The 112,719-nt window shown below is 53.4% G+C and carries 110 protein-coding genes, 5 pseudogenes and 1 riboswitch (2 of these 116 running past the window's edge); of the genes and pseudogenes, 68 read left to right on the top strand and 47 right to left on the bottom strand.

The window, feature by feature from the left end; genetic code table 11:
* On the bottom strand, positions 1–1,547 hold the 5' portion of the coding sequence (ggt, locus tag RHI63_RS08075; protein ID WP_310821458.1) for a gamma-glutamyltransferase. It extends 181 nt beyond the left edge of the window; 1,547 of the gene's 1,728 nt are visible here — the first part of the coding sequence; its start codon is at positions 1,545–1,547; its stop codon lies beyond the left edge, outside the window.
* A 99-nt stretch (positions 1,548–1,646) separates the two neighbouring features.
* On the opposite strand from ggt, the gene RHI63_RS08080 reads away from it, so the two are divergent.
* The 7 genes from RHI63_RS08080 (at position 1,647) to RHI63_RS08110 (ending at position 10,180) form a co-directional block, all read left to right on the top strand.
* Positions 1,647–3,476, top strand: a complete 1,830-nt coding sequence (locus RHI63_RS08080; protein ID WP_302678010.1) for an NAD(P)H-quinone oxidoreductase subunit F — start codon at positions 1,647–1,649, stop codon at positions 3,474–3,476.
* Positions 3,461–4,957 (top strand): NADH-quinone oxidoreductase subunit M, encoded by a 1,497-nt coding sequence (locus RHI63_RS08085; protein ID WP_310453654.1) that lies wholly within the window; start codon positions 3,461–3,463, stop codon positions 4,955–4,957. The genes RHI63_RS08080 and RHI63_RS08085 overlap by 16 nt, the downstream gene beginning before the upstream one ends.
* Entirely contained in the window at positions 4,954–6,099 is a 1,146-nt protein-coding gene (locus tag RHI63_RS08090) for a CO2 hydration protein (protein WP_302676194.1), read from the top strand. The genes RHI63_RS08085 and RHI63_RS08090 overlap by 4 nt, the downstream gene beginning before the upstream one ends.
* 66 nt (positions 6,100–6,165) lie before the next feature.
* On the top strand, positions 6,166–7,443 hold the full coding sequence (glyA, locus tag RHI63_RS08095; RefSeq protein WP_206199729.1) for a serine hydroxymethyltransferase: 1,278 nt from the start codon (positions 6,166–6,168) through the stop codon (positions 7,441–7,443).
* 31 nt (positions 7,444–7,474) lie between these two features.
* Complete coding sequence (locus tag RHI63_RS08100; protein ID WP_310453656.1) at positions 7,475–8,521, top strand: MraY family glycosyltransferase; 1,047 nt, start codon at positions 7,475–7,477, stop codon at positions 8,519–8,521.
* A gap of 4 nt (positions 8,522–8,525) precedes the next feature.
* The gene (locus tag RHI63_RS08105; protein ID WP_206199731.1) at positions 8,526–9,776 is read left to right on the top strand and encodes a competence/damage-inducible protein A; all 1,251 of its coding nucleotides are present in this window, start codon (positions 8,526–8,528) and stop codon (positions 9,774–9,776) included.
* Positions 9,773–10,180 carry a hypothetical protein gene (locus RHI63_RS08110; RefSeq protein WP_310742877.1) on the top strand — a complete coding sequence of 136 codons (408 nt, stop codon included), beginning with the start codon at positions 9,773–9,775 and terminating at the stop codon, positions 10,178–10,180. The genes RHI63_RS08105 and RHI63_RS08110 overlap by 4 nt, the downstream gene beginning before the upstream one ends.
* A 442-nt stretch (positions 10,181–10,622) precedes the next feature.
* Here the strand turns inward: RHI63_RS08110 and RHI63_RS08115 are convergent, their stop codons facing one another.
* The gene (locus tag RHI63_RS08115) at positions 10,623–10,745 is read right to left on the bottom strand and encodes a hypothetical protein (RefSeq protein ID WP_310821461.1); all 123 of its coding nucleotides are present in this window, start codon (positions 10,743–10,745) and stop codon (positions 10,623–10,625) included.
* Positions 10,746–11,057: 312 nt separating this feature from the next.
* On the opposite strand from RHI63_RS08115, the pseudogene RHI63_RS13170 reads away from it, so the two are divergent.
* The 6 genes and pseudogenes from RHI63_RS13170 to RHI63_RS08140 form a co-directional block, all read left to right on the top strand.
* Positions 11,058–11,234 (top strand): annotated as a pseudogene (locus tag RHI63_RS13170) (cell surface protein); the annotation flags it as partial.
* 27 nt (positions 11,235–11,261) lie between these two features.
* Positions 11,262–13,256 carry a YadA-like family protein gene (locus RHI63_RS08120; RefSeq protein WP_310828257.1) on the top strand — a complete coding sequence of 665 codons (1,995 nt, stop codon included), beginning with the start codon at positions 11,262–11,264 and terminating at the stop codon, positions 13,254–13,256.
* 105 nt (positions 13,257–13,361) lie between these two features.
* Complete coding sequence (locus tag RHI63_RS08125; RefSeq protein WP_206199734.1) at positions 13,362–13,520, top strand: hypothetical protein; 159 nt, start codon at positions 13,362–13,364, stop codon at positions 13,518–13,520.
* Positions 13,520–14,482, top strand: a complete 963-nt coding sequence (locus RHI63_RS08130) for a glycosyltransferase family 9 protein (RefSeq protein WP_206199735.1) — start codon at positions 13,520–13,522, stop codon at positions 14,480–14,482. The genes RHI63_RS08125 and RHI63_RS08130 overlap by 1 nt, the downstream gene beginning before the upstream one ends.
* Positions 14,475–15,065, top strand: coding sequence for an HAD-IIIA family hydrolase (locus tag RHI63_RS08135; protein WP_206199736.1), 591 nt, complete (start codon positions 14,475–14,477; stop codon positions 15,063–15,065). The genes RHI63_RS08130 and RHI63_RS08135 overlap by 8 nt, the downstream gene beginning before the upstream one ends.
* A 2-nt stretch (positions 15,066–15,067) precedes the next feature.
* Positions 15,068–15,571, top strand: coding sequence for a hypothetical protein (locus RHI63_RS08140; protein WP_206199737.1), 504 nt, complete (start codon positions 15,068–15,070; stop codon positions 15,569–15,571).
* On the opposite strand, the gene RHI63_RS08145 is transcribed toward RHI63_RS08140, so the two are convergent.
* Together RHI63_RS08145 and RHI63_RS08150 are read right to left on the bottom strand one after the other, a co-directional pair.
* Complete coding sequence (locus tag RHI63_RS08145) at positions 15,560–16,255, bottom strand: Crp/Fnr family transcriptional regulator (protein ID WP_206199738.1); 696 nt, start codon at positions 16,253–16,255, stop codon at positions 15,560–15,562. The two genes, RHI63_RS08140 and RHI63_RS08145, sit on opposite strands and share 12 nt — an antisense overlap.
* Positions 16,256–16,260: 5 nt before the next feature.
* The gene (locus RHI63_RS08150; RefSeq protein WP_310453659.1) at positions 16,261–16,719 is read right to left on the bottom strand and encodes a hypothetical protein; all 459 of its coding nucleotides are present in this window, start codon (positions 16,717–16,719) and stop codon (positions 16,261–16,263) included.
* Between the two features lie 353 nt (positions 16,720–17,072).
* Here RHI63_RS08150 and RHI63_RS08155 point away from each other — a divergent pair, with 353 nt between their 5' ends.
* From RHI63_RS08155 to RHI63_RS08165, 3 genes are read left to right on the top strand one after another with little or no spacing between them, the layout of a single operon-like run.
* Complete coding sequence (locus tag RHI63_RS08155; RefSeq protein ID WP_190278215.1) at positions 17,073–17,282, top strand: DUF2997 domain-containing protein; 210 nt, start codon at positions 17,073–17,075, stop codon at positions 17,280–17,282.
* 20 nt (positions 17,283–17,302) lie between these two features.
* Positions 17,303–17,689 carry a DUF1257 domain-containing protein gene (locus RHI63_RS08160; RefSeq protein ID WP_206199740.1) on the top strand — a complete coding sequence of 129 codons (387 nt, stop codon included), beginning with the start codon at positions 17,303–17,305 and terminating at the stop codon, positions 17,687–17,689.
* Between the two features lie 22 nt (positions 17,690–17,711).
* On the top strand, positions 17,712–18,140 hold the full coding sequence (locus tag RHI63_RS08165; RefSeq protein WP_206199741.1) for a ferredoxin: 429 nt from the start codon (positions 17,712–17,714) through the stop codon (positions 18,138–18,140).
* Here RHI63_RS08165 and RHI63_RS08170 read toward each other — a convergent pair.
* The gene (locus RHI63_RS08170) at positions 18,127–18,558 is read right to left on the bottom strand and encodes an NfeD family protein (RefSeq protein WP_206199742.1); all 432 of its coding nucleotides are present in this window, start codon (positions 18,556–18,558) and stop codon (positions 18,127–18,129) included. The genes RHI63_RS08165 and RHI63_RS08170 overlap by 14 nt on opposite strands.
* Before the next feature lie 203 nt (positions 18,559–18,761).
* Here RHI63_RS08170 and RHI63_RS08175 point away from each other — a divergent pair, with 203 nt between their 5' ends.
* From RHI63_RS08175 to RHI63_RS08185, 3 genes are read left to right on the top strand one after another with little or no spacing between them, the layout of a single operon-like run.
* Positions 18,762–18,938 carry a hypothetical protein gene (locus RHI63_RS08175; RefSeq protein WP_190278217.1) on the top strand — a complete coding sequence of 59 codons (177 nt, stop codon included), beginning with the start codon at positions 18,762–18,764 and terminating at the stop codon, positions 18,936–18,938.
* 38 nt (positions 18,939–18,976) lie between these two features.
* Complete coding sequence (locus tag RHI63_RS08180) at positions 18,977–19,741, top strand: EI24 domain-containing protein (RefSeq protein WP_206199743.1); 765 nt, start codon at positions 18,977–18,979, stop codon at positions 19,739–19,741.
* Positions 19,722–20,477 (top strand): DUF429 domain-containing protein, encoded by a 756-nt coding sequence (locus RHI63_RS08185; RefSeq protein WP_310744441.1) that lies wholly within the window; start codon positions 19,722–19,724, stop codon positions 20,475–20,477. The genes RHI63_RS08180 and RHI63_RS08185 overlap by 20 nt, the downstream gene beginning before the upstream one ends.
* Here RHI63_RS08185 and RHI63_RS08190 read toward each other — a convergent pair.
* Complete coding sequence (locus RHI63_RS08190; protein WP_206199745.1) at positions 20,474–20,773, bottom strand: DUF6825 family protein; 300 nt, start codon at positions 20,771–20,773, stop codon at positions 20,474–20,476. The two genes, RHI63_RS08185 and RHI63_RS08190, sit on opposite strands and share 4 nt — an antisense overlap.
* Positions 20,774–21,058: 285 nt before the next feature.
* On the opposite strand from RHI63_RS08190, the gene RHI63_RS08195 reads away from it, so the two are divergent.
* Positions 21,059–22,750 carry a SulP family inorganic anion transporter gene (locus tag RHI63_RS08195; protein ID WP_206199746.1) on the top strand — a complete coding sequence of 564 codons (1,692 nt, stop codon included), beginning with the start codon at positions 21,059–21,061 and terminating at the stop codon, positions 22,748–22,750.
* Here the strand turns inward: RHI63_RS08195 and RHI63_RS08200 are convergent.
* Genes RHI63_RS08200 through dnaK form a run of 4 tightly spaced genes read right to left on the bottom strand, consistent with a single transcriptional unit; the run spans position 22,741 to position 27,443 of the window.
* Entirely contained in the window at positions 22,741–23,253 is a 513-nt protein-coding gene (locus RHI63_RS08200) for a DNA-3-methyladenine glycosylase (RefSeq protein WP_255451731.1), read from the bottom strand. The genes RHI63_RS08195 and RHI63_RS08200 overlap by 10 nt on opposite strands.
* 46 nt (positions 23,254–23,299) lie before the next feature.
* Positions 23,300–24,385, bottom strand: coding sequence for an acyl-CoA dehydrogenase family protein (locus RHI63_RS08205; protein WP_310800110.1), 1,086 nt, complete (start codon positions 24,383–24,385; stop codon positions 23,300–23,302).
* 3 nt (positions 24,386–24,388) lie between these two features.
* Positions 24,389–25,369: a DnaJ C-terminal domain-containing protein gene (locus RHI63_RS08210; protein WP_206199748.1), complete on the bottom strand. Its 981-nt coding sequence runs from the start codon at positions 25,367–25,369 to the stop codon at positions 24,389–24,391.
* Positions 25,370–25,418: 49 nt separating this feature from the next.
* Positions 25,419–27,443: a molecular chaperone DnaK gene (gene dnaK, locus RHI63_RS08215; protein ID WP_206199749.1), complete on the bottom strand. Its 2,025-nt coding sequence runs from the start codon at positions 27,441–27,443 to the stop codon at positions 25,419–25,421.
* A gap of 290 nt (positions 27,444–27,733) precedes the next feature.
* Here dnaK and RHI63_RS08220 point away from each other — a divergent pair, with 290 nt between their 5' ends.
* A complete protein-coding gene (locus RHI63_RS08220) occupies positions 27,734–28,048 on the top strand; it encodes a DUF6679 family protein (RefSeq protein ID WP_024125163.1) in 315 nt (104 codons plus the stop codon).
* Between the two features lie 9 nt (positions 28,049–28,057).
* Positions 28,058–29,197, top strand: a complete 1,140-nt coding sequence (gene ribD, locus RHI63_RS08225) for a bifunctional diaminohydroxyphosphoribosylaminopyrimidine deaminase/5-amino-6-(5-phosphoribosylamino)uracil reductase RibD (protein WP_206199750.1) — start codon at positions 28,058–28,060, stop codon at positions 29,195–29,197.
* Here ribD and RHI63_RS08230 read toward each other — a convergent pair.
* Positions 29,169–29,639 (bottom strand): hypothetical protein, encoded by a 471-nt coding sequence (locus RHI63_RS08230; RefSeq protein ID WP_206199751.1) that lies wholly within the window; start codon positions 29,637–29,639, stop codon positions 29,169–29,171. The genes ribD and RHI63_RS08230 overlap by 29 nt on opposite strands.
* Before the next feature lie 1,516 nt (positions 29,640–31,155).
* Between RHI63_RS08230 and RHI63_RS13085 the strand changes: the two are divergent.
* The 3 genes and pseudogenes from RHI63_RS13085 to RHI63_RS08245 form a co-directional block, all read left to right on the top strand.
* A pseudogene (locus RHI63_RS13085) lies at positions 31,156–31,584 on the top strand (M23 family metallopeptidase); the annotation flags it as partial.
* Positions 31,585–31,587: 3 nt separating this feature from the next.
* Positions 31,588–33,108, top strand: a complete 1,521-nt coding sequence (cobA, locus tag RHI63_RS08240; protein ID WP_225901537.1) for a uroporphyrinogen-III C-methyltransferase — start codon at positions 31,588–31,590, stop codon at positions 33,106–33,108.
* 61 nt (positions 33,109–33,169) lie between these two features.
* Entirely contained in the window at positions 33,170–33,760 is a 591-nt protein-coding gene (locus RHI63_RS08245; protein WP_206199753.1) for a chromophore lyase CpcT/CpeT, read from the top strand.
* Here RHI63_RS08245 and lgt read toward each other — a convergent pair.
* The 3 genes from lgt to rpmI are packed head-to-tail and all read right to left on the bottom strand — an operon-like array spanning position 33,757 to position 35,167.
* On the bottom strand, positions 33,757–34,563 hold the full coding sequence (gene lgt, locus RHI63_RS08250; protein ID WP_310821470.1) for a prolipoprotein diacylglyceryl transferase: 807 nt from the start codon (positions 34,561–34,563) through the stop codon (positions 33,757–33,759). The genes RHI63_RS08245 and lgt overlap by 4 nt on opposite strands.
* A gap of 14 nt (positions 34,564–34,577) precedes the next feature.
* A complete protein-coding gene (gene rplT / locus RHI63_RS08255; RefSeq protein ID WP_149818464.1) occupies positions 34,578–34,928 on the bottom strand; it encodes a 50S ribosomal protein L20 in 351 nt (116 codons plus the stop codon).
* A 41-nt stretch (positions 34,929–34,969) separates the two neighbouring features.
* Positions 34,970–35,167: a 50S ribosomal protein L35 gene (rpmI, locus tag RHI63_RS08260; RefSeq protein ID WP_149818467.1), complete on the bottom strand. Its 198-nt coding sequence runs from the start codon at positions 35,165–35,167 to the stop codon at positions 34,970–34,972.
* Positions 35,168–35,232: 65 nt separating this feature from the next.
* On the opposite strand from rpmI, the gene RHI63_RS08265 reads away from it, so the two are divergent.
* The 3 genes from RHI63_RS08265 to RHI63_RS08275 are packed head-to-tail and all read left to right on the top strand — an operon-like array spanning position 35,233 to position 37,159.
* Positions 35,233–35,631 carry a hypothetical protein gene (locus tag RHI63_RS08265; RefSeq protein WP_206201667.1) on the top strand — a complete coding sequence of 133 codons (399 nt, stop codon included), beginning with the start codon at positions 35,233–35,235 and terminating at the stop codon, positions 35,629–35,631.
* Positions 35,632–36,363 (top strand): photosystem II S4 domain protein, encoded by a 732-nt coding sequence (locus RHI63_RS08270; protein ID WP_310742886.1) that lies wholly within the window; start codon positions 35,632–35,634, stop codon positions 36,361–36,363.
* Between the two features lie 4 nt (positions 36,364–36,367).
* Positions 36,368–37,159, top strand: a complete 792-nt coding sequence (locus RHI63_RS08275) for a YdcF family protein (RefSeq protein WP_206199757.1) — start codon at positions 36,368–36,370, stop codon at positions 37,157–37,159.
* On the opposite strand, the gene RHI63_RS08280 is transcribed toward RHI63_RS08275, so the two are convergent.
* Positions 37,156–38,043: an alpha/beta hydrolase gene (locus RHI63_RS08280; RefSeq protein ID WP_310742887.1), complete on the bottom strand. Its 888-nt coding sequence runs from the start codon at positions 38,041–38,043 to the stop codon at positions 37,156–37,158. The genes RHI63_RS08275 and RHI63_RS08280 overlap by 4 nt on opposite strands.
* A gap of 271 nt (positions 38,044–38,314) precedes the next feature.
* On the opposite strand from RHI63_RS08280, the gene RHI63_RS08285 reads away from it, so the two are divergent.
* The 12 genes and pseudogenes from RHI63_RS08285 (at position 38,315) to RHI63_RS08335 (ending at position 54,024) form a co-directional block, all read left to right on the top strand.
* Positions 38,315–39,322 (top strand): PstS family phosphate ABC transporter substrate-binding protein, encoded by a 1,008-nt coding sequence (locus RHI63_RS08285; RefSeq protein ID WP_310744447.1) that lies wholly within the window; start codon positions 38,315–38,317, stop codon positions 39,320–39,322.
* Between the two features lie 135 nt (positions 39,323–39,457).
* On the top strand, positions 39,458–40,471 hold the full coding sequence (gene pstC / locus RHI63_RS08290; protein ID WP_310744448.1) for a phosphate ABC transporter permease subunit PstC: 1,014 nt from the start codon (positions 39,458–39,460) through the stop codon (positions 40,469–40,471).
* Positions 40,472–40,473: 2 nt separating this feature from the next.
* Complete coding sequence (gene pstA / locus RHI63_RS08295; RefSeq protein ID WP_206199761.1) at positions 40,474–41,421, top strand: phosphate ABC transporter permease PstA; 948 nt, start codon at positions 40,474–40,476, stop codon at positions 41,419–41,421.
* Entirely contained in the window at positions 41,415–42,218 is an 804-nt protein-coding gene (gene pstB, locus RHI63_RS08300) for a phosphate ABC transporter ATP-binding protein PstB (RefSeq protein WP_225901538.1), read from the top strand. The genes pstA and pstB overlap by 7 nt, the downstream gene beginning before the upstream one ends.
* A gap of 110 nt (positions 42,219–42,328) precedes the next feature.
* Positions 42,329–43,891 (top strand): polysaccharide deacetylase family protein, encoded by a 1,563-nt coding sequence (locus tag RHI63_RS08305; RefSeq protein ID WP_206199762.1) that lies wholly within the window; start codon positions 42,329–42,331, stop codon positions 43,889–43,891.
* Positions 43,892–43,921: 30 nt separating this feature from the next.
* Entirely contained in the window at positions 43,922–44,593 is a 672-nt protein-coding gene (locus RHI63_RS08310) for a Uma2 family endonuclease (protein ID WP_310821471.1), read from the top strand.
* 23 nt (positions 44,594–44,616) lie between these two features.
* Positions 44,617–45,282, top strand: a complete 666-nt coding sequence (locus RHI63_RS08315; RefSeq protein ID WP_206199764.1) for a Uma2 family endonuclease — start codon at positions 44,617–44,619, stop codon at positions 45,280–45,282.
* A 125-nt stretch (positions 45,283–45,407) separates the two neighbouring features.
* Complete coding sequence (locus tag RHI63_RS08320) at positions 45,408–46,274, top strand: cyanophycinase (RefSeq protein ID WP_206199765.1); 867 nt, start codon at positions 45,408–45,410, stop codon at positions 46,272–46,274.
* 93 nt (positions 46,275–46,367) lie between these two features.
* Positions 46,368–49,058 (top strand): cyanophycin synthetase, encoded by a 2,691-nt coding sequence (gene cphA, locus RHI63_RS08325; protein ID WP_206199766.1) that lies wholly within the window; start codon positions 46,368–46,370, stop codon positions 49,056–49,058.
* A gap of 150 nt (positions 49,059–49,208) precedes the next feature.
* Positions 49,209–49,919 carry a hypothetical protein gene (locus RHI63_RS08330; protein ID WP_310821472.1) on the top strand — a complete coding sequence of 237 codons (711 nt, stop codon included), beginning with the start codon at positions 49,209–49,211 and terminating at the stop codon, positions 49,917–49,919.
* Positions 49,894–50,331: pseudogene (locus RHI63_RS13175) on the top strand (DUF2290 domain-containing protein). The gene RHI63_RS08330 and the pseudogene RHI63_RS13175 overlap by 26 nt, the downstream one beginning before the upstream one ends.
* 45 nt (positions 50,332–50,376) lie before the next feature.
* On the top strand, positions 50,377–54,024 hold the full coding sequence (locus RHI63_RS08335; RefSeq protein ID WP_310821473.1) for a hydantoinase B/oxoprolinase family protein: 3,648 nt from the start codon (positions 50,377–50,379) through the stop codon (positions 54,022–54,024).
* 10 nt (positions 54,025–54,034) lie between these two features.
* On the opposite strand, the gene RHI63_RS08340 is transcribed toward RHI63_RS08335, so the two are convergent.
* Positions 54,035–54,436, bottom strand: coding sequence for an AbrB family transcriptional regulator (locus RHI63_RS08340; protein ID WP_310821474.1), 402 nt, complete (start codon positions 54,434–54,436; stop codon positions 54,035–54,037).
* A gap of 497 nt (positions 54,437–54,933) precedes the next feature.
* Positions 54,934–55,542 (bottom strand): Uma2 family endonuclease, encoded by a 609-nt coding sequence (locus RHI63_RS08345; RefSeq protein ID WP_310821475.1) that lies wholly within the window; start codon positions 55,540–55,542, stop codon positions 54,934–54,936.
* A gap of 89 nt (positions 55,543–55,631) precedes the next feature.
* Between RHI63_RS08345 and RHI63_RS08350 the strand changes: the two genes are divergently transcribed.
* Both RHI63_RS08350 and RHI63_RS08355 read left to right on the top strand, forming a co-directional pair.
* Positions 55,632–58,643 carry an SMC family ATPase gene (locus tag RHI63_RS08350; RefSeq protein ID WP_310821476.1) on the top strand — a complete coding sequence of 1,004 codons (3,012 nt, stop codon included), beginning with the start codon at positions 55,632–55,634 and terminating at the stop codon, positions 58,641–58,643.
* Between the two features lie 72 nt (positions 58,644–58,715).
* Positions 58,716–59,966: a VWA domain-containing protein gene (locus tag RHI63_RS08355; protein ID WP_310821477.1), complete on the top strand. Its 1,251-nt coding sequence runs from the start codon at positions 58,716–58,718 to the stop codon at positions 59,964–59,966.
* Here RHI63_RS08355 and RHI63_RS08360 read toward each other — a convergent pair.
* The 5 genes and pseudogenes from RHI63_RS08360 to RHI63_RS08380 all read right to left on the bottom strand — a co-directional run bounded on the left by RHI63_RS08360 (position 59,958) and on the right by RHI63_RS08380 (position 64,618).
* Positions 59,958–60,734 carry an SAM-dependent chlorinase/fluorinase gene (locus tag RHI63_RS08360; RefSeq protein ID WP_310821478.1) on the bottom strand — a complete coding sequence of 259 codons (777 nt, stop codon included), beginning with the start codon at positions 60,732–60,734 and terminating at the stop codon, positions 59,958–59,960. The genes RHI63_RS08355 and RHI63_RS08360 overlap by 9 nt on opposite strands.
* Before the next feature lie 7 nt (positions 60,735–60,741).
* Positions 60,742–61,476 carry an SDR family oxidoreductase gene (locus RHI63_RS08365; RefSeq protein WP_310821479.1) on the bottom strand — a complete coding sequence of 245 codons (735 nt, stop codon included), beginning with the start codon at positions 61,474–61,476 and terminating at the stop codon, positions 60,742–60,744.
* On the bottom strand, positions 61,473–62,726 hold the full coding sequence (locus RHI63_RS08370; protein WP_310821480.1) for an FAD-binding oxidoreductase: 1,254 nt from the start codon (positions 62,724–62,726) through the stop codon (positions 61,473–61,475). The genes RHI63_RS08365 and RHI63_RS08370 overlap by 4 nt, the downstream gene beginning before the upstream one ends.
* Positions 62,727–62,808: 82 nt before the next feature.
* Positions 62,809–63,215: pseudogene (locus tag RHI63_RS13090) on the bottom strand (GtrA family protein).
* A complete protein-coding gene (locus RHI63_RS08380) occupies positions 63,212–64,618 on the bottom strand; it encodes a UbiA family prenyltransferase (protein ID WP_310821481.1) in 1,407 nt (468 codons plus the stop codon). The pseudogene RHI63_RS13090 and the gene RHI63_RS08380 overlap by 4 nt, the downstream one beginning before the upstream one ends.
* Positions 64,619–64,857: 239 nt before the next feature.
* Between RHI63_RS08380 and RHI63_RS08385 the strand changes: the two genes are divergently transcribed.
* From RHI63_RS08385 to RHI63_RS08405, 5 genes are read left to right on the top strand one after another with little or no spacing between them, the layout of a single operon-like run.
* Positions 64,858–65,817, top strand: a complete 960-nt coding sequence (locus RHI63_RS08385) for an SPFH domain-containing protein (protein ID WP_310821482.1) — start codon at positions 64,858–64,860, stop codon at positions 65,815–65,817.
* 3 nt (positions 65,818–65,820) lie between these two features.
* Positions 65,821–66,090: a phosphoribosylformylglycinamidine synthase subunit PurS gene (gene purS, locus RHI63_RS08390; RefSeq protein ID WP_206199780.1), complete on the top strand. Its 270-nt coding sequence runs from the start codon at positions 65,821–65,823 to the stop codon at positions 66,088–66,090.
* 5 nt (positions 66,091–66,095) lie between these two features.
* Positions 66,096–66,701 carry a hypothetical protein gene (locus RHI63_RS08395; protein WP_206199781.1) on the top strand — a complete coding sequence of 202 codons (606 nt, stop codon included), beginning with the start codon at positions 66,096–66,098 and terminating at the stop codon, positions 66,699–66,701.
* A complete protein-coding gene (purQ, locus tag RHI63_RS08400; protein WP_310438225.1) occupies positions 66,698–67,423 on the top strand; it encodes a phosphoribosylformylglycinamidine synthase subunit PurQ in 726 nt (241 codons plus the stop codon). Before RHI63_RS08395 ends, purQ begins: the two co-directional genes overlap by 4 nt.
* A gap of 23 nt (positions 67,424–67,446) precedes the next feature.
* Positions 67,447–68,127, top strand: coding sequence for a C40 family peptidase (locus tag RHI63_RS08405; protein WP_206201670.1), 681 nt, complete (start codon positions 67,447–67,449; stop codon positions 68,125–68,127).
* Here RHI63_RS08405 and RHI63_RS08410 read toward each other — a convergent pair.
* The 5 genes from RHI63_RS08410 to RHI63_RS08430 form a co-directional block, all read right to left on the bottom strand.
* The gene (locus RHI63_RS08410) at positions 68,124–69,287 is read right to left on the bottom strand and encodes a GuaB3 family IMP dehydrogenase-related protein (protein ID WP_206199783.1); all 1,164 of its coding nucleotides are present in this window, start codon (positions 69,285–69,287) and stop codon (positions 68,124–68,126) included. The genes RHI63_RS08405 and RHI63_RS08410 overlap by 4 nt on opposite strands.
* 112 nt (positions 69,288–69,399) lie before the next feature.
* Complete coding sequence (locus tag RHI63_RS08415; RefSeq protein ID WP_225901539.1) at positions 69,400–70,299, bottom strand: hypothetical protein; 900 nt, start codon at positions 70,297–70,299, stop codon at positions 69,400–69,402.
* Between the two features lie 144 nt (positions 70,300–70,443).
* Positions 70,444–72,627: a glycine--tRNA ligase subunit beta gene (glyS, locus tag RHI63_RS08420; RefSeq protein WP_310821483.1), complete on the bottom strand. Its 2,184-nt coding sequence runs from the start codon at positions 72,625–72,627 to the stop codon at positions 70,444–70,446.
* A gap of 12 nt (positions 72,628–72,639) precedes the next feature.
* Positions 72,640–74,787 carry a polyribonucleotide nucleotidyltransferase gene (locus tag RHI63_RS08425; protein WP_206199785.1) on the bottom strand — a complete coding sequence of 716 codons (2,148 nt, stop codon included), beginning with the start codon at positions 74,785–74,787 and terminating at the stop codon, positions 72,640–72,642.
* A 70-nt stretch (positions 74,788–74,857) separates the two neighbouring features.
* Positions 74,858–75,883 carry a hypothetical protein gene (locus RHI63_RS08430; RefSeq protein ID WP_310742901.1) on the bottom strand — a complete coding sequence of 342 codons (1,026 nt, stop codon included), beginning with the start codon at positions 75,881–75,883 and terminating at the stop codon, positions 74,858–74,860.
* Between the two features lie 200 nt (positions 75,884–76,083).
* Between RHI63_RS08430 and RHI63_RS08435 the strand changes: the two genes are divergently transcribed.
* Together RHI63_RS08435 and menA are read left to right on the top strand one after the other, a co-directional pair.
* Positions 76,084–76,473, top strand: coding sequence for a hypothetical protein (locus RHI63_RS08435; RefSeq protein ID WP_310438220.1), 390 nt, complete (start codon positions 76,084–76,086; stop codon positions 76,471–76,473).
* Between the two features lie 33 nt (positions 76,474–76,506).
* Positions 76,507–77,403 (top strand): 2-carboxy-1,4-naphthoquinone phytyltransferase, encoded by an 897-nt coding sequence (gene menA, locus RHI63_RS08440; protein WP_206199788.1) that lies wholly within the window; start codon positions 76,507–76,509, stop codon positions 77,401–77,403.
* On the opposite strand, the gene RHI63_RS08445 is transcribed toward menA, so the two are convergent.
* The 5 genes from RHI63_RS08445 to metE all read right to left on the bottom strand — a co-directional run bounded on the left by RHI63_RS08445 (position 77,391) and on the right by metE (position 81,822).
* On the bottom strand, positions 77,391–77,657 hold the full coding sequence (locus RHI63_RS08445) for a DUF5340 domain-containing protein (protein WP_206199789.1): 267 nt from the start codon (positions 77,655–77,657) through the stop codon (positions 77,391–77,393). The two genes, menA and RHI63_RS08445, sit on opposite strands and share 13 nt — an antisense overlap.
* A 44-nt stretch (positions 77,658–77,701) precedes the next feature.
* Positions 77,702–78,208, bottom strand: a complete 507-nt coding sequence (locus RHI63_RS08450) for a GNAT family N-acetyltransferase (protein WP_225901709.1) — start codon at positions 78,206–78,208, stop codon at positions 77,702–77,704.
* Between the two features lie 171 nt (positions 78,209–78,379).
* A complete protein-coding gene (locus RHI63_RS08455; RefSeq protein WP_206199791.1) occupies positions 78,380–79,036 on the bottom strand; it encodes an NAD(P)H-dependent oxidoreductase in 657 nt (218 codons plus the stop codon).
* 128 nt (positions 79,037–79,164) lie between these two features.
* Positions 79,165–79,317: a His/Gly/Thr/Pro-type tRNA ligase C-terminal domain-containing protein gene (locus RHI63_RS08460; protein WP_255521535.1), complete on the bottom strand. Its 153-nt coding sequence runs from the start codon at positions 79,315–79,317 to the stop codon at positions 79,165–79,167.
* A 252-nt stretch (positions 79,318–79,569) separates the two neighbouring features.
* On the bottom strand, positions 79,570–81,822 hold the full coding sequence (gene metE, locus RHI63_RS08465) for a 5-methyltetrahydropteroyltriglutamate--homocysteine S-methyltransferase (protein ID WP_310742902.1): 2,253 nt from the start codon (positions 81,820–81,822) through the stop codon (positions 79,570–79,572).
* Positions 81,823–82,113: 291 nt separating this feature from the next.
* A riboswitch (cobalamin riboswitch) is annotated at positions 82,114–82,259 on the bottom strand.
* 151 nt (positions 82,260–82,410) lie between these two features.
* Between metE and RHI63_RS08470 the strand changes: the two genes are divergently transcribed.
* On the top strand, positions 82,411–82,860 hold the full coding sequence (locus RHI63_RS08470) for a SufE family protein (protein WP_302676115.1): 450 nt from the start codon (positions 82,411–82,413) through the stop codon (positions 82,858–82,860).
* 118 nt (positions 82,861–82,978) lie between these two features.
* On the opposite strand, the gene RHI63_RS08475 is transcribed toward RHI63_RS08470, so the two are convergent.
* A complete protein-coding gene (locus RHI63_RS08475) occupies positions 82,979–83,761 on the bottom strand; it encodes a glycosyltransferase (protein ID WP_206199794.1) in 783 nt (260 codons plus the stop codon).
* A 17-nt stretch (positions 83,762–83,778) separates the two neighbouring features.
* Positions 83,779–85,596 (bottom strand): threonine--tRNA ligase, encoded by a 1,818-nt coding sequence (gene thrS, locus RHI63_RS08480; protein WP_310438215.1) that lies wholly within the window; start codon positions 85,594–85,596, stop codon positions 83,779–83,781.
* A 248-nt stretch (positions 85,597–85,844) separates the two neighbouring features.
* Here thrS and RHI63_RS08485 point away from each other — a divergent pair.
* Positions 85,845–86,384, top strand: a pseudogene (locus tag RHI63_RS08485) (response regulator); the annotation flags it as partial.
* Between the two features lie 166 nt (positions 86,385–86,550).
* Here RHI63_RS08485 and recR read toward each other — a convergent pair.
* Positions 86,551–87,159 (bottom strand): recombination mediator RecR, encoded by a 609-nt coding sequence (gene recR / locus RHI63_RS08490; RefSeq protein WP_206199797.1) that lies wholly within the window; start codon positions 87,157–87,159, stop codon positions 86,551–86,553.
* A 7-nt stretch (positions 87,160–87,166) separates the two neighbouring features.
* Positions 87,167–88,792 (bottom strand): peptide chain release factor 3, encoded by a 1,626-nt coding sequence (locus tag RHI63_RS08495; protein ID WP_206199798.1) that lies wholly within the window; start codon positions 88,790–88,792, stop codon positions 87,167–87,169.
* Positions 88,793–88,836: 44 nt separating this feature from the next.
* Between RHI63_RS08495 and galE the strand changes: the two genes are divergently transcribed.
* Positions 88,837–89,889, top strand: coding sequence for a UDP-glucose 4-epimerase GalE (gene galE, locus RHI63_RS08500; protein WP_310821484.1), 1,053 nt, complete (start codon positions 88,837–88,839; stop codon positions 89,887–89,889).
* Positions 89,890–89,973: 84 nt separating this feature from the next.
* Here galE and RHI63_RS08505 read toward each other — a convergent pair whose 3' ends face one another.
* Positions 89,974–90,108: a transposase gene (locus tag RHI63_RS08505; RefSeq protein ID WP_206199800.1), complete on the bottom strand. Its 135-nt coding sequence runs from the start codon at positions 90,106–90,108 to the stop codon at positions 89,974–89,976.
* A 221-nt stretch (positions 90,109–90,329) separates the two neighbouring features.
* A complete protein-coding gene (locus tag RHI63_RS08510) occupies positions 90,330–90,491 on the bottom strand; it encodes an IS630 transposase-related protein (protein ID WP_310821485.1) in 162 nt (53 codons plus the stop codon).
* 89 nt (positions 90,492–90,580) lie between these two features.
* Between RHI63_RS08510 and RHI63_RS08515 the strand changes: the two genes are divergently transcribed.
* Positions 90,581–91,846: a hypothetical protein gene (locus tag RHI63_RS08515; RefSeq protein ID WP_310821486.1), complete on the top strand. Its 1,266-nt coding sequence runs from the start codon at positions 90,581–90,583 to the stop codon at positions 91,844–91,846.
* On the opposite strand, the gene RHI63_RS08520 is transcribed toward RHI63_RS08515, so the two are convergent.
* Positions 91,835–92,242 (bottom strand): hypothetical protein, encoded by a 408-nt coding sequence (locus RHI63_RS08520; RefSeq protein WP_310821487.1) that lies wholly within the window; start codon positions 92,240–92,242, stop codon positions 91,835–91,837. The two genes, RHI63_RS08515 and RHI63_RS08520, sit on opposite strands and share 12 nt — an antisense overlap.
* Positions 92,243–92,487: 245 nt before the next feature.
* Positions 92,488–92,697, bottom strand: coding sequence for a chlorophyll a/b-binding protein (locus RHI63_RS08525; RefSeq protein ID WP_302676119.1), 210 nt, complete (start codon positions 92,695–92,697; stop codon positions 92,488–92,490).
* A gap of 187 nt (positions 92,698–92,884) precedes the next feature.
* Between RHI63_RS08525 and RHI63_RS08530 the strand changes: the two genes are divergently transcribed.
* From RHI63_RS08530 to RHI63_RS08540, 3 genes are read left to right on the top strand one after another with little or no spacing between them, the layout of a single operon-like run.
* On the top strand, positions 92,885–93,865 hold the full coding sequence (locus tag RHI63_RS08530; protein ID WP_206199804.1) for a bestrophin family protein: 981 nt from the start codon (positions 92,885–92,887) through the stop codon (positions 93,863–93,865).
* 23 nt (positions 93,866–93,888) lie between these two features.
* Entirely contained in the window at positions 93,889–96,195 is a 2,307-nt protein-coding gene (locus RHI63_RS08535; protein ID WP_310821488.1) for a heavy metal translocating P-type ATPase, read from the top strand.
* Entirely contained in the window at positions 96,170–97,315 is a 1,146-nt protein-coding gene (locus RHI63_RS08540) for a tyrosine-type recombinase/integrase (protein ID WP_310821489.1), read from the top strand. The genes RHI63_RS08535 and RHI63_RS08540 overlap by 26 nt, the downstream gene beginning before the upstream one ends.
* Here the strand turns inward: RHI63_RS08540 and RHI63_RS08545 are convergent.
* From RHI63_RS08545 to RHI63_RS08555, 3 genes are all read right to left on the bottom strand, one after another.
* On the bottom strand, positions 97,293–97,496 hold the full coding sequence (locus RHI63_RS08545; RefSeq protein WP_011058047.1) for a hypothetical protein: 204 nt from the start codon (positions 97,494–97,496) through the stop codon (positions 97,293–97,295). The genes RHI63_RS08540 and RHI63_RS08545 overlap by 23 nt on opposite strands.
* Positions 97,497–97,561: 65 nt before the next feature.
* Positions 97,562–97,825 carry a DUF3146 family protein gene (locus tag RHI63_RS08550; protein WP_302678062.1) on the bottom strand — a complete coding sequence of 88 codons (264 nt, stop codon included), beginning with the start codon at positions 97,823–97,825 and terminating at the stop codon, positions 97,562–97,564.
* A gap of 12 nt (positions 97,826–97,837) precedes the next feature.
* Positions 97,838–99,430: an Hsp70 family protein gene (locus RHI63_RS08555; protein WP_310800131.1), complete on the bottom strand. Its 1,593-nt coding sequence runs from the start codon at positions 99,428–99,430 to the stop codon at positions 97,838–97,840.
* Positions 99,431–99,550: 120 nt separating this feature from the next.
* On the opposite strand from RHI63_RS08555, the gene hemH reads away from it, so the two are divergent.
* The 3 genes from hemH (at position 99,551) to RHI63_RS08570 (ending at position 101,265) form a co-directional block, all read left to right on the top strand.
* On the top strand, positions 99,551–100,717 hold the full coding sequence (gene hemH, locus RHI63_RS08560; RefSeq protein WP_206199809.1) for a ferrochelatase: 1,167 nt from the start codon (positions 99,551–99,553) through the stop codon (positions 100,715–100,717).
* An 80-nt stretch (positions 100,718–100,797) separates the two neighbouring features.
* A complete protein-coding gene (locus tag RHI63_RS08565; RefSeq protein ID WP_206199810.1) occupies positions 100,798–101,088 on the top strand; it encodes a hypothetical protein in 291 nt (96 codons plus the stop codon).
* A 6-nt stretch (positions 101,089–101,094) separates the two neighbouring features.
* Positions 101,095–101,265, top strand: coding sequence for a hypothetical protein (locus RHI63_RS08570; protein ID WP_206199811.1), 171 nt, complete (start codon positions 101,095–101,097; stop codon positions 101,263–101,265).
* Between the two features lie 3 nt (positions 101,266–101,268).
* Here RHI63_RS08570 and argC read toward each other — a convergent pair whose 3' ends face one another.
* The gene (gene argC / locus RHI63_RS08575; protein ID WP_206199812.1) at positions 101,269–102,321 is read right to left on the bottom strand and encodes an N-acetyl-gamma-glutamyl-phosphate reductase; all 1,053 of its coding nucleotides are present in this window, start codon (positions 102,319–102,321) and stop codon (positions 101,269–101,271) included.
* Between the two features lie 203 nt (positions 102,322–102,524).
* Here argC and RHI63_RS08580 point away from each other — a divergent pair, with 203 nt between their 5' ends.
* Both RHI63_RS08580 and RHI63_RS08585 read left to right on the top strand, forming a co-directional pair.
* Positions 102,525–102,854 carry an Hpt domain-containing protein gene (locus tag RHI63_RS08580; protein ID WP_225901540.1) on the top strand — a complete coding sequence of 110 codons (330 nt, stop codon included), beginning with the start codon at positions 102,525–102,527 and terminating at the stop codon, positions 102,852–102,854.
* A gap of 5 nt (positions 102,855–102,859) precedes the next feature.
* On the top strand, positions 102,860–103,558 hold the full coding sequence (locus RHI63_RS08585) for a DUF1995 family protein (protein WP_310744457.1): 699 nt from the start codon (positions 102,860–102,862) through the stop codon (positions 103,556–103,558).
* Positions 103,559–103,565: 7 nt separating this feature from the next.
* Here the strand turns inward: RHI63_RS08585 and RHI63_RS08590 are convergent, their stop codons facing one another.
* The 3 genes from RHI63_RS08590 to lpxA are packed head-to-tail and all read right to left on the bottom strand — an operon-like array spanning position 103,566 to position 106,401.
* Complete coding sequence (locus RHI63_RS08590) at positions 103,566–105,002, bottom strand: serine/threonine-protein kinase (RefSeq protein WP_206199815.1); 1,437 nt, start codon at positions 105,000–105,002, stop codon at positions 103,566–103,568.
* Positions 105,003–105,009: 7 nt separating this feature from the next.
* Entirely contained in the window at positions 105,010–105,543 is a 534-nt protein-coding gene (locus RHI63_RS08595) for a hypothetical protein (RefSeq protein ID WP_206199816.1), read from the bottom strand.
* A 54-nt stretch (positions 105,544–105,597) separates the two neighbouring features.
* Positions 105,598–106,401 (bottom strand): acyl-ACP--UDP-N-acetylglucosamine O-acyltransferase, encoded by an 804-nt coding sequence (gene lpxA / locus RHI63_RS08600; RefSeq protein ID WP_206199817.1) that lies wholly within the window; start codon positions 106,399–106,401, stop codon positions 105,598–105,600.
* Between the two features lie 64 nt (positions 106,402–106,465).
* Between lpxA and RHI63_RS08605 the strand changes: the two genes are divergently transcribed.
* From RHI63_RS08605 to RHI63_RS08635, 7 genes are all read left to right on the top strand, one after another.
* Entirely contained in the window at positions 106,466–107,992 is a 1,527-nt protein-coding gene (locus tag RHI63_RS08605; protein WP_310821490.1) for a UbiD family decarboxylase, read from the top strand.
* 25 nt (positions 107,993–108,017) lie between these two features.
* Positions 108,018–108,431 carry an HI0074 family nucleotidyltransferase substrate-binding subunit gene (locus tag RHI63_RS08610; protein ID WP_310800133.1) on the top strand — a complete coding sequence of 138 codons (414 nt, stop codon included), beginning with the start codon at positions 108,018–108,020 and terminating at the stop codon, positions 108,429–108,431.
* On the top strand, positions 108,428–108,748 hold the full coding sequence (locus tag RHI63_RS08615) for a nucleotidyltransferase family protein (protein WP_206199820.1): 321 nt from the start codon (positions 108,428–108,430) through the stop codon (positions 108,746–108,748). Before RHI63_RS08610 ends, RHI63_RS08615 begins: the two co-directional genes overlap by 4 nt.
* Before the next feature lie 64 nt (positions 108,749–108,812).
* Positions 108,813–109,640 carry a DNA repair protein RecO gene (gene recO, locus RHI63_RS08620; protein ID WP_310821491.1) on the top strand — a complete coding sequence of 276 codons (828 nt, stop codon included), beginning with the start codon at positions 108,813–108,815 and terminating at the stop codon, positions 109,638–109,640.
* Positions 109,637–110,938, top strand: coding sequence for an MFS transporter (locus tag RHI63_RS08625; protein ID WP_310821492.1), 1,302 nt, complete (start codon positions 109,637–109,639; stop codon positions 110,936–110,938). Before recO ends, RHI63_RS08625 begins: the two co-directional genes overlap by 4 nt.
* A 91-nt stretch (positions 110,939–111,029) precedes the next feature.
* Positions 111,030–112,433, top strand: a complete 1,404-nt coding sequence (locus tag RHI63_RS08630; RefSeq protein ID WP_206199823.1) for a PP2C family protein-serine/threonine phosphatase — start codon at positions 111,030–111,032, stop codon at positions 112,431–112,433.
* A 98-nt stretch (positions 112,434–112,531) separates the two neighbouring features.
* On the top strand, positions 112,532–112,719 hold the 5' portion of the coding sequence (locus tag RHI63_RS08635) for a hypothetical protein (protein WP_206199824.1). Its footprint extends 145 nt past the window's final position; only the first 188 of its 333 coding nucleotides appear in the window; its start codon is at positions 112,532–112,534; the stop codon falls past the right edge of the window.

Raw genomic sequence — 112,719 nt, forward strand, 5'->3', positions numbered from 1 at the left:
GGTGCCCACTGCTGATGAATGCGGGGACGGGCAACGGCGGTGGCGGCATCCTGCCCTAAATCAACGACGTTCAGAAACAGTTGCAGCACAGTGGTAATAATGCGACTGCCGCCGGGGGAGCCTAAAACCATATTGGGGCGATTATCCTTGAGGACAATTGTTGGACTCATGCTCGAAAGGGGACGCTTGCCGGGTTCGATGCCATTGGCAAGGGGGGCATTTTCTGATTGAATACCAACCACACCAAAGAGGTTGGGTTGATTGGGGGCAATGGCAAAATCATCCATTTCATTGTTGAGGAGAATCCCCGTTTGCGGCACCACCACACCCGCCCCAAAGGGACCATTAATCGTAAAGGTTAGGCTAACGGCATTTCTTTGGGCATCGACAACATTCAGGTGACTGGTGTTGTCTGACTCTGCAAGTTGAATTGGGGTTGCGGCACTCACAGCACGTTGGGGACGGGCACGACGGGGAAGAATTTCAGTGACCCGCTGTTGGGCATAGCGAGGATGGGTGAGGGCCGTGACCGGCACCGGCACAAAGTCACTATCCCCGAGGTAACGGGCGCGATCGGCGTAGGCAATTTGCATGATGCTGGCTAGGTAGTGACCGCGATCGCTGGGGGTAGAAGCAGGGGGCAACAGTTGCCAGAGGTTGAGCATTTGCACAAGGGCCACACCACCAGCAGAGGGGGGTGGCATCGAACAGATCTGAAACGCACGATAGGTGCCACAAATTGGCTCTCGCCAAACGGGGGTATAGGTTCGTAAATCCTCTAGGGTGATCTTGCCCCCTTGCTGTGCCATAAACTCGGCAATCGCTCTGGCAATCCAACCCTCATAAAAGCTGCGGGGATCACGGGCGATCGCCCCCAAGGTTTTTGCTAGCTCCGGCTGTTGAATCACCGTGCCCAAGGGGGGAACTTGGCCATCCCTGAGGAAAATGCGCGCGGCGGTAGCATCGTGCTGCAGAACGGCTTGGCGCATCGTTGCCCACTGCTGATAACGTGGGGTAACCCCAAACCCCTGTTGGGCAGCCTGAATGGCGGGTGCCACCACCTGCGACCAAGGCAGTTGACCATAGTGCTGGTGCAAAGCGGCTAAGCCAGCAACGGTGCCGGGGGTGCCTGCGGCCAAGACCCCATCCAAACTGGCGCGGGGAATCACCTCTCCCTTCGCGTTGAGATACATCGTTGGTGTCGCTTGCAGGGGGGCACGCTCCCGAAAATCAAGGGCACGCAGGGTTTGAGATTGGGCGTGATACACAAGGACAAAGCCACCGCCACCAATCCCAGCGGCATAGGGTTCAACGACGGCGATCATGAATGCGGTTGCCACGGCTGCATCCACGGCATTGCCCCCTGCCTTGAGGATATCTCTTCCTACGTTTGCTGCTGCGAGTTGAGCTGCTGTCACCATTCCCCGCTGGCTAATCGTTTGAGCTGGGGCGGGTGGGGCGGCAAAAAATGTTACCGCTAGGACAATAGCGAGGAAGGGCGATCGCCCCCATTGCTCAACCTTCCCTAGAGTGAATCCTTGCCCCATGATTGATTTGGCTCAAAACTGCTGCGGAACCCCAGCCTGTAAAATACACGAAGAGAGCAGTATTGCAAACGTCCTCAACCGCCAAGGTTCATTTTTGCCATGCCAAATTCACTGTTAGAAACCAGTTGGTGGGTACCCTGTTATGGCTTAGTGGGTGCAGCCCTGACGTTGCCTTGGGCCACCGGTGTTGTGCGGCGCACCGGGCCTCGACCCGCAGCCTATTTCAATCTGCTGATGACGATTGTTGCTTTTGTGCATGGCTTTTTCCTATTGCAACAAACTCGCAGTGGCGCCACCGCAACGATTGTTTGGCATTGGCTACAGGCACCGGGACTCGATCTCTCGTTTTCATTGCTCATCAACAGTGTCACCACGGGGGCTATGGAGTTGGTGACGGGTCTGAGCATCTTGGCGCAGATTTTTGCCCTAGGTTATCTCGAAAAGGACTGGGGCATGGCACGCTTCTTTGCCTTGATGGGCTTTTTTGAGGCGGCCCTCAGTGGCATTGCGATCAGTAACTCGTTGCTCCTCAGCTATGGTCTGTTGGAGATGCTGACCCTCTCGACCTATTTGCTGATTGGCTTCTGGTATGCTCAGCCCCTTGTGGTCAAAGCAGCACGGGATGCCTTTCTCACCAAACGGGTGGGGGATATCTTACTCCTCATGGGGGTAGTCGCTGTCGGCAGCCTTGCGGGGAGTTATGATTTTCCCGATCTCTACCAATGGGCAGAAGACGCCAATTTACCAGACGGTTGGGGCTTTTTACTGGGCTTAGCCTTGATTGCAGGTCCCACGGGTAAATGTGCTCAAGTGCCTTTGCACCTGTGGCTCGATGAAGCGATGGAAGGGCCCAACCCCGCTTCGATTATGCGCAACTCAGTGGTGGTGGCGGCGGGTGCCTATATTCTCATTAAGCTACAGCCGATTCTGGTGGCCTGCCCGGGGGCAAACATTGCGCTGATCCTGATTGGGGCGGTGACTGCCATCAGTGAATCCCTTGTTTCCATTGCCCAGATTGACATTAAACGGGCACTGTCCCACTCGACGAGCGCCTATCTGGGGTTGGTGTTTATTGGGGTCGGCACCAACTGGACAGATTTTGCCCTGTTTGTCTTGCTCACCCACGCGATCGCCAAGGCACTGCTGTTTATGAGTATTGGCAGTGTGATTATGACCACTAACTGTCAGGATTTGACGGAATTGGGGGGCTTAGGCGGACGGATGCCAGCCACAAGTTCAGCCTTTGTGATCGGCGGTCTATCCCTAATTGGCTGTCTGCCCTTGGGTGCCTTTTGGTCGTTTTATCGCGGCATTGACTATTACTGGCAAACCCAGCTTGGCTTGGTGGGGCTGATTTTGCTGGTTAATACCCTAACGGCTGTCAACCTCACCCGTGTCTTTCGCTTGGTCTTCTTGGGGTCTGCCCAACCCAAAACCCGCCGCGCCCCCGAAGTGCCTTGGCCGCTAGCAGTGCCAATGGTCACCCTGAGTATTTTGAACTTGCTGGTGCCCTTCATTTTGCAGCGAGTGCAGTTGTTACCGACAACGATTGATTGGTGGATTGTGGTTCTGCTTGTGGTGTCGGGATTCACTGGAATTCTCCTTGGCGGCTTTGTCACCCTCAAACGCCAGTGGACACGTCCGATCAAGGTGCCCTTGCGCTTTGTGCAGGACCTGTTAGCCTACGATCTTTACATTGAGGAACTCTATCGCTATACCGTGGTCTGGGCAGTGCGATCGCTCTCGCAGTTGAGCGCTTGGGTGGATCGCCACATTGTCGATCGCATTGTGAATACAACGGGTGTGGCATCCCTTGTGGGGGGTGAGTTGCTCAAGTACAGTGCCAGTGGTCAATCCCAAGCCTATTTGCTGCTGGTGTTTATTGGTGTGGCGATTCTTGGGGGGGCGATCGCATGGCTACTACTGTAATGCCGCTGTTAAGTTTCCTTCTCTGGGTGCCCTTACTCGGTGCCCTTGCCCTCAGCCTGTTACCCGCTGAAAGTCTGGGACGCACCTACCGCAGTTTAGCCGCTGTCGTGATGGCGATCGCCCTTGTCGTCAGTCTCGCGATCGCCCGTCTATTTGACCCCGCCAATGCAGCACCGCAATTAACCGAGGTGATTCCTTGGTTGGAGCCACTGGGCTTGAGCTATCGCCTGAGCGTGGATGGCCTGTCGCTGCCGCTATTGGTCTTAAATAACTTCCTGACGCTGATTGCCCTCTTGGCCACTTCTGTCAATCTGCCCCGTCCGCGGTTGTATTACCCGCTGGTACTGCTGTTGAATGCGGGTGTCAGTGGCGCTTTTTTGGCCGATAATTTGCTGCTCTTTTTCCTCTTCTATGAATTGGAGTTGATTCCCCTCTACCTTCTGATTGCGATTTGGGGTGGGGCACGGCGCAGTTATGCCGCCACCAAGTTTTTAATTTACACAGCCATTTCTGGGGTGCTGCTCTTGGCTGGCTTTCTGGGACTGGTGTGGTTAGCCCATGCCCCCTCCTTTGACTTTGACCCCCAGTTATCCACCCTCTTACCCCTGAGTTCACAGCTGGTTCTGTTGGGGCTGATTTTGGTGGGCTTTGGCATCAAGATTCCCCTCGTGCCCTTCCATACGTGGCTACCTGATGCCCACGTTGAAGCCTCCACGCCGATTTCTGTGCTGCTGGCGGGGGTACTCCTGAAATTGGGTACCTATGGGCTAGTGCGCTTTGGCGTGCAGTTATTTCCGCAGGCATGGCAAGTTTTGGCGCCGGGGTTGGCCACTTGGGCGGTAGTCAGTGTCCTCTACGGTTCCCTAATGGCGATCGCCCAAACGGATATGAAAAAAATGGTGGCCTACAGTTCCATTGGGCACATGGGGTTTGTTCTCTTGGCCACTGCCACTGCCACTCCCTTGAGTATTTTGGCGGCTATTGCCCAAATGATGAGCCACGGGTTAATTTCCGCCCTCCTCTTTTTACTGGTGGGGGTTGTCTATGAAAAAACCGGCAGCCGCAACATTGAGGTACTGCGGGGATTGCTGAACCCTGAGCGGGGGTTGCCCCTGATTGGTAGCCTGATGATTGTCGGTGTCATGGCCAGTGGCGGTATCCCCGGCATGGTGGGCTTTGTGGCGGAGTTCCTGATCTTCCGCAGTAGTTTCCTCACCTTCCCAGTGCAAACACTCCTGTGTATGGTGGGGACGGGCTTAACAGCAGTGTATTTTCTCTTGCTGGTGAACCGCGTCTTTTTTGGTCGTTTGCCCAATGAATTGACGGATTTGCCGCCCGTGGCGTGGGGCGATCGCCTGCCGAGCCTCCTATTAGCCACGCTAATCTTGATCTTAGGGATTGTTCCCAACTGGCTGATCCATTGGAGTGAAACCACCGTTAGCCTTCTCACCACTGCTGTTGCTACGCTGCCCGTACCATGACCCTGATTACTGCTGCTCCAACCTCCCTGCATCAAGAACTGCGTACCGCCATCCTAGAGCGGTTGCTGAATGGTCAAGCCCTGTTACCGGATACGCCAACCCATGTGATGGAAGTGGTGGGCATCCTCAAAAGCTATGGGGTGGTGCTCAAGGCCTACGCGGAAAATCTCTGCGACATTAGTGAGCGGCAGTTTCTGGTGCTCTTTCCCTTTTTCAAATACTTCAACGGTGAGATTACCATTCCCAAGCTGCTGCGCCACTGGTGGCACGACCGCATTAACTACGAATACGCCGAATACTGTATGCGTGCCATGATGTGGCATGGGGGCGGCGGTCTTGATGCCTTCCTTGATTCGGCAGAATTTCGGCAATTGGCGGCCAAGGCGATCGCCGCTAAACTGCGGGGCAATCCCCTGATGCAATTCGTGAACCAGCTTTTTCCAGAGTTTTTGCTGGAAACGGTGCGGATGCTCTGCTACTACAGTGGCTTGGGGCAGTTTTGGACGGTGATGTATCCCATCTTTCTCACCTTGAGCGATCGCTACGATGCGGGTGAGATTCGCAGCATTCCCGATGTCGTAGATCATATTCGCGCGGGACTGATTGCGGCTGCCGATCGCCCCATTACCTACAGCGTTACCATTCACGGCCAAACTTACGATATTCTACCGGCTAGCGCTGGTCTTACCTTTTTAGCCGACACCGCCATTCCCTATGTCGAAGCGGTGTTCCTGCGGGGTACCCCCTTCTTTGGCCTCATTTCCTTCAATGCCCAAGCGCAACAAATTTCCCGCGATCAAAGCGAGTTTGGTTATGGTGCCCTGTTTGCGGATCCCATTCCCACGGGTGCGGCTGGTATTCCTCCCACACTGCTCATGCAGGATATGCGCCACTATCTCCCTCCCTATCTTTTAGAGTTCTATCGTCGCCAAGGCCGAGGGGAAGACGATCTGCGCGTGAAAATTTGCCAAACCTTCCAAAAATCAATGTTTTGCGTCACCACAGCGGCAATCACTGCCCTTGCCCCCTATCCTTGGACGACCACTGACCCCCAAGAGCAAGCCGCCAATCGGGCATTCTACGAAACGTGGCTGGATCGCCTCGAAACCTCCCGCCTCTGGAACGTGCAACTGAGCAACTAACCAAGGCTCAGGCAGCGATCCGCGATAAGATAGTAAGGCAGTTCATCTCCCTCCATTGACAATAAAATGACCTATATTGATTGGCTTGCGCAAACGGATCCCTTGGTCGCTGAAATGGTACAGCGGGAAGTCCAGCGGCAGCAGCAACACCTTGAACTGATTGCCAGCGAAAACTTTACTTCTCCTGCGGTGATGGCCGCTCAAGGCACAGTTCTCACCAACAAATATGCCGAGGGATTGCCCGGTAAACGCTACTACGGTGGCTGCGAATTTGTGGATGAAGTAGAGCAACTGGCCATCGATCGCGCCAAGGAACTCTTTGCCGCCGCCCACGCCAATGTGCAACCCCACTCCGGTGCCCAAGCCAATTTTGCCGTCTTTTTGGCACTGCTCAATCCCGGCGACACGATTATGGGGATGGATTTGTCCCACGGTGGCCATCTCACCCACGGTTCCCCCGTCAACGTTTCTGGTAAATGGTTTAACGTCGTTCACTACGGTGTCCATCCTGAAACAGAACGCCTCGATATGGATCAAGTGCGGGATTTGGCGCGGCAGCACCGTCCTAAGCTGATCATCTGCGGCTATTCCGCCTATCCGCGCGTCATTCCCTTTGCCGAGTTTCGCCAAATTGCCGATGAAGTGGGGGCCTACCTCATGGCCGATATTGCCCACATTGCCGGTTTGGTTGCCACAGGTCACCATCCCAATCCTGTGCCCCTTTGCGATGTGGTCACCACCACCACCCATAAAACCCTGCGCGGCCCTCGCGGCGGCCTGATTCTTACCCGTGATGAAGAGTTGGGCAAAAAGTTCGATAAAGCCGTCTTTCCCGGTACCCAAGGGGGGCCGTTGGAGCACGTTATTGCCGCTAAGGCGGTGGCCTTTGGTGAAGCCCTTAAGCCCGAGTTCAAAGCCTATTCTGGCCAAGTGATCCGCAATGCCCAAGCCCTCGCTGCGGGGCTGCAAGCGCGACAACTGCGCCTTGTCTCTGGGGGCACCGATAACCACTTGATGCTGATTGACCTGCGATCGGTAAATCTAACGGGCAAAGAGGCCGATCGCCTGATGGGGGAAATCAATATCACCACCAATAAAAATACGATTCCCTTTGACCCTGCCTCCCCCTTTGTCACCAGTGGTCTGCGGTTAGGAACCCCAGCGTTGACAACCCGTGGCTTCACTGAGGCTGAGTTTACGGAAATCGCCGAAATTATTAGCGATCGCCTGCATGCCCCCGAGGATGAGGTGATTAAAAACCGCTGCCGCGAGCGGGTGGCTGCCCTCTGTACTCAATTTCCCCTCTATCCCCACTTGCAATTGCCGCAACCAGTGCTAGCCTGAGAGGGAATCCTGCTGCCAATGCCCTGAACAGATGCTGTACCACCTGATTGCCTTCCTTGCTGCCATTGCCGTTGTTCTGTTGGTCACCCCCATTGTCAATGACTTTGGCCAGAAGGCAGGGTTTGTCGATCGCCCCAATGCCCGTAAGATTCACACTCGTCCCATGGTGCGTTTAGGGGGGGTATCGATCTTTTTAGGCAATCTGGTGGCGCTGCTGATTGTTTGGAATGCGGGAGGATTTGGCGTCCTACCTCAGCCAGCAGAATATGAGATTTGGGGGGTCACCCTTGGCGGGGTGGCCTTTTTCCTGATTGGCCTCTCAGATGATCTGTTGACCTTGCCGGCGCTCCTACGCCTTGTCCTGCAATTTCTGGTGGCGGGTATTGTCTGGGCGGTGGGGGTCAAAATTCGCATTATCACAGTGCCTTTGGTGGGAACTGTTGACCTCGGCTGGCTCAGTTTGCCCTTGACCACAGTGTGGCTAGTGGGGATTGCCAATGCCATTAACTTCATTGATGGTGTGGATGGTCTGGCAGCGGGAGTGTCGGGTATTGCTGCCTCAGCGATGCTGTTTGTCTGTATGCTGATGGGGGAGCCGGAGGCAGGACTATTGGCAGCTGCCTTGGCAGGAGGTGCCTTGGGGTTTCTACGCTATAACTTCAATCCGGCACAAATTTTCATGGGCGATGGCGGCGCCTACTTCATGGGTTTTACCCTTGCCGGCCTAGGGGTCATTGGCCTTGTGAAAGCCTACACAGCGGTGGCAATTTTGCTGCCCCTATTAATTCTGGCTGTGCCTATTGTGGACACCTCAACCGTTGTTTTTAACCGCCTCCTGAAAGGGCAGTCTCCCTTTGCCCCCGATAAGGGACATCTACACCATCGCCTTCTCAACGCCGGTCTTTCCCAGCGGATGACGGTGCTGTTTATCTATTGCCTAACGCTATGGGTGGGGAGTCTGGCCTTGGCCTTGGCCGGTTTGCCGGGGGGATGGGGCTATGCCGTGGCCGCCTCCCTTTTGATGGGCTTTGCCGCTTGGTATGTATGGGAACGGGTGCGCAACAACGAAGATGCCTGAAACAATGAGTGCAGAGATTATTTGCGTGGGCACAGAATTGCTGCTGGGGGAAATTCTCAACAGCAATGCCCAGTTTTTGGCCCAGCAACTGGCAAGCTTGGGGATTCCCCACTACTATCAAACCGTGGTGGGCGACAATCCCACTCGCATCAAAAAAGTCCTCGCTATTGCCTGCGATCGCGCCCGCCTATTGATTTTCACGGGTGGCCTTGGCCCCACGCCCGATGACCTGACAACGGAAACCATCGCCGATTTCTTTCAAGCGCCCCTCGAAGAACGTCCTGAAATTATTGCCGATCTAGAACGCAAGTATGCCCATCGCGGCGGCTTTAGTCCCAGTAACCGTAAACAGGCGCTCCTGCCTGCGGGCGCCCAGATTTTGCCCAACCCGATTGGCAGTGCCCCCGGTATGATTTGGCAGCCGCGCACGGGTCTGACAATTCTCACCTTTCCCGGTGTTCCCGCCGAAATGAAGCAGATGTGGCAAGAAACTGCGGTGCCCTTTTTGCGCTCCCAGGGCTGGGGAAAAGAGGTGATTTACAGCCGTGTGCTGCGTTTCTGGGGCATCCCTGAATCGGTACTTGCGGAAAAAGTGGCTGCCCAAATTGCCCGTGAGCATCCCACGGTGGCGCCCTATGCCAGCAATGGGGAAACCCGCCTCCGCATTACCGTCCGTGCCAAGGACGAAGCAGAAGCCCAGCAATTGATTCAACCCGTTGAAGCAGAAATCCGCCAAATTGTCGGCCTAGATTGCTACGGTGCGGATGAGGATACCCTTGCCAGTGCGGTAGCGCGGCTGCTTCAGGAACGACAGCAAACAGTGGCAGTGGCAGAGTCCTGCACCGGCGGTGGCCTTGGGGAGATGCTAACCCGTTTGCCGGGGAGTTCCCTCTCGTTTAAGGGGGGCGTAATTGCCTACGCCAATGATGTCAAGGTAACTCTACTGGGGGTCAATCCTGAGGACTTAGAGCAAGAAGGCGCCGTGAGTGCCGTGGTGGCTGCCCAGATGGCTTTAGGCGTGAAAACGCGTTTAGGCAGTGACTGGGGCGTCAGTATTACCGGGATTGCTGGCCCCGGCGGCGCGACGCTCAGTAAGCCAGTGGGACTGGTGTATATTGGCGTGGCACTGCCCAATGGCGAGGTCATGACTCGTGAATTTCGCTTTAGTGGTCAACGGGGACGGGATTGGGTGCGACATCTCAGTGCGATGAATGCCCTCGATGTATTGCGGCGGCAGTTATTGGTGAATCGATGAGTCACGGTCTGCTCTGGTTACCCCTATTGGCTATTTTTATCGTGCTCGCACGGTTGGGGTGGGTCGAGTACCGGAAGGTGGAACACTATCGCCAGTGGGCAAAAAATTTTGAAACCAGTAAATATGACATTGCCGCTGTCCTCGGTCAGCAGGGCGATCGCTTGACGTGGGGACACCCTACCCAACAGGGCATTATTCATTTGCAAACTTGCGAATTATCGACTATTCAAAACATTTGGATTGAGTGTAACGGTCAACGAATTGACACACAAACTACTCCTTTTAAAGGAGCAATTCAACTGGTGCTAGAAACCTTTACAGGAGACTGTTATCGCATTCCTTTTACAGAATTCACCCTTGCCTTGGCATGGCGCGATCGCCTGCAACGGGCGATCGGGAACTGATAAGGTTGATTAAAAACGAAAAAAAATCTAAATTGTGCTTGACTAAGCTTGACAATTAAGCGAAGTCTGACTAGAGTTACTTAAATAGTGAGCTAACGGGGGATACCAAAAAGGCAGGGTTTTCCTTCGCTTTTTTAGCGACTGTAGGACTTGTGTCTTTTTGGGTTTAAGGAAAGAGTAGCCAATAGGAAAGTGCAAAATTCTACAAAGCACTTGACTTTTGTATTTACACCTTAACCTTGGGAGGCCTATCCTCATGTGCAAAAGACTACACCCCGTTTTGGCTTGTGTTGTTAGCACAACAGTGCACATTATTCTGGTCACCACACCTGCATTGTCTCAAACTCGAGACTGTGGGAATCCTATTCCTCCTTTTTTTCCTTTTTTCAATTCTACCGGTGGTGGAGGGAACGAAAACCTAATTTGTGGCGCAAATAACAATTTACTCCCTGCCTTGCAACGGTCTATTGCTGTTGGTATTAGCAACACAGTAAATGGTGGCACTGTCGCCAATCATGCGATCGGTAATAATAACCGAATTGACCAAGTTAATGCTCAGAATCATGCCTTTGGCTCTAACAACACAATCGGCGTTGGAGCGCTTACTGTAGATAACGACAAAGGCAACAATAACACTGCCCTAGGAGCAGAAAATCAAGTCAGCACAGTTGGAACACCCAGTGGATCAGGTCTTTTTCCCAATGCAGCTCGCAATAACAATACCGCAGTCGGTTATCAAAACGTTGCTGATGGCACTACGAATACAACTGGCAGTAACAACACCGCCATTGGCATGCAGAACCGAGCCGAGGGTGATAACAACACTGCTGTGGGGATGCAGAACCGAGCCCAAGGAGCTAATAGCACCGCAATGGGGATGCAGAATTCAGCGAATGCAGTAAATGCCACCGCTGTGGGGATGCAGAACCAAGCTCTAGGAAATGACAGCAGTGCGGTTGGATTTGCAAACACCGCCCAAGGAAATAGAAGCACCGCAATGGGGTTTGTGAACCGAGCTCTGGGAAATGACAGCAGCGCAGTTGGCTTTGCAAACACCGCACAAGGAGCTAATAGCACCGCAATGGGGTTTGTGAATCAAGCCAATGCAGACAACACTACAGCTGTGGGGTTTGTGAACCAAGCCAATGCAGTAAATGCCACCGCAATGGGGATGCAGAATTCAGCGAATGCAGTAAATGCCACCGCTGTGGGGATGCAGAATTCAGCGAATGCAGTAAGTGCCACCGCTGTGGGGATGCAGAATAATTATGATGGCGCCACCAACACCTACCTGCCCCCTGGCGACAACAGTACCGCTGTAGGGATGCAGAACCGAGCCACCCAAACAAACGCCACCGCCGTGGGTAGACAGAACTTTGCCACTCAACAGGACGCCACCGCCGTAGGCTCTGGTAACCAAGCCCAAGGATTTCAGAGCAGCGCGGTTGGCTTTACAAACACTGCCCAAGGAACTAGAAGCACCGCAATGGGGTATGTGAACCAAGCCCAAGGAGATAGAAGCACCGCAATGGGGTATGAGAACCAAGCCCAAGGAGATAGAAGCACCGCAATGGGGTATGATAACGACGCCTTGGGAGATGCCAGCAGCGCAGTTGGCTTTGAAAACACCGCACAAGGAGTTCAGAGCAGCGCGGTTGGCTTTGCAAACACTGCCCAAGGAGTTCAGAGCAGCGCGGTTGGCTTTGCAAACACTGCCCAAGGAGTTCAGAGCAGCGCGGTTGGCTTTGCAAACACTGCCCAAGGAGTTCAGAGCAGCGCGGTTGGCTTTGCAAACACCGCCCAAGGAGTTCAGAGCAGCGCGGTTGGCTTTGCAAACACTGCCCAAGGAGTTCAGAGCAGCGCGGTTGGCTTTGCAAACACCGCCCAAGGAGTTCAGAGCAGCGCGGTTGGCTTTGCAAACACCGCCCAAGGAGATAGAAGCACCGCAATGGGTTCGGGCAACCAAGCCACCCAAACAAACGCCACCGCTGTGGGGATGCAGAATTCAGCGAATGCAGCAAACGCCACCGCTGTGGGGATGAGGAATAATTATGATGGCACCACCAACACCTACCTGAACCCTGGCGACAACAGTACCGCCGTAGGCTCTGGTAACCAAGCCCAAGGAGCTAATAGCACCGCAATGGGTTCAGGCAACCAAGCGCTGGGGGCTCGTAGTATTGCCATTGGCCACCAAAGTACTGCAAATTCGGCTGATAGTATTGCAATTGGTCAGACTGCCCAAGTCGTGGGTGGTGCTACTGATGGTGTGGCCATTGGTAGAGGTGCCACAGTTCAACATGCCAACAGTGTGGCCATTGGGGCAAACTCTGTAACAACACAGGCCAATGTTGTGTCTGTTGGTGCCCCCGGTGCTGAACGCAAGGTTGTCAATGTTGCGCCTGGCCTCATTGCACCAACGAGTACGGATGCAATTAATGGCAGTCAGCTCTCTGCCCTCATCAACCAACTGTTTGCTACAGGAATTTGTTCAATCACTAACGCAACAGTAACGTGCGGTAACATTGCTTTGGGAAATGCTGCTAACCCTGGGGGTGCCAATAGTATTGCCATTGGCAACAATTCGACGACGGGTGCCAATAATGCCATTGCCTTTGGCCCATCGGCACAGGCCATCCATCCCAACAGTGTGGCCATTGGCGCTGGCTCTGTAACAACAGCTCCCAACACGGTTTCTGTGGGCGCCCCAGGAGCAGAACGCCGAATTACCAATGTGGCCACCCCCATCAATCCAACGGATGCTGTCAATAAAGCCTATGTTGACGGCATAGGAGCAGTGGCCTTGGGAGCAGCGAATGCTTACACCGATGCTCAAATCAATCAATTACGGGGAGAGGCCTTTGCGGGCATTGCCTCGGCAGCAGCACTCATGCCGATTGTGCCGGCACGTTCTGGTCAAACCACATTTAATGTGGGATTTGCAACCTACGGTGGATACAGTGCAGCTGGGATGGCCATAGCCCACCAAATCGGACCGGTGATTATTGATGCCGGGGCAAGTTTTTCTAGTGCAGGCTATCCCTTAGCACGCATTGGTATCGGCGCCCGTTTTTAGAACAATAGGGAACTAGGGGGCTTTGATGTCCACATTTGGGAAAAGACGCTAGCCTTTAAAATTGCAGCTAAGCCTCCTCAATACTGCCCAAGGAAACCTAGCCCTATGGATGTGTCTGTGGTCAACCAGAATCCACCATTTATGCTGAATCAGCCAGCAACGGCTCAGTCTTGGATCAAGCCCTGCCAAGTGGTCTCCTTCTGGAAAGGCGGTGGCTTTTGTGGGGCTTTGGATTCAAGGCTTTTTGCTGTTGGAGGTCGCTGATGAAAAATATTGTTGCGCTGGTGCCAGGGGGTATTGGGGATCAAATTTTGTTTTTTCCTACCCTCGATGACCTCAAAACCCACTTTCCGAATAGTCAAATTGATGTGGTTGCTGAGCCCCGTGCGGTTGCTGCCTACCAACTGAGTTCTACAATCCACCAAGTGATTCCCTTTGACTTCAAAGACCGCAATGCCTTGGCTGACTGGGTAAATCTGATTGGTATGCTGCGGGATGGGGAGTACGATGCCATTCTCTCCTTAGGGCGCAGTAAGGCGGTGCGCTTTTTGCTGTGGCTGACGGGGATTCCCAAGCGCGTGGGCTTTGCGAAGCTCAATCCCTTGGGGTTTCTCACCGATGCGGTACCTGTCAACCTTGATCAATACAGCGCCGCCACCTACCACGACTTACTGCAAGCCTTTGGTATCACTACCCCCTGTCCCCTGCCCAAGGCCGTGATTGCTGAGGCGGATCAACAGTGGGCAACGGCAGAGCAGCAACGCCTAGGAATTACTGGGCGGTATCGCCTCTTGCACGGTGGCTCAAGTCAGATGGCACTTACCAAGGGAATTAACAAAATTTACCCCCCCGCTGCTTGGGTTGAGATCATCCAGACGCTGCAACAGCAGGAGCCGCACCTGCCCTTTATCGTGGTCTGTGGGCCTGAAGATCACGCATGGGTGAGTGCGCTAACGCAGGCGCTACCGGAAATTAAGATTAGCCGTCCTCCAGACTTGCGCAAACTGGCAGCTCTAATGCAACAGGCACAACAGATTCTCTGTACCGACAGTGGCCCGATGCACATTGGCGTGGCGGTGGGGACTCCCCTTGTGGCGCTTTTTGGCCCTACGGATCCTGCCAAACTCCTGCCCAACGATCCGCGCTTTCGAGCCGTCAAATCCCCTACTGGCAACATGGCCGATATTCCCGTGTCAGCCGTGATTGAGGCGGCTCGCCATGGCTAGACCGGCTGTCTTTCTCGATCGCGATGGCGTGCTGAACCAAGAGGTGGGCTATATTCACCGCCTTGAGGACTTACAGCTCATCCCCGGTGTGGCTCAGGCAGTGCGACGGCTCAATGATGCGGGGTGGTTTTGCTGCTTAGCCTCCAATCAATCAGGTCCTGCGCGAGATTATTACAGCATCGATCATGTTCATGCCCTGCACCACAGACTTCAGGAGTTGCTAGCCGCCAGTGCCGGTGCGGTGTTGGATGCGGTTTATTTCTGTCCTGATCTCAGCCGTCCTGAAGGGGGAGTGGTTGCCGACTATGCGGGCTGGACAACATGGCGCAAACCCAATACAGGAATGCTCGTAGCGGCCGCTTGGGATCATGATTTAGATCTCAGCCGCAGTGTCATGGTGGGGGACAAAGCGACCGATATTGATCTGGCGCGGAATGCCGGCTGCTATGGGATTTTAGTACAAACCGGCTTTGGCGATCGCGTTCTTGAGGGGAGTTACCAGCACGCCAGTCGACCCGATTACATTGCAGCAGATTTAGCCGCTGCCGTAGAGTGGATTTGTACGCACCTTGCACCCCGTTAGCGATGAGCGCATCGCCAGACTATACCAAGTTTCCCCTTGCTCTACTGTTGCTGGTGGTTCTGGGCTACGTCCTCGTGGGCTGGTATTTGTCCGCCTATCCTTGGCTGTGGTCAGCCTATGCCTCTTTTTTGGCAGCAATTCTGATAGTGTTTGTTGTGGGGGGCACCTCTAGCCTGTTGCGATCGCGCCAGAGCAACCCTAGAAATATCTTTAGTAGCTTAATTATGCGCGTGGGCACCCCCAGTCTCTTGACCGTACTGGTGCTGAGTACCGCTGTCACCCTTGCCATTATTGCCTTTCACGTCTTTAGTGTGATCGCCATTCTCATTGGCACCGAAATTCTTGTGCGCATTGAAATGAAAGCTGCTGGCTACCACAACTGGCAAATTATGCTAGTGCTGATTCAAATGGCAATTTTAGGGGTGTTCATTGGCTGGAGCATTGGGCATTACTTGCTGCCATCCTCTTCAGGGCAATCATTATTGTTCTTAGTCCTAAAGGAGTAAACTTTCTAGGGCACGTAGATTCGTAATGCACAGGCTCTCTGGGTTGCGGCGAATAATCCCCCTGCGCTCCAGCTTCCCAAGCACCCGTGTTACCGTCTCCCGTGCCATGCCACTTAAGCTACTCAGTTCGCGGTGGGGCAGATTCGGAATTTCTAGGCCATCCGCTCCCTGTCGCCCTTGACCATCCGCCAAAAACAGCAAAATATCCGCCACCCGTGACATACTATCCGATTCCCGCAGCCGCAGCCGCCGATTCAGTTGCCGGAGCCGTCGTGCCATCAACTTGGCGAGGCGTATGCCCGCTTGAGGTTCCGTATTGACAAGATTGACAAAATCCGTTGCGGGCATATTGGCCACAACTGTCGGTGTTAGGGTAATCACATCCGTTGAGCGGGGCACTTCCTCTAGGGGAGCCATTTCGCCAAAGAGTTCGCCGGGACCGAGGATATTCAGGGTGACTTCTTTGCCATCAATGTTGTAGGTGCGAATTTTGACCCAGCCACTGAGGATGAAGTAAACTGATGTGCCCCAGTCATTCTCCAGCAAGATCACGCGGTTGGCGGGATGCTGACGTGTCACTACATGGGCTAGGGCTTTCTCCACCACTGCCTGGGGTAAGTCGCGAAAAAAGGGCGTATTTTGTAAAGATAATTCAGGTGCAGGAGAACTACGCCGTTCTTGCATAAAGGTCAAGGCCGAGAGGGCGAAAGCAGAGGCTGAGCAGACAGGTCATCAGGCGCTGCAGGGAAATCAATACCTGTGATCTTACCATTGCTATCCATCATCACAATCAATGTATCTGTAACGTTAGAAAAGGCTACCTTGATACTGACAATATTGTCGTTGATCTGACTCCCAAGACGCTCTTTGTACACGCCTACCCGCCTCAGAAAATTGGCTTGGCGTTGCTTCAATTTTTTCGGTGAAAACTCCCGTTGCAGTTGCGGATGTAAATAGCTCAACGCTAAATCAACGTGATTGCCAAAGAGGGCATCGAGAAATTGTTCAGCACTGTGTACTTGGTCTTGGGGATTGACATTGATGGATTCTTGGGACTCGCCGCGGGCGATCGCTGGCCACAGAGAGGAAGATACCCCCCGTAGGAATGCCAAGGCCAAAACTGTTAATGGTGAAAAAGACTGCCCCATATTTTTTTAAGTTTTTTTATGGTTTTCTGAGAGTTTAAGGCGAAACGAATTTCTGAATATCATACCGCCTTTTGCAGAGGGATTGAGTGAGGTCGCGATCGCCCTGAGGCCGCCGTCCCGTCCAAGAAAAGCAATTCACATATCTCTTATCAATTCTCGACGCAGACTTGGCTCTATAGATGACTGATTCTTCAGGTCTTCAGGCAGCCGGAGGAAACTGCTGCGGAGTGTAAAGTTTATTAAAGCCCTTGACTCCTTTGGTTAGCCTTCGTCACAATGAGTTCCATAGGTTAGGACTTGAATTTTATCCTCGTGAGCGGTTTGTCATAACTGCGAGTGAGTAGGTTGTGCCAATGCTAGAAACCCTTGAATTCGTGATTTATCCCGATGGCCGTGTCGTTGAAACGGTGACGGGAATTTCTGGGGCATCCTGTGCTGAGGTGACTGCTGCCATTGAAGCGCAGCTGGGGTGTGTCATTAGCCAACAGCCCACCGCAGAATACTACGCTCCCCAAGAGGAAGAAAATCAATTGGTTGTTCAATCTGTCCCCTCCCAGTGGTAATCGTTGAGGATTGGTGATCCATGTCGCACTTCAGCCAAATCAAAACCCAAATTCGCAGTTTACCCGCCCTCCAGTCTGCCCTAACGGACTTGGGCTTACCATGGCAATCTGGCTGCCAAGAAGTGCGCGGCTTTCGCGGTCAAACCCAAACGGCTCAAGTCGTTGTTCCCCAAGACAACGGCTATGACATTGGCTTTCGCTGGAATGGCACCGAGTATGAGCTAGTGGCAGATTTGGAGTTTTGGCAGCAGGCATGGTCAGTGGATCGCTTCTTGAATAAAGTCACTCAGCGCTATGCCTACCATGCGGTGTTGCAATCCGCTACTGAACAGGGCTTCCAAGTGCAGGCCACAGAACAGCAGGCCGATGGGAGTGTCAAGCTCGTATTGCAACGCTGGCGTTCCTAGCCGTTGAAGATCATTCAAAACAATGGAGAGGCACGGGGCAGAGGGGCAACCCCTTGGTTTAGAGCCAGAACTTGGCGGCCAACTTCGCCAAAGTGAACCTCGCAGCGGCTACGAACCTGAACTCGGGGGCACTCACCGTCAGCGCGGTGTCTATGTCGATGAAATTACCTGTATTGGCTGCAAACACTGTGCCCATGTGGCGCGAAATACGTTTTACATCGAGCCGAACTACGGGCGATCGCGGGTGGTACGCCAAGATGGTGACCCCCTTGAACTGATTCAAGAAGCCATTGATACCTGTCCCGTTGACTGTATCCACTGGGTAGATTACACGGAATTAAAACGGCTTGAGAAAGAACGCCTTGAGCAGGTGGTTCCCCTTGCCGGTTTCCCCATTGATCCAGCCACCACGCACCGCAAGAAACGGCGATCGCCGCCTAGGACTGAATAGCATCCTCGGGCATCACAATCAGCGTCGTTCCCTGACGGCCAATGATAATCACCCGCTGATGTTCGGGAATGGCCAAGCGGGGATCACCACAGCGAGCTTGCCAAGAAATCCCTTCGTACAGCACTCGCCCCGTCTCGCCAGCGGGGATTTTCGTAAGTGTTTCCGCCTCGGCGGCTTCCTTGAGGACGGGGGGAACTCGCTTTGGTTGATACCGCCGCAGGAGAAAGGCCACCACAACAGAGAGCAGCATCCAGAGGAGAATCTGTATTGAAAAGCTGGGAATCAGAAACGAGAGAAAGGCAACAATCAGGGCGCTGAGACCGAGAGTGGCTTCCATAAAAGCCGTCGGCAAAACAAGCTCCATCACAAAAAGAATGATGGCAACAATTAACCAAATCCAAAAGGGAGACAGGGGCATTGCTCTTATCACCGAAGGCAGCCACTTCAACGATAGCTCAAACTCTGCGGCTACAGCGAGCAGGTTTAACCGTTTTGAGTGTATTCAATTCTTGCGAAAGGTTGCACTGGAACTTACAAGAGTCCCACTGCGTCAAGAGAGCCAGCACTCAAGAGAGATTCATCCGATTCTGTACAATAATGACTTCAATGAGGCGAACAACGATGACGGATCTATTCATTCCCCTCTTGGTGGGACTTCTCACCCTTGGACTGTTGACCAGTTGGCTATGGCGACCGACAGCAACGCCAGTTTCCCGTGCTGAACAGGTCAATACCCCTGATTTTGTTGCCGATGCGCCGCCGCCGGATGATGAAGGAACACCGCCCCGCCGTGGATAGGCTAGGATTTTCCTAGGGGCTTCTAGAAGAATGATTGAGTGATCAAGCAGCTTTGGGCAGCAGGACGGCGGTTTCAGGCGGGTTTCTTTGCCTTTGGTCGTGGTCTTTTTTTTATCGCCCGTTATCGTCTTTGGGGCTATCTACTGTTACCTGCCTGCTTGAGCCTCGTTCTGGGGGTAACGCTTATCATTGCTGCTTTCTGGGCTGTTCAAGTCATTGGTGATTATTGGTTTGTGGGTGGGGAATGGCAGTGGCTATACCAAGGGTTCATTGATATTTTGGCAACCCTCATTGCTGTCTTTTTGGCCCTAATTGGCTATCAAACGCTGATTCCCCTTGTGGTGATTCCTTTCCTTGGTCCGCTGCTCAACCGTGTTGAAAAAATTACCACGGGACAAACGATTGAGGTGGGGTGGCGGCGCGATCTATTGAACGCTATTATCGGTGGTTGGTTTGCGCTGCGGGATGCAGTGTTGCAGGTGATCTTCCTGCTGCTTTCATTTCTAACAGGGCCGCTGCAACCTATCGTGATGGCGATCGTTAACAGTTTCTTTCTAGGGCGAAGCAGCTTTGATTACCTCCTTGAAAAACACAGCACCTCTTTGAGAGAGCGCAAGCTCTTGACCCGTGCCTATACGCCACAAATCTATGGTCTTGGTCTAGCGCAGTTTTTGGCACTCTTCATTCCCTTCGTGGGGTTAGTGCTGGTACCGCCAGTGGGAGTTGTGGCTGCTGCTTTGCTGATTCAAGATCATCCACCGCAACAACAGTTGATGGCAGTGAATGCGGTTTCTCGGCGTTGATCTGGCGTGGCGGGGGGGAGCGTCGGGGTACTGCTGTTTGCAGTGGCAGGGACAAGATTTGGCGCTGGTCGCTTGCGATCGCTCCCGTGATACGGATGAACTTTTGGCATGGATTGATCGCGATGCACCCTCTGCGCAAGCAGCCATGGTGGCGGTGGATGCCCCCCTCATTATTCCCAATTCGCGGGGAATGCGTACCTGCGATCGCCAAGCTCACCAACTGCTTGGGCGCTATCACGCCGGCTGCTATCCGGCCAATCAGCAATCCCCCTTTGCGCAGCACACCACGGGTTTTAGTCAAGCCCTTAGCCAACGGGGGTTTCGCCATGCGCCTACAATCGCCCCCCAAGCACACGGGCGATTTCAAATTGAAGTCTTCCCCCATGCCACGGCGATCGCCCTCTTTCAGCTTGACCAAATCATTAAATACAAAAAAGGCCGCCTTGCAGAACGAGCCAAAGGGTTAGCCAAGCTTAGGGATTTAATGGCCACCCAGCTTCCCCACTGTGAGCCACCCTTAGCACTAGAACTCACTATCGAAATCCCCAGCAACGGGCGAGACCTCAAGGCTCTTGAAGATCAACTCGATGCCGTTCTCTGTGCCTACACGGCAGCCTATTGGTGGTATTGGGGGCGCGATCGCCACTGGGTTTTGGGTGGTGAGTCTTTTTCCCCAGAGCCAGCATCAACCGATGCCTACTTAAAAACTGGCTATATTGTTGTTCCGCGTGCCTAGCTTTCGCGATTGCGGTAGCGTTGCAGTTCCGTGCGTAGAGCAGCAATTTCCGCCCGCAAATCATCAATCAAAGCTTGCCAATCCACTTGTTGGCTACGCCGAGGCACCACCATTTCTGCTTCTTGACGGGCACGAGCTTGCACCTCTTCCATGAATTGATGGAGCCGCTGCTGCTGCTCGGCATCAAATCGCCCCAGTTGACTTAGGAATTCCACAAATAGATGCTGCGCCTGATCACGCAGGAGCGTTGCGGTTGCTCGACCAAGGAAAAAGGCATCCAGCGGCGATTGACTCATAGGAGTGTCATGACCTCGTAAGTTGCTGCTCTCAATCCCTGAGTGTAACAAAGTTTTACAGTGAGCAAGCCTCGCTCTCTGCCGATTCTCCCCTTTTTGCCTATAGGACAGATAAGAAATTCTTTGATGTTTTCCCTAGACCGATTGTCTCCCCTAAAGCATAGAATTATATCAATTAAATATTTTCTTACCATAGCTACAAGTTATGAGGATACTCCCATAGGGAGTGCTCTTAACAGCGATTTCGCTATGACACCCTCTCTAGATTCGCCAAAAGGGGCAGAAATGCTAACAAATTTAGTTAATCGAGTTCACTTTCGCTATTGGCGCGGCGATCTCTTTGGTGGGCTGACTGCCGCCATTGTCGCCTTGCCGATGGCCTTGGCCTTTGGGGTCACCTCTGGGGCTGGTGCAACGGCGGGACTGTACTGCGTCGTCTTTCTTGGCTTTTTTGCGGCTCTCTTTGGGGGCACGCCAACACTCATTTCCAATCCGACAGGGCCGATGACCGTCGTGATGACGGCAGTGATCACCCGCCTGACCAGTGAATATCCCGAACAGGGGTTATACATGGCTTTTACGGTGGTAATGCTGGCGGGCGGTTTTCAAATCCTCTTTGGTCTGTTGCGGTTGGGTAAATACATCACCCTCATGCCCTACACCGTGATTTCTGGCTTTATGTCGGGAATTGGCCTGATCATGATCCTGCTGCAAATTGGTCCACTGTTGGGGCACAGCAGTAAAGGGGGGGTCTTGGGGGCAGTGCAAAACTTGCCAGAGTGGATTCAAACCTTGAACTCGGCTGCCCTTACCTTGGGCTTGTTCACCCTCGGACTCATTTATTTCACGCCCCAGAAAATTCGGCGAATTGTGCCGCCACAGCTTCTCGCCTTGGTTTTAGGCACGATTTTGTCAATGGTGTTTTTTGCGGATGCCGGTTTGACCCGCATTGGCACGATTCCCACGGGGCTGCCAGCGTTTGTGCCGCCGACGTTTACACTGCCTGCGCTGAAAACGATGATTGTGGACGGGGCAATGCTGGGGATGCTCGGCTGTATTGATTCGCTCCTGACCTCGGTGATTGCCGATAGCATTACCCGCACCCAGCACGATTCCGATAAGGAACTGATTGGCCAAGGTATTGGTAACCTACTGTCCGGCTTATTTGGTGGTCTGCCCGGTGCCGGTGCCACGATGGGCACAGTGGTGAATATTCAAGCGGGGGGACGCACCTGCTTATCGGGCATGATCCACGCTGTCATTCTACTGATGGTGGTGCTGTGGGCTGCGCCTTTGACGGAACCGATTCCCAATGCCGTGTTGGCGGGGATTCTGATCAAGGTGGGGATTGACATCATTGACTGGAATTTTCTCAAGCGTGCCCACCTCTTGTCCCTGCGGGCGGCCTTCATTATGTATGGTGTGATGCTGCTGACGGTCTTTGTGGATTTGATTGTGGCGGTGGGTGTGGGTGTCTTTATTGCCAATATGCTGACGATCAAGCGCTTGGCGGATCTGCAATCGGAGGATGTGAAGGCGATTACCCACGCCGATGATCAAACGCCCCTCACCCCCGAGGAAAAAGAACTCTTCCGCGAAGCCAAGGGTCAACTGTTGCTCCTCCACCTTGGGGGTCCAATGAGTTTTGGCTCCGCTTGGGCAATTTCCCAGCGGCAGGCGATCATGTCGGACTATAAGGTGCTGATTCTGGATGTCAGCAGTGTGCCCCTGTTGGGGGTAACGGCAACGTTGGCCATTGAGTCACTCATCCAAGAGGCACAAAAGCATCGTTTAGCAATTTTTCTCGTGAATGGTTCGGCGGATAAGGTGCAACAGCGGCTGCAGCGCTTCCGTATTTTGGATCGGTTGCCGGCAGACCATGTGGTGAGCAATCGCCGACAAGCCCTCGAAAAGGCCATTCAGTTTCTCCACCAACCGGAGGAATTGCTGGAGGTGACAACGGGCAGCTACGAATAACGGGAGACCGCCGGGTTGCCCTGCACATACCACCGCCACGGAATCTCCTGACCTTGGGAAATACCAATGCGAGTGGTTTGTACCACAGGGGCTGTTAGGGGTTGGGGTGGCTTTTCTAACCAGAGGCCGCTCTCTTTCCCTAGCATCAAGCCCGAAAGCTGGCGATCGATCCCCAAGACTTGGCACAGTTTCCCCGGACCAGCAGCACTGCGGGGGGGCAAGGGCGGACTAAGCATCTCAAGGGCACGAATGAGAACAGCACTGGCAAAATTGGGGCGATCGCTGGCGATATTCAGGCAGTGGTGAATGCCATAGATTTGATAGACATAGATTGTCCCTGGTGCCGCAAACATCGGGGCGTTGCGAGCCGTTTGGCGACGGTAGCCATGACACGCGGGGTCGCCGGCCATATAGGCTTCAGTTTCAACAATACGGCCGCGGTAGAGTTGACCATTGGCCTGCTGTCGCACGAGAAGACACCCCAGTAATTCTTGGGCAACCACTGGGGCAGGGCGAGCCAACCACTCAAGGGGCAGACACTGATCTTGCTCAGTGGGAACCCTTTTCAAGCAACAAATCCTCCATCAAGGCATGGCGCACGGGGGCATTCAAGCCAGAGACGGTGTAGAGCATGGCTTCGCGATAGAGACGCTGCACTGTGTGACTGAGCATCAAGGCACTGCCACCCGTTGTCATCAGGGCAGCCTGAGCCGCTTGGACGGCAAGGTGAATGGCGGCGGCGCGCAGTTTTGCATGGTGGGGGGGATTCAGGTTCTCTAGCTCTTCTTGAATCTGGTCGTAAAGGCGGTGCCAGCGATCGCGAAAGTGGTGATAGAGGTCTTTGGCGTCGGCACTCTCAGCGAGAATCTGCAAACTGGCACGGCCACAACCCATGGGGGCGGCACTGCCCCGCAGCAATTGCTGGCGATCGCGGACGGCCATCCAATCCACCTCACTGATACCCACTACATCTTCCGGCGGGACTAACCAATCCACCACTTCTGCTTGCACCGTTTGAGTTGAGGGCACAGCGGCCAAGGGCAAGGGCAATGAGAGGTGCAAAATTCCGCCAGTGGCCTGTTGGGCATTGATAAAGGGCATGAGGGCAAAGAGAAGACGCTGATCCGGTAGGGGAGCTGCGGCGACAAACATCGTCATGTGCTGAAAGCCACTGAGCCAAGGCAGTGTTCCCCGCAAGAGGTAGCCCTCGCTGGTCGGTTGAGCTTGTAGATCCACTGGGTTGTGGCGTAGGTGGGAAAAGCTGACACCAATCAACATCTGCCCCTTCATTAAGTCCGCTAGGTAGGTTTGGGCAACGTTCCCTTCAGGATGTTCAAGAATGATCCCCAAGGCGGATTGATGTTGTGCCACCAAAAAGGCAAGGGCACCGGAGGTTTGCGCTAGTTGCAAGTTCAAATGCCACAGGGTACGGCGATCGCACCCCAATCCCCCCCTTGCCTTGGGTACCGCCAAACGAAAAATGCCCAAATTCCCTAGGGCTTGCAGACTTTCCGATAAAAGGGACTTTTGCTGATCAATGCGGTTGGCAATTGGCGCAACAACGGTACTGAGGTAGGTCTGAATGTCCTCTAGGAGAGGCTGCGCTGCGGGGTCAGCAAAGACCAAGGCATCCATAGTTTAGGAGTACGCCAGATGGGCACGGGGGTTGTAGGACTCAATGGCCTGAAGTTGCCGGTAGAGATCGCGTTCAGCATCACTCAGTTGGGGCGGCAGTGTAATGACAATTTCCACCAGTTGGTCACCGCGATCGCCATCGGGGCGAGGATAGCCCTTACCCGCCAGTCGCAAACGTTGGCCTGTGCGTACCCCTGCTGGCACCATCATTTTCACCCAACCATCGAGGGTCGGGGCTTCAATTTGGCCGCCGAGGGCAGCCTCACTGGGGGTCACGGGGAGTTCACAGACGATGTCGTAGTCCTCAAGGCGAAAGAGGGGATGGGGCGTCACTTGAATTTTCAGATAGAGATCACCTCCACCTGTACCTTGACCCCGCAGCCGAATCCGCTGACCCGTAACCATCCCCGGTGGCAGCGTCACTTCTAAGGAGCGCCCATCCCCAAGGCGAATCCGCTCCCGTCCCCCTTCGTAGGCCTTCTCGAGGGGGATTTCTAGGGTGGCTTCAGCGTCGCGACGACTCACAGCGGTATAGGCGGTTTTGACGGTGCCGGGGCGAAAGTAGTCTGTGTCTATCGTAGGCGAGCGACGGGGGGGATCCGCAGCAACCGTAGAGGTGCGGGGCGATCGCCGACCCAACAGTTGATCCAAAAACTCTTGAAAATTATCTTCACTGAGGTCGGGTTCTTCCCTGACACTGGTGCCATTGCGCCGAGCCATAGTGGTACGTTGGGAAGGGCGAGTGCGAAAGCCGGGCTGTGACCAATATTCACCGTAGCGATCGTATTGCTCACGGCGAGCCGGATCACTTAGGACTTGGTAGGCTTCACTAATGTCTTTGAACTTCTCTTCAGCAGCGCGATCGCCCGGATTCATATCGGGATGATACCGCCGCGCCAGCCGCCGATAGGCACGTTTAATTTCCTCAGTGCTCGCACCTCGATCCACGCCCAAAAGCTGGTAGTAATCTCGAAAATTACGCATCGACAGTCCTATCTACACTCACAGTTGCGGCAAACAATGCAAACAAGTTCTACCAGTCGTCGTCATCCCAATCCTCCCATGCGGCTGAATCACTGCGCTGGGAATACCCCCGAGAACGCCGCGTCCGGGGTGGCTCATCCCACTCATCCTCATAATCGTCACGCCGCCGCTCTCGACCCCGCACCGCATCAAGGCCTTTATTGACTGCTTCCTTGAGGTTGGGCAGCTTAAAGACATCCTCATCGTCTTCCAATGCTTCTTCGCTGAGGCGCAGTTGGCGGACAAAGTCGTAGAGCCGCTCTTCAAGAGCCGCATAGGTGAGGTCAATCTGGCGATCGTCCTCATTGCGAATGGCCTCCTGCAATTGCCGCACTAGGGCCTCAATACTCCGGCGCTGATCAGCGGCAAATTGATAGCCAAATTCCTGAGCCGCTTCCCGCAATTGACGTTCAGCGCGGTGAATCAAATCTTGAGCACGGTTGCGCTTCTCAATGCGTGCCCGCCGCTGGCGATCGCTGGCAGCGTTGGTCTCGGCATCCAAGAGCATCTGCTGAATTTCCTCTTCACTGAGGGTTGATGCCCCCTGAATCACCACACTTTGCTCACGACCGCTAAAGCGATCCAAGGCCACCACTTGGAGCAGGCCATTGGCATCCAAGTCAAAGGATACTTGAATTTGGGGCACCCCCCGAGGCGCTGGCGGAATTCCCGTTAACTTAAAGCGTCCCAAGGACTTATTGTGTTCTGCCAGTTCTCGCTCCCCTTGAACGACGTGGATTTCCACTTGGCTTTGGTTATTTTCTGAGGTTGAGAAAATATCGGAGCGGCGCACCGGAATCGTTGTATTGCGGGGAATCAGCACCTTCGTGACGCCGCCAATGGTTTCCACACCCAAGGAAAGGGGGGTTACATCCAGCAGCAGGATATCCTTCATATCCCCGGCGAGAATGCCTGCTTGAATGGCGGCACCAACAGCCACCACCTCATCGGGGTTGACATTTTGGTTGGGTTCACGGCCAATCATCTGCCGCACCAGATCCTGCACCATGGGCATCCGCGTCGCGCCACCCACTAGCACCACGGCATCAATTTGAGCGGGGGTTAAATGGGCATCCATCAGTGCCTGTTCGACCGGATAGCGCAGCCGTTGCAGCAGGTCTTGGCTCAGGTCTTCAAATTGGCGACGACTGAGGGTGGTTTCAATGTGTTTTGGCCCATCCGCTGTGGCGGTGACAAAGGGCAGATCGATATTGGTTTCCAGTAAGCCTGAAAGTTCAATTTTGGCTTTTTCGGCAGCATCGGTGAGCCGTTGTAGCGACTGGCGATCGCGCCGTAAATCAATGCCCTCTTTGGCGAGGAAGTCTTCGGCTAGCCAGTCCACAATCAACTTATCAAAGTCATTGCCCCCCAGTTGGGTATCGCCGCTGGTGGCCTTCACCTCAAACACGCCATCGCCAACATCGAGAATGGAGACATCAAAGGTGCCACCGCCAAGGTCAAAAACGAGAATCGTCTGCTCCTTCTGGCGATCGAGGCCATAGGCAAGGGCTGCTGCCGTCGGTTCATTAATAATCCGCCGCACATTCAGACCCGCAATCCGCCCAGCATCACGGGTGGCTTGCCGCTGCGAATCATTAAAGTAGGCGGGGACAGTAATCACCGCATCGGTGACGGGTTCCCCTAGATAGCGGCTGGCATCCTCCACCAGCTTGCGCAAGACCATGGCTGAAATTTCTTCGGGGGCAAATTCCCGTTGCAAGCGTGGGCACTTGATGCGCACTTTACCCGATTCATCGCGGCGAATCGTATAGGGTACCCGCTTGGATTCAGCCGTCAGTTCACTGTATTCGCGGCCAATAAACCGCTTCACGGCATAGAAGGTGTTTTGGGGATTGAGCACCGCCTGTCGCCGCGCCAACTGACCCACAAGGCGCTCGCCATCTTTGCCAAAGGCCACCACAGAGGGGGTGGTGCGGGAGCCTTCTGCATTGGCAATCACAACGGGTTTTCCCCCTTCCAACACAGCAATGACGGAATTGGTTGTCCCCAAATCAATGCCAACAATTTTGCCCATGCCGTTTGAACGACTCCGCACTGGTTAGAATAAATGAATAGCGTTATAGTAACGGATTATTTACCCTTTGTTACGCTTATTCGATTGTACGAGATCTGCCCCAGACCGTCAGAGAATCACTCTTTCCCCTGTGCTGCGCGATCGCTACAACGATATGAACAACCTCAGTCCCCACACCTCCCATTCACCGCTGCTCATCTTTTGAAGTCTAGCGGTAAGATGACAGGCAAGAGGTTGCAGCACAGCTTATCAACTGTTGCTACGCCCAATTCCGAGAAGGAGACCGTTCTATGTTACACCGCAAGCTTTATCAACTCTATACCGACGGCCAAGAAGTCTGGATTTACTTGCGGGATCAACAACGCCTGATTGACCGGGCACGCATTGTGGACATCGAAGGGAATGTTGTTACCATCCGCTACGAAACGGAGGAAGACGACGAAGTGTGTGCTTGGGAAGAGATCGTCAATATCGAAAGCATTGGCTCGATTTCACGGCGGCTCGCAGCAGTTCCGCGGGGTTATGCGGAGTTACCCATTGCGGATGAGTGTCCAGAGGCGGAGCAACTGCCGAAGCATTCCTCGGAAACCGAACACGAGCGTTGATTCTTACCCATGCGCTCAGCCCCCGTTGTGGAGGAGATAGCCACGATTGATGCCCAGTACATGGGGCGCTGCCTTGAGTTAGCCGCTCGTGCCAAAGGCTGTACGGCTCCAAATCCCCTCGTGGGCTGTGTGATTGTGGCGGAGGGACGGGTGATTGGGGAGGGGTTTCATCCCAAGGCAGGGGAACCCCATGCCGAGGTGTTTGCCCTGCGCAGCGTCAGCGAGAGCGATCGCCCCCTCCTCAGCAAGGCCACCCTCTACGTCAATCTTGAACCCTGCAACCACTATGGCCGCACGCCCCCCTGTACCGAGGCGATTATAGCGGCGGGTATTCCCAGGGTGGTGGTGGGCATGATTGATCCGAATCCCCAAGTAGCGGGGGCGGGGGTAGAACGGCTGCGCTCAGCAGGCATAGAAGTCACCGTCGGCGTGCGGGAAGCAGAGTGTCAACGCCTGAACGAAGCGTTTGTGCATCGGGTGCGCTATCAGCGTCCCTTTGGCATTTTCAAATACGCCATGACCCTCGATGGCAAAATTGCCTCCAGTGCCGGCCACAGTCTCTGGGTGAGTGGTGAAGCCGCACGCGCCATGGTGCATCAACTGCGCTCTGAATGCGATGCCGTGATTGTGGGGGGCAATACCGTGCGTCTGGATAATCCCCTTTTGACCTCGCGCCATGAGCGCAATCCCCTACGGGTGGTGATGAGTCGTACCCTTGATCTACCGCCGAATGCCTCTTTGTGGGAAACGACCACGGCTCCAACATTGGTGGTTACCGCTGCTTCACCCCAACATCCCCTCATTCCCCAATTGCAGGCACGGGGCGTGGAGGTGGTGCACCGAGAGCCGCTAACACCGACCACCGTTATGGCAGAGCTGCATCAACGGGGCATTATGACGGTGCTTTGGGAGTGCGGCGGTTCCCTTGCAGCGGCAGCGATCGCCGAAGGCATGGTACAGAAAGTGTGGGCATTTATTGCGCCAAAAATTATTGGTGGCTCCGATGCCCCCGCCCCAGTGGCCGATCTCGGCTTAACCAAGATGAATGAGGCCTTGTGCCTCGAGGACGTGACTTGGCAAACCGTGGGCGAGGACATTCTCGTGGTGGGCTACCTACCGCCTAGGCCTCGGGTTCCGTCAATTCAATAATGGTACAGCCCGTTTCTGTGGGGGGCGTATCCGCCTGCTCATAGAGCAAATCAATCCACAGTGACTCCGGGTAGGGCTTGCGACTAGAGACATAAAAAAGCCAATGCTGGCTGACATTGAGGGACTCGCGCCGCAGCTTGGCCATTGCCGGGGTTGTAATCAGGCGCAGAGCAGCGTTGGCATTGCGCCACTGCTCAATAATCCCAGCCGCCACCCGCAGGGTTTCCCCCTCGCTATTTTCTAATTCCAAAATGCCGTCAATGTGGATACTCTCCCACCAGTGCTGTGGATCCCGCAGATCCAATCCTTGGCCATCCATATAGTCAATGAGGTTGGGAAGATATTCGCGAATAAAGTTTTGGACAACACTAAAGGGAGGAAAAGGACGCAAGACTTTGAGGCGGCTTGCTGTTTGTTGAAACCACAGCTTGTGGTAAGTCATGGGGACAACGCTCCATCAAAAAGGCGATCGCCAAAAATCGTTACAAACTGGTTTATTTTACCAAGCAAGCTTGCTCTAATTGTTCCTAAGAGCGAAGATGAATATGTGCCACTTTTAGCGCAATTTGGCACAAGTGTTATAGGACAATTTTGATTGAACGACCAACGCTGAGAAGGATGTCAACTGACTTACATTATTAAAAAAAACTATACACACTGATTAGCTAACTTTACTCTACTTATTTATTTATTGGAAATAATGATTTTTCTTTCATGGGTAGTAATTAAGCCCAAGTCGTGATGAATTCAGGTTTTTTTGATTATTGACCAGTAGGTAGAAAATTCGTATTTTTATTTTGCAGCAAGTAATTCACCCCCCCAGAGAGGGCAGGACGAGGCAAGGGGGTGGCTTGTCATTTGGTTGTGGATTGGGTAAAGTCACCTAGAAGTTTCGTCGTGGTGCCAAAACACCCTTTGCATAAACAACAGATTGGGACAGTTTTAGGCATAGATGCGGCGAGTGGCCTCTGGCTACCTTGGACGATTGCTCATGATGTGTGTTCTCGGTTCACCGCTTTGTCGAATCACTGTCAATTTTGTGTGCGAGGAGGATTACCTTGAGCAACGATAGTCGTACCCCTACCGCCTCTCAGGATGCACCTCTTGCGCCTGCTGCTATGCTTGGTCGTTCGCTGCGCTCCCTTTGTTCCTGTCTGCCCCTGCTGGGTACCTTTGTTCTGATTCAGCCTACGCAAGCCCTTGATTTGACCACTCTTGCAGGCGATCGCGATCTGGGTTCAAAGGACATTCGCCCCGAATCTCTCAACCTCCCCTCCCTCTTCAGCACTGAAACCCAAGACCCGCTTGCTGAATTTGAAAATCTTTTATCCGCCGACAAAACCGACCTACTCTTGGGCGTCACCCAAACGGCATGGCAACGCACCATCCAGCCCCAAGTCAGTTTTGCCCCCCTCACCCTCAGAAGACCGGCGCTGACCCTCTCTGCCTTTGCTTCCTTTGACCGTCTCAGCCGTCCTTCTGAGCCGACCTTCAAAGTGGTGGATCGGCGGGTTCGCACCGATAGCTTGGCGGATCTAGTGACACAAGCCACCACCACTGCCATGGCCACTTTGGCCATTGATACCCCCTTTGCGATGGGTGGCTCTTTGGAGCAAACTACGACGGCAGTTGAACCACAGTCCGCCGCGGGGGAAACGACTCAACTCTCGCAGCGGGTGGCAGTTGTGCACTCTCCAGCCGCATCGACCTCAACTGCAACCCTAGAGCCTGTTCCCTTTGGGCGGGCTGCTGAGCGGCGGCGGCGTACCACCCCTGCCCTAGTTTCAGTCCAACAACCGCCTGCTCGCCCAGCGCTACCCCAGCCCACTGTTGCAAATCGCCCGCAAACAACAACAGTAACAGCACCGACACCTGCCGCTGTACAGCCCATTGCCCCCCCTGTGCCCGTCAAAGTGGCACGCTCAATTGTGGCTCCCCCTTTACCCAGTAATCTCGACCTACCCCCTCTGCCCAACTCTGATCGCTTTCTACCTAGCCTAACCACCAACTTTATTTGGCCGGCGCGTGGTGTGTTGACCTCTGGCTTTGGTCCGCGCTGGGGACGGATGCACCGCGGGATTGATATTGCTGCTCCCATTGGCACGCCCATCTATGCTGCTGCCGCCGGTGTCGTTACCTACTCCCAATGGAATTCTGGTGGTTTCGGCAACCTGGTGGAAATTCGCCACGCCGATGGCACCCTGACGCTCTATGCCCATAACCATCGCAACTTGGTGCGCATGGGCCAATACGTTGAGCAGGGTCAGCAGATAGCCGAAATGGGCAGCACCGGTCGCAGCACAGGGCCCCACGTTCACTTTGAGATACATCCCCCAGGGCGGGGTGCGGTCAACCCAATGATCTTCCTGCAACGTACCCAAGGCTAGTCATTGGCGGTTTATTTTGTGGGTGCGGGGTTAGGTACCCCTCGCTCTCTCACGCTCGAAGCATGGATTTGCCTGCAGCAGGCGCAGGTGGTACTTTACGATGCCCTGCTCTCCCCTCGCCTCCTCGAACTCACACCCCCCGATTGTTTGCGAGTCGCGGTGGGCAAACGGGCAGGGGCTGAGGCAGTTCCCCAATCAGAAATCAACCGCCTTTTAGTGGCCTATGGCCAGCAGTACCAGCGGGTTGTCCGCCTCAAAAGTGGCGATCCGGGGCTGTTTGGCCGTTTGCATCAGGAACTGGATGCTGTCCTAGGGGCAGGTCTAGAGGCGGTGGTGATTCCGGGTCTATCGTCAGCGCTGGCGGCACCACTGCTGGCGGGATTGTGTCTGACGGCAAAGGATGTGAGCCAGTCCGTAGCGATTCTGTCGGGACATGCGCCAGAAACCCTTCCTTGGGCAGCGATCGCCCAAATGGAGACGCTGATTTTTTTGATGGCCACCCGTTCCCTGCGATATATTGCCGAGCAATTGTTGAGGCAGGGGCGATCGCCCGCTGAGGGATTGGCCATCCTGCACTGGGCGGGGCAACCCCAGCAACAATTCTGGTTTGGCACCCTAGAGAGTTACCTGAAGACGCCTGACTTTCCAGACATGGCTCCTGCGGTCGTTGTCATTGGCGCGATCGCCCAAAAACGCTACCCTTTGGCTAGTGTAGATCTGGTCTTCCCTGAATTTTTGAAGATTTCCCCATCAGCCATGTCTCCGCTCCACGGCAAAACCATTCTCGTCACCCGGGCAGCAGCGCAAGCGAGTGACTTTACGCAGCAACTGACAGCCGCCGGTGCCACCGTTTTAGAAATGCCGACACTGGAAATCGTTCCCCCCAGTTCTTGGCAGCCCCTCGATCAGGCTTTGGCGCAACTCAATACCTTTGACTGGCTCATTCTCACGTCCCACAATGCCGTTAGCTTTTTTATGGAACGGTTGCAGCATCATGGCAAGGATAGTCGTACCCTCGCGGGTCTCAAGATTGCTGTTGTTGGCGAAAAAACCGCCCAAACCCTCAGCAGTTACGGCTTAGTGGCTGACTTCACCCCCAGTGAATTTGTCGCCGATGCCCTAGTGGCAGAATTCCCAGAACCTGTAGCGGGGTTGCGTTTTCTCTTCCCACGGGTTGAAAAGGGTGGGCGACCCGTGCTAGTAGAGACCTTTACAGCGGCCGGGGCTGAGGTTGTTGAGGTGCCCGCCTACGATTCCCGCTGTCCCCAAACTGTTGATGCCCAAGTCTTAGGGGCGCTGCAAGGGGGTCAAGTGGATATGATCACGTTTACCAGTTCTAAGACGGTGAAACACTTTTGCCAATTGGTGGGTGCGCAGGCGGCAGAGTTACTTCAGACTGTGCAGATTGCCAGTATTGGCCCGCAAACCTCGCAAACTTGTCGCGAACTCTTGGGACGGGTGGATACTGAAGCCACAGAGCATACCCTTGAGGGACTCCTTCAGGCGTTATTACGGATCACTTAGTGCTTTGGGTGCACCAATCCGCTAGTGTGAAAAAAGGACTGTTGTAAGGCAATTGTGGAGCATGACACACGCAACCGATGTGCTGACCCTTGGCCGTTGGATGGCGGCGGATTTTAGTAACCAAGCCCAAGCCTTTGAGAATCCCCCCTTCTATGCCCATATTCGGGTGTGTATGCGCCCCCTGCCCAGTGGTCTTTTGGAGGGCATTGCCCTTTATGTGGAACAGGCCTACGACTATTTGCTAGGGGTGCCCTACCGCACACGGGTTTTAGAACTGGTGCCCGCCAATGATCACATTGTGATTAAAAATTACGTACTCAAGGATGAAAAACGCTTCTTTGGCGCAGCTCGCGATCGCCAGCGGCTTCAGGCGATGACAGCCGATGATTTGGAACTCCTCTGTGGCTGCAATATGCTCACCTACTGGACAGGGCACAGCTTTCGCGGTGAAGTGGAGCCGGGCAAAGCCTGTAAAGTCGTGCGTAAAGGACGGGAAACCTATCTTGATAGCACGTTTGAAATTGATGGCGATCGCTTCATTAGCCACGATCGCGGACGGGATCCCGAAACCGATGAGCACGTTTGGGGCTCCGTGGCAGGTCCCTTTCACTTTGTGCGCTGGCAGAGCTTTGCTGATGAAATTATTGCCTAGGCGGTTTGCCAATCGGGTAACGGTTTGCCTTGGTAATAAAGGCGAAAGAGTCCCCAAGCCCCTAGGGCGATCGCAACCAAGCTAACCACTTGGGCAATTCGCAGCGACCCCAACATCAGGCTGTCCATGCGCAGTCCTTCAATCCAGAAGCGACCCAAGCTGTAGGCAATGGCATAAACCATTAGGAGCGTTCCCGGTTTTTGATAGCGAGGTTGACGAAAGAGCCACAGCAGGAGAACAAAGACTCCTAGGTTCCAAAGGGACTCATAGAGAAACGTGGGGTGGTAATAGGCTTCGTTGATTAGCGCCGGGGGACGCTGCGGCGCAGGGATATAGAGTTTCCACGGCAAATCCGTAGGGGCACCAAAGGCCTCAGAGTTAAAGAAATTGCCCCACCGTCCAATGGCCTGTCCCAAAATTAGTGAAGGGGCAATGACATCCGCCACTTGCCAAAAGGAAAGCCGCTGCACATAGGTAAAGATCGCCATCGCTAGCATACCGCCGAGGATGGCACCGTGAATGGCAATGCCGCCTTTCCAAATTTGCACCACTTGATCTAAGTGCTTTTGGTAAAAGCCCCAGTTAAAGGCGACGTAATAGAGCCGTGCAGCGGGAATAGCGGCAACCACAAGCCAAATCGACAGATCCGCAATCAGATCAGGATCAATCTGCCGCTGGCGTGCCAAGCGTTGACTCAGCCAAATACCAATAAAGACGGCGGCGGCAATGAGTAGCCCGTACCACCGTAGGGTGATGAACCCTAGCTCAAGGGTGGCACCGGGGGATTGGAAAGTGGCGATCATGCCTAGAATAGGTTCTAAACAGCGCGAGCAGTCTGAATGACAGTGGCAAAGGCGTCCGTATCCAACACGGCCAATTGAGCCAGCATCTTGCGATTGAGTTGAATATCGGCTTTTTTGAGGGCGCCCATGAGTTGACTGTAGCTCATGCCATGTTGACGCGCAGCAGCGTTAATCCGCGCAATCCAGAGCCGCCGAAAGTCCCGTTTGCGCCGCCGGCGATCGCGATAGGCATTGCACAGTGCCTTCATGACCACCTGATTGGCGGTGCGGAAGAGCTTGGAGTGCCCCGCACGATAGCCCTTGGCGAGCTTGAGAATTTTTTTACGCCGTTTGCGGGCAACGTTACCCCGTTTGACCCTTGCCATAGTTCAATTTCACCCTTGATCAAAAACTGAAAATTTATCAATTAAGCGTAGGGCAGCATCAGCGATACTCGCTCAAAATCCCGTGGATCGACGAGGGCTTTGTGGGAAAGACGATTCTTGCGATCGCTCCCCTTATGTTCGAGTAAGTGATTTTTGTTGGCCTTACGGCGGACAAACTTACCACTGCCCGTCGTCCGAAATCGTTTGGCAGCAGCACGACGTGTTTTTAGCTTTGGCATAGCCTTGCCCTATTTTAGACACAGCTTACTAGTGTACTATTTTGAAGAGAGTCTTGGCAAGCTGCATGGAACTGGAGTTCATTCCTGTCGAAGAGTTTTATTTTGCCCTTACCTTGGCCATGCGCACCCTAGAAGATTTAGGCGATGCGGCATTTGTGGAGCGGGTGCGATCGCGCTTGCAGGAGCGGTTTGGTCAAGCCTCAACGGTTGCTGCCGGCAAGCAAAACACCTTTAACTATGTCTTTCGCGTCAAGGGGGTGGACAATAGCCCCGCCCCGCAGTTAATGCTTTCGATCGCTGACTGGCAGGGAAAAATCCGCCTCAGCAGTGACTATGGCTGGACATTGGATGCGCAGCGCAAAACAATCCGCACCGAGAAATTTGGCGATCGCTCCCAATTTTGCCAACAGGTGAAAGCCCACTTAGCCCAGTGGCTGGAATTACCCGAATTTCTTGAGGCCTAAATGTTTGACCTAGGGACCGCCCTTGAGAGAGCCATTAAAACTTGGTCGGTGGTGCATACCCTCTTTTTGCCGCCAGATCAGGTAGTGCAGGCACTCCGCACCCTTGAGCAACGAGCCGATGTTCATGGTCTCGCCTGGGGGGGGTACCCGCAAGCGGAACGCTGTCGGCTGGCGATCGCCCCCACTGAACTCAGTCTTGAGGAGCAACAGCCGCCCCTTGCTTTGGTGCGAATCACAGGCAACTTTCTCTTTGATCCCGCCACCTACAGTGATTTTGAGCGAGCGATCGCCAATGCCGGTCTTGATGACGGCGATTATGGGGATGTGATTCTCCTTGGGGAACGGGGGGCACAGGTCATTCTCATCCCTGAAAAAGTCCCTACTTTACAAGAACACTTAAAACAAGTGCGGACTGTAGCGGTGACCGTCGATCTCTGTGACTGGTCAGAACTGGCCGTAGCGCCCCCCCAACGGAAATCCCTCAGTACCGTCGAAGCATCATTGCGCTTAGATGCAGTGGCCTCAGCCGGCTTTGGCGTCTCCCGCAGTAAAATGAGCGAGTGGATTAGCCAAGGGCTAGTGCGGGTCAACTGGCAAGTGGTGCAACAACCGCGCTATCTGCTCAAGGTGAATGACCTCATTGCCATTCGCGGCAAAGGGCGATTGCAGATTCAAGAGATTCAAGTGACAAAGAAAGAACGCTACCGCATCCAGATGGAGCGCATTCGCTAACACTATGGCTCTGCTGCTGTCGAAATTACTGCCGCCACTGCTGTATCCATTGTCCTTGGCCTGTTGGGCATTGGTTTTTGCCATTGTTCGCTTTTGGCGTGCTCCCCAACAGGCAGCGATCGCCCTTGTGATTGCCCTGAGTATTTTACTCCTGAGCGGCAATGACTATGTGGCAACAGCGCTTATTGCTTCCCTAGAGCGGCAGTATTTACCCCCTGATCCCATGCCCAAAGCTGCCGCGATCGTGGTTCTCGGTGGGGCGGTTGTCCCGCAAACGGCGCCGAGGCCGTGGGTAGAAGTCACGGAAGGGGGCGATCGCATCCTCTACGGTGCCCACCTCTTTCGCCAAGGCTATGCCCCCTATCTCATCCTCAGTGGAGGGCGTATTGACTGGCTGGGCGAAGCCTTTCAGCGGGGCGAAGCAGCAGACATGGCGGAAATTGCTGCCACCTGCGGTGTGCCGACAGACAAGATGCTGCTAGACACCACCTCACTGAACACCTATGAAAATGCCGTGAATGTCAAAGCGCTTCTGGAGCAGCATCAAATTCAGGGGGATCTGCTGCTGGTGACCTCTGCTTACCACATGCCCCGCTCCGTGGCTATTTTTCGCCGTTTGGGAATGAAGGTGATCCCGGCACCCACGGACTATCGGTACCTGTCGATCGCGCGATCGCCCACTTGGCAAAACCTGCTGCTCAGCCTGATCCCCAATCCCTACAACGTGGACATCACCACGATCGCCCTACGGGAATACCAAGGTCTGCTCGTTTACAAACTCAGAGGTTGGCTTTAGAGACCCTGAGCACGCAGAAACCCTTGACAGGCCTCCACAAAAGCAGGGGCTGACTCATAGGGCAAGACATTGCGCCCCGCAATCACCACTCCCTCAGCATTGGGAAATGTCTTGGTATAAAACTGCAACCGTTCTTCAGGCAATTCAGCCCCACCCTCCCGACTGATACTCGAGGCTTGATCCCCCATCACCACAAGCACTGGCTGCTGAGTCTGCCGCATTTTCTGACGATAGTCTCGCCGCCAAAAACCCGACAGGAATGAATACACCGCATGGCGACTCTCAAGGTCAGCACAACCAGCGGCCAGCATCTTTAGCCACTCATCATCCACATCCTCAGGCTTGGCAAAAAGCTGCTTGATTGAAAACTGCCGCAGGAAATGTTCTTGGCGGGCATAGAGATAAAAGCCCCAACCCAAGGGAGAATCAAAGAGATTCCAGCGCACCTTTTGCCACCTAGGATCAGTGTTTTCAGAAACGAGAGAAGCCGCTGGAGGGCCACTGAGGATCATTGCCCTGACTACTTGGGGATCAAGGTGCACTAGCTCCATTGCTACGGGAAACAATGCCCCTTGGACAACAAGAATCACCGCTTGGCGAATCTCAGAGGCGATAAAGACCTGTAACTGAGCCGCCCAATCTTCGGGGTAATAGGCAATGTGGGGTAGGGCGCTCTGGCCACAGCCGAGCAAGTCAGGGATATAAAATGAGTAACCTTCCCCTTGGAACTGCCAATGACCCACACAGCGATCCCAGAACCGCCCAGAGAGGCCAACCCCCACTGGATGGATAAAAAGAATCGGTGTTTGCCCTTCTTCCGAACTCAAGCGATAGGCGCAGGAAAGACCCTGCCACTGATAAGTTCTAGAGGCCAATGACGGCATTCCTAACGCTCCTGCAAATTGCTTGAAAAAACTCTATGTAACGCGATCAACGGTAAAGTTGTTACTTCTCTCAACAATATGACTGAACCCTAACATTCAGTAGCAATTTTAACCAAATTTTTCCCTTGCCTTAACCTAATCCCTTGAATCTGTTGCTTATTCTGACGAAAGGGTAGTTTGATCGGTTTGCCTTTTTGAAATGTGTGGGCAACCGTCACCCCGAAGGTACTTTACTTGCAAAACGTTGTTTACTCCGCTAGGAAACATCACCATGTTTACATCTGCAAAAAGCTATGCCCGCCTAGGGGTAGTTGCAGCCGTCGCGGCTCTGTCGGGTAGCCTGATTCCCGCTGCTTTTTCCCAAGGGACACCTACGATTCGCATTGATGGCTCCAGCACTGTTTTCCCCATTACCGAAGCTGTTGCTGAAGCCTTCCAAAAATCCCAAGGGGGCAAAGTCCGTGTAACCGTCGGTGTGTCTGGTACAGGCGGTGGCTTCAAGAAGTTCTGCCGCGGTGAAACGGATATTTCCAACGCCTCACGCCCCATTTTGGCCAAAGAAATTGCCGACTGCCGCGCTGCTGGTATCAACTTTATTGAACTGCCAGTGGCCTACGATGCCATCACCGTGGTGGTTCATCCCCAAAATACTTGGGGAACAAACTTGACAGTGGCTGAATTGAAAAAGATTTGGGAACCCGATTCTAAAATCAATAACTGGAGCCAAGTGCGCCAAGGCTTCCCCAATGTTCCTTTGAAACTCTTTGGGCCAGGTGCTGACTCTGGAACCTTTGACTATTTCACTGAGGCCATCAATGGTAAATCAAAAGTCAGTCGCAAGGATTTCACCGCCAGCGAGGATGATAATGTGTTAGTCCAAGGTATCGCTCGCGATCGCGGTGCGCTTGGATACTTTGGTTTTGCCTACTATGCGGAAAACCGCAATCGGCTCAAAGCGGTTGCCATTGACAGCGGCAAAGGCCCTGTTCCACCTTCCGAGCAAAACGTGCTGAATGGGACATACCAGCCCCTCTCCCGTCCCATCTTTATCTACGTCAACGCTAAGTCAGCGCAGCGGCCTGAAGTACGGCAGTTTGTCACCTACTACCTAAATAATGCCCCGGCCATGGTGAAAAAGGTGAAGTATGTACCCCTGCCGGCTAGTGCCTACCGCACGATTCTGGCTAACTTCAACCGCAACCGTGTGGGTACGATCTTTGGGGGCAAAGAGGCTATTGGCTTGACAATCAACCAACTGCTGAGGATGCAACCCCAATAGATTAATATTTTGATTTAATGAAGGGTGTGAGGTATCAGCCCTCCACCCTTTTTTCCCATTTTGTCAACCTCAGTCGTTGATTCTCTGAAAAGATAAATTCCAACTAAAAGATTTTTGCTTGCTGGAATAATACCCATGGTAGAACAGCCCCTACCCTACTCAACGAAGCTCCCCGTCGCCTTGCCATCCCGCACTGTGAGGATTTGGCGCGAACGGATCATTGCTAGCATTCTTTTTTTGGCAGCGATCTCATCGGTCGTAACAACACTGGTCATCATCTATATCCTTTTTGCCGAGACAGTCATCTTTTTTGAAAAGGTGATGGAAGTGCACCAAGAGTCTCTCTTTGAGGCCTTGGTGGAGTTCTTTACGAGCACGGACTGGTCACCTCTAATTGAGCCGGTGGGAATTGGTATCTTACCCTTGCTCTCCGGAACCTTCACGACTTGCTTTGTGGCCAGTTGTGTGGCTATTCCCCTTGGCACGATTGCGGCCATCTATCTGAGTGAGTTTGCACCCGCCAAAACGCGGGAGATCCTCAAGCCTATCCTTGAAATCTTGGCGGGTATTCCCACTGTGGTTTACGGCTACTTTGCCCTTTTGGTGGTTACTCCCTTTCTCCAGAAAATCATTCTTGGCGTTCAGCAATTCTTTAATCCTGGCAAAGAACCTTGGGAATACTTTGAGCTGCCTGGTTTTAATATGTTGGGGGCAGGTATTGTGGTGGGGCTAATGGTGCTGCCCTATATTGCCAGCTTGACAGAAGATGCCCTCCAAGCTGTTCCTTTGCAACTGCGGGAGGGATCCTATGCAATGGGGGCAACGCGTTTGCAAACAGCAATCAAGGTTCTCATGCCGGCTGCTATCTCTGGCATTATGGCCGCCTATATTTTGGGGCTGGCACGGGCAATTGGCGAAACAATGATTGTGGCCGTGGCCGCGGGGTTACAGCCGAAGTTTACGTTTAATCCTCTAGAGGGGGCTTCAACCACAACTGCTTTCATTGTGTCAGTGAGTTTGGGGGACTTGCCCCACGGATCACTAGAGTATCAGTCGATTTTTGCCGCAGGGATCATGCTGTTTTTTGCAACCTTGATCTTAAACGTGCTGGGCTACTTCTTGAGTCGCCGTTATCGTGAGGTGTACTAGCCATGCGTAGCCAACGAACGATTCTCAATAACCTCCGCAATTCGATCGCGATCGCGGCCTCGATTCGGGAGCGCAAGCGCTGGGAACAGTTTTTTATCGTTTTAGGTTGGTTCTCCCTGCTAGTCGCCTTACTCACCCTTGTTTTTCTTGTGGGTGACCTCTTCCTGCGCGGCTTACCCATGCTGAACTGGAAGTTTTTTACTTCACCGCCGAGTAGTGACCCCGAAGAGGCAGGTATCCTCACGGCATGGGTGGGTAGTTTATTGGTCATTCTTGTAACGGCGTTTGTGGCTATTCCTTTGGGCATTGCGGCGGGCATTTACCTCGAAGAATATGCTCCCAAAAACTGGCTGTTGGATTTCATTGAGGTGAACATTACCAATCTGGCGGGTGTGCCCTCAATTATTTATGGCCTACTGGCTCTCGGTTTCTTTGTCTATATTCTCAACTGGGGCGAAAGCATTCTGACTGCCGGGTTTACACTGGCATTGTTGATTTTACCCGTGGTGATTGTGACCACCCGTGAATCCTTGCGCGCCATTCCCCAGGGGATTCGGGAAGCCGCCTATGCGGTTGGTTCGAGTCGCTGGCAGGTGATTGCTGATCATGTGCTGCCCTACTCGATGGGGGGGATTCTCACGGGGATTATTGTGGGTATCTCCCGCGCGATTGGCGAGACGGCGCCCCTGATCACCATTGGTGCTTTGACGTTTATCACGTTCTTGCCAGATCCACCGATTCAAAGCGAGTTTCCCTACATTTCGTTTAAGTGGATTTGGTCTCCCTTTACGGTGCTGCCGATTCAAATGTTTAACTGGGTTTCCCGTCCGCAAGAGGCCTTTCAAGTGAATGCTGCAGCGGCTGGGATTGTCCTGCTGGTGTTGACGCTGGCGGTGAATGCAACAGCTATTTATCTACGCTATCGTTTTAGGAAGAGTATCAAATGGTAAAACCTACAGATCGGGTCGTGACTACCGAGAACGAGCCACTGAAAAAGCTGGCAGAAGTTCGGGACTTGAACTTTTACTACGGTGGCAAGCAGGCTCTGAAAAACATCAACTTGCCGGTCTATGAAAAGAAAGTTACGGCACTGATTGGGCCTTCAGGTTGTGGCAAGACCACGTTGCTGCGTTGCTTTAACCGCATGCATGATCTGTATCCCGGCAATCGCTACGAGGGGGAAATTTGGTTGGGGGATGAGCAACCGCGTAACCTCCTGCAAATGGATCCAATCGAAGTGCGGATGCAGATTGGCATGGTCTTCCAAAAGCCCAATCCTTTCCCCAAGTCGATTTACGAAAACGTTGCCTATGGATTGCGGGTGCGCGGCATCAATAACCGTGCGATCCTCGATGAGGTGGTGGAGCGATCGCTCCGTCGTGCTGCCCTGTGGGATGAAGTCAAAGATCGTCAGAAGGAACCGGGCACGTCTCTGTCGGGCGGTCAGCAGCAGCGGCTCTGTATTGCCCGTGCCCTAGCCACTGATCCAGAGATTATTCTCTTTGACGAGCCAACATCGGCATTGGATCCGATTGCCACGGTCAGTATTGAGAACCTGATTAGCGAACTCAAGGAGCAAGTGACGATTCTGATTGTGACCCATAACATGCAGCAGGCGATTCGTATTTCCCAGTTCACCGCCTTTATGTATTTGGGTGAAATCGTTGAGTACAACGAAACCATGTCCATCTTCACGAAGCCAGTGGAACAGAAGACCGCCGATTACGTGAGTGGTCGCTTTGGTTGATCGCTGCGTCAAGTCCGCTTGAGAATGTGGTCTAAGAGGTAAGGTGTGGTTGTGAATCGATCGCTACCCTAGGGCTAGTAGTTATTTGTTCTCGCTCTAGGAGCGCAGTTATGGTGGCATCGCTGGAGTCAACGGTCAGGGAGATTTCACCTCAGGCGATCGCCCGTGAATTAGCGCTCCGCCTTGCGCCGCAGGCCACCTATGTGCGTGTCGCTCACTCCGCCGAAGGCTGGAAAATTCTCCTAGAGGCAGAGCAAATTCCCAATCAACGCACCTGCCTTGATGTCTTGGTTGCTTTTTTAAGTCCTGTCCTCCCCCAATCCATTGATGTCTATGGGCGACAGTTGGGGGGGCAGCGCCCTGCATGGGGAGTACGTCTGCGGCCTCGGCCGGTTGCAACCCCCACACCCACAACAGTTCGCGATCGCCAGCTTGAACCCTTAGCTTTAGCGGCCAGTGTCTTAGGGATTTTTGGTTTAGGAGCCGTCGGCCAATGGCAGTCTCCCAGTGTTTGGTTGGCAGCAGCACCAGAACCCAGCGTTGAACAAGTGCGATCGGTCATTCTCAATGCTGCGCCCACTCTGGCTCCCGCCCGCCCACCCCTGTGGTACCACTACTCACCCCCTGAGGCCTTCCGTGGCCGTGTGTTTAATCAGGTTACCTTACCCCCTGAGCAAAAGTTGGTGGCACTGACCTTTGATGATGGCCCTGATCCGACCTACACGCCCCAAGTGCTCGACATTCTTGCCCAAGAAAAGGTCAAAGGGACATTTTTTGCTATTGCCAGAGCCGTTGCAGCGCGCCCAAAATTAGCGCAGCGCATTGTTAGGGAAGGTCATGTCTTGGCCAACCACTCTTGGAGCCACGGCTACCATTACTTTAATCCTGCCGCTGCCCAGCACGAGGTGGATCAAAGTCAACAATTGATTGAAGACATCAGCGGGGCAAATATCAAGCTCTTTCGACCACCGGGGGGAAATCTCCATAATGGTCTGGTGAGTCGCGCCAGCCAACAGGGTTACGGTGTGGTGATGTGGTCAGTGGATCCACAGGATTGGTTACCTCGCCAAACGAGCGATCGCATTGTCAACACAGTTGTTCAGCAGGCGCATGCCGGTGCCATTGTCCTGCTCCATGATGGGGGTGGCTCTCGGCGAGCCACGGTTGCGGCCTTGCCCAGCATCATTGCCGAACTGCGGGCTAAAGGCTATCAATTTGTCACTGTCCCTGAGTTGATTGCGGCTCAAGAGCCAACAAGTCTACCAGAACCCCCTTCTTGGCTAACGATTCAAGAAACGGCGCAGCTTCAGCAGTTGGTTCTGCAACTGGAGACCCGCATTCAAGCTTTAGAAAAAGATTTAAGGACCACACCCCCATGGGCGATCGCCGAACGGGAATACCTAGCAGCCACCCTACGGGAGCAACAGGCAGCCCTGTCTTGGGTGCAACAACGGCTGGCCTTTGAACAAGCTGCTGCAGGTCAATATCAAGCGGCTCTCAAACTGGCGGAGCAGGCGACGCTTGCCGCTAAGGCACAACAATCATCAGTGGCCAAAATCTTGTGGCAGCGGGCGATCGCCACCCTAGACACCATTCCCAACACGGCCTTTGTTGCCCCCCTTGCCCGGATCAAGCAACGACAATATAGCCGCAGAATGCACCAACTAAAATAAAGGCAGCACGCGAATCCCCAACAGCCTGCCATGACAATTGAACACCCAGTGCAACTGCCGCCCCTTGAAAGTGGCGATCGCCTGACACGGGACGAATTTGAGCGCCGCTACGCGGCCATGCCTCAGCTGAAAAAAGCAGAACTGATTGAGGGAATTGTTTACGTGGCTTCTCCCCTACGCTACCGCAGTCACGGTCAACCTCACCTATTCCTAATCACTTGGCTCGGCACCTACTGTGCAGCCACACCGGGGGTCGAAGCGGCAGATGCCCCGACTATTCGCCTAGATGCCGATAATGAACCGCAACCCGATGCAATTTTACGCCTCAGCCACGGGGGGCGATCGCGAATTACTGCCGATGACTATATTGAGGGCGCGCCGGAACTTGTAGTTGAAATTGCCGCCAGCAGTGCCGCCTACGACCTGCACGATAAGCTCAGGGTGTATCGCCGCAATGGCGTTCAGGAATATCTTGTCTGGTGTACCTACGATCGCCAAATCCACTGGTTCTCGCTTGAAGCAGGAGAATACCAGCCACTTGTTGCCGATACTGAGGGGATGATTCGCAGTCGTCAATTTCCCGGACTCTGGCTTGCCCCTGAGGCATTACTGACCCATGATCTGGGTACGGTTTTGCAGGTACTCCAACAGGGAATTGCCACCCCCGAACATCAAGCGTTTGTGGCTCGCCAGCAGCGATAGAGAAGTTCTGAGGAGAGAGAGCCATGACACTAAAGTATTCTCTGCCGCCCCTTGAAAATGGCGATCGCCTGACACGGGACGAATTTGAGCGGCGCTACGCGGCCATGCCTCAGCTGAAAAAAGCAGAACTGATTGAGGGAATTGTTTACGTGGCTTCACCCGTTCGTGTCAGTCACAGTCAGCCCCATGCCGAGATCATGGCTTGGCTCGGTTTTTACAAAGCAGCTACGCCGGGGGTTCTTGTCTATGACAATCCGACCGTTCGCCTAGATGGCGATAATGAACCGCAGCCCGATGCTGTGCTCCGCCTTGAAAGCGGGGGCAACTCCCGCATTAGTGAGGATGGTTATATCGAGGGGGCACCGGAACTCGTGGTTGAAATTGCCGCCAGCAGTGCCGCCTACGACCTGCACGATAAGCTCCGGGTGTACCGCCGCAATGGCGTTCAGGAATACCTCGTCTGGTGTACCTACGATCGCCAGATCCACTGGTTCTCACTTGAAACGGGGGAATACCAACCACTTGCTGCCGATACTGAGGGGATGATTCGCAGTCGTCAATTTCCCGGACTCTGGCTTGCCCCTGAGGCATTACTGACCCATGATCTGGGTACGGTTTTGCAGGTACTCCAACAGGGAATTGCCACCCCCGAACATCAAGCGTTTGTGCAAATCTTGACCGAAACTTAAAAAATTTCCCTAATCTGGCATTATGCTGTATAGAATCCCCGTGTCAATAGGGGAATATTGGCATCGCCCTTGCCAAATGCATCGATATCTGTCTGCCGATTGACCGTTTCATTCACCGTAGCCCTATGTTGCAATTAGACCCCATTTCCAAAACGACCAATCAACATTCTGGTCACAAAGGTTTAGTGATGGCGATCGGGGGAGCCGAAGACAAAGTACGTGGGCGACAAATTCTCACCACCTTCTGCCAACGTGCTGGCGGCCTAGATGCTGTCATTGGCGTCATTCCCTCTGCTTCCCGTGAACCCGATGCCATGGGGCGACTCTACCACGATATTTTCCGCGAAATTGGCGTGCGCGAAGTGGACGTTCTATTGGTGGGCGATCGCGCTGATGCCGAACAGGAAGAGATGCTAGCTCGCTTGAGTCGCTGTACTGGCATTTTTATGTCCGGGGGCGATCAACTGCGTTTGTCGGCGCTGCTGGATGAAACCCCCCTCCTCTACCAATTGCGTCATCAAGTCTGGGAAGGCAAATCAATTCTTGGGGGCACGAGTGCCGGTGCCGCTGTCATGGGTGAGTGCATGATTGCCAGTGGGGGCAGCAATGAAGCTCCAAACCGCTCCTTAGTCGATTTGGCCACAGGCTTGGGTATTCTTCCCGATGTTTTAGTGGATCAGCATTTCCACAATCGCAATCGCCTCGCGCGCCTGATCAGCGCCATTTCTGCTCACCCCGACAAGCTGGGAGTCGGCATTGATGAAGATACCTGTGCCATGTTTGAAGCTGATGGTATGCTGCGGGTTCTTGGTCGTGGTTCTGTCACCATTGTTGATCCTCGGGATGTCAGCTACACGAGCTATGCCCATGTGGATGTTAACGAACCCTTGAGTATCTACAACTTGCGCCTGCACATCCTCAGTGATGGTGACTGCTATAATCTCCGCACCCATCAAGTGCAGCACAAATGTATTTTGCCTCCCCTAAATTAAGTTTTCAGGAAAGTGTTGCTTAAGATACAGTTTATTGCGTCACTCGCCTCAAAACTAAAAATGGTAAGCTGTCCTTAAAAAAGCCACTCTTCTATGAAAATTCTCAAATTACAAACGCTGCGGGGTCCTAATTATTGGAGCATTCGGCGTCATAAGCTGATTGTCATGCGTTTAGATCTAGAAGAGGTGGCCAACACCCCCTCCAATCAGATTCCCGGCTTTGTGGATGGGTTGGTGCGGGTTTTACCCAGTCTCTACAATCATTTTTGTTCCCTTGGCCATGAGGGGGGCTTTCTCACCCGCCTAAGGGAAGGCACCTACCTCGGTCATGTGGTTGAGCATGTCGCCCTCGAACTCCAAGAACTAGCAGGGATGCCCGTTGGTTTTGGCCGCACGCGGGAGACCTCAACGCCGGGGGTGTATCAAGTCGTCTATGAATACCAAGTGGAAGAAGCGGGTCGCTATGCCGGCCGCGCAGCGGTACGACTCTGTCAAAGCATTATTGATACGGGCACCTATCCCCAGCGCGAACTGGATCAGGATCTCGCCGATCTCCGCGAGTTAAAAGCCAAAGCCTCCCTAGGCCCAAGCACGGAAGCGATTGTCCGCGAGGCGGAAGCCCGTAATATTCCTTGGTTTGAGTTGAGCAGTCGCTCGATTATTCAATTGGGTTATGGTGCCCGCAGTCATCGCATGCAGGCCACCTTGAGCGATCGCAGTGGCATCTTGGCCGTGGAACTCGCAGGGGACAAAGAAGGGGCAAAGCGACTGCTTCAGGATGCCGGAATTCCTGTGCCCAAGGGAACCGTCGTCCGCTACATTGAAGACCTCCCTGAAGCCATTGAGGACATCGGCGGCTACCCGATTGTCATTAAGCCCCTCAACGGCAACCACGGTCGGGGGATTACGATTGACATCAACAGCCTAGAAGAGGCCGAAGAAGCCTTTGAAATTGCCAGCAGTGTCTCCAAATCAGTGATTGTGGAACGCTATCATGCGGGTCGCGACTTTCGGGTTCTAGTGGTCAATGGCAAAGTAGTCGCCGTTGCTGAACGGGTGCCAGCCCATGTTATTGGCGATGGCCGCTCCACTATCGAAGAACTCATTGAGAAAACCAACCAAGACCCGCAGCGGGGAGACGGTCACGATAATATCCTCACTCGCATTGAGGTGAATCACGACACATGGACACTCTTGGAAAAGCAGGGCTATACCCTAAATACAGTCTTGCAACCGGGGGAAATTTGTTATCTACGCGCCACGGCGAACCTGAGTACCGGTGGCATTGCCGTCGATCGCACCGATGAAATTCACCCGGAAAATGTTTGGATTTGCCAGCGGGCGGCTCGGATCATTGGCCTCGATATTGCGGGGATTGATGTTGTCAGCCCCGATATTAGTCAGCCCCTGCCTAAAGTTGGCGGTGTGATTGTCGAGGTCAATGCTGCTCCCGGCTTTCGCATGCACACGAACCCCAGCCAAGGGATTGCCCGCAATGTCGCCGAACCGGTGTTGAATATGCTCTTTCCACCGGGAACGCCTTGCCGCATCCCGATCTTTGCGATTACGGGCACCAACGGTAAAACCACCACCACCCGTCTCATTGCCCATATCTGCAAACAAACGGGGCAAACCGTTGGCTACACCACCACAGACGGCATCTATATTGGCGATTATCTGGTGGAAAAAGGGGACACCACGGGGCCTCAAAGTGCCCAACTGATCCTGCAAGACCCCACGGTTGAGATTGCTATCCTAGAAACAGCGCGCGGTGGTATTCTCCGCTCCGGCTTGGGCTTTGACCACTGTGATGTCGGGGTGGTGCTGAATGTGCAGGCTGACCATCTTGGCCTTGGTGATATTGACACCGTTGAACAGTTGGCGGACTTAAAGGCCGTGGTGGTGGAATCCGCTTGGCCGAATGGCTATGCTGTCTTGAATGCCGATGATCCCCTCGTGGCGGGAATGGCACGCCAAGTCAAAGCCCAAGTGGCCTATTTCTCGATGAATCCCCACAATCCGATTATTCGGCAGCACATTCAGCAGGGGGGTCTCGCCGCCGTTTATGAAAATGGCTATCTCTCGATTTTGAAAGGGGACTGGACGCTACGGATTGAGCAGGCAGAAAATGTGCCCATTACCCTTGGCGGTCGAGCCGGTTTTATGATTGCCAATGCCCTCGCTGCCAGTCTAGCCGCCTTTGCCCAAGGCATCAGTATTGAGCATATTCGCGCTGCCTTGACCACCTTCCGAACTTCAGTGGAGCAAACCCCCGGGCGGATGAACCTCTTTGATTTGGGGCAATTTAGTGTCTTGGTGGACTATGCCCACAATCCAGCAGGGTATGAGGCCATTGGTGAATTTGTCCAAAAATGGCCAGGGCAGCGCATTGGTGTCGTTGGCGGACCGGGCGATCGCCGTGATCAAGACTTAGAACAACTGGGTGAACTCTCGGCAAAAATCTTTGATTGGATCATCATTAAAGAAGATGACGATACCCGTGGCCGGCCGCGCGGCGATGCCGCCTATTGGATTGAGCGGGGAGTACATCACCACAGTGTCCAACGCCAATACGACATCATCCATGACGAGGTAGCAGCGATTCAATTTGCCCTCGATCGCGCCCCCCAAGGCTCCCTAGTGGTGATCTTTCCAGCGGAAATCAGCCGCACCATTCAACTGATTCACCAGCATCATCAACGACTCCAAGGGGAAACGACCAATGGCTTTCACAGTGAGGGAATTTCCACTAGTGGTGATCTCAATCCCTCCATCTCCCATTAGGCAGTTTCTCGACCACTAGCAACGCTGATCTGATCAAGTCACTCTGATCAACAGCGAGAAGCACAGTATAGGCCTTTTCAAAAAGGTTGGAGGATCTCACCGCTTTTACGTACTCCCTTTATATTAGAAAGAATTCATAAATAATCAATTATGAACGAGATTCATTTCATCCACGGCATTAACAATAAGCCAGTTGCTTCTAAAGCACTTGAACATGCACTTCAAGCAATCTCAAACATCCACGGAGAGTGTTTTCTGGGGTATCTTCTACCGACACCAGAAGGACTTTCAGCCATTGAGAATCTCTCCTCTTTACGGAAAAAGTCTCAGCAACGCCAAATTAATAGACCGAATTCTCGTGGAGCAAAGCTTAAGCAACTAGAAGATTCAATTGCTACCCTCGACCATCAGCAACATCGGGCGGTGATTGAAACCATTGATGGCGTCCAACGGATTCGTGGCTTAGCAGGCTCCGGTAAAACTATTATCCTTGCTCTAAAGGCTGCTTATTTACATAGTCAACACCCTGATTGGTACATTGCAGTAACCTTCCAGACGAGAGCCTTAAAAGGACAATTCAAGCGCCTAATTAATCAGTTCTGTATATCGCAAACCAATGAGGAACCAGACTGGACAAAAGTGCGGATAGTTAACGCATGGGGAGCTAAGGGGGATGAAGAACGGGATGGACTTTATTATGAATTTTGTAGAGTTACGGGTAGTGAGTTTCTTGATTTTTCAACAGCTAGGAGTCGTTTTGATAGTAGTGAAAAAGCTTTTGACAGTGCTTGCCAGCTAGCACTTGATACAGTCACAAAAGTACCAGAAATTTATGATGTTATTTGGCACTGGTATAGTTAATGATCAAAACTTTCCTAAGATAGTTAGGCACCCCAAATCCATATGGGATGTCAAATTTGATCACTGTGAAAACATTGCATTAGTAATAAGTGAAACGGATTATTCAGTAATTCACCAAATACTTACAAATAATAGATGCTATAGTGTAAAAATGATTGATAGTGGATTGCTTCAACTTATTTATCGGTTCCAAAGAAATACTCTCATTCAGCATCGCCTTGCTTATTATCCATCTCCTCAACTACTGCCATTTCAAGAAGATCCAGCATCTTATTTTGAAGACACGCACTTCCTTTAGATTATTAATAGACGTACTATTGCTTTTCCTTTGCGGTTTGACTTTGATCAGCAAGCGGCTATCAATAAGACACACCCAGCTTGTCATCTAACTTTGGGCGATGCAAAAAATTGATGAAAGTGGTATGGTTCACGTTGTCATTCCTGATATAGAGTGATCATGAACAATGCGGTTGCAATGAAAGCCAAATGGCAATTTTGGATCGATCGCGGGGGCACGTTTACGGATATTGTCGCCCGCCGTCCCGATGGTCAAATGGTGGTGCACAAGCTGCTCTCAGAGAATCCAGAGCAGTATCGCGATGCAGCAGTAGCGGGAATTCGTACCCTCATGGGGTTGGCGCCGGATGCCCCCATTCCCAGTGAAGCCGTTGAAATTGTGAAACTGGGGACAACGGTAGCCACCAATGCCCTTTTAGAACGCAAAGGCGAGCCAACGGTGCTCCTGATTACCCAAGGCTTTGGGGATGCTCTAGCCATTGGCTACCAAAACCGCCCGGATCTGTTTGGCTTAGCGATTCAGCAACCGCCGCCCCTCTACAGCCATGTCATTGAAGTCAAAGAACGGGTGAGTGCCCAAGGGGAAATTCTCGTCCCCCTTGACTTAGAAGCCCTGAAGCCCCAATTGGCAGCGGTCTATGACCAAGGCATCCGCAGTTGCGCCATTGTGCTCGTGCATGGCTACCGCTACCCTGACCATGAACAACAGGTGGCAGCCTTGGCAAGGAAGATGGGGTTTAGCCAAGTGTCGGTGTCCCACGAGGTAAGTGGCCTGATCAAGCTGGTCAGCCGGGGCGATACGACTGTTGTGGATGCTTATTTGTCGCCGGTGCTGCATCGCTATCTACAGGGGGTGCAGGGGGAGCTGGGGGAGATTCCCCTCTACTGTATGCAGTCCAATGGCGGTGTGGTGGCGGCGGCCTGCTTGCGCGGTAAGGATAGTCTGCTTTCAGGCCCTGCTGGGGGGATGGTGGGGGTGGTGCGCACCGCTTTAGCCGCAGGGATTGAGCGGCTGATTGGTTTAGATATGGGGGGCACCTCGACAGATGTCTGCCACTATCGTCACAATCCGGATGCCCCTTGGCCAGAGTATGAGCGGTGGCAGGAAACGACCATTGCGGGTGTGCGGCTGCGATCGCCCCTCCTAGCCGTGCATACCGTCGCTGCCGGCGGTGGCTCGATTTTGCGATTTGATAAGGGGTGCTACCAAGTGGGGCCAGACTCTGCCGGTGCCAATCCCGGACCTGCTGCCTATCGTCGCGGCGGACCTCTCACGGTGACCGATGCCAATCTCCTCTTGGGGAAAATTCAGCCCGCCTATTTCCCCGCTGTCTTTGGCGCCGATGGTCAACAGCCCTTGGATCGCGAGACGGTGGAACAGCAATTTGCTCAACTGCGCCAAGAGATCTACGAGAGCACCGGAGATGCCCGCAGTGTTGCCGATGTGGCGGCTGGTTTTATTGAAGTAGCCGTGAATACCATGGCACAGGCAATTAAGAAAATTTCCCTAGAGCAGGGGCACGATGTGCGCGACTATACCCTCTGCTGTTTTGGCGGTGCCGGCGGCCAACACGCCTGTTTGATTGCCGAGGTGTTGGGAATGCCGCAGGTGTATCTCCATCCCTATGCGGGGGTGCTCTCGGCCTACGGCATTGGTCAGGCGGAGCTGCGGGTACTCAAGGAGCAAACGATTGAACAACCCCTCACCGCCGCTGTTCTGGGGGAGCTGCAAGGCCAAATTGAGCAGCTAAAAGGGCAAGCAATAGATGAACTTGTTGCCCAAGGGGTCGATCGCCGGCAGATTCAAAGTCAAGTGCGCATCGGCTTAGGTTATGTGGGGACAGATACAATCCTCTGGGTGCCCTGGGCAGATTTGGAAAGGATGGCAGCCGCATTTGCCCAAGCCCATCGCGATCGCTATGGGTTTACTATACGGGGGCGATCGCTCCGCATCGGTCAAGTCGCAGTTGAAGCCGTTGCTGTTCAAGCAGTTCCAGCGGTCACGATGCCCCATGCCGCCACAGAACTCACGCCCCTTGCCCATGTGTCGGTTTACAGCAAAGGCCAATGGCACAAAGCACCCGTCTATGAGCGCGATCGCCTCCCTGCCCATCAGATCATTGCAGGGGTGGCCTTGATCTTAGATGCTACGGGTACCAATGTGGTTGAGGCAGGCTGGCAGGCCGAAGTGGATGATCAAGGGGGGCTGTGGCTACGTCCCCTGCAAGAATCCCCGGCACCGTCAAAGCAGATTGCCGCCACCGTTGCGGATCCAGTGCAGCTTGCAATTTTTCAACAGTTATTTCGCGCCATTGCTGAGCAGATGGGGGTAACACTCCAGCAAACCAGTGCCTCGGTCAATATTAAAGAACGGTTGGATTTTTCCTGTGCTCTGTTTGATGCTGCCGGCAACCTTGTGGCCAATGCCCCTCATATCCCCGTCCATTTGGGGTCAATGAGCGAAAGTGTTAAGGCACTGCTGGCTGAGAAAGGCAACACCCTCCGGGCGGGTCAAGTGTTTGCCACAAATAATCCCTATCGCGGTGGCACCCATCTGCCGGATATTACCGTAATTACCCCCGTATTTCTCAAGGGGGAAGCGCAACCCGCCTTCTTTGTCGCTTCGCGGGGGCACCATGCTGACATTGGGGGCATCAGTCCTGGATCCATGCCGGCCAATAGTACCGATGTCCGTCAAGAGGGAATTCTCTTTGATAATGTGCTGCTGGTGGAGGGCGGGGAGTTTCAAGAGGCGGCGATTTATCAACTGTTGAGCCAAGCCCCTTGGCCGGCTCGCTATCCTGAGCAGAATCTGGCGGATCTGCAAGCCCAAATAGCCGCCAATCAGCGGGGGGTACAAGAACTGATTACCCTGTGCGATCGCCATAGTCGCGAGGTTGTGGCTGCCTACATGGAATTTAGCCAAGCCAATGCCGCTGAGTGTGTGCGCCAATGCCTGCGATCGCTCCAAGGGGGTCGCTTTTGCGTGGCGATGGACAACGGCAGCCAAATTCAGGTGCAAATTACCATTGATAGCACCGAAGGCACCGCTTGCCTCGACTTTGAGGGCACCTCCCCGCAAACCAATGACAATTTCAATGCTCCCCTTGCCATTACCAAGGCAGCTGTGCTGTATGTCTTCCGAACCCTCGTACAAGAGGACATTCCCCTGAATGCGGGCTGTTTGCGTCCCATTGAACTGCGGGTGCCGCAAGGCTCACTATTGAACCCCCAGTTTCCGGCGGCGGTGGTTGCTGGCAATGTCGAAACCTCGCAAACCCTTACCAATGCCCTCTACGGTGCCCTCGGCATTATGGCAGCGGCTCAGGGAACGATGAACAACCTCAGCTTTGGCAGCGATCGCTATCAATACTACGAAACCCTCTGTGGCGGCGCTGGGGCAGGAGCCACCTTTGCCGGAGCCAGTACCGTGCAAACCCACATGACCAACTCTCGACTCACCGATGTCGAAGTGTTAGAAAACCGCTACCCCGTGATTGTTTGGGAGTTTTGCCGTCGCCGGGGCAGTGGGGGCAAAGGGCAGCAACCGGGAGGAGATGGGGCAATTCGTGTCCTTGAGTTTCGTGAACCCATGACCGTCAGCCTCCTCAGCCAGTCGCGCAAAATTCCCCCCTTCGGGCTTTTTGGAGGTGAATGCGGTGCGGTAGGTGAAAATCAATGGCTGAAACTCGGACAGACTCCCCATCTTTTACCAGGAACCGCCACAATCAATGTCCAAGCGGGCGATCGCCTGCGCATTTGTACCCCAAGTGGTGGTGGCTTTGGGGTACCTCAACTCTCAGATTAGATATATCAAATTAATCTTCATCGTCGGTGGGTTGACCGTTGCTGCTCACTTGTCTAAGGTGAATGTGCTTACGGCCAAGGGCAATTTCAAATTCATCCCCCGGCTTGAGATTCATTTGCTTGGTATAAGCTGAACCAATGAGCAAATTACCATTGGCTTGTACCGTGATTCGATAACTAGCACTGCGACCGCCTCGGCTACCACCACGTCCTGACTTCGTATCAAGATTCATCCCCAAGGCTTCAAGAAGCGCCTTATTAAACTTCATTTTGCTGATGCGCTCCTTACCACTTTGGGTGATCGTATAGTAGCCACAGGCCTTTGCTTTTTCCTCGTGGCTGAGATGTTCCAATTGTTTGTACTTCTCTAATAAAGCAGCACCTGTCAAGGGTTCTACTTGTTTGCGTCCCATTTTAACCTACCTTTTCAATGATCCAATACTGTCTATTCATTGGCGATTCAATCAAAGAGTGCCAAAGTCTGACAGCGGACTCGTAATGAATGAGTGTCTATCTTTAGCAAACCATAATTTTTTTCAGAATTCAAGTTGCGATCGCCCTTGAGTCAGGGTTTTACATTTCCTTTAGACGAGTTACATTGACACTCTTTTCACAGGGACGCAAGAGGCTCAAAAAAGGTGAGGGCTAGTGTAGAAAGTACGCCACCTCTTTTACAGCCCTTTTCACAGGTGTCCACAGACTCAACACTACAAAAGTCACGACGGAAGAGATTTCTATCAGCGTTTATGTGTCCCCTATTTAAGATAAGGGCGGTAGATGCTCTATCCTTCAAAACAATGACGCTAATCAAACTTACGGCACTTTTTGCAAGAATTGAATACGCTCACAACAGTCGCTTCAGTGTGAGGTGGAAAAGCCCAAGAGTGTCCAACCCGAGTTGGCCTGCTGATCATTGTGAACTATTTGGGAAAATAGAAGCAAGCTCAAGCACTTGTTCGGGGAACTGCGGCAATTGCACAACGCCACTGGTCGGAATAATTCTCTTGCTGAGGTAGCCAAACTGCCGCGGTGTAATTTCAGCAGGTTCGCTATAGACTTCCAGTGTGCGATCGCTAACATTGAACAGCCAATAATAGGGAATCTTGGCTTCAGCATAAAGCGATAGTTTCACTGTGCGATCGTACTCTAGGGATGAATCCGCCACTTCTATCACCAAGAGCGTGTCGGCAGGTGTGGGATGGGCTGAGGCATAGTCATCTTCTTGGTTTTTAACGATCGCTACATCGGGTTCTGGCTCACCATCAAAGGCAATCGTAATCGGCGACTGGCACTGAAGCGTGGCGCGATCGCCCACAATCTTCGGTAAGATTCGCAATAATCGCCGCAGACAGCTTTCGTGCGCTGTTCCCTTGGCCGCCATGCGCACCAGTTCCCCCCGAATTAGTTCAATGTGGTCATCTTCCCTCAGAAACCCAAGTTCCAGTAAACGGTGGTAGTCCTGCACCGTAAATCGCACTGGTTGGGGGGTTGGAGTGGGTTGGCAAGTAGCAGTGATCATGATCTTAATTTTAGGCAGAGTCTCAGAAGTGACGCATTCTTCGCTAGAGAATGCCCTAAACTGTGGAAACATCAAGGGTGTGGTGCCCTATGATTCCACGTCAACTGGTATTGCGCAATTTCCTCAGCTATCGCCAAGCCACTCTTCCCTTTGCGGGGTTACATCTGGCCTGTATTTGTGGTGCCAATGGGGCGGGCAAGTCCTCGCTTCTTGAGGCGATCGCCTGGGCACTGTGGGGGCAAAGCCGCGCTAGCCGTGAGGATGATGTGATCTACTACGGCGAAATGGAAGCCCAAGTGACGTTTGAGTTTAGCGTTCAGGGGCAGACCTATCGGGTGGTACGGTTGCGGCGCCGCGAGCAACATACGGTTTTAGAGTTGCAGATTCAAACAGTAGCGGGCTATACCTCGCTAACGGGGCGATCGCTACGAGCAACACAGGAAAAAATCATTCAAATTCTGCGCCTTGACTACGCCACGTTCGTCAACAGTGCCTATCTGCGCCAAGGCCGTGCCGATGAATTTATGGCCAAACGCCCCAGTGAGCGCAAGCAACTCTTGGCCACCCTTTTAGGCTTGGATCAATACGAGACCCTAGCGGAGGCGGCTCGCGATCGCGCCCGTGACTACAAAGCCCAAATCAGCGTTCTGGAACAACGCCTCCAGAGCCTAGGGGAGCAACTCGCCCAAGAACCGCAGTTACGCGCCCAACAGGCAGCGGTGAGCCAGCAGATTCAACAGCAACGGCAGCAAGTCGAGCAGTGTCAACAACGGCTCCAAGAGCAACAGGCCGCCTACCACGTCTATCAACTGCAACAGCGGGACTATGAACACCTGCAACAGCAGCGAGACACCCTCGGGACAACAATCGCCCATCTCGAGCAGCAGTGCCAGACGCTCCGCCAAGAACAGGCCGCGATTGCGGATCTAGAAGCCCGTGCCCCCCTCTTGGAAGCCGCCGTTAGCCAATGGCAGCGCCTGAAAACCGCTGAAGCGCAATTGCAGCAGTGTTTTGCTGACTATCAACGGCTGCGCCAAGAGCGCGATCGCCAGCAGCAGAACCTCGACCAGCAGCGCCAAGACCTTCTGCGCACCCTGCATGGATTGGAGAGCCAGCAGCAATTTCTTCTGGAACAATGCCAGCAGTTGGAAAAGCTCCTCAAGCAAGAAAATCAGATTGTCGCTGCCTTTGAACAGTTACAGCGATCGCGCGCTCAGCTCCAAGCCCAGGAAGAGCTTCAACAAAAAGTCTTTCCCCTTCTGCAAGTCAAACAGCGCCTTGAACTGGAACGGCAACAGCAGGAACAACGCCTCCGCAGCCGGCGCGATGAATTGCAACAGTTGTGGCGGCATCTCCATCAACAGGTGGAACGACAACCCGCTCTCCAAGAGGCAGTGACATTGATTACTGCCCAGATTGAAACCCTTGAAAAACAGCGCATCTATCAAGACCATGTGCGGGAAAAGGGACTAGAGCGCCGCCGCTTCCTAGAGCAACTGCAAGCCCGCCAGCGGGAATATGAGCGGCAAATTAATCAACTGGAGCAGCGCTTAGAACTGCTGAATCAGCCGGGAGCGATTTGCCCCCTGTGTCAACGTCCCCTCGATGCCGAGCACCACGAAGCTGTCCTGCGCCGCAATGCCGCCGAAAAAGAGGATCTGCTGAATCAGTTGTGGGTGATTCGTGAGCAATTGGCGGTCACCGAGCGGGAAATTCAAGTCCTACGGCGGGAATATATTACCGTGGGCTATGAGATCTCGCAACTGACGCAACTGTTTGAGCAACGGGGGCAACTCCAGCAGCAACTCCAGAGCACACAGGATTTAGAACCGCAATTGGATCGCTTGGCCGCAGAAATTCAGCAGATTGAGCGGCAGCTGAGGAACGGCCATCAGGAAACCCTTGGGGAACTGCAAGCCATTGAGACGGAACTGAAACGCCTGAACTATGACGAGAAAAATTTGGCGATCGCCCGCGGGCAAGTGGAAAAATGGCGTTGGGCCGAAGCCAAGGAACAGGAACTCCGCCAAGCGCAGCGGCAATACCGCCAAATTCAGCAACAACTGCCGGCCCTAGTGGCACAACAGGAAGAACTGCAACGCCAACTCAATGCCCTTGAAACCCTCTCCCCCTTGGCACAAACCTTGGCCACCATTGATCAGCAGTTGGCGGCCTTAGCCTACGATCCTGAGCAGCATGCCCAAATTCAGGCACAACTGGCGGCATTAGAACCGGACTATGAGGCCTATCAGACCCTGCAACGGGGGCGATCGCGCCAACCCCAACTCCGCCAAGACCTCCAGCACCTAGAGGAAACGCTGCACCAACAACGGGAACAACTGCAACGCATTACTGACAAACTTGCTACCCTTGAGGACACTGCACGCGCCGCCAGCCGCCTTGCCGCCGAGCTGAACCAACGTCAACAGGAACTCCTGAAGCAGCAGCAGACCCTCGAAGCTAACCTTGCCCAGCAGGGCAAACTCACCGCTGAATTAGAGCAACTCCATCGCCTAGCCCAGGAATACGAACAGGGACAGCAAACCCTTGCCCACCTCCGCCATCAATACCGCCTCTACTGCGAACTAGCCCAAGCCCTAGGCAAAAATGGCATTCCTGCCATGCTCATTGAAACCGTCTTGCCCCATCTGGAGGCAGAAACCAACCATATCCTAGGCCGCCTGAGTAACCATCAACTCCATGTCCAATTCATTACCCAACGCAGTCGGCGGCGCAGTGGCGCTGATACTAAGCCCATTGAGACCCTCGATATTCTCATTGCCGATTGCCAAGGGACTCGACCTTACGAAAGTTATTCGGGGGGTGAAGCCTTTCGCATCAATTTTGCGTTGCGTTTAGCCTTGGCCCGACTGTTGGCACAGCGATCCGGCAGTGATGTTCAGTTTCTCATTATTGATGAGGGGTTTGGTACTCAAGATGCCCAGGGCTGTGAACGGCTGATTGCCGCCCTGAACGCAATCGCCCCTGAATTTCACTGCATCCTCGCCATTACCCATGTGCCTACCCTCAAAGAAGCCTTTCAAACCCGCATCGAAGTCACCAAAATAGGGGGAGCCTCCCAACTCAGCATCATTACCTAGGACAGGGGTAGCAGCTTGCGGCACAATATCGGCAAAATGATAGAGTAGGGTCAGCAACAGCACACTTTGCCAATGACGGTTGAACTTATTGCCAAACTCAGCGATCCCATTGTCAGTGCCGGACAGGGGGCACAGCGCCAACTGGAACTAACGTTAGCGGCACAGCGACAACAACAGCAGCGCGCTCCTCTCAATCTCTGCCTGATTTTGGATCACAGTGGCTCAATGGCATGGCAACCTTTGGCAATGGTCAAGCGAGCCGCGCAGTCCTTGGTGGATCGGTTACTGCCGACGGATCGCCTGAGTATCGTGGCCTTTGATCACAAAGCTCAGGTGTTAGTGCCCAATCAATTTGTGCAGGATAAAGCCGCAATCAAGGAGCAAATTGCAACCCTTGAGCCAAGTGGTGGCACTGCCATTGATCTGGGGATGAAACTGGCCCTGACAGAGTTGGCCAAAGCCAAACACGGAACCATCTCCCAAGCCTTTTTGCTCACCGATGGCGAAAATGAGCACGGCGATAACCAACGCTGCCTTGAACTGGCCAAGCTGGCAGCAGAGTACAACATTACGTTTAATACCTTAGGGTTTGGCGTTCACTGGAATCAGGATGTCCTCGAGCAAATTGCCGATGCAGGCGGCGGGCGGCTGATGTTTATTGAGTATGCTGAGCAGGCAATCGCCTGTTTTCAAGCGCTCTTTAGCCACATTAGCAGCGTGGACTACACCAATGCCCATGTCCTATTGACCCTGAGTGAGGCGGCACAACTAGGGAACTTCAAACCAGTCAACCAAGTGGCTCCCGATACGATTGAACTCACCTACGACAGCCCCACCCCCCACGAGTATGTGATTCGGGTTGGCGATGTTTCCGCTACCGTCAAACGCACACTCCTGATCACCCTGAGTACCCAACCCTTGCCCCCAGGCTCTCACCTCATTGGTTTTGTGCAAGTCCGCTACGATGACCCCGTGCAGCAAGCCACTGGCCTTTTCTCCGAGAGGATTCCCCTGACGCTCACAGCAGAACCAGAGCACATCCCCCAAGTGGATCCAGAGGTGCAGCAGAGCATTCTCACCCTCGAAAAATACCGCAAAACGAAACTGGCGGAAACGAAACTGCAGGCAGGGGACACCGCTAGCGCTGCCACCTTTTTGCAGAGTGCGGCCAAAACTGCTCTCCAACTGGGGGACACCGAAGCGGCAAAAGTCTTGGAGGCCTCGGCTCAAGAGCTACAGCAACAATCCACCCTCAGTGAATCAGCCCTCAAGCGCACCCGCATTGCCTCAAAAACCGTCTTGAGTAATCCCCCCTCAAATTAGCCACAGGGCATCGCCATTCTGGCAGCCTAAGAGCAATTGGGCATTGCCACCATTCACCGCTAGCTCAATAAACCCATGACTCCCCACTAATGCAATCAGATGTTGAGGTGGAACATCGCCATAGGTGTGGACGAGGGGAATCTGCTGCCCCTGAATCTGGATCTGCTGGTAGCCCTTGGCTAAAAGCGCCGCAGGGAGTGTGGTGATCACATTCCCAAAGTGATCAATGGCTTGAATCCAACCTTGGACGCCTTGGGGGGTAATCTCATAGGTGAGATGGGGCAAGCGCACCAAACTGTCAGGGTCAATGGCAGAGCCAAGGCGCGCCAAATCCGTTCCTGCGGCTAAATGGGCGGCCACGGGGGCAAAAATATCCCGCCCATGGAAGGTAGCACTGGGGTTGGGGGTGCGCCAAAACTGCGGCTGGGTGAGTTCAACCACTCGCTGAGGAGGATAGCGATCGCACACTTGACTAAAGACACCATTATCGGGCCCCACACAATACCCGATCCCCAGATCAAGGGCGATCGCCCGCCGACGGGTTCCCACCCCCGGATCCACCACCACGACATGCACCGTTTGCGGGGGAAAATAGGGCACCGCTTGCAGCAGTTGAAAACTGGCCGTGCGACAATCCTGCGGCGGAATTTCATGGCACAGGTCAATCACTTGGGCTTGGGGATAAAGACTTAAAATCACCCCCTTCATCACACCGACATAAATATCCTGATGGCCAAAGTCCGTCAGTAGGGTAATGCAGCAAGCCATGGGCGGTTTACAGAGACAGTCGCTTAAACAAGGGTTCAGGAATCCAACGAATGATCACCATGATCCAGCGCCAAATGGGTCGCACATAGATCACATCTTTCTTTTTTTCTATGGCTGTGAAGATCGCATTGGCCACTTCCTGCGGCTGAGCAGTGAGTAGGGGGGGCAACTTCATGCCTTCGGTCATCCGTGTCTTCACATAGCCGGGCAGAACGGTTAAAACCTGTATTCCCGATTTGGCAAGGCGCTGCCGCAATCCCGACAAAAATGCGGTAAACCCAGCTTTTGCAGAGCCATAGAAGTAGTTACTCGCCCGCCCCCGTTCCCCCGCCACAGAGGAAATCCCCACTAACGTCCCAAACCCCCGCTGCTCAAACACATTGGCAAAGAGACTCAAAATAACGGCTGGCCCCTCATAATTGGTGCGCATCACTTCAAGGGCAAGGGATAAATATTGCTCACATACTTTTTGGTCTGGCATAAAGCCAACAACGCAGATCACGATCGCGGGTTGCTCCGGGAGTTGCTGGATAAAACTTGCATGGGTCTCCACCGCTAAAACATCAAATTCATGGACACTGACGGCCACGCCGTAGCGTATTTCCAGATCTGCTTTATCTGGCTCTAGGCGACTCACCTGTCGTGCCGCCAATTGAATCGGATAGCCCTGAGCCGCAAACCGCTGGGCGATCGCCCGCCCCATATCGGAAGTCGCCCCCAAAATCAGCACAGGCGCCCTCATAGATGTAACCTCTTCGACTGTTCCGACGCAAAGTTGACCTGCCACTGATGGGCATTCCTAACTTGAACAAACCTCTCTACCCGAGCATCGGACTGGCGCAGGCGCATCGGCGTTAAATGGCTATCCTTGGCAAGGTAAAAGCGACCCCCATAGTGTAGGGTGATCTCCTCCAGTTGATCCAAAACCTTGAGGGTGCGTTGCGACATCGGAAAGTCCAAGGCCAAGGTATAACCCGCCATGGGAAATGAAAAATAACTCTGTTGATCCCCCAACTTCTTCAAGACCGCCAGAAAGGATCCCGCTCCCGCGGCTGACGTGCAATGCAGTAAGGCCGATAAACCTTCACGGGCAGTGCTCAGGGGCAAGACACATTGGAACTGGACAAAACCGCGCCGCCCATAGATGCGATTCCATCCCAATAAGCTATCAAGGGGATAGAAGAAGCGATCCCAATCCACGAAGGACTGGCTGGCTTGCCGTTGCTGATTGAGAAAATACAGTTGATTAAAAGCGCGAACCGTCAAGGGATTCAAGGCACCATTGGGAAAATCCACGGGAATCGAAAGTTTGCGTCGTTGCGGAGTCCGCAGTGGCCTTTGGCGATATTTGGCTGGCAACTCCTCCCGTGTGGCGTGTTCGCCCAGCATGAGCACAGACCGTCCTAACTGCGAACCAGTCGCCAGACAATCAATCCAAGCCACGGAGTAGGTCACGTCCTGAGCCGCCTCAAAGAGATCAATGACCTCGTCTAAATGCTTGGCGATACGGGTGGTTTGGCGAATCCACGCGGTTTCAATGGGGCGCAAGCGAAAGGCTGCCCTGAGGATCACCCCCGTCAAGCCCATTCCCCCCACCGTCCAGTAAAACAAATCCTGATTTTCGGAAGGGGAGCAGCGATAAATTTGCCCCTCGCTGGTGAGGAGATCCAGCCAGTCCAAACTGTGAACAAAACTGCCCTCTTTGTGGTGATTCTTGCCATGAACATCAGCCGCAATCATGCCCCCCACAGTCACGAACTTTGTACCGGGGGTAATCAAGGGAAACCAACCGCGAGGCACAAAAATCTCGAGAATCTCCGCCAGCAGCACCCCCGCCTCAGCAATCAATTGACCCGTGTGCGGATTAAACCCCAATAGGCGATTGAAGTGGCGCATTTGCAGCGTTGCTTCGCTATTGAGGGCGCTATCGCCGTAGGCACGGCCATTTCCTCGGGCAATGAGCGGCAACCCCCTTTTGAGAAGATGGATCATCTCAGATTCTGAGCGCGGGCAATAAACATGACAGGTCTGCACAGGATACCGCCCCCAGCCGCAGAGCGTTTTAAGAGAACCCTTAGGCGTCATGGGAGAAGACATATCGCTTATCCAAGTGATACTTGACCACATAGCCAATGGCTAGACCAATAATGGCGCCAATTTCGCGCATGAAATGGCTTTGCCAAATCAACCAAAATACAGTTTCAAATCCCCAAAAGATGGTCGTTGTGAAAATCCCCATCGAAGCATACAGACTAAATTGACGGCTATAGTGATGCACACCCTTTTTATGATCAAAAAAATCCAGCGCTTATCCAGATAGTATTTCACTACCAAACCCACGAGGGTACCCACTGCCACTGCGGTTATAAAATAAGGGAAACTATTATCAATGAGTAATATCATCCTTTGAAAAAATAAATTCATAAAGGTGGCAATAACCGCAAAAACTGTATAGCGAATAATCAGAGTTTGCAAACTCATAGAATCCCACCAATTATAAAGAGAAATAGGCAGATCAAGAAGCAGAGTTGACTTTGGCGATCTTTAATTGCATAAACAATTGGATCATCGTGCATCAAACCCCGATGGGTAATCATAATGGTTCTTGTAATCCAGTATAGAAGCACACAGCAAATGCCCCAGAGCACCTGTGGTCTTGTGTAAAGAAGCTGCACTTGGGGAGAGTTGATATAGAGCGCCAGCACCAAAATTGAGACATAACCCGCCCCAATGGCCATCATGCTAATAATCGGCAAATCGTCAATGTGGTAGCCCCGACCACTGGCCTTGAGTTGTTTACGGTGACGATGATCCACCAGTTCTGCTTGCCGCTTGACTGTTGCTAGGCAAAAGAAGAAAAAGATGGAGAAGGCCAAAAGCCAGACACTAAGGGAAATTTTTGTGGCAACCGCACCCGCAAAGATGCGAATGGTGTAAAGACCAGCCAGCGTGCAAATGTCAATAATAATCCGTCGCTTTAGGTAAAAGGAGTAGGCAGTTGTGAGACCATAATAGGCCAGCAGAATGCCCAGAAATGGCCAACTAATGGTGGTGGCGATCGCCATTCCCAGTCCTAAAAGCACTAAAATCATCCAGATGCCATGACAGAGGGGAAGATCGCCAGCAGCAAAGGGACGATGACGCTTCCGAGGATGGGCGCGATCGACCTGCAAATCCAAAAGATCATTTAAGACATAGACACTGGACGCCGTCAGACTAAAAGCAGCCGCTGCCACCAGCGAAATCCAAAAGGTTGGTAAATCAAATTGATGTGCCGCTAGCATTGGCACAAAGACCAAACTATTTTTCACCCATTGATGGGGGCGGATTTCTTTCAGGTAGGGTTGAATGCTTCGTTTTGCGGTACCTAGATGTTCTACATTGGGGTTAATTTGCTCAACTTTTTTGCACAGCCGAGGTGAGGCATTGACCGTAATTGCTTTGGCCGCAACTGCCCACACAGGCAAATCAGCCTCAGAGTCCCCTATGTAGATAAAATTTTTCTCACCAAAACGCTCTACGATAAACCTTGCTTTATTTCCTTCCTTCAAATTAACTTGGCCATCAGAACCATAAACCTCATCAAAAAGCCCTAAATAGGCAGCAATCTTATCAGCAATGAGTTGATCAGTGGCAGTGACGAGAGCAACCTTACCCCCCTTTGCTTTCCAAGCTTGGATATACTGAATAACCTCCGAGTTATAGGGCAGTGCTGTAACATCTATTTCAGAGAGTTTAGCTAATTTTCTTTTAATCTGGGCGCGATGAAAGCTTCTTGTTTGAAAGAATGTAACTAGAGACTGAGCCAAAGAAGAACAGATTAATTCCAGCAGAATATCCGTCCTCAGCAGTGTATTGTCTAGATCGATAAGAAGATAAACCATCTTTTACCGTTTAAGACTTGCGCTATGTTCTTGGTCAGCTTAAAGTAAGCTACCGCTTAACCCATTCTTTTCCATGAACTGCATGAGGGTATTAACCAAAATCGTTGATCCAAGGTGCCAGAATCAGCAATCCTAGGTCAGCTAAAGGCGAGTAACAGATTATGAATTAGCCGCTGCTGTAGCCCAACCTAGGCCGCCAGCTACTAGAGTAGTAGTGAACTGATTCGGGAACGGAAACTATGGGTGAACTCTTTGGCCTGCTGTTTCTACTGGGGTTTGGAGGCTGGGGTATCGCTAACTCTGTGCGCATTGTCAATCAGGGCAATATGGCCTTGGTGGAGCGGTTAGGCAGCTATAGCCGTCGCTTGGAACCGGGGCTAAATTTTACAGTGCCGCTCCTTGATCGCGTGGTCTTTGAGCAAACGATTCGGGAAAAGGTCTTAGATATTCCGCCGCAGCAGTGTATCACCCGTGACAATGTGACGATTACGGTGGATGCCGTTGTCTATTGGCGGATTATTGATATGGAGCGCGCCTACTACAAGGTGGAAAACCTGACGATGGCAATGGTGAATCTGGTGCAAACGCAGATTCGAGCAGAAATGGGGAAGCTAGAGCTGGATGAAACCTTTACCGCCCGCACTCAGGTGAACGAGAATCTCCTGCGGGATCTGGATATTGCCACCGATCCTTGGGGGGTGAAGGTGACCCGTGTGGAACTGCGGGATATTGCCCCCTCGAAGGCGGTTCAAGAGTCGATGGAACTGCAAATGTCCGCTGAGCGCAAAAAACGCGCTGCGATTCTCACCTCTGAAGGGGAACGGGAAGCAGCGATCAACTCGGCTCGAGGTAAAGCGGAAGCTCAAGTGTTAGCCGCCGAGGCCGAACAAAAAGCCGCTATTCTGGCAGCGGAAGCAGAACAAAAAGTGGTGGTGTTGCGTGCCCAAGCGGAGCGCCAAGATCAGATTTTGCGTGCCCAAGGAACTGCAGAAGCAATGAAGATTATTGCCGCAGCACTGCGTGAAGATCCGAAGGCGAAGGAAGCGCTCCAGTTTCTCCTTGCTCAGGGCTATTTAGATATGGGACGCACCATTGGCCATAGTGATAGCAGTAAAGTACTATTTATGGATCCCAGCAGTATCCCGGCAACGATTGAGGGTGTGAAGTCCCTGATCGAGCAGTCCCCCCGCGAGGTATAGTCCATGGCACAATTTCAGGCACAGGTTTTTGTTACGCTGCGACCATCGGTGTTAGATCCCGCAGGCGTCGCGGTACAGGCGGGGATTCATCATCTCGGCTATACGAATGTACAATCGGTGCGCATTGGCAAACTGGTGGAACTCACCCTAGAGGCCAGCGATCGCGCCACTGCCGAGGCACAACTCACCCACATTGCCGATCAACTGTTGGCCAACCCCGTGATTGAAACCTTTCGCATTGAATTGCAGGAGCTGGCAACTGCCGCAGGATAGGCACGATGTTCAACTGGTGGGATGATCTATTAGCCAGTATCGAGGCGGGCATCAAGGCCAGGATTGAATCGGGATTACAGTCCTTGGCGGAGACCCTTGCCCCCTTGCTTCAGGTACCGGAACCTGCAGCCCCGTTCCAACGCATTGCCCTTTTTCGGGCGGGTGTCGATCAACCCATTGCTGGCTCTGGTCTCAGGGTTGAAGGCGCCGCTTGGTATCTGGAGTCCCACTGGCCGCAAACAATTCCCCTCTTTGAACTGCCGGAAGCCCACCTGTGGTTGGAAGTGCCTTCTGCCCAAGGGGGAGATCAGTTGCTCCTGTGTCGCGCCCTAGTGAAAACCGGGATGCTGCCTGAGGGAGGGCAACTGGTTCTCAGCCGCAGTCAACCCTTTGGTTGGACATTTTCGCGCACGGTTTCCCTCGTGGGCGATCGCGATTGGCATCTGTGTGAAGTGCCTTTTCACCTGAAACCAGAACCCCAGACCCCTGGCTTGATTAAAATTGGGGTGGAATTCATGGGACGCGGTGTGGTCTGGCTACGGGATATTGAGCTACTCCATGCCCCTGCCAAGTTAAAGCCGATTACTGACGTGATGGATGGATTGCTGTGAGTCATGCCCTAAACGTGGGGATTGTGGTTTTTCCCGGATCCAATTGCGATCGCGATGTGGCCTACGTCACGAGTGAGATTCTCGGCTGGCCCACTCAACTGCTGTGGCACGAAGAGACCCATCTGAGTGACTATGATTTGATTGTGCTACCGGGGGGCTTCAGTTTTGGTGATTATTTGCGCTGTGGGGCGATCGCCCGCTTCTCACCAATTATGTCCGCCGTCAAAGACCATGCCGCCGCTGGCAAATGGGTGCTGGGCATTTGTAATGGGTTTCAAATCCTGACCGAGGCCAAACTGCTCCCCGGTGCTCTAGTGCGCAATCGGGACTTGCATTTTATTTGCGATCGCGTGTATTTGCGCTTAGAAGCCAAGGAACGCCCGTGGCTACAGGCCTATGGCGATAAAACGGTGATTCGCTTGCCCATTGCCCACGGTGAGGGCTGCTACTACGCCGATGCCGCCACCCTCGCTGAACTGGAAGCCAACCGCCAAGTCCTCTTTCGCTATGCCGATGCCCAAGGGAATGTCACCCCTGAGAGTAATCCCAATGGTTCGCTCAACAATATCGCGGGTATTTGCAATGCTGCTGGCAATGTGTTAGGAATGATGCCCCACCCTGAGCGCGCCGCTGACCCCGCCTTGAGCCACTCCCCCAGTGATCACACGTTGGATGGCCTGCAATTGTTCAAATCGCTTTTGATGGCTGCGGCTGAGGTTTAGAGGTGTTTTCGTCTTTGGAGGCGATGCAACTTCATCAACTGACGGCAACCGTCAACCTCTATGATGCCCCCACGGGCGATCGCTTGGCGACCCAAGGGGCAGCAGGACGCTTGCTCTGGGCACCTGCTTTGGGGGCTGAACGTACCTACGTGCAACTTGCTGAGGATGAATACTGGGGCTGGCTGGATCCACAGGATTACCGCCATCTCACACCCGCCACTCAGTCCTATCAACCCATTGCCCGCGATCGCGCCTACATCGAGGCTGTCCTTGAAGAGGTGATTGCCTTTTGCTGCGCGGCACAGCAGGTTCCCCATGAATATCTCTGGGGCGGAACCGTTGCTCCCAACTACGACTGTTCTGGCTTGATGCAGGCCAGTTTTGCCAGTCAAGGCATTTGGCTGCCCCGTGATGCTTATCAGCAGGAGGCCTTTGCCACGCCCCTAGGGAGCAACTCCATTGAGGAAACCTTACCCCAGCTTCAGCGGGGTGATCTGGTGTTTTTCGGTACGCGTGAAAAGGCGACCCATGTGGGTCTCTATCTGGGGCAGGGACAGTATATCCATAGCTCTGGCAAAGAATATGGCCGCAATGGCATTGGCATTGATACCCTCTACCCCAGTGAAGATCCCGTCAGCATCGCCTATCAGCAGCAGTTTCGCGGCGGTGGCCGCATTGACTATAGCTATCTGCCCCTAGGCTAGCGCCCCATCCCCAGTTTTTGCGCTTTTTGATAGACCTTGCCTTCCGTGAGCAGGGAAGGAGCAATGACAATCTCCACCTGCTGCATTTCCCGCAGATCCTTGGCGCCAAGGGTGCCCATACTGGTTTGCAATGCCCCAAGAAAGTTGTGGGTACCATCATCCAACTGAGCCGGTCCCCGCAGAATCTGCTCAAGGGTGCCAGTGGTGCCGACATGAATGCGCGTCCCCCGAGGCAGCACCGGACTAGGCGTGGCCATCCCCCAGTGATAACCGCGACCGGGGGCTTCTTTGGCACGGGCAAAGGGGGATCCCATCATCACCGCATCTGCGCCGCAGGCAATACACTTGCAGACATCGCCACCCGTGACAAGGCCCCCATCGGCAATCACAGGCACATAGCGTTGCGTCTCTTCAAAATAGGCATCCCGTGCCGCTGCACAGTCAGCGATCGCCGTGACCTGAGGCACCCCCACCCCAAGCACGCCCCGGGAAGTACAGGCTGCCCCCGGCCCAATCCCCACCAGAATCGCTGCTGCACCACAGTGCATGAGACTGAGGGCCACCTCATAGGTGACGCAATTCCCCAAAATGACGGGCATTGGCATCCGTTCACAAAAAGCAGCAAGATCGAGTGGTTCTGTCCCCTCAGGGGCAAGGTGAGCCGGTGAGACGACCGTGGCTTGGACAAAGAGCAAATCGGCCCCCGCCGCTGCCACAACATCGCCAAAACGACTAGCCCCCGCTGGGGTTAAACTGACGGCAGCAATCCCCCCTTGGGATTTGATTTCTTGAATGCGTTTTTCAATGAGGTGGGGCTGAATCGGCTGGGCATACAACTGCTGCATCAGGGGCACAAATTCATCAACACTGACGCTGGCAATGCGTTCGAGAATCGGTGCTGGATCTTCGTAGCGGGTTTGAATCCCCTCAAGGTTGAGGACGCCCAGTGCCCCCATTTGGCTGAGTTTGACGGCCATCGTAACATCCACGACCCCATCCATGGCACTGGCAATAATCGGAATTTCCCGTTCAATGGAACCAAGGCGCCAGCGGGTATCGGCCAGCTGGGGATCAAGAGTGCGGTTGCCGGGGACAAGGGCAATTTCATCAATACCGTAGGCGCGACGGGCGGTGCGATGTCCCCCTAGTTGAATCGTCATGGTGTTCCTCGCAGTAGGTGGGCTAAAGGATCAAGTACGGTGTCTAAGTTGTTGTTGACAGTGCAACAAATTTACAAAAATTTACAACACTTCGACAAGCCATGCCTTGGCGCTAGTTCAATGGGGGATTGGGCGATCGCCGAACCGGGCGAAAGGGGGTCGGACGCGGCGATATGGTCGATGAACCGGGACGCTGAGGGCGCTGGGGACGGGCTGGCCGTGCCTTGGCTTTCTTGGGCTTCTTGATTTTGCGGGGGGGCAAAATACCCACCGTGGCTGCCTCCTGAACCACTAGACTTGTGCCCTGTCGCTGTACCTGAAAGTCCCAAAAGTATCCGGGTGACTTCATAGGCACGGTTCCTGTTAGTTTCAGTTTGAAAGCTTTGGGTTTCTCGCCCCGCCGACGCGGCAACTGTTGAATTTTAACGACGACAAAGTTCTTTTCTTGGGAGTTGAAGATCACTTCTCCGCGTACAGAAAAGTAGCCGTCATTGACGCCGGGATCCGCTGCTGTGGCATTGGCCTGTTGCAGGCGCTCCGGCTCCCATACGCCCACAATTTGCAGGTGCAGTTTCACCGCTTCTTTGTCAACGTCGCGGGTGCGGGGATAGACCACCCAGAGGTGGGGTTCATTCAGGTCGAGATATTTTTTAATCAGGTTCATCACCTGCCCCAAGAGGACGGTTTCAATTTCCACGCCATCCTCGGTCATCATCACCCCGCGGTTGAACTCCTCCTCCGAAGCGGGTACATAGCGACCGCGCACAACCCCGATCGCCCGATATTGCATCCGTTCACTGGGGGGCGGGATCGGCTGGGGACGGGAAGGAAGATCTTCTTGCTCAGAAATCGCTTCTTCAGGAGCAGTATTGACCTTGGGCGGTGAGCTACCCGCTACCGCAACACCGAGAATTTCTGGGCGAGATTTGGTTTCTAACTCAGGGGAAGGCGTTGGCGGAGTCGCTGGGGTCTTCTTGGCGCGGGGGCGCTTGGCCGGGGGTTCAGCAGTCATGGCAATTCTCGCAAACAGTCTAAACACCAACTGAGCGCCTGCTCAGATGAACAGGCCACGGCAATTCTCAATTGGGGTACTCTCAATTATGCGTTGCCGCTGTGAGCTAAGCAACACTTTTGTTCCTGCCAAAAGTTGTGAGAACTATGAGCTGGATGCAACGCTCTCGATTTGGACGATCGCCCCAAAATCGCCAATAATTGCCGCACAATTGCGCAATAGACCAAGGAGCGCTAAGCGATTGGCACGTACCGTTGCATCCTCTGCCATCACCAGTACACTTTCCTCGCTATCGAAGAAGCGACTGACAATCGGAGCCAAGGAGGCTAGGGCACGAACAATCTCGCCATAGGCGCGCTGCACTTGAGCTTGCTGGACGGTGGGCAAGATGTCCTTGAGGGCGGCATAGAATTCCTTTTCAATGGGGGCTGCGAGGTGCTTGGCCTTGACGGCACGGATATTCAGGCAGTCTGTCCCTAGGGTGCCTTGGCGTGCCAAGCGAGTTGCCCGGTTTACCGTGGGGTAAATCGTCATCAGTTCACCGGATTGGCGCAGTTTTTGGAGAAATTGGGCGCGATCGCGGGCATCCACCACATCCCTGAGGGCACGCGTCTGCAACTCCGGCTGATCCTCTGGAATGACGGCATTCACCAAGTCATACTCAATGCCAAGATCTTCTTGCAGTAAGGTTCGCAGCCGTTGGCTAAAAAACTGCCGCAGTTGCTGCTCTAAGTCAGCGGCACTGAGCTTGGCGGCAAATTGGCGACAAAAGGCTTGGGCAGACTCCTGTAGCAGAGCGAGGAAATCCAAGTGATGTTCCCCCTGCCAGAGAATGGTGATCACGGCATTGGCTGCCCGCCGTAGGGCAAAGGGGTCTGATGAACCCGTGGGACACAGGCCGATACCAAAAAGGCAGACAAGAGTATCCAAGCGATCGGCGAGTCCCACCACCTGACCCGTGAGACTTTGGGGCGGGCGATCGCCAGCAAAACGCGGCAGATAATGCTCAAAAATCCCCGTGGCCACCGCTGGCGCTTCCCCGGAGACCGTGGCATACACTTGCCCCATGTAGCCCTGGAGTTCCGGAAATTCCCCTACCATCTGCGTCACTAGATCCGCTTTGCACAGGCAGGCCGTGCGTTCAATGGCAGCAACGTCCGCAGCCGCACAATTTAAGGCGGTGGCAATTTGACGAGCCAGTGTGGTTAGCCGCTCCACTTTGTCGGCCATGGATCCCAATTCATCTTGGAAGGTAACCGTGGCTAGTTTGTCACGATAGTGCTCTAGGGGCTGTGCCGTATCCGCCTTGTAGAAGAACTCGGCATCCGCTAGGCGAGCACGAATCACCCGCTCATTCCCAGCACGAATCAAGGGGGTGGCCGCAGGGTCGCCATTGCTAATCGTGATGAATACAGGGAGCAGCGCTTGGCGAGTGGCATCGGTGTACACGGGAAAATACCGCTGATGGGACACCAATACGGTGGTAATCACCTCAAGGGGCAGGGCAAGAAACCGCGCTTCAAAACTTCCCAAAACCGCCGTTGGCCATTCCACGAGGTGGGTGACTTCCTCCAAAAGGGGCACCTCTAAATCCACCCATCCCCCCGCTTCCGCAGCAAGGGCAGCAATTTGCTCGCGAATCCGTTGCTGGCGAACCTCTGGATCTACCAAGACTCCCGCCGTTTCAAGGGCAGCTTCATAGTCTTGGGCATGCTTGAGGACAATAGCCCCTTGAGAAAGGACGCGATGGCCATAGGTGGTGCGATCGCTGGCAATGCGCACGGAATGGCTCTCCAAGACCAAGGGCAGTACCTGCTCATCCCACAGCAGCACTAGCCACCGAATGGGACGCGAAAACCGCAAATCCCCATCCCCCCAGCGCATGAAGCGGGCACCCTCAAGGGCGGCAATCCACTGTGGTGCCAACTCGGTCAATCGTTGGGACGTCGGTTGGCCGGGGCGAACTTGCTTGAGATAGACTACCTCTCCTTTTTCCGTGGGACGGATTTCAATTTCCTCAAGACGACCTTGGCGCGATCGCAAGAACCCCAATAGGGCAGGGGTAGGTTCCCCCTCGCGAAAGGCCACGCTGGCCGCTGGCCCTTTGATTTCAATTGCTTGATCGGGTTGCTGGGGCGGTAACCCCTCAATCAGTACCGCTAAGCGGCGCGGGGTTGCCCAGACTTTGACTTCCCCCTCCAGTCCCTGTTCCTTGAGGGTTTGGGGAATCAGGGTGTGCCACTGGCGCAGGGCACTACTGACAAAGCGGGCGGGGAGATCCTCGGTTCCCACCTCCAAGAGGAACGTATGCGGTGATGACTTGGGCATGGTGACCATGGGCTAGATAACGGAGCTACTGCGGGCGGCTTCGGCCTCGTCGGGATGAATACCAAGGCGGGTCAAGTTAATGCGACCTTTGCTGTCCACCTCACGGATTTTGACGACAATTTCATCGCCAATTTTCACTTCGTCCTCGACTTTGCCAACGCGATATTCCGCCAACTGGGAAATGTGGATCATCCCCTCCTTGCCGGGGAGAAACTCGACAAAAGCGCCAATGGGAATAATCCGCGTCACCTTGCCCAGATAGACATCACCGGCGTTGAGCTTTCGCGTCAGACCCTCAATGGCCGCCCGTGCTTGCTTGGCGTTGGTTTCATTGGGGGCAGTAATGGTGACCAGCCCTTCTTCACTAATATCCACCTTGACGTTGTATTGCTCGCAGATACCCCGCACGGTTTTACCACCGGGACCAATGACAAGGCCAATCATATCGGGGGGAATTTGCAACGTCAGCAGTCGTGGCGCACTGGGGGGCAGTTGTGGACGGGGTTTGTCCAGCACCGCCAGCATTTTCTCAAGGATATGGAGCCGTGCCGGACGTGCCTGTTCGATCGCCTGCTTGATCACGGCAACGGGCAAGCCAGTAATTTTCATATCCATTTGCAGAGCGGTAATACCGCTATCGGTGCCGGCTACCTTGAAGTCCATGTCGCCAAGGAAGTCTTCAATCCCCTGAATGTCGGTGAGGATGCGCACCTCATTGCCCTCCTTGATCAGCCCCATGGCCGCCCCACTGACGGGTTTACGGATCGGTACCCCGGCATCCATCAAGGAGAGGGTGGAACCACAAACGGATCCCATGGAGGTAGAACCATCGGAAGAGAGCACCTCCGACACGACGCGAATCACATAGGGAAACTCCTCTTTGGGAGGAATGACCGGTTCGAGGGCACGCTCTGCGAGGGCACCATGGCCAATTTCCCGCCGCCCGGGCGATCGCAGGGGTTTGACTTCACCCACAGAGTAGGGGGGAAAGTTGTAGTGGTGCAGATAACGTTTGCTGTCCTCGGGATGCAGATCATCAAGGGCTTGGGCATCGGCAGGAGAACCGAGGGTGGTCACAGACATCACCTGCGTCAAGCCGCGATTAAAGAGGGCACTACCATGAACCCGCTCTGGCAGAACCCCCACCTCACACCAAATGGGACGCACTTCATCGAGACGGCGGCCATCCACTCGCACCCCTTCTTCAATAATTTGCTGCCGCATGAGTTTTTTCGTCACGGCCTTAAAGAGGGTAGGCAGGGCTTTCGGGTTTTCCGCTGCCGCCACTGCGACCGGGTGATCCGCTGGCAGGGCAGCAATTTCTTGGGCGATCGCCCCTTGCACCTCATCGAGGGCAGCATCGCGAACATTTTTGTCCTTTTCAAAGCGTTTGAGAATGGCTTTGACCGGTTCAACAGCGCGATCGTAGATGAAGTTTTCCAAGGTGGGGTCGATCGCCGGCGGTTCCGCGTGGACAATGTCAATGCCCAATTCCTTGAGGAGATCCCGCTGCGCTTGAATCAGGTCTTGGATCACCTCATAGCCAAAGTCAATAGCTTCAATCATGTCGGCTTCGGGCAGCTCATTGGCACCGGCCTCCACCATCACCACGCCATCGGGAGAGCCGGCCACGACCAGATCTAAGCCACCGCGCTCAATTTCTTTGTAGGTGGGGTTGATAATAAACTCATCCCCCACAAGGCCCACCCGCACTGCTGCCATTGGACCATTAAAGGGAATTTGCGCCAAAAGAACAGCGATCGAGGCTCCCGTTACCGCCAATACATCGGGGGGAACATTTTCATCCAAGGAAACCGTCGTGGCTACTACTTGCAGATCATCGCGCAACCATTGGGGAAAGAGGGGGCGCAGCGGCCGGTCAATCAGGCGACCAATGAGAATCGCTTTTTCGGGGGGGCGACCCTCACGCCGTAAAAAACCGCCGGGAATCCGCCCAGCGGCATAGAGGCGCTCTTCGTAATCCACCACAAGGGGTAAAAAATCAATGCCTTCGCGAGCGGCGGCACGATTCGCCGTCACGAGTACAGCCGTTTCTCCCGAACTAATGAGAATGGAACCGGCAGCTTGGGGGGCAAATTTTTGCAATACTACCTTAATATCCCGTCCATCTAGGGGGATAATCTTTTCTAGACCCTTCATTGGCGTTCTATTTTTTCCTTCTTCCTATTTCTTTCTCTCTACTAGGATAGCCGCTTCTGCCACTCATCCGCTAAAGTTCAAGGATCAGCCGTGTGCCCCCAAGGACGGCAAGACTGGGGGTGGCTGTCCAGCTTTGGGTTAATAAAATTTGTATCAGTTCTGCCGATCGCCGGCTGCTGGGGCTGTCCTGTAACCCCAAATAGAAACTGGCAGAGTGGTGGCTATCTTGACCGAGCACTTTCAACAGATCATCAGCGTAGTGAATAGCTTTTTCCATCTGGGTTTGCAAGTTAGTCCACAGATCGACATTGCGAAGATTGCTCAGGGTTTCGGCCACCACATCTTGACGGTGTTGAATTAGGATGGTTCGCGGCTGTAGCTCTGGCGGCAAATCCGCAAAGAAAATGGCCGGGCCATAGCCAATGAGATGCACCGTCTCCATCCATTTCGTTTGCGGCAGCAGCAATTGCCGCACAATGTGACAGGCAAGGGCAGTAATAATTAACCCTTGGCTATGGGCGACAAGGTACAATTCGGCTCCCGCTTGTAACCCCTTGACGATTTCATAGGCCAACCGCAGGGTGGGACGCGGCGCACCGGCTGGAAAGGCACCGTAGAGATACTGGGCAAAATCCCCCCAGCCTAATTTTTGTAGGAACGAGAGGTCAAGGAGTTTCGTTAAGTCAGCGGTGCTGTTAATATCGAGGGGGCGCTGTTGCAGTTGGCTCGGTTGGGCGATCGCCAGAATATCCGCATCATCGGTCAGATCTTGAGTCATCAGTTGGCCAAGAAGTTTAGCATACTCATAGCGGCGATCCTTGCTGGGGTCTGGGGCTGGGGTCTGGGGCCAAAAACGATAGAGTTCTGCCTTACCGAGGAAACTTTCCAAAAGATCTGCTTGGAAGCCATGGGTCTGATTGTGAATGCCGCGAACTTCTAAAGGGTGAGCCGCTGTGAGTTCGGCAAGGCGGTTCAAATCCCGCCGTTGCTTGGCAGCATCGCTCCCTATCCCATTCACATGGAGTAAACGCCGCCGTAGGGGGACGCTCAGGGGGTTGTCGGGCAAAATAATCGTACCGTCTAGGGGAGAGGTCATAGGGGATTTGGAAAGTCTAATGAGAGAATTTGGTGAAACGCAATAAAAGGCGGCTAAATTGTGATCATCGTCACAGTCATTCTATCGGGGGATGGGTCATACTAAATAGTGACTCAGTACTATCCGAGTCATCAACAGGGAACACACAACGAGCCGACAGACTGTAAGTAAGTTTGTCGGTTTTTTTTTGAATTTCAGTCATGCCCCACAAAAAGATCACGCTTCGTTTAGATGCTGAACTCTATGGCCAACTCCAACGCTGGCAAGTCCAGCAGGGATGCGGTTCCCTTAGTGAGGCAATTCGTAAAATTTTGCAACAATCTCTTCAGCCGACGGAGATGGCCTGTCCCACAGTTTTGCAGCGACTGAGTGCCCTAGAACAGCAAGTGGCCGCCCTTGAACGCCGACTGTGCCCGCCTCAACCCACTATCGAAACGCTGACGATCGCGGAGCTAGAGCGGCTGACTCGCCCACAACTGGTGGCCTTAGCGCGGGACTTGGGCATCTATAGCTATAAGCTGAATAATCCAGCGTTGCGGCAGGCCATTTGGGCAGCGAAACAAGCGATCTATGGACAGGAGCGGCAATGATATGCTGACGAAGGTGACTCAAGTATAGGTGAGATGGCTAGTCCGTCAGAATCGATAGATCGCTCCCGTTTGTGGTGGGCGGCGATTAAACTTCCCATGTACAGTGTGGCAGTGATGCCCATTTGGTTGGGCACAGCGGTGGCGATCGCCGAAACGGGAAGGGTGCACTGGTGGCCTTTTGGGTTGTTTCTGACAGCGGCAGTGCTGATTTTGGTTTGGCTGAATCTCAGTAATGATGTGTTTGATGCCGAAACGGGGATCGATCGCCACAAGTACCATTCAGTCGTCAATCTCACGGGCAAAAAGCAACTCATCTTCTGGCTGAGCAACCTCTGCTTACTCTTGGGGCTACTGGGGATTGCGGCCATTAGTTGGTTGCAACAGGATGCAACGGTTTTAGGGTTGGTATTGCTCTGCTGTGCCCTAGGCTATAGCTACCAAGGCCCGCCCTTTCGTTTGGGCTATTTGGGCTTGGGGGAGCCGATTTGTTTTATCTGCTTTGGACCTTTGGCGATCGCTGCTGCCTACTATAGCCAAGTGCAAACCTTTAGCCCTAGTATTTGGCCAGTGGCTATCCTCAATGGTCTGACGACAACACTGATTCTTTTTTGCTCCCACTTTCACCAAGTGGCCGATGATCTAGCCGCTGGCAAACGTTCGCCGGTCGTGCGCTTAGGGACAGCTCGCAGTGCTCAACTGGTCTATGGTGCCTGTGGTCTTTTTTATGGGGTGTTGCTGGCCAGTGTCGCATGGGGAATCCTGCCATGGCCAACACTGCTGGCTTTGAGTTCACTGCCTTGGGCGATTTATTTGTGCCAGCGGATGGCGCAATTTCACAGTGTCCCTGAGCAGATCAAGAACTCGAAATTTATTGCGGTGCAACTGCATTTTTGGAGTAGCTTGCTCTTGGGATTGGGTTACTTGCTCTGAGCTGGGGGGCGATCGCGATTCAGCGACCATTGGTACTCCACACTGCCGCCTCTCAATTGCCATTCCTCTTCAAACTGCTTTTGCAGCCGCAGGGCTTTGCGCAGATGAATGACCGCACTATGGAGTTGCTGGTAACCACTGGAGTGGGGAGGGAGGGCGGGCAACGAGACCTGTTCCAAAATTTGCAGCGCTAACTCGTAATGGATGTGGGCAGGAACAGGAATCTCATCTGAGGGGGCAGAAGAAAGAGTCACCGGGGCAGACACCTCCAAGGAACAACTATCTAGATTTCCGCTTTCTAGCGGCGGCGGGGACGGCGATAGGTCAACCGCTCGGAGCGATCGCGCTCGTAGGCAATCAGCCGGCCATAGATTTCGTGCTTGGTTAAGTTTAACGAAAAAAAGACATGCCGCCGCGGATTGCCAAAGCCCTTACGGGTAAAGAACTTCACTGCGGGCGTGTTGGCCGGATCGGTATCCACCAGCATAAATCGCGCCCCCTCCTCAATCATGCGTTCAATGAGCTTATCTACGAGCTTGTCGGCAATCCCCCGCCGTTGATACTGCGGATGTACCCCCAGCCAGTTAATGTAGCCATAGACCCAAGGGGCTTTGCTAATAATTGTGCCTAAGATAAACCCTGCCACTTGCGAGTCAGCTTCGGCCACCAGACAGTATTCGGGATCGGTGTTGTAGAAACCAATAACCTCCCACTCATCCCAGATGCGATACAGCGAGGGATACAGATCACTGGTGAAGAGTTCCTCACCAAGGTGAAATACAGGGGCAATGTCGTCAATGCCCATCTCGCGAATAATAATGTTGGTGGGTTCAGAGCGCTCTTCTTCTTTGGCGGGAACGATTTCTAAATCAACTAAATTGTGGTCAATGGGATCATCGGTGTGCAAAGACATACAAACGTTTGTACCGAGCTATTTCTAGCTTAGCCTATGTCCAGCGGGGTCAATTCGTGAACCTTAGCGCACTTCCACAACTGCCTCTAGGGGATAGCGTACCTTGGGCAAAGTCGCATAGTTGTCATCGGCCGCTCGATAGCCCGCTGCACATAGAACGACGGCATGATAACCCTGGGCAGGTAGACCGAGAAGGCGATCATATTCTTGGGGCAAGAAACCCTCCATCGGGCAGGTGTCAATGCCCAGCAGCGCCGCCGTCAGCATAAACTGACCCAAAGCAATATAGACTTGGCGGGTTGACCATTCATCAACATTGAGGGGGTAGGGGGGTGACTGCAAAAAGCCCTTGACCAAGTCCCCATACTTTTGCAGATTTTCCACTGCGGTTTGGTGGACTTCCGCTTGCCGTGCAAGGTAGCGATCGACGTCCGTAGCATTGAGATTGGTTTTAATGGCAAATACCACTAAGTGGGAGGCATCCACCACCTGCCGTTGATTCCAAGTGTGGGGGAGCAGGGCTTGGCGTAGCGCAGGCGTCTCAATGACGTAAAACTTCCACGGTTGCAGGCCAAAGGAAGAAGGAGCCAGTACCAGACTTTGTAGAAGTGTTTGCCATAGATCCGCAGGAATTTTGCGATTGGGGTCAAATTTCTTCGTGGCGTAGCGCCATTGTAGTTGTTGCAAAACCGTTGTTGGTGAAATCGGTGTTTCAGTCATTCTGTTCCCTAGAGAATTGATTAGAGCGATTACCCGAAGGGTACGCTACGCGATCGCGAGAACCACTCGCCGCTCATTTTGACAAACTATTAAAGGTGAGGTCAACTGCCCTGTAGATCAATTGCCCACTATTGCCACTGAATATCGGCATCGATCGCAGTCATGGCAGAGGTGAGTTTTTCAACCAGTTCCTTAACAGGGAAAGCGCCGACATCTCCCGCTGCACGGGTGCGGATACTCACGGTCTCGCTTTCGACTTCCTTGGCACCCACAATGCCCATCACAGGAATTCTCTGGGTTTCAGCATTGCGGATTTGTTGACCTAGCGATCGCCCGTACGATCCACACTCACGCGGATATCCTATCAGCCGAGGATCAGGTGCCCCTACCAATCATGGAGCAGGTCTTTAGGCGAGGCAGCCTTCTTACAAGCATTGCGCCCCTAATCGCAGGAATGGAAACGCAGTTTTGAGTGGTGGAAAAATCCTGCGATTTTAAGGGGGCAACGGTGCGCTGGCAGCAACAACAGATCCTCAGCTGGTAAGACGAGCCCCTCGCAATTGCTGGGCGGCGGCCACCATGTTTTTCAGTGAGGGAATCACTTCCTCCCAGCGACGGGTTTTCAGACCGCAGTCTGGGTTAACCCAAATCTGGTCACTGGGTAGATGGGCGATCGCAGTCTCCAGCTGCTGAACCATCTGCTCAACAGTGGGAACTGCCGGACTATGAACATCATAAACACCATTGCCCACCTGCTGTTGATAGCCGGCATCAGTAATTTCAAACAGCGTTTCATTGTTACTGCGGCTATTTTCAATGGACAACACATCTGCATCTAGGCGCTCGATATGTTGAATAATGTCGCCAAACTCCGAATAGCACATGTGGGTATGAATTTGAGTTTCTGGCTTAGCCACACCAGCCGCCAACCGAAACGCATCGACGGCCCAAGCCAAGTACTCCTGCCAACGTTCCGGCTTGAGGGGTAATCCTTCCCGTAAAGCGGGTTCATCAATCTGGATAATCTTTGCCCCAGCAGCTTCTAAATCGGCCACTTCATCCCGTAGAGCCAAGGCAATCTGCATCGCCTGTTCGCTACGCGGAATATCGGTGCGGGTAAAAGACCAGTTAATCATTGTTACCGGCCCCGTCAGCATACCCTTGACGATTTTTTGTGTCAACGATTGCGCCACCTTAAACTCTCGCACCGTCATTGGCTCGGTTCGCGCTACATCCCCATAAATAATGGGTGGACGCACACAGCGACTGCCATAGCTTTGCACCCAGCCGTGTTCAGTAAAGGCAAAACCAGTGAGCTTCTGGCCAAAGAATTCCACCATGTCGGTGCGTTCAAACTCACCATGCACCAATACATCTAGGCCAATTTCTTCCTGCAATCGAATGCATTTGGCAATTTCAGCATCAATTGCTGCTTGGTACTCAGCAAGGGTGATTTCTCCGCGCTTGAGCTTCACCCGCAATTGCCGCACTTCTGGGGTTTGCGGAAAAGAACCAATGGTAGTTGTCGGAAAGAGCGGTAAGGTGGGCTGCAGTTGGCGGCGTTGTTCATAGGGCATAGCCCGTTCCAGATCGTTGACGGTTAAATTGCGCAACCGCTGTTGTACCACTGGATTCACAGGGCTAAATTCCTTAAAGGCCTGCCACTGGGCTTCAATCTCTGCCAATTGGGGGTGCTGGGCAAGGGCTTTGGGACTCTCCTGCAGCGTCTGTGCCAATAGCACCACCTCATCCAACTTTTGTTCGGCAAAACTCAACACCCGCCGCAATGGCTCTGGTAACTTCACTTCTCGTGCTGCATCGTAGGGGACGAATTGTAAAGAGGCTGAGGGGTGCAACCGGATATTAGTTGTGATACCCTGAATCGCTGCCAAGGTTGACACGACAGGTTCTGGGCAAATTTTCCAAATGTTTCGGGCATCCACAATACCCACTCCCAGCTGTTTATCCCTTGGGAAACCATACTGCTGCAATAATGCCAAGTTCTGCCCACGGGTAAAATCTAGACTAATGCCGGCTACGGGCAACGTCACCACCCAAGGATAGGCAGCGCCGAGATCATCAAAGTAGGTCACTAGGTAAATCGGCAAGCCAACTTGACAGAGCGCATCAAATGTTGATTCATACAATTCCCTGAAGTTGTTGGTGTCCCCAAAAACCAAGGCAGGTTCGTGGATTTGTACCTCAACCACCCCTAGGTTCTTCAATTCAGCCAACAGGATAAGATAGCGCTCCACTAGGCAAGACAACGCTTCCTCTAGATTCATCTGCAGCCGACTCAGCCGTAGCAGGGTTAAAGGCCCTAGCACCATGGGAACGGCGCGATCGCCCAAGACCCTTTGGGCGCGACCAATGATGCCCAGAAAATCACTAAAGTCCGCTGCCTGAAGAGGCTGACTCATTTCGGGAACCAAGTAGTGATAGTTGGTGTCAAACCATTTGGTCATCTCAAGAGCTGGAATCCTCTCTTTGCCACGAGCCATTGCAAAGTATTGCTCCAGCCCTGTAAAGGCTTGATACCGCTGTGGGATGAGGCCGAGGCGGACACTCCAGTCAAGGACGGGATCGTAAAAACTGGTATCGCCAACGCCAATGCGATCAATGCCAGCCTGCAGTTGCGTTTGCCAATTTGCCAATTCAATCTCTTGAACTGTTTGTAGCAAATTTTCTTGATTATATTTGCCATTCCAAAAGGCTTCCAATGCCTTTTTCAGCTCACGATTTTTACCAATGCGGGGGTAGCCTAGCGTTGCAGTTTGAATGGTCATTGTTGCAGTACCCTGAGTTTTGACAGTTCTCTCAATAGACAAAGAAAGATAGCTGTTTTCAGCCCAACAAGCAGTACACTTCCAGCATCATCAGCAGAACCTAACGTGGGTCACTGCAAGAGCAACCCCTTGTCTAAGTGCTTGTAGGTGCTTGAAAATCTCCAAAATCACTTGTGCTACAGCAACGGCAGCAACGTTGCCAGAAAAGGGCGGTAGGGGGGTTCTTTACCTAGGCAAATTAATGAAAATTGAAGCATGAAGAACATCATCTGTACCTCGCAGATGTTGGCATAACGACATTCACAACTCGGCGGGCATTCTGACTGAGAGAGTAGTGCCTCTCATCACAGCTGCGGGACAGCGGCAGATTTGCACTGCACTTTCCCCCTTGCGTCTGATGGCTGATCCCCACCAGAACCGAGTGAGTACATTCAAGGCTAACACAAGTTATGAGTTAAGGGTAAGAGCACGGCGGTCTATTGGTATGAAAAGCTGCCCCTAGGTTGACTGCTGCCGTTATTGTGCAACTGCTGAGGCTAAAATGAGAAATAGTTATCATTTTTCTCAGCAGCGTTCTTCTAGGTAAATATGCCCTCCGCCTGCCAGCCTTTACCGGCTTCCCTCGATCGCATTGTTCAGCGGTTCCAACAGATCTCAGATCCAAAGCGGCGCTATGAATACTTGCTGAGCTTTGCAAAGCGCCTGCCGCCATTTCCTGAGGAGCAGAAGGTTGCCGCCAACCGCGTACCCGGCTGTGTCTCCCAAGTGTACGTGATGGCCTCTTTAGAGCAGGGCAAGGTGATTTTTCAGGGGGATTCTGACGCTCAAGTGACGAAGGGATTAGTGGGGCTATTGGTTGAAGGGTTGAGTGGGTTGACACCTGCAGAAATCCTCCAGTTAAAACCTGACTTTATTCAGCAAACCGGACTGAATGTCAGCTTAACCCCCTCGCGAGCCAATGGCTTTTACAACATTTTTCGAACAATGCAACAGCAAGCCCTAGCCTATCACTTGGCTGAGACTTCGTGTCACACTTAAAAATCTCAGCTGATGGGACTACAGCAGCAAAAGCTGGGCTGGGTGCTAGAGAACACCCTTACGAAGGAGGATAATCCCTTAGTTGTAGGATGACGCAACAATCCCCGCAACGGGGACATTAAGCTTCGTTTGCGGATTTAGCACTCGTGCTTGTACCCCATATTAGAGAAGGTATATACTTAGGAATAACAACTCGAATAAATAAAGCACAAATAAGAATTAATATTTGTAAAAGCAAATTTTCTCCGGTTTCTACCTGTAAACGGAAGAAATCACATAAAACTGATAATTTATCAGTTGATGAAATACCGCCAAGCATAAATTCTCCAGCAATAAAATCGCATCTGTGAAACTTACAGCCATTTTGAATAGCAGTTTTGATAAAGAAGTAGTCTGCGCCAACTGGAAATCTATAGGAATAGTATCCTAGTTGCCTATGAAGATCGGTTTTAATTAAAGTGCCAACAGCATGGGAAGATATGTAGGCTCCGGCTGAAAACAAATACGGTCTCCCCCTATTAGGGCGCTTTAATCGTTTACCTACCCACACATGTGCTGATAGTATATCTGCTTTCGTAGAGCAAGCAGCTTTTCTAAACAACTCTATTGTATTCTGTTCTAGTACATCTCCAGCACCTAAAACAAGATAATAATCTCCACTTGCAATTTTAAGTGATTTATTGATCGCATGATATAAACTAAAATCTGGTTCTGAGATAATTTTTATATTTAAGCCCTTTGTAGACTGAATAATACTAATGGTACTATCAGTTGAAGCACCATCTCCAATAATCCATTCAAAGTTTTTATCCGTTTGATCTTGAAGGCTTTTAATGGTTCGAGTAATCGTATCTTCGACATTGAGAGTTGCCGTAATGATTGATATAAAAGGATAGCTCATAATGAGTTAACCTCTAGCTACTGCCACTGAATCTCGGCATCCATTGCATTCACTGCCGATGTCAGTTTCTCGATGAGTTGTTCAACAGACAAGGCGCCGACATCTCCCGCTGCACGGGTGCGGATACTCACGGTCTCGCTTTCGACTTCCTTGGCACCCACAATGCCCATCACAGGAATTTTCTGGGTTTCAGCATTGCGGATTTGTTTACCTAGGCGATCGCCCGTGCGATCCACACTCACGCGGATGCCCTGCTCTCGCAGTTGAGCGGCCACACGTTCAGCATAGGGGCGTTGCTCATCCCCCACGGGCAACAGGCGCACTTGCTCGGGTGCCAGCCAGAAGGGGAAATCCCCTGCGTACTCCTCAATGAGAATGCCAATGAGCCGCTCCAGCGAGCCAAAGGGGGCACGGTGAATCATCACCGGTCGGCGGCGGGTATTGTCCTCAGCAACGTATTCCAAATCAAAGCGCTCAGGCAAATTGTAGTCCACCTGAACCGTTCCCAACTGCCACTCGCGACCGAGGGCATCCTCAAAGATAAAGTCGAGCTTGGGGCCATAGAAGGCGGCCTCCCCAATCCCCAAGAAATGCTCCATGCCCAACTGTTCTACCGCTCGCTGAATTGCTGACTCCGCCTTTGACCAAGCCTCATCGGAGCCAATGTACTTGTCGGATTTGGGATCGCGGAAGCTCAGCCGTGCCTTGAATTTATTTAAACGCAGACAGCGAAAGACCGAGAGAATGAGATCAACCACATTCAAAAACTCGGCATCCAACTGCTCTGGCGTGACAAAAAGGTGGGAGTCATCAACGGTAAAGCCCCGCACCCGCGTCAAGCCCCCCAATTCCCCGGACTGCTCATAGCGATAAACCGTACCAAACTCCGCCAACCGTAGGGGCAAGTCACGGTAGGAGCGCAACTCACTTTTATAGATTTGAATGTGGAAGGGGCAGTTCATTGGCTTGAGGACAAAGCCCTGCTCGTTGGCTGCCGCCTCAGCATCTTCGGCCATCAGGGGAAACATATCCTCTTTGTACTTTTGCCAGTGGCCAGAGGTCTTAAATAGATCCACACGGGCAATGTGCGGACTCACCACCGGTAGATATCCCCGCTTCATTTGCTCTTTTTTGAGAAACTCCTCGAGGGTTGAGCGCAGAATCGTTCCCTTAGGAGTCCACAGGGGTAGCCCTGGTCCTACAGGATCAGCGAAAATAAAGAGACCCAGCTCTTTGCCCAGTTTGCGGTGGTCACGGCGCAGGGCTTCTTCTTTGCGGCGTTTATATTCCGCCAGTTGTTCTGGGGTTTCCCAAGCAGTACCGTAGATGCGCTGCAGTTGGGCTTTGGTTTCATCGCCGCGCCAGTAGGCACCGGCAACACTTTCAAGGGCGATCGCCTTGGGGTTAATCTCGCCCGTATTTTCAACGTGAGGTCCCGCACAGAGATCCCACCACTCATCCCCCAAGTGGTAAATCGTAATTGGCTCCTCGAGGTCTTGGAGAATTTCCAGCTTGTAGGGTTCCCCTAGCTCGCGGATGCGGCGCTCGGCCTCCTCACGGGTCACTTCCTCGCGGATCACCGGCAACTTGCGCTTAATGATCTTGACCATCTCCTTTTCAATGAGCTTCAGGTCTTTTTCGCTGAAGGGTTCGGGGTGGTCAAAATCGTAATAAAATCCACTCTCAGTCCAAGGGCCAATTGTGACCTGCGCCTTGGGAAACAGCTTCTGGACTGCCATTGCCAAAATATGGGACGTGGTGTGGCGAATACGCTTGATCCGCTCCGATTCACTGGTTTTGGGAAGGTGGATAGGGGCAGCAGCAAACTCTGGCATAGGGGCTGATCTATCTAACAAATCTTTCATCCGGCTGAGACTTCTATTGTGACATTCTCCTGCCCTCAAGGGTGGGTCTTTGACCCCAAATTTTTGGGTTCAGGGACGCTTTGCCGCAGTGTAAGGCGAGTGGCCAACTCCAAAAGATAGGGCTATGCTAAGGTTGAAATCACGTAGTGGTCATGCCACTGCCGCCCTCTATTCACAATCTCTTGCTATAGGAATCTTGTATAGAATGGAGTGTTTCCGTGACTAGCCGCAAAGTCCTTGTCATTGATGACAGTAAAGTAATCCGGATGCGCGTCCGCGAGATGTTGCCAGAGGGCGACTACGAAATCCTTGAGGCCAAGGATGGCCGTGAAGGTCTGCAACTCATTGAGCAGTCTGAGCCGACGTTGATCATGCTGGATTTTCTGCTGCCGAAGGTGAGCGGCTGGGAAGTCTATCAAGAATTGGAGAAAAATGATCTCCTTGGCGCTATCCCCCTCGTAATTATGTCAGGGCGCAAGGAAGAGGTCACCGAAAAGCTCCAAGAACCCTTTGAGTGGTTTGAGTTCATTGAGAAGCCCTTTGAAAAAGAACAACTCGAAGCAGCAATTCAAGAGGCCTTTCGCAAAGCCCGTAAGCCCAGACCCGTCAAAGCAGCAGCTCCTGCGGAAGTAGCGGCTCCCGTCGCTGTGGATCTCACCCCCGTCTATGACAAACTGGCCGCCCTTGAAGGTGCCATTCAAGCTTTGCAGGCACAATCTGTCAAGGCAAATGACTTTGCTCAACTCCAAGCAACGGTTGCGCAACTGCAACAGCAACCAGCGGCAACAGGCAGTGGTGGGGATGACAATCGCCTCGCCGCTTTGGAAGCGGAAAACCAGCGGTTACACCACGAGGTCGAGCAACTGAAGCGAGCCATTCACCAAATTGTGACGGCATTGCGGCGATTGCAGGGGGGGCACTAAGCTACTGCCACTCAATTTCCCGGCGACCGGCAAGGGCACGGGCAAGGGTCATTTCATCGGCATAGTCGAGATCACCGCCCACCGGTAGGCCAAAGGCAATGCGAGTGACCTTCACAAAAGGCCGCAGCAGCTGCCCCACATAGAGAGTGGTCGTTTCCCCTTCAATACTGGGGTTGATGGCCAAGATCACCTCTTGCACCTGCGGTTGGCTGGCGCGCTGAATCAGAGGTTGAATGTGCAGGTGTTCGGGGGTGATGCCCTCTAGGGGCGAAATGAGTCCGCCCAAGACATGGTACTTGCCGTGGTACTCGCGGGTTTTTTCAATGGCAATGACATCGCGGGAATCAGCCACCACACAAAGGAGATGATTGTCTCGCTGGGGGGAGGCACAGATGTCACACACGGGTTCGGCAGAGAGGTGAAAACACACGGAACAAAGCCCCACCTGCTGTTTCGCTTCAAGGAGAGCTTGCGCCAAGGCTTGAATATCAGCCTCGGGACGTTTGATCAGGTGAAGGGCAAGACGTTGGGCGGTCTTGGGGCCAATGCCCGGCAGGCGTTGCAACTGCTCAATGAGACGAGCAAGGGGACGGGTATAGACACTACTCATGGGGCAGCTAGGCAGACACAACAGCGGCAAGGGGGGCGATCGCGCTCAGGCGCAGTTTGGGATGATCTGCCATTGTCTGTTGCAGATTCCACTCATTCTTAAAGAGCAGCACCGGCCGTCCCCAACTGTCTTTGACGGTGACAGCATTAAAGATGCGGCCAATGGCTGCAAGGGCTTCCCAACCATCCAGTACCCAGCGCGCAACGGTATAGGGGAGAGGGTCAAGACGAGTTTCCACACCGTATTCGTTTAATAGGCGAAACTGCACCACTTCAAATTGCAATTGGCCAACTGCCGCCAGAATCGGTTCTCGTTTCGATTCATCGGTAGAGTACATGATTTGCACGGCACCCTCTTCCCGTAGCTCATTCACCCCTTTTTGGAAGGATTTGAACTTGGAGGGGTTGGGGTTGCGCAGATAAGCAAAGAGTTCTGGGGAAAAACAGGGAATGCCTTCATATTCCAATTTGGGGCCGACATAGAGGGTGTCGCCAATGGCAAACATGCCTGGATTATTCAGGCCAATCACATCGCCCGCATAGGCCGTTTCAAGGGATTCGCGACCTTGGGCAAAGAGTTTTTGGGGACGAGAAAGGCGGATGGTTTTGCCGGTGCGAGCATGGTTGACGGTCATGTCCTTTTCAAATTTGCCGCTACAGACCCGCACAAAGGCGACGCGATCGCGATGTTTCGGATCCATATTGGCCTGCAGCTTAAAGACAAAGCCAGTGAAATGCTCCTGCGTCGGATCAATCGCCCCGCGATCGCTCTTGTAGGCCATGGGTGGCAACGCATAGGTCAAAAAGTGCTCCAGAAACAGGCGCACGCCAAAGTTGGTCATGGCACTGCCAAAGAAGACGGGAGTCATTTTTCCCTGATGCACCAAATTGAGGTCGAGTTCAGCACCAACCCCATCTAGCAGTTCCAGTTCGTCCTTGAGTTGGTGATATTCCAAGCGATAGGGCTCAATGTAGGCGTCAATGGCCGGATCGCCAAGGGCAAGGATGGTTTCCGCCGCAGCACGACTACCGTGGGTCGTGCGCTCAAAAAAGTGAAAGTTGCGGCGCACGCGATCATAGACGCCGCGAAAGCGATCGCCCATCCCCAGCGGCCAGTTCACAGGATAGGGAATCAGCCCCAGCTCCTGTTCAATTTCATCAATCAGTTCAAGGGGTTCCCGCCCCGGCCGATCCAGCTTGTTGATGAATGTAAAAATCGGCAGACCCCGCAGTTGGCACACCTCAAAGAGCTTACGGGTTTGGGGTTCTAAACCCTTGGCCGCATCCACCAGCATCACGGCATTATCAGCCGCCGCAAGGGTGCGATAGGTATCTTCACTAAAGTCTTGGTGGCCGGGGGTATCCAAGAGGTTAATCTGATAGCCTTGGTACTCAAACTGCAAGACCGTCGAGGTAATCGAAATCCCCCGTTGTTGCTCCATTTCCATCCAGTCAGAGGTGGCTTGCCGCTGTGCCCGTCGTGCTTTGACGGCTCCCGCCTCGTGAATAGCCCCACCGTAAAGCAGTAACTTTTCCGTCAGCGTCGTTTTCCCGGCATCCGGGTGAGAGATAATGGCGAAATTACGACGTCGTTTCACCTCTTGGGTGATTTCATGGTGTAAGTCACTGGTCATGGCAGAATTTGTAGCAGCTTTCCTAGTGTAACAGATGGACTTTAATGACAATTAATAATGGTAATAATTCGCCGCTAATTCTGGTCACCGGGGGCGCGGGCTATATTGGCAGCCATACCGTTTTGGCACTGCAGCAAGCCGGCTTCCAAGTACTGATTTTAGATAGCCTTGAGCGAGGGCACCGCGATTTGGTCGAGTCTGTTCTTAAAACAGAACTCATTGTGGGTCATATTGGCGATCGCTCCCTCTTAGATTGGATTTTTCAAACCTATCCCGTGACGGCAGTAATGCACTTTGCTGCCTATATTGAAGTGGGCGAGTCTGTCCGCTCCCCCGATCGCTTTTATCAAAATAATGTTTATGGTGCCCTGACCCTCTTACAGGCGATGGTGGCCGCCGCGATTCCCTATTTTGTCTTTTCCTCCACAGCCGCCGTCTATGGCTTGCCCTCAGAGGTGCCGATTCGCGAAACCTGTCCCTGTGCTCCCATTAACCCCTACGGGCGCTCCAAGTGGATGGTGGAGCAAATTGCTGCCGATATGGGCAGGGCCTACGGCCTCAAGTCGGTAATTTTCCGCTATTTCAATGCCGCAGGCGCCGATCCCGACTCCCGCTTAGGGGAAGATCACCATCCAGAAACCCACTTGATTCCCCTAGTGTTGCAGGCGGCGATGGGGCGACGCCCCCACATCTGCATTTATGGCACAGATTACCCTACTCCCGATGGCACCTGCATTCGCGACTACATCCATGTCGTGGATCTAGCCCAAGCCCATGTGCTGGGATTAAAGTACCTCCTGAGTGGCGGCGACTCGCAAATTTTTAACTTGGGGAATGGCCAAGGCTTTTCGGTGCGGCAAATTATTGAAGCCGCTCAGAGGGTCACAGGTTGTTCGATTCCAGTCGTTGAGGGCGATCGCCGAGCAGGAGACGCCGCAATCCTCGTTGCCAATAGCGATCGCGCCCGTCAGATTTTAGGTTGGCAGCCGCAGTACCCTGACATCGAGCAAATCATTGATCACGCTTGGCGATGGCACCAATACCGCCACGGATCAGGCACGATTGTGGCAATATATAGCTATTCCAATAAAGAATGAGACATCATCCAGCACAATACTTGCGAATCACCTCATCCATAGAACGGTTTGACCCTGCATACCTCCGCGCTCGCTTCAGCCCACTCACTTCAGCCCACTAAAGTCATGCTCAACCACATTCAAATCAGGAGAGGATTTCGGTAAAAATAACACCGCGTGACCCGCCGCTTTTACCACTGCCTGCATCCCCCCTTGGGGATGAATCGGTGCATTATCCATAATCAACTAATCAACAGCGATGGTCTCTCTAACGCCGGCAAACAGTACTCACTCAGCCAGCTCACAAACCCTCACCCATTCAAATACCCGCAAAACAGCATTGGGGCGATGAAGTCTTTCTGGTGTCTATACCGTCCTGCCACTAAACGCTCTACTAAACGCTCTACTTTTCTGACACTTCCCAACTCTCCATCAATCCGTTAGCCTCGCGCTGACCACCCCTACTCACAGGCCACCTGAGAGTCAAACGCTGTCTCATCAATGGGATGGGCAGCAACATTCGCTGCCAAGGCTGCCCAATCTAGCTTCCAAGGACGACGGGGGACAACCGTGGGCGCTAAGTCCTCTCGCTTCAGCCAGCGGTGGATAGTGGCGCAGCTCACTGATTGCCAGACCAAGCAATTCCGACACAGCCTGAAATATAGGGGACGATTGCGGCAACATAGACAAGAGACCTTCTGTGAAAACCACTATGGGTTGTAGCATTCTCCTTTCCTTTGTGGGTCATCAAGATCCGTACTCTGAGAAAACCAACCAAGAAGGCTCCATTGTTTCACTGGCAAAGTTTTTAGCCCAACAGCAGCCGATCAAACGGGTTCTATTGCTCTACACAGAAGACTTTCAACAACGGGCGATCGACACCAAGGACTGGCTTCACAGTGAGCTGCAAATTGGCGAGGAGGCAATTCACCTAAAAGTGGTCAGCAGGGAACTCTCCGCAGACCCAATTAACCCTGTCATCGCCGTCCAAGAGGCCAAGCGCGCACTACACCTAGCCAAGTATTATCAAGGCTCCAACGACTGGCTAGAACTGAATGGTTCCTCTGGTACCCCCGCCATGAAAGCGGCTTGGGGCATTTTACAGGCGATCGAGACGCAACACCGACTCCGGCTATGGCAAGCCCGCAATCCCCAAGAAATTCGACCGGGTCAAGAGCGAATATTTGCGGTGGACTTAAATGTCTTTCGCCAAGCGTTAGATCGTCAAGGGATTCAACAGCAGTTGGATAGTTATGACTACCAAGGGGCTGAAATTTCCCTCAAGCATAGCTCTATTGAGGCTCCTCTGGCCTTAGCACTGATTCGCTATGGCAAATATCGCCTTGCCCGCAACTACCACCAAGCCTTTGATGCCATCAACCCCTACAAAACTGAGATTGAAAAGCTCTGGTTTCAGGAAATCGCCCAACTGCGGCAGAACAATCGCCATGCTCTCTTTCGGGACACTTACTTTCAAGTTGTTGGCCTATTTACGGTGGGGCGCTATGCAGAAGCCCTAATCTTGGCCATGAGTTTGTACGAAAACTTATTGCAATACTTTGTACAAGAGACGGTGGGTCTTGACGTTACAACTGATGGGGCAACGCGAGAACGCAGCTTGAACTTGCTGCAACACCACGATCACGGTCGACTTTGGCAATACCTCAGAAGCTACCAGCGCAAAAATGGCGATCGCCTGTTCCTTGATGTCGTGACGCGGGAGCTTTTGCTAGCAGTTTTAGAGTATGACTCCCAAACAACGGATCTTGCTCCTCACTTCCAGCGGATCGAGGCCTACTATCAGCAACGCAATAACGTTGTCCATCAACTGGCAGGACTGGCCAAGGTTGAAGATATGCAGGAAAAGGTGCTGAATGCCCTGAGACAGATATTAAGCAAAGTGTTGCCCGAAAAGCAATTGTCTCGCGATCCTTTCAAGGCCTTAAACTGCGTGATTGTCACTCACCTATCCCGCTGAAGCGACTCCATTAGCCTGATAAGGATTTTGTGCCACGATTGTGATGACCTCAAATCCCCCGCGATCGCCCCTCAGGTGATTTTCAAAGCCACGCGGATTGGGTAATTGATTATTAGGATCGTAAACAAAACAAATCAATTTTCTAAAACTCATTTCACTATGGCGGTACGCTTCAAGGTCTATTGCTAATTCGTCAAATAATCGATTGCGCCCTCTCTGTGCTGAGACTACCCCTCTCTGTGCTGAGACTACCTTGACCTCAATTGCAAACTTCTCATTAACAAGCATAAAGTCAATCAATCGACCATGGGAGTAGGGCTGAGGAATAGGGTACTCCCGTCTAATATCCAAGTTGGGAAACGTACTTCTCAAGAGCCTTTCAAGGACAACTTGCACATCTTTCTCTTTGAAATTACTGGGAAGCTGTGAATGCGCTCTACTGTAGAAATTGCGACATAGATCAAGAATTTGCTCTAGGGATTCTCACTGGGAGTGATCTAAACTGACCTCTGTTTCATCTAAGGACTACAAGCAAAAAGCCCACCCCGAGAGGCAGGCTGACCCATTCCATGAGTTATTTGTTCTTTCTAACCGCACAAGGGCTGCTGAAGAACGGATATGCCTAAGAGCGCAGCGACGACCTAGAGGCTATTCAAAAAGCCAATCAGACCGTGACCCGTAATCACTTCCAAGGCCAGCAGGGAGATAAAGCCAATCATGGCCAAGCGACCATTGAAGAGTTCTGCATAGGGAGTAAACCCAGCCTGCGGCTCACTCATCACGTACATTTTGGGTTCAATGGCAAAGTTGTTCATTTTGCCTTGTTCATCAATAATGCTGCCACTTCTCATTTTTGTCCTCCGTTTGTTACAAAGTGTTTCATGTTCTTAATATAACTTAACACTTCTTGCGGGGAATGGCAAGGGGTAACGGATTTTCTTAAGATTTGCAGTCTCTTCGGCTGTTCTTTGCGGTAAAAACACGGTTTCAGCACGCCAGTGTGCTAAAGATTGGGGTGGGAATCGCCCACTGGTATTCATGAGCCGCTTCTCTTTCCTCGGTTTTCACCCCTTCAGACGCCAATTACCCCGAGATCGGTCGGGCGTGGCGAAGTTTTTGTTGCAACCGCCGCAATGGTTACGTCTGGCGCTGCGTTTGCGTGGCTCGGTCATTCCGGCCATTCTTTCGGAAGTGCTCTTTTGCGGTGGCTTTGGCGTCTTGGTGACGGTGATCGACCTTTATGTGATCAATGTCCACTGGCCAGTGCTAGGCAGTCTCATTCCCTCGATTGTGCTGGGGTTGCTCCTCGTCTTTCGCACCAACACTGCCTATGAGCGCTTTTGGGAAGGTCGCCGCCAGTGGGGCAACATTGTGAATAATTCCCGCAGCCTAACCCGCTTGATGTGGACTGCCATTGACGAAAATAGTCCGGAGGATCACCAAGCCAAAATTGATGCCGTTCATTTAGTGGGGGTGTTTGCGATCGCCACCAAGCAACACCTGCGAGGAGAATCCTTTGCCGAATTAGAACCCCTGCTCAAGCCCCATCAATACAAAGAGCTACAAACGGTGCAAAATGTCCCCTTGCGCATTGCCCTGTGGATTGAGGACTATCTGCACCACCAACACCGCTGTGGCTCCCTGTCCCTGTACCAACTCACTTACATGGATGAACTGCTGGTGCAATTGGTGGATGCCATGGGTGCCTGTGAGCGAATTTTGAAAACACCGATGCCCCTTGCCTATGCCATTCATCTCAAGCAGCTATTATTTCTCTATTGCTTGCTGCTACCCTTTCAACTGGTGGATAACCTCGTATGGTGGACAGGCCTAATGGTGGGACTCATTGCCTTTACCCTCTTTGGCGTTGAAGAAATTGGCATCGAAATCGAAAATCCCTTTGGCCGTGACCTCAATGATCTGCCCTTGGATGCAATTTGCCTAACCATGCAGCAGAATATCAATGACCTCATTAGTGCGCCGAACCATGGCCATCGCTCCGCCCAGCCCTTTTCTTAACCGATCCTTAGGGGTAATTGATCATGACTGCAACTGTGCTTTCCCCGCCGCCAGCAAGGGTTCATTACGAAGTGGTGCATCACTTACCGGGGCGAGTGCGGTTGCGGATTCCCCGCCTGCAATATGACGATCGCTATGGGCGGCAACTGCAAGCTCTCTTTGTTCAAGAAGACAGTGTGCAACAAATTCGCCTTAACTTGCCCGCCGCTAGCCTGATTGTTCAATACAGTCCCGAAGTTGACAATCCCCTTCACCGCTTTGGCCAATTGATTCAGGCCGCAGCAGATGAACGTTTACCCTTACCGGGGATGCTGCCCATTGATAAGTTGGTGTACTCCCCTTGGAACACCGCTTACTTTATCGAGAAAATGGCGCTACCCACCTTGGCGCTGGCGATCGTGGCGCTACTACCAGTACAAACCCCCTTCTACCTTGCCATTGTCGCCACTGTGATTGTGATTGTGGCACTGCCCACCTTCCAAGAAGCCCTAGAGAGCCTCGAACACCGCCATCTCAACGTCACCCAACTGGAATCCCTCTGGACGATTCTGCATACGCTGCAAGGGGAATACATGGCGCCGGTGTTAGCTGCCTTTATGGGTCAAGTGGGGGGGTCACTGCGGGATATGACCGCTCAAGTGGGGGAAAACCAAGTCTTTGACCCCCTCGATCAACAGCGCACCTATTGGGTAGAGCGGGGCGGCACTCGCCAAAATGTCTCTGTGCGCGAGCTACAGGTGGGCGATCGCGTGATTGTGGCCGCCGGATCCGCGGTGCCCGTGGATGGTACCGTGCTCTGGGGATCCGCCGTGATTCAGCGGCAGTTTCTCACGGGAGAGTCGGATCTATTGCCCTGTGAACCTGAACAAACGGTGCTGGCCTCTTCCCTTGTGGTGCGGGGACAAATTTGCGTTGTTGCTGAAGCCGTTGGTGAAGAGACGCAGGTGGGCAAAGCGCTGCAACTGGCTCGCCAAGCGCCGCAACTGGATACTCGCATTGAAAACTACGCTGAGGAAATCTCGAACCAAGCCATTTTGCCGGCAATGGGCGTGGCTGCCATTGTTTATGGGGTCACCTTGGATGCCCATCGGGCGATCGCCCCTCTGCAATTGGACTTTGGCTCAGGGATTGGCATTACCATTCCCACTGCGATTTTGGCAGCCCTCACCCATGCGCCCCATGTCGGGGTGTATTTTCGCAATGGCCGCGCCCTTGAACTCCTCTCACGAGTCAATGTCATTGTTTTTGACAAAACCGGCACACTGACGGAAGTGAAGGGAACCATTGTGGGGGTCAATCTCCTCAAGCCCGGCCTGAGTGAACAAACGCTGCTCTATTGGCTGGCAACTGTGGAACAGTCAATCAATCACCCCTTTGCCCTTGCCATCCTTGAGTATGCGGCTGAACGCGGGATTGAGGGGGGAACCTATAGCAACTGGGTCTATGAACCGGGTAAGGGAGTTGCGGCAACCGTCGAGGGGCAAGAGATTTTGGTGGGCACACCCCAATGGATGGGCGATCGCCAAGTGCCCATTGATCTTGATGAACTGCGCACCCATGAAGGCGTGCTTTGGAACCGCTCCCTTGTCTGTGTTGCCTGTAATGGTGAACTGGTGGCACTGGTGTTCTATAGCAACCCCGTGCGTTCTGAAGCCGCTAGTGTGATTGCCGCTCTGCAACAGCGGGGTATTGAGTGCTATATGGTGACGGGAGATCACCACGAAGTCGCCAATGCGGTGGGCTATGCCACTGGCTTTCGTCTCGGTCAAATCTATACCAATAAAATGCCAGAGGACAAAGTTGAACTTCTAGAGAAGTTTAAAAATGGTGGCGAAAAAGTCGTGGCCTATGTGGGCGAAGGCTTCAATGATACAGCAGCAATGGCCTACGCTGATATTTCCATTACCCTTTCTGAAGGCAGTGATGCGGCGCGGCAAACCGCAGATCTTCTCTTGATGAATAATCGCCTTGAGGGACTGGTGCAGGCGATCGCCCTCAGCCAAGAAGTGATGAACATTATCAATCAAAATATCGCCCTTGTGGTCATTCCCAATGTCAGTGTGGTTTTAGCGGGGGTCTTTTTGAGCTTGCACCCCGTGATTGCCGTCTTGATTAGCAATGGCGTCACGCTCTTGGCCGAACTGAATAGCCTGCGCATCCTCACGGACTATCGCCCCGTCAAAGTTGAGCACAAGTCCAGTCGTAGCCGCTCCCAAGCGGGGGTTCTCGATATTCCTTGGAAAAAACGTCCTCGCCGCAGTTTTGGTCATTTCGGCAGCGAGTTGAGTTCTGAGTCCCTCAGCAATGGCCACGTCCCCTCAGAAACTTAACCAACAACTTCAGCAGGTCAATCAACGCCTCAAACTAGCGCAGTTGGGTCTGCAAATTGAACAACGCGGCCAACGTCTCAGCCTGAGGGGTACTCTGCCGCCACGACCGGGCAGCCATCGGCTCCGCCCCCACCAACAGCGTTTAAGTCTAGGGTTACCCGCCACCCCCAGCGGTCTTAAGGCAGCGGAAAAGGAAGCCAAAATCATTGCCGCCAAATTACTGGAAAACACCTTTCGCTGGCAGGACTATGAACGGGTCAAGGGGTTAGGGCGCCTTGGGGAGTTATCCCTAGGAGAGCAAATTGCCGCCTTTGAAACGGCCTTCCTGGCTCAAGATCGCAGCTGCACTACGTGGGAGATGGCCTATGCGCCCTATCTGCGTCAGTTGCTCAAAGCCGCCGCTGCCCATCCCGACCATTCATTACCAGAACTGATCTATGGCCTGTTGCAGCAAATCCCCGCTGATAAGCGACAACGGCAGGTGGCCTGCACCGCCTTTCAAGGGTTTTGTCGGTTCCTAGGGGTGGAGTTACCGATTCCCCTAGCTCAGTTTTGGGGCACCTATTCCCGGCGATCGCTCCAACCACGGGAGTTACCCAGTGATGAGGAGATTCTAGCCGCCTACCAGCAAATTCCCAATCCCCAGTGGCGCTATGTCTATGGCTTGATGGCGGCCTATGGCCTGCGCAATCATGAAGTGTTCTTCTGCGATTTAAGTGGGCTCGTCACAGGTGACCCGGCAGGGATGATCGAGGTGCAGGAAACCACCAAAACAGGTTGCCATCAGGTGTGGCCCTTTCCTCCCCAGTGGGTTGAGGTGTTTGGCTTGCGATCGCCCCAGTTGCCGAGGATCAATACGGATTTGACCCAAACAACCCTCCAACGCATTGGCCAGCGGGTAAATCAACAGTTCCGTCGCTACGGCTTGCCCTTTCGTCCCTATGACTTGCGCCATGCGTGGGCGGTGCGCACAATTCACTATGGCTTACCCGATACCGTTGCCGCACGGATGATGGGACACAGTGTGGCGATTCATACCCAAACCTACCACCGCTGGCTGACCCTACGGGATCAACGGCAGGCAGTGGCTCGTGTCCTTACTCAATTCGAATGCTCTTGAAGTCACTGGGGGGGGGTGGCGGCGGGCTGGGGGGCTGATAGTCGCCGTACTGCTTGAGCCAATCGCTGACTGGCTTTTGATCAAGGCTCAACCCCAACAATCCAGAGACAAAGCCGCCCATAAAGGCAACGGGTTTTTGGCTCAACTCTTTGACAAGGGGCGCTAATTCGCTCAAGAACATAGGCTATCTGGCAATATCAGCACAGGTTTCCTCACTGATTGTAGCTTAGGCACAGCGGAACGCACCTAAAACTTGGCACGGACAACAAATTCATAATCACCCCCCGGCTCTAATTGGTAGTCTTGGGCTTCGAGAAACCGCCCCAAGGGTTCTTTGATCAGAGCACGCCCAAAGGCTGGGGAGATTTGCAGCTTTTTCGCCCTGAATTGCCAGCAAAATTCCCACTGGTACTCGCTGGCGCAGACGTGGCCACGAATGTGACCCTCTTGCCAACTTTGGGCAATGATGCGGACATAGGCAGTAGTTTGGGGTAGGGAATGGGAAGCCACAATGCAATTCGGTCAACGCAATTGGGTGACGATTTGATTATTGATGAGACGCTCTTGGGTGAGCAAGTCATCAACGGTAACCCGCAGTTGGCGATCGCCATCCACTTGAAAGAGGACCCGAATGCGATCGCTCCCCGGATAGCCAGGGGGATCCAGCTTGGCGAGGGTTTTGCCTTGGGGGGTGTCATTGAGGGGCTGCACCGTGCGTTCACCGGCACTACGGGTAATCAGGCGATCGCCATCAAAAAAGATCTCCACACCCCCTTGCTCGTCCCCCAATTCACCAATCACCAGTTCAATACTGGGCTGTCCCTCCGTCGAGGCCCCTAAAATCAATTCCACGGGTTCGCCCATGGGGTAGGGTTGTCCCCGCTGGATAATGGGGTGCCAGCCATGACGGTTGAGCTTAGCATCCCAGAAGCGAATGCCGTAGCTGTGGTAGAGAAAATCCTTGACATCCAGCCCTTGGGTCACTGCTAGAGCACCCATGGCCACCGCTGTAAAAGGCTGTTGGGCGTTGATCTTTGTGGCCTCAAAATACTCAGCAACCCATTTTTGCACTGCGGGAATTTGCGTTGTCCCCCCCACTAGGAGCACCGCATCAATCGTGTCGGGGGTGATGCCTTGGCGGCGTGCCTGTTGGAGCACTTGGGTGAGAGCATCATCCAGACGTTGGAAAAATTGCTGCTGATGGAGTAGCTCCTCCAGTTCCGAGCGTTCGAGGCGGATCTCTAGGGTGTGAAATGTTTCGCTGTCAAAGTACACCTCTTGGGCATAGGGCTGCTGCGAGAGTTGAATTTTTAAGCGCTCGGCAAGGCGCAGCAGTAGGCTATTGGCGGTCATGCCGCGTTTTACCCACTCATCGACAATCCAGTGGTCAATATCCGTGCCCCCTAAATTCAAGCCTGCTTTGGCAATCACCCGCGCTGTGCGAGGCCGTTGGTTGTCGCTTGAGGCCCACTGGCGATCGCCCCACTTGAGAATAAATCCCAAGGGACGGCTTTGGCGTTGATCGCTCTTGAGTTCGACAAGGGAGAGATCGAGGGTGCCCCCGCCAAAATCAATCACCAAGATCAGCGGGCGATCGGCCACGCCATAACCTAAGGCCGCAGCCGTGGGTTCATCCAAGAGGCGAATTTGCTCAATGGCAAACCCCTCACACACCTGCAACAGCCAACTGCGATAGGTTTCAAAGCTATCCACCGGCACGGTGAAGATCAACCCCTGTTCGACATCGCCGCCGCTAGTGTGTTTCAGGTCCTTCAACAGGGCTTGCAAAAACCACGTGCCAATGGTTTCAAAGCTCAAAGAACAGCCATCCAGCTCGGGTAAATAGCCCTGTACGGTGGCGCCAATCCCCCGCTTAAACCGCGAGAAAAAGCGACGATCGCCCACCCCATCCAAGCCGCGATCGCGCACCTGCTGCCCTACCACGACCAGAGGAACACTGGCATCCTCCACATAGGCCAAGCTAGGAATGAGCGCCGGTACCTCACCAAACCCCACCGAGAGTCCAGAGAGCGTTACCGCTTCGGCTGCTTGGGTGGCATAATTCCACCGCGCCACCAACGTATTACTGGTTCCAAAATCAATTGCGTAGGTCACCGTTTGCACACATCAACCGCATTCTCTCATCCCTACCTTAGCGAGATTTTCTCCCCCTGAGATCCTGAGAGTATGTCACAATAAGAAAGCGATCGCGAAAAGATTTAGGTGATTTTGGGCATGGCGAGCCAAACAGGTGTACTACTTCTCAATTTAGGGGGGCCCGATCGCCCCGAGGATGTGCGCCCCTTTTTGTACAACCTGTTCTCTGATCCCGAAATCATTCGCCTGCCCTTCCGTTGGCTACAAAATCCCCTTGCTTGGTTTATCTCCACCAGTCGTGCCCGGCGTTCTCAGGCCAACTATGCCCAAATTGGTGGCGGCTCCCCCCTACGGCGCATGACTGAACAGCAAGCCCGTGCCCTGAAAGACGCCCTAGAACGCATTGGCATTGAGGCCAATTTGTACATTGGTATGCGCTACTGGCACCCCTTTACCGAGGAGGCGATCGCCCAAATCAAAGCGGATCAAATTCGCGATCTAGTGATTTTACCCCTTTACCCACAGTTTTCCATTAGCACCAGTGGCTCTAGTTTTCGCCTCCTAGAGAGCTTGTGGAACCAAGACCCTGAATTGCAAAAGATTCGCTATACGCTGATCCCCTCTTGGTACAACCACCCCGGCTATGTGGCGGCTATGGCGGACTTGATTCGCCAAGAACTCGACCAATGCCCCAACCCTGACGAAGCCGTGATTTTCTTTAGTGCCCACGGCGTTCCCAAAAGCTATGTCACCGAAGCAGGGGATCCCTACCAAGAGGAAATCGAAGCCTGCGTGAAGCTCATCATGGCTGCCCTGAATCGCCCCAATGCCCATGTGTTGGCCTACCAAAGTCGGGTGGGGCCAGTGGAGTGGCTGCAACCCTACACCGAAGATGTGATTCCTGAGTTGGCCGCTCAAGGGGTGAAAACCCTTGTTGTTGTTCCCATTAGCTTCATTTCAGAGCACATTGAAACCCTCCAAGAAATTGACATCGAGTACCGCGAGATTGCCGAAGAAGCGGGCATTGAAGTCTTTCGGCGCGTGCCTGCTCTTAATGATCACAGTGGCTTTATTAGTGCCCTTGCCCAACTGGTGAAGGATGCCCTTGCAGCACCACCGCGTACCTTTGCTGAGGTGAATAAGTCCCGCAAGCGGGTGAAGCTCTACCCTCAAGAGCGCTGGGAATGGGGGATGACCTCCGCTGCCGAACGTTGGAATGGTCGCTTGGCAATGTTGGGATTTTTAGCCTTGATCATTGAGTTAATCAGTGGCCAAGGGCCATTGCACATGCTTGGACTGCTTTGAGACTTTACTCAACTCCTGCCATAGAACCCTAGAAATTGTCGCTAGAATAAGGATAACCTTATTGGCAAAGGGCTACCCCTGTGTCTGAATCGCCCACACCGAAATTTGACAAAGAAAAATTCCTCTTCCCCACCAGCCGCTACCATGGTGCATTTACGCCGCAAAACTTGGCCTTTAATGCCAATTTGCAGGAATTTGCTCAACGGGTGAGCTATATTTGTGGTCTGGAAACGGGCGGTAAGATCAGCTCTGAGGAGGCCTACAATCAAATTAAGGTGCTTTGGAAGCAACTGAAGAAATCCCGAGACTTGCTCTTTGCCAATGTTCCTCCTGATGAGGAGGCGGATGGTTCAGATAGTGATGAGTCCTAAATCCTGATGGCTGGCTTGACACCGACAACGTTACTCTTAAGCTTGAGTACCGCTCCCTTTCTGGCGGCTTTGTGCCTAGGGCAGGGATTATGGCAGATGGGATTGTCTTTGAGTGCAAGCAGCACTGAGCTATTACGGGGCGATCGCCTGCCCTTGGTCGAACAGGATGAAACTTGAGTCCTAGGGATAAAAGGCGACCTGGGGTAAGCCCAGCGTTTCTGGCCAGCCCATCATTAGATTCAAGCATTGCACCGCTTGGGAAGCCTGTCCCTTCATTAGGTTATCAATGGCGGACATAACAATAATGCGTCCAGTACGCTCATCCACCTCAATGCCAATAAAACAGGCATTGGTGCCCCATGCCCATTTCGTCTGGGGATAGAGGCCGGGGGGCAGGATATTCACCCAAGGGGAATGGCGATAAAAAGCTTGGTAGATGGTGATTAAATCTTCACGCACTAGACCCGGATCCCGCAGTGTGGCATAGACAGTGGCCAAAATCCCCCGCGGCATGGGGACAAGGTGCGGCGTGAACTGCACAAGGACGCTTTGGCCGGCCAATTCGCTACAAATGGCTTCAATTTCTGGCGTGTGGCGATGTCGAGCAACACTGTAGGGAGCAAGGGAGTTGTCAGCTTCCGCAAGCAGGAGATTGATTTTGCCCTGACGACCGCCGCCGGAGGTACCGGACTTGGCATCAATAATTGCCGTATTCGGTTCAATCAGACCCTGCTTGATCAAGGGTGCTAGAGCCAGCAAGCTAGCGGTGGGATAACACCCCGGACAACCAATAAGGGCACTTTGGCGAATGCGATCGCGATAGAGTTCTGGCAAGCCGTAGACCGCCTGTCGGGTCGTAGCCTCATCTTCCCTTGGTTCACCGTACCACTGGGTGTAGGTTTTCAAATCCTGAAAGCGATAGTCTGCCGACAAATCCAGCACTTTGCAGCCCTGCTCAAGGAGTTGCGGGGCAAGCTTACAGGCAATGCCATTGGGCAGCGAGAGAAACACCACTTGGGCGCGATCGCGAATCACCTCCACGGATACGGGTTCCACCGTGAGATTCACCCGACCCTGCAAATGGGGATATAGCTCCGTGTAGGGGCGACCCGCACTCCCCTCACCGCCAAGGTATGCAATCTCCACTTGGGGATGGTCAAGGAGTAAACGCACCAGTTGGACGCCCCCATAGCCAGAGGCCCCCACAATCCCCACCGTCACGCGATCGCCCATCGTTCCTCAATCCTGCCGCTGTTGTTGGCCTCACCACTGCGATAGTGCCATCGAATCCCCTGTTTCGCCAAGGGGGCAGACCACGGTGATAAAGTTAAGAATTATTACAAATCTCCCCTTGCGTTTCCTCACCTAACCCTTGAACCGCCTTGGCTGGTACAGGCTAAAATAACGACGAGTAACCTGTGGGGAATTGTGAATCGATGACATCGCCAATTGATTGGGACTACTTGGCTGCCCTTTCGGGGGGCGATCGCGAGTTTGAAATGGAATTGCTGCAAACCTTTGTTGAGGATGCCCAGCAGCGTCTCCAAGCATTGGCGGAAGCGGTCAATCAGGGAAACGTTGATCAAATCAAGCGGGATGCCCATCATCTCAAGGGCGCCAGTGGCAATGTCGGCATTACTGCCATGCAAACCATCGCTGCCCAACTGGAACAATCCACGACCCCGCAAACGCTCGCCCAAGCGAAAACCCTAGTGGAAGAGCTACAACGCCTGTTTGCCACCGTTGCCAGTGAGGTCTCCGCTTAAGACCCATGTCGATCCTGCCCCCCGATAGTCTGGAGACTGCCCTCAGCCAAGCTCAACAGGCCACCCAAGCGGCGCTTCAAGAGGGTAAAAATCGCCTGCAAATCGAGATCCTGTTGCCCGATCTCAATGCGATGGCCTTTGCCGCTGGCTACCTCCCTTTGTTTGAGGAACTAGGTCGTGATCTCAAGGTCTTTTTTGCCGATGCTGGATCTGCCGCCCTTGCCCGTCGCGAATGGGGTGAAACTGCCTATGGTGTGCGGGGCGTGAATGAACTACTGACACCCATTACAGCGAGCGATCGCGCCATTGTCATCGTTGCCCCAACCCCTGTAGAAGCCAATGCCATTGAGCAGATGTGTGAAACGGCGGGCGATCGCCCCTTTATCCTTTTGAACCCAAGGCTTCAGGATGTGGCCGTCGTTGGTATTGGCTACGCCGGTCGGCGGCTGCGGGAGCGATTTCTCAACACCCTTGAACCCTGCTACTACCTTCGTCCCCTCGCAGAAACCATCATTCTCTGGCGCTGTTATCCGCAACCGTGGCAAATTTGGCAATACGGCGAAACCGCCCCCACCTGCCTAGCAGAATTTGAGCAACGCCCCAGTAGTGAAGACATTGAGCATGCCCTGACGCCCCAAGGCAAACCCCGTGGTCAGGGAGTCTTTAGTCGCTTGAGTGCCTTTTTGCGAGCACTCCAGAACTAACCAATCTCTAAGGGGTGGCCGGTTCAGTGTTACTGGTTGGGGGGGGTGACACCTCGGGCATTGCCTCTGTCGGTGGCGGTGAGGGCGTAGGTGTTGGTGGAGATGGTTCAACGGCGGTGGGAGGGGCGACGGGAGGCTCTGCGTTCTTTGGGGGCTTTGGGGACTTTGGGGGTTTTGGAGAGAGGGATGGCGGAGGAGTCGGCGTTGGCTCTGGGGATGTTTCCTCAGGACTCGGGCTAGGGGTAGGCGTTTCCGTTGGCTCTGGGGTGGGCGTCGGTTCCGTAGGGGTGGGTTCCGGCTCTGGCGTCGGTGTCGGGGTGGGGGTGGGCGTCACCTCTACAGGTGGCACAATGGTCGGCAGGGTGGGTGGAAATTCCTGTTCCTGAGGACGCGGGGGGCGAGGGGTGACTGTGTCCACGGGTTGGTTGCGCAAAAATAGCCCTAGGCCAATGCCTGCTAAGCTGCCAAAGATTGCCGTTCCCAACAGCCATAGCCACGGCGAAAAATTGCGTTGTTTGGGGGGAGCAACGACGGCTGTCCCCTCCGGTTGAGTATTTGCCAAGATAGTGGATCGGTACTGCGGCATCACCGCTACCGTTGCTGTGGTTTGACGCGCCACGGGCTGTCCCATGAGCAGTTGCAGCCACGCCTGCACCGTTTGGGGACGTTCGCGGACATCCAAAGCCATTCCTGCTTCAATGGCATCAATGGTGCGCTGACTAAGATTGGGCTGAAACTGGCGTAAATCCTCGAGAGGCACGCGATCGCGCAAGACCGAGGCCACAGGAGGGCGTCCTGCCAAAAGGGCATAGAGCGTTGCTGCTAGGGCATAGACATCCGTTGCCGGCGTCCATTGGTGGCGGGGTAAATACTGCTCCACCGGCGCATAACCTGCTGAGAGCAATCCCGTATTTGTTTCCGTCACCCCAGCAGTGTATTCACGGGCAATGCCAAAGTCAATCAGCACCACTTGATCTGTGCCGTCCCGCAGCATGATGTTATCGGGCTTGACATCGCGGTGCAGCAGCCCATGCTCATGCACTAATTCAAGGGCGCTAGCTACTTGGCGAATATAGTGGAGAGCCGTTTTTTCCGGTAGGGGGCCTTCTTCTTGGATCACTTGGGCAAGGGTGCGTCCGGGGATATAGTCCATGACAATGAAGGGACGCCCCCCCTCAATAAAGCAATCACTGACGCGCACAATGTGGGGATGATTAAACTGGGCAAGGCGCTGCGCTTCTTGGATAAACCGCTCCCCCAGATCATGAATCCGCTTCGGGGGTTCCTGCTGCAAGTTCAATGTTTTGAGCACCACTGGCTGATGGAGCAGGGTGTGGGTGGCGCGATAGGTGACACCAAAGCCCCCCTGACTCAAAAGGGCATCGAGGCGATATTTTCCCCCTTGGAGGGTTGTGCCCACACTCAGCAAACTCAGGGAGGACATAGGCACCTTAGGGACGCAATGGAGCAGATGGAGGAGTGGTTGGCAGTGGGGCTAAGCGTTGACTGAGAATAACCAAGCGATAGCCCAAATATGCAGGTAAGGTTGCCATCATCATCAAGAGTATCACGGACAACAAAGATTCCCATTCAAACCGAGACCCATAGTAGCTGCGGTAGGGATCGTAGTTGGCACTGGGCTTGATTTTTTCCCGCAGGGCCATGGGCCGCTTAAAGCGCAATCGACGATCGTCGAGCTTCTCAAATAAAATCCAACCCCCTTGGGCTTCCTCTTGGCAGACTTTGCGCAGGACATCGGGATCATGAAATTGGTTGCGGCGCGATCGCAGGATTTTGAATTCCCAACCTCCCAGCTTGGGGGATACTTGACGCTGTTCTTCTTTGGAGGGGTAGGTGGTCAACTGTTCCTCTTCTTCATCGCGTTGTTGGCTGAGTTGCTCCTGCCAGCCCCACCACTGATAGTAAAGCAGTGCTGAGACACCGAGGCTACCGCTCATCAGGGATAATAACAGCACTTCAGCCATGGGGAATAGGAGCAAGCGTCTGTTGGGCGATCGTACTCGAAAAGTTGACCCTCCTCAGGACAAATCACCCCCTTCTCCCCGGCGGACAAAGTGGCAAATCCCTCGTTCTGAGGCACTAATAAAATCGCAAAACTCTTGAATGAGGGGATGGATAAACTGTTCCCGCAGGTGTTGAACGGCTTGGGAGGTGGTCAATTGGGAGCGGTAGAGAATATCCAAGGCCTTTTTGAGGAGCTGTCGGTCTTGAGCCGAAAAGCCCGCTCGCCGCAAACCCACCACATTCAAGCCCATGATCGTATTGGTACTCAGGCTGCGGGTCATACAAAAGGGGGGCACATCTTTTTGAATGGCAGTGCCGCCGGAGAGCATGGCCAAGCGCCCAATGCGCGTAAATTGATGCACAAGGCAGTTACCGCTGATAAAGGCGCGATCGCCCACATGGGCATACCCGGCAATCAAAGTATTATTGGCGATCGTCACATGGTTTCCCACATAAACATTGTGACCCAAATGACTGTGGGCCATCAACAGACAATCATGCCCGACATGGGTGACGGTTTCTGGTTGGGTTCCCCGATGAATGGTCACGCCCTCGCGCAACGTACAGCGATCGCCAATGTGGACATAGCTAATCCCCCCTTGATAAGCCACATCTTGGGGGAGATCGCCAATCACCGCCCCACTATGCACTTTGCAGTTCTCGCCAAGACGGGTATATCCTAACAGAGTGACATGGGGAGCCAACTGCGTACCGCGTCCAATCTCCACCGTGGCCGCCACATAGCAAAAAGGACCAATTTCTACCTCTTCCCCAATGTGGGCACCCGCCTCAATCACCGCCGTGGGATGAACCGCCATGACATTCCTGCACGATTGGCTAAAGATTCTTAACATAAAAGAGATTAAGCGATTTTGATCCCCGATGATGAACGACCTGCGGCAATATCTCCAGCTTTTAGAACAGCGGCAACAACTGCGACGCATCACCGTACCCGTTGATCCCGATCTGGAGATGGCGGAAATCTGTAACCGCCTGTTGGCTGCCGGCGGGCCAGCGTTACTGTTTGAAAAAGTCATTGGTTCCCCCTATCCCGTCGCCATTAATCTCTTGGGAACCCTAGAGCGGGTGTGCTGGGCCATGAAAATGGAACACCCCCTAGAACTGGAAACCCTAGGGGAAAAGTTGGCTAAGCTACAACAGCCGAAGCCGCCCAAAACCCTGAGTCAAGCCCTTGATTTCGGCAAAATTCTCTTTGATGTTGTCCGTGCCAAGCCGAGCCGCGATTTGTTACCCCTCTGTCAGCAGGTGGTGATCAAAGCCCCCGATTTGGATCTACGGCAACTGCCCCTGATTCGCCCCTACCCCAAGGATGCAGGCAAAATTATTACCCTTGGTCTCGTCATTACCAAAGACTGTGAGACGGGCATTCCCAATGTCGGGGTTTACCGCCTGCAACTGCAATCCCCAACCACCATGACCGTGCATTGGCTTTCAGTGCGGGGAGGGGCACGCCATCTCCGCAAAGCTGCCGCCCGTGGCAAAAAGTTAGAAGTGGCTGTGGCATTGGGGGTGCATCCTCTAATCATCATGGCGGCGGCAACGCCAATTCCCGTGGATTTGTCGGAGTGGCTTTTTGCCGGGCTTTATGGCGGTGGGGGCATTCATTTGGCCAAGTGCAAAACCGTTGATTTGGAGGTGCCTGCCCACGCAGAATTTGTCCTTGAGGGCACCATTACCCCCGGTGAAGTTTTGCCCGATGGCCCCTGTGGCGATCACATGGGCTACTACGGTGGTGTAGAAGATTCGCCCGTCATTCATTTCCACTGCCTGACCCATCGCCGCAATCCCATCTATCTCACCACCTTTAGTGGCCGCCCGCCCAAGGAAGAGGCGATGATTGCCCTTGCCCTCAACCGCATTTACACACCCATTCTGCGGCAGCAGGTACCGGAGATTGTGGACTTCTTTTTGCCCATGGAAGCCCTCAGTTATAAGGCGGCGATTATTTCCATTGACAAAGCCTATCCTGGCCAAGCACGCCGCGCTGCCCTCGCCTTTTGGAGTGCCCTACCCCAATTTACCTACACCAAGTTTGTGATTGTTGTGGACAAAGAGATCAATATTCGTGATCCGCGTCAGGTGGTGTGGGCGATCAGCTCCAAGGTGGATCCCAGCCGCGATGTCTTTATTTTGGGAGATACCCCCTTTGACTCCCTTGACTTTGCCAGCGAAAAAATCGGCCTTGGGGGACGCATGGGCATTGATGCCACCACGAAAATTCCCCCAGAAACAGACCATCCTTGGGGCGATCCCCTCACATCGGATCCTGAGGTGGCACGGCGAGTCACAGAACGCTGGCAGGAATATGGCCTTGGGGATATTGACCTAACAGCCGTAGATGCAACGCGGTTCGGCTATGAGCTAGACCCCGCCTTTCGTTGGCGATAATCGAAGAAACAACGGTTCATAAAACATGACGAATAGAGATGCGATGCGTTGGCAACAGCGGTTGCAGAACTTTGGTCGCGCCCTAATCCGCCTAGAAACCGCCTGTGCTCAGGAGGAGTATTCGGAACTAGAGCGAGCCGGTCTGGTACAAATGTTTGAGTTCACCCTTGAGCTAGCGTGGAAAACATTGAGAGACCTTCTTTTTTATGAGGGGCTGGATGTGAAAACTCCCAGAGAAGCTATTCGCAAGGCCTTTGAGACAGGCTATCTCACCGAGGAAGACACGGAGATACTGCTAGATGCCTTGGCAAGGCGAAATCTCTTGAGCCATACCTACGAAGAGCAAACGACAAAAGAGGCGGAACGACTGATCAAACACAGGTTTACTCCTGTTTTTCGGAAACTGTACAACTGCTTACAGGAAAAATATCAACAATGACGGACGGACTCACCCCAGAAAAACGCAAAGCCATCATTGACACTCTAACGGCCAATCCCAAGGTAGAACGAATCGTCCTCTTTGGCTCACGGGCGATCGGTACCTTCAGAACAACTTCGGATATTGATATTGCCCTCTTTGGCGAGAACCTCACCCTTAGTGATCAAGCTGCCCTTGCCGAGGCGATCGCTGAACTGCCCATTGCCCAACGGGTGGATCTCCTCATCTATCACAGTATTGAGAATTCAACCCTGCGGGAAGAGATTAACCAGCATGGGGTGGAATGGTTTGCCCGCAACAAGTTGATCACTGTTTAGGGGACGGGCCGCGATAGGCTAAAAGATAGGCGAACAATCTGCCGCTATTGTCTGGATACTTGGGATGGGTCGCACCTACCGCACAATTGGCATTAACCTCAAGGCCATGCCCCTGGGGGAAAGCGATCGCCTGCTCAGTGTCTTTAGTCGCGATCGCGGGCTGTTGAAGTTAGTCGCCCCCCATAGCCGTGGCTGCCGCTCGAAACTGGGCGGACGGGTGGATTTGTTTGTCGTCAACGACCTCTTTATTAGTCCTGGCCGCAATTTAGATCGCATTCTGCAAGCAGAAACAGTCGCCACCTACCAAGGCCTCAACAGCCACTTGACCACTCTGACCGCTGCCCAATATCTCGGTGAGGTGGTGCTCTACCAAGTCCATCCGCAGCAGCCTCAACCGGATCTCTTTGATTGGCTCTGTACCACCTTAGACCAGCTTCAGGGGGTTTCGAGTCGCGCTGCCCTAGCGCTATTGGTGCGCGGCCTGTGGGGCATCTTGCGATTGGGGGGCATTGCCCCAGAATGGTACCAGTGCCATGAAAGTGGCTGCGAAATTGCTGTGCCTGCAGCGGATACCGACTGGCGGGTGGGCTTTAGTTTTGCTAGGGGAGGCGTTTTTACCCTTACAGAAGAAGGGAACGACAGGGGATCTTCGGGGGGCGATCGCCAACTGACAGCCAGTGAAGTGCGCCTCGGGCAATGGCTTGCACGACCCACCACCCCATCCTTAGCACGGGATGAATTCCTTGCCCAAGCCGAGGCCTATCCCCTCAGTGTTTGGCTGTCCCTTGAGCGGGTGTTGCGCCAGTACCTGCAATTTCATCTGGAGCAAACGTTGCGGGTGCCCCCCCTCCTTGATAGTTGTTTTTCACCTGTTGCGGTGTCCCAGCCATGACCATTGAGCAGCAAGACATTCGCTTGGATCTCCCCCTACCACCGGTGCCTCCCCTCTGGCAAAACCGCAATTTTATTGCTCTTTGGTTGGCGCAGGTCTGCTCACAGTTGGCTGACAAAATTTACCTTGTATTTGTAATTGCCCTCACTACAGAGTTTTTCCAAGCGGCACACCAGAGTATTAGTGGCTGGGTGTCGGCCATCATGGTGGCCTTTACGATTCCGGCCATTCTCCTCGGATCGGTGGCGGGGGTGCTGGTGGATCGCTGGTCAAAAAAACAGGTACTTATCGTGACCAATCTCTACCGTGCCCTCCTTGTCTTAGGGATTCCGATCACGATTCTCCTTGGCGCCGGGCAATGGTTTGGGTTTATGGCGCTGTTGCTGATCACGTTTACGATTTCCTGTTTAACCCAGTTTTTTGCCCCCGCAGAACAGGCGGCCATTCCGCTGCTGGTGGATAAGTCCCATCTGCTGTCGGCCAACTCCCTCTATACCCTGACGATGATGGCTGCTCTCGTGGTGGGGTTCGCTGCGGGTGAGCCGCTTTTGAATCTTGCGAGCCACTGGCACTCCCAGTGGGGTGGGGCTGTCTTTGTCAGTGCCTGCTATGGCGGGGCAGCACTCCTACTCATGCTGCTGCGGCCACCGGATCAGTGTCATCTGCCACCAAGCCGCTATCGTCAAGTGTGGCAAGAACTCCACCAAGGCCTTCAGCTTTTGCAGGAATATACAGCCCTGCGTTTTGCCCTGCTGCAACTCATCCTGCTGTTTGCCATTGTCGCGGCGATGTCGGTTTTGGTAGTGCGCCTTGCGGAGGTCTTACCCAGCCTCGATACGGATCAATTTGGGTTTCTTTTGGCGGCTGCGGCCGGCGGACTCGGGCTAGGGGCACTGCTTTTGAATACAGTGGGCAAGCACTTTGCCTACGGCTGGTCGGGTTTAGTGGGCTGTTGGGGCATGGGGGGCATGTTTCTTGGTCTGTCCTTGAGTCTAGATTCTTTGGCTTGGAGCATGGGCTACATCATTGGTTTGGGCTTCTTTGCGGCCTTTGTGGCGATTCCAATGCAAACCTTAATTCAACTGATGACCCCAGCCGAACAGCGAGGGGCGATTTTTGGCCTGCAAAATAACCTCGTGAATATTGCCCTCAGTGTGCCCTTGGCGGTGGTTGGTTTAGCGGAGACGTGGTGGGGACTGCAACCTATACTCATCGGCTTGGGGGGGGCGATCGCCCTTGGTGGGACGCTGATGACCCTCAACCATCGCAACGGCATGGTGACTGGCGGCCTGCTCTAAAAGTTCCATAAAAAATCTTAAATCCTTTCATCTTGACGTTTTTTGCGCTACGCTGTAGAGTCAATTGACGCTTTTGCTGGCGTAACTTGCCATGTCACCTGCCTTCCCCTCATCCTCTACGACCTCCTCTAGCCCTGTGATCGCCCTCAAGGAAATGGTGTCGCGGTTACAGCGGGAAAATAGTAAAATTCAGGAGCTATTGGCCTCCCTGAGCTTTGCGCTGCGGAGTTTCAACAACCTGAATCAATTTTTTGAACTGATCCCGCTGATTACCTGCCGCGTGACGGAGGCGGAGGCCGCGGCCCTGGTTTTATTTCGCGCCGATGGTCAGGCTCGTCTTGAACAACTCCATTGTCACGCCAGCGATCAGTGCCCCAATATTCGCGCCGCCCTAGAAACGGCCACCCGCACCCTTGCCAATAGCGTTGGTATGGCTGCAATTGATGCGGGGAGCGATCGCGAGATCAGCCGTCCTCGGCTTGAGCAACTTTTGGATCAGCAACTGCGAGAACGTCTCCCCCAAGGCATTCAGTTCTACGGCACGGCGATTCTCGTCAAGGATTCGGGACTCACGGAGCGGGGGCGGCTCTACGTTTTTAGTCAGCAACCCGAATACGAGTGGAATGAAACACGGCAGCAACTGTTGCAGGTGATCGCGGATCAAACAGCCGTGGCCATTGCCAATGATGAACTGGCCTTAAAGTTGCGCGATCGCCAGCGTTTGGATCGGGAACTGGAAATTGGGGCAGAAATTCAACGGCGACTCTTGCCCCACCGCTGCCCCAAAATCCACGGCCTCGAGCTAGCCGCCGAGTGCCGCACCGCCAGTTGGGTGGGGGGAGACTACTATGACTTTATCCCCATTACCTATGGCCTCGGTGATCAAAAGGAGATCGAGCAAGGCCGTTGGGGCATTGCCATTGGGGATGTGATGGGTAAGGGGGTACCGGCCGGATTGATCATGACCATGACCCGCGGCATGCTGCGGGCAGAAGCCCTCAATGGTCACCGTCCCAGTCGAATTTTGCAGCACCTCAATCGGGCGATGCAGCCGGATTTAGAAAGCTCCCATCGCTTTGTTACCCTCTTTTACTCTGAGTACAATCCCCAAACCCGGCTCTTGGCCTACAGTAATGCGGCTCACCTTCCCCCCCTGCTGTGGCGGGCTGAAACGGGGACTATCCATCGGCTAGACACCTACGGCATGCTTATTGGTTTGGATACTCGCAGCCAATATCAAGAGGCAGAAGTGCGACTGCAACCCGGCGACACGGTGGTTTACTACACGGATGGCATCACAGAAGCCGATAATCCGAAAGGTAAACGCTTTGAGGAAGAGCGCCTCGCAGCAGTCTTCAAAGAGGGCTGTGCCAAGGGTTTGGGCGCTCAGGCCTTATTAGACTACATCTTCGATGCCGTTGATGCCTTTACCAATGCCAATGGCCGGCGCAGCGATGATATGACGTTGGTGATTCTGCGAGTCATTGACCAATAGGGGATAGAGCCGCCGCTTGTCCAGCAGTCACCCCAAGCATCTTGACAATAAGATCAATACAAACGGTTAAGATAGCCACAGAGGCGTGTGAGGTGGGGATGCGCTACTTTGTCGAGGTCAGCTTCCGCTGCGATGATGAGGCCATTTGGGATACCCTCACCCGTTATTTGGGTCTTGTCGAAGCGAAAATGCTGAATCAAGCAATGACGCTCCACCATTTTTTTGAAATCCATCCCCTTGTTACTGGTGTGGAAACCTTTGTCCAATCCAGCGAAAGCCAACCCTA

This window comes from Thermosynechococcus sp. GLH187 (assembly GCF_031583395.1).
GTDB lineage: Bacteria > Cyanobacteriota > Cyanobacteriia > Thermosynechococcales > Thermosynechococcaceae > Thermosynechococcus.

Excerpts from the sequence above, each read along its gene's own strand:
- RHI63_RS08080 (WP_302678010.1), top strand. The coding sequence starts at position 1,647 with ATGCCAAATTCACTGTTAGAAACCAGTTGGTGGGTACCCTGTTATGGC.
- RHI63_RS08085 (WP_310453654.1), top strand. The coding sequence starts at position 3,461 with ATGGCTACTACTGTAATGCCGCTGTTAAGTTTCCTTCTCTGGGTGCCC.
- RHI63_RS08090 (WP_302676194.1), top strand. The coding sequence starts at position 4,954 with ATGACCCTGATTACTGCTGCTCCAACCTCCCTGCATCAAGAACTGCGT.
- glyA (WP_206199729.1), top strand. The coding sequence starts at position 6,166 with ATGACCTATATTGATTGGCTTGCGCAAACGGATCCCTTGGTCGCTGAA.
- RHI63_RS08100 (WP_310453656.1), top strand. The coding sequence starts at position 7,475 with ATGCTGTACCACCTGATTGCCTTCCTTGCTGCCATTGCCGTTGTTCTG.
- RHI63_RS08105 (WP_206199731.1), top strand. The coding sequence starts at position 8,526 with ATGAGTGCAGAGATTATTTGCGTGGGCACAGAATTGCTGCTGGGGGAA.
- RHI63_RS08110 (WP_310742877.1), top strand. The coding sequence starts at position 9,773 with ATGAGTCACGGTCTGCTCTGGTTACCCCTATTGGCTATTTTTATCGTG.
- RHI63_RS08115 (WP_310821461.1), bottom strand. The coding sequence starts at position 10,745 with ATGATTCTGAGCATTAACTTGGTCAATTCGGTTATTATTACCGATCGC.
- RHI63_RS08120 (WP_310828257.1), top strand. The coding sequence starts at position 11,262 with ATGGGGTTTGTGAATCAAGCCAATGCAGACAACACTACAGCTGTGGGG.
- RHI63_RS08125 (WP_206199734.1), top strand. The coding sequence starts at position 13,362 with ATGGATGTGTCTGTGGTCAACCAGAATCCACCATTTATGCTGAATCAG.
- RHI63_RS08130 (WP_206199735.1), top strand. The coding sequence starts at position 13,520 with ATGAAAAATATTGTTGCGCTGGTGCCAGGGGGTATTGGGGATCAAATT.
- RHI63_RS08135 (WP_206199736.1), top strand. The coding sequence starts at position 14,475 with ATGGCTAGACCGGCTGTCTTTCTCGATCGCGATGGCGTGCTGAACCAA.
- RHI63_RS08140 (WP_206199737.1), top strand. The coding sequence starts at position 15,068 with ATGAGCGCATCGCCAGACTATACCAAGTTTCCCCTTGCTCTACTGTTG.
- RHI63_RS08145 (WP_206199738.1), bottom strand. The coding sequence starts at position 16,255 with ATGCAAGAACGGCGTAGTTCTCCTGCACCTGAATTATCTTTACAAAAT.
- RHI63_RS08150 (WP_310453659.1), bottom strand. The coding sequence starts at position 16,719 with ATGGGGCAGTCTTTTTCACCATTAACAGTTTTGGCCTTGGCATTCCTA.
- RHI63_RS08155 (WP_190278215.1), top strand. The coding sequence starts at position 17,073 with ATGCTAGAAACCCTTGAATTCGTGATTTATCCCGATGGCCGTGTCGTT.
- RHI63_RS08160 (WP_206199740.1), top strand. The coding sequence starts at position 17,303 with ATGTCGCACTTCAGCCAAATCAAAACCCAAATTCGCAGTTTACCCGCC.
- RHI63_RS08165 (WP_206199741.1), top strand. The coding sequence starts at position 17,712 with ATGGAGAGGCACGGGGCAGAGGGGCAACCCCTTGGTTTAGAGCCAGAA.
- RHI63_RS08170 (WP_206199742.1), bottom strand. The coding sequence starts at position 18,558 with ATGCCCCTGTCTCCCTTTTGGATTTGGTTAATTGTTGCCATCATTCTT.
- RHI63_RS08175 (WP_190278217.1), top strand. The coding sequence starts at position 18,762 with ATGACGGATCTATTCATTCCCCTCTTGGTGGGACTTCTCACCCTTGGA.
- RHI63_RS08185 (WP_310744441.1), top strand. The coding sequence starts at position 19,722 with ATGCGGTTTCTCGGCGTTGATCTGGCGTGGCGGGGGGGAGCGTCGGGG.
- RHI63_RS08190 (WP_206199745.1), bottom strand. The coding sequence starts at position 20,773 with ATGAGTCAATCGCCGCTGGATGCCTTTTTCCTTGGTCGAGCAACCGCA.
- RHI63_RS08195 (WP_206199746.1), top strand. The coding sequence starts at position 21,059 with ATGCTAACAAATTTAGTTAATCGAGTTCACTTTCGCTATTGGCGCGGC.
- RHI63_RS08205 (WP_310800110.1), bottom strand. The coding sequence starts at position 24,385 with ATGGATGCCTTGGTCTTTGCTGACCCCGCAGCGCAGCCTCTCCTAGAG.
- RHI63_RS08210 (WP_206199748.1), bottom strand. The coding sequence starts at position 25,369 with ATGCGTAATTTTCGAGATTACTACCAGCTTTTGGGCGTGGATCGAGGT.
- dnaK (WP_206199749.1), bottom strand. The coding sequence starts at position 27,443 with ATGGGCAAAATTGTTGGCATTGATTTGGGGACAACCAATTCCGTCATT.
- RHI63_RS08220 (WP_024125163.1), top strand. The coding sequence starts at position 27,734 with ATGTTACACCGCAAGCTTTATCAACTCTATACCGACGGCCAAGAAGTC.
- ribD (WP_206199750.1), top strand. The coding sequence starts at position 28,058 with ATGCGCTCAGCCCCCGTTGTGGAGGAGATAGCCACGATTGATGCCCAG.
- RHI63_RS08230 (WP_206199751.1), bottom strand. The coding sequence starts at position 29,639 with ATGACTTACCACAAGCTGTGGTTTCAACAAACAGCAAGCCGCCTCAAA.
- RHI63_RS08245 (WP_206199753.1), top strand. The coding sequence starts at position 33,170 with ATGACACACGCAACCGATGTGCTGACCCTTGGCCGTTGGATGGCGGCG.
- lgt (WP_310821470.1), bottom strand. The coding sequence starts at position 34,563 with ATGATCGCCACTTTCCAATCCCCCGGTGCCACCCTTGAGCTAGGGTTC.
- rplT (WP_149818464.1), bottom strand. The coding sequence starts at position 34,928 with ATGGCAAGGGTCAAACGGGGTAACGTTGCCCGCAAACGGCGTAAAAAA.
- rpmI (WP_149818467.1), bottom strand. The coding sequence starts at position 35,167 with ATGCCAAAGCTAAAAACACGTCGTGCTGCTGCCAAACGATTTCGGACG.
- RHI63_RS08265 (WP_206201667.1), top strand. The coding sequence starts at position 35,233 with ATGGAACTGGAGTTCATTCCTGTCGAAGAGTTTTATTTTGCCCTTACC.
- RHI63_RS08270 (WP_310742886.1), top strand. The coding sequence starts at position 35,632 with ATGTTTGACCTAGGGACCGCCCTTGAGAGAGCCATTAAAACTTGGTCG.
- RHI63_RS08275 (WP_206199757.1), top strand. The coding sequence starts at position 36,368 with ATGGCTCTGCTGCTGTCGAAATTACTGCCGCCACTGCTGTATCCATTG.
- RHI63_RS08280 (WP_310742887.1), bottom strand. The coding sequence starts at position 38,043 with ATGCCGTCATTGGCCTCTAGAACTTATCAGTGGCAGGGTCTTTCCTGC.
- RHI63_RS08285 (WP_310744447.1), top strand. The coding sequence starts at position 38,315 with ATGTTTACATCTGCAAAAAGCTATGCCCGCCTAGGGGTAGTTGCAGCC.
- pstC (WP_310744448.1), top strand. The coding sequence starts at position 39,458 with ATGGTAGAACAGCCCCTACCCTACTCAACGAAGCTCCCCGTCGCCTTG.
- pstA (WP_206199761.1), top strand. The coding sequence starts at position 40,474 with ATGCGTAGCCAACGAACGATTCTCAATAACCTCCGCAATTCGATCGCG.
- pstB (WP_225901538.1), top strand. The coding sequence starts at position 41,415 with ATGGTAAAACCTACAGATCGGGTCGTGACTACCGAGAACGAGCCACTG.
- RHI63_RS08305 (WP_206199762.1), top strand. The coding sequence starts at position 42,329 with ATGGTGGCATCGCTGGAGTCAACGGTCAGGGAGATTTCACCTCAGGCG.
- RHI63_RS08310 (WP_310821471.1), top strand. The coding sequence starts at position 43,922 with ATGACAATTGAACACCCAGTGCAACTGCCGCCCCTTGAAAGTGGCGAT.
- RHI63_RS08315 (WP_206199764.1), top strand. The coding sequence starts at position 44,617 with ATGACACTAAAGTATTCTCTGCCGCCCCTTGAAAATGGCGATCGCCTG.
- RHI63_RS08320 (WP_206199765.1), top strand. The coding sequence starts at position 45,408 with ATGTTGCAATTAGACCCCATTTCCAAAACGACCAATCAACATTCTGGT.
- cphA (WP_206199766.1), top strand. The coding sequence starts at position 46,368 with ATGAAAATTCTCAAATTACAAACGCTGCGGGGTCCTAATTATTGGAGC.
- RHI63_RS08330 (WP_310821472.1), top strand. The coding sequence starts at position 49,209 with ATGAACGAGATTCATTTCATCCACGGCATTAACAATAAGCCAGTTGCT.
- RHI63_RS08335 (WP_310821473.1), top strand. The coding sequence starts at position 50,377 with ATGAACAATGCGGTTGCAATGAAAGCCAAATGGCAATTTTGGATCGAT.
- RHI63_RS08340 (WP_310821474.1), bottom strand. The coding sequence starts at position 54,436 with ATGGGACGCAAACAAGTAGAACCCTTGACAGGTGCTGCTTTATTAGAG.
- RHI63_RS08345 (WP_310821475.1), bottom strand. The coding sequence starts at position 55,542 with ATGATCACTGCTACTTGCCAACCCACTCCAACCCCCCAACCAGTGCGA.
- RHI63_RS08350 (WP_310821476.1), top strand. The coding sequence starts at position 55,632 with ATGATTCCACGTCAACTGGTATTGCGCAATTTCCTCAGCTATCGCCAA.
- RHI63_RS08355 (WP_310821477.1), top strand. The coding sequence starts at position 58,716 with ATGACGGTTGAACTTATTGCCAAACTCAGCGATCCCATTGTCAGTGCC.
- RHI63_RS08360 (WP_310821478.1), bottom strand. The coding sequence starts at position 60,734 with ATGGCTTGCTGCATTACCCTACTGACGGACTTTGGCCATCAGGATATT.
- RHI63_RS08365 (WP_310821479.1), bottom strand. The coding sequence starts at position 61,476 with ATGAGGGCGCCTGTGCTGATTTTGGGGGCGACTTCCGATATGGGGCGG.
- RHI63_RS08370 (WP_310821480.1), bottom strand. The coding sequence starts at position 62,726 with ATGATCCATCTTCTCAAAAGGGGGTTGCCGCTCATTGCCCGAGGAAAT.
- RHI63_RS08380 (WP_310821481.1), bottom strand. The coding sequence starts at position 64,618 with ATGGTTTATCTTCTTATCGATCTAGACAATACACTGCTGAGGACGGAT.
- RHI63_RS08385 (WP_310821482.1), top strand. The coding sequence starts at position 64,858 with ATGGGTGAACTCTTTGGCCTGCTGTTTCTACTGGGGTTTGGAGGCTGG.
- purS (WP_206199780.1), top strand. The coding sequence starts at position 65,821 with ATGGCACAATTTCAGGCACAGGTTTTTGTTACGCTGCGACCATCGGTG.
- RHI63_RS08395 (WP_206199781.1), top strand. The coding sequence starts at position 66,096 with ATGTTCAACTGGTGGGATGATCTATTAGCCAGTATCGAGGCGGGCATC.
- RHI63_RS08405 (WP_206201670.1), top strand. The coding sequence starts at position 67,447 with ATGCAACTTCATCAACTGACGGCAACCGTCAACCTCTATGATGCCCCC.
- RHI63_RS08410 (WP_206199783.1), bottom strand. The coding sequence starts at position 69,287 with ATGACGATTCAACTAGGGGGACATCGCACCGCCCGTCGCGCCTACGGT.
- RHI63_RS08415 (WP_225901539.1), bottom strand. The coding sequence starts at position 70,299 with ATGACTGCTGAACCCCCGGCCAAGCGCCCCCGCGCCAAGAAGACCCCA.
- glyS (WP_310821483.1), bottom strand. The coding sequence starts at position 72,627 with ATGCCCAAGTCATCACCGCATACGTTCCTCTTGGAGGTGGGAACCGAG.
- RHI63_RS08425 (WP_206199785.1), bottom strand. The coding sequence starts at position 74,787 with ATGAAGGGTCTAGAAAAGATTATCCCCCTAGATGGACGGGATATTAAG.
- RHI63_RS08430 (WP_310742901.1), bottom strand. The coding sequence starts at position 75,883 with ATGACCTCTCCCCTAGACGGTACGATTATTTTGCCCGACAACCCCCTG.
- RHI63_RS08435 (WP_310438220.1), top strand. The coding sequence starts at position 76,084 with ATGCCCCACAAAAAGATCACGCTTCGTTTAGATGCTGAACTCTATGGC.
- menA (WP_206199788.1), top strand. The coding sequence starts at position 76,507 with ATGGCTAGTCCGTCAGAATCGATAGATCGCTCCCGTTTGTGGTGGGCG.
- RHI63_RS08450 (WP_225901709.1), bottom strand. The coding sequence starts at position 78,208 with ATGGGCATTGACGACATTGCCCCTGTATTTCACCTTGGTGAGGAACTC.
- RHI63_RS08455 (WP_206199791.1), bottom strand. The coding sequence starts at position 79,036 with ATGACTGAAACACCGATTTCACCAACAACGGTTTTGCAACAACTACAA.
- RHI63_RS08460 (WP_255521535.1), bottom strand. The coding sequence starts at position 79,317 with ATGGGCATTGTGGGTGCCAAGGAAGTCGAAAGCGAGACCGTGAGTATC.
- metE (WP_310742902.1), bottom strand. The coding sequence starts at position 81,822 with ATGACCATTCAAACTGCAACGCTAGGCTACCCCCGCATTGGTAAAAAT.
- RHI63_RS08470 (WP_302676115.1), top strand. The coding sequence starts at position 82,411 with ATGCCCTCCGCCTGCCAGCCTTTACCGGCTTCCCTCGATCGCATTGTT.
- RHI63_RS08475 (WP_206199794.1), bottom strand. The coding sequence starts at position 83,761 with ATGAGCTATCCTTTTATATCAATCATTACGGCAACTCTCAATGTCGAA.
- thrS (WP_310438215.1), bottom strand. The coding sequence starts at position 85,596 with ATGCCAGAGTTTGCTGCTGCCCCTATCCACCTTCCCAAAACCAGTGAA.
- recR (WP_206199797.1), bottom strand. The coding sequence starts at position 87,159 with ATGAGTAGTGTCTATACCCGTCCCCTTGCTCGTCTCATTGAGCAGTTG.
- RHI63_RS08495 (WP_206199798.1), bottom strand. The coding sequence starts at position 88,792 with ATGACCAGTGACTTACACCATGAAATCACCCAAGAGGTGAAACGACGT.
- galE (WP_310821484.1), top strand. The coding sequence starts at position 88,837 with ATGACAATTAATAATGGTAATAATTCGCCGCTAATTCTGGTCACCGGG.
- RHI63_RS08505 (WP_206199800.1), bottom strand. The coding sequence starts at position 90,108 with ATGGATAATGCACCGATTCATCCCCAAGGGGGGATGCAGGCAGTGGTA.
- RHI63_RS08515 (WP_310821486.1), top strand. The coding sequence starts at position 90,581 with ATGGGTTGTAGCATTCTCCTTTCCTTTGTGGGTCATCAAGATCCGTAC.
- RHI63_RS08525 (WP_302676119.1), bottom strand. The coding sequence starts at position 92,697 with ATGAGAAGTGGCAGCATTATTGATGAACAAGGCAAAATGAACAACTTT.
- RHI63_RS08530 (WP_206199804.1), top strand. The coding sequence starts at position 92,885 with ATGAGCCGCTTCTCTTTCCTCGGTTTTCACCCCTTCAGACGCCAATTA.
- RHI63_RS08535 (WP_310821488.1), top strand. The coding sequence starts at position 93,889 with ATGACTGCAACTGTGCTTTCCCCGCCGCCAGCAAGGGTTCATTACGAA.
- RHI63_RS08540 (WP_310821489.1), top strand. The coding sequence starts at position 96,170 with ATGGCCACGTCCCCTCAGAAACTTAACCAACAACTTCAGCAGGTCAAT.
- RHI63_RS08545 (WP_011058047.1), bottom strand. The coding sequence starts at position 97,496 with ATGTTCTTGAGCGAATTAGCGCCCCTTGTCAAAGAGTTGAGCCAAAAA.
- hemH (WP_206199809.1), top strand. The coding sequence starts at position 99,551 with ATGGCGAGCCAAACAGGTGTACTACTTCTCAATTTAGGGGGGCCCGAT.
- RHI63_RS08570 (WP_206199811.1), top strand. The coding sequence starts at position 101,095 with ATGGCTGGCTTGACACCGACAACGTTACTCTTAAGCTTGAGTACCGCT.
- argC (WP_206199812.1), bottom strand. The coding sequence starts at position 102,321 with ATGGGCGATCGCGTGACGGTGGGGATTGTGGGGGCCTCTGGCTATGGG.
- RHI63_RS08580 (WP_225901540.1), top strand. The coding sequence starts at position 102,525 with ATGACATCGCCAATTGATTGGGACTACTTGGCTGCCCTTTCGGGGGGC.
- RHI63_RS08585 (WP_310744457.1), top strand. The coding sequence starts at position 102,860 with ATGTCGATCCTGCCCCCCGATAGTCTGGAGACTGCCCTCAGCCAAGCT.
- RHI63_RS08590 (WP_206199815.1), bottom strand. The coding sequence starts at position 105,002 with ATGTCCTCCCTGAGTTTGCTGAGTGTGGGCACAACCCTCCAAGGGGGA.
- RHI63_RS08595 (WP_206199816.1), bottom strand. The coding sequence starts at position 105,543 with ATGGCTGAAGTGCTGTTATTATCCCTGATGAGCGGTAGCCTCGGTGTC.
- lpxA (WP_206199817.1), bottom strand. The coding sequence starts at position 106,401 with ATGGCGGTTCATCCCACGGCGGTGATTGAGGCGGGTGCCCACATTGGG.
- RHI63_RS08605 (WP_310821490.1), top strand. The coding sequence starts at position 106,466 with ATGATGAACGACCTGCGGCAATATCTCCAGCTTTTAGAACAGCGGCAA.
- RHI63_RS08610 (WP_310800133.1), top strand. The coding sequence starts at position 108,018 with ATGACGAATAGAGATGCGATGCGTTGGCAACAGCGGTTGCAGAACTTT.
- RHI63_RS08615 (WP_206199820.1), top strand. The coding sequence starts at position 108,428 with ATGACGGACGGACTCACCCCAGAAAAACGCAAAGCCATCATTGACACT.
- recO (WP_310821491.1), top strand. The coding sequence starts at position 108,813 with ATGGGTCGCACCTACCGCACAATTGGCATTAACCTCAAGGCCATGCCC.
- RHI63_RS08625 (WP_310821492.1), top strand. The coding sequence starts at position 109,637 with ATGACCATTGAGCAGCAAGACATTCGCTTGGATCTCCCCCTACCACCG.
- RHI63_RS08630 (WP_206199823.1), top strand. The coding sequence starts at position 111,030 with ATGTCACCTGCCTTCCCCTCATCCTCTACGACCTCCTCTAGCCCTGTG.